Source organism: Streptomyces sp. NPDC046349 (assembly GCF_055587885.1).
This window is the reverse complement of record NZ_JBVJFK010000011.1, coordinates 54,830-167,305: the sequence shown is the minus strand read 5'-3', so window position 1 is coordinate 167,305 and position 112,476 is coordinate 54,830. Positions and strand designations below refer to the sequence as shown.

The following is a 112,476-nucleotide window of genomic DNA, read 5'->3' as shown; positions in this document are numbered from 1 at the left end:
TTGGCGGCGGGTGCGGTGGCCGCGGCGCTGCTGGCGCTGACCGGACCCGGCCGGGTCGCGCCGCACGCCGCATCCGGGTCGGGCCCGGGGGCGGGTGCGCGGGGGCCCGCGGGATCCGGGCCCCCGGTGACCGCGACGGCGGAGGGAGCGGCTCCGACCGAGCCGGCGACAGCTTCGGCACCGCCCGTGGCCCCGTCGGGGGGACCGGCCACGGCGCCGGCGCCGACCTCCGCCCCGCCGCCCGTGCCGGCCCCCGGCCAGGCACCGGCGGCGCCCCTCAGGGCGGCGGTGCGGTCGCACGTGTGGGCCGCGGGCTGCGAGCATGCCTACCTGGCCGAGCGCGGTCCCGCAGCGGTGCCCCCGCCGCCCGTGGAGGCGGACGCGCCCGCCTGGGCGGCGGCGCAGCGCGCCGTGCACGCCGGGAACCAGATCGTGGAGGTCACCCTGCACGGCACGGGCGGCGGCGCGGTGGTCCTGGAGGGGCTGGAGGTGCGGGTGGCGGCGCGCCGCACACCGCCCGCCTGGAACGTCTACGAAATGTCGCAGGGCTGCGGCGGAGGCATCACCCCGGCCCTCTTCGCCGTCAACCTGGACGCGCCGCGCCCCCTGGCCCGACCCGTCGCCGGGAACGACTTCGGAAACCGGGTGCCCGCCCCGTCCTTCCCGATGCGGGTCTCGGCCGCCGAGCCGGCCGTCCTGCGCGTGGCGGCCACCACCACGGGCTGCGACTGCGACTGGTCCCTGGACCTGCGCTGGTCCTCGCCGGACGGCTCGGGAACTTTGCGCATCGACGACGACGGCCGCCCGCTGCGCACGAGCGCCGCCACCGGTCGGCCCGTCTACGGATACGCCCTCGAACTGGGTCGCTGGTCCCGCTGAATCCGCAGGTCAGGTGCTTTGTCAGTGGTCACACCTAGACTCGTGTGGAAGGGCTCGGCAGGTCCGAGAGGGCATCGTGAGGGAGGGGGACGCATGACAGCGCAGACGCAGTGGCCGCCACCAGCACAGAGGCAGCCGCAGCCGGGCATGCAGGTCCAGCCGCAGCCGGGCACGCCGGCGCCCGCGCGGCCGCCGGCGGTGCCCCACGCATCCGCGCTGCTTCGACACGCCGCCGTCTTCCTGCCCGCAGCCGTCCCCCGGGAAGGGCGGGTCGCCTTCTGGTCGCCCGACGGCGAGCCTCTGCCCGAGGCGGGCACACCCGGTCCGCTCACCGTCGTACGGCCACACGGCACCGGGGTTCGCAGCCGGACCGTGCCCGCGGTGACCTTCTCCGTCGCCGCCGCCCTGCCCCTGCTCGCCCCGGCCCCCCGCAGCCCTGCCGCGCACCCCGCCACCCGGGCCTGGGGCACCGCCGCCACGCAGGCCCTCACGCTGGCCGCGCGCGGCCGCCTGCTCCCCGGGCTCACCCCCGACGGCGTCGACGCCTGGCGGGCGGGCCCGCTCGACGCCGCGGACATCGCCCACCTGAGGGCGGTCGCCGCCGCCCTGCCCCACGAGGGGTACGCGACGCCCCTCGCCGGCCGCCGCCCGCTCCAACTGCCCGAACCGGAGGCACTGGTCCGCGCGTTCCTCGACGCCGTCGCCGACAGCCTGCCCCGCACCCCGGCGGCCGCCGTCGCCGTCGGACTGCCGTTCGCCGCCCGGGAACCGCAGCGGGTGCCCGGAATACAGGAGTGGGCCGCGCAGGTCGCGGCCGGGTCCGACACCGGGGTCGGGCTCTCGCTCCGGCTCGACCTGTCCTCCTTCCGCCTCTTCGACGAGGCCGAGGGGGAGGAGACCCGGCGCGCCGGGGCCGCCGTCGTCCAGGTCCACAGCCTCGCCGACCCGACGCTGGTCACCGATGCCGGGCCCCTGTGGGCCGGCACCGCCGGGGTCGGCTTCGGTCCCCGCGCCCGGATCGACGCCGTGCTCGCGCTGCGCCGGGCCGCGCGGGTCTGGCCGCCGCTGCTGCGGCTGCTGGACCAGCCCGTGCCCGACGCCCTGGCACTGTCGGACCCGGAGCTGGAAGACCTGCTGGGGGTCGCCGCGAACCGTTTGGCAGCCGCCGGGGTCGTCGTCCACTGGCCGCGCGACCTGGCCCGTACGCTGTCCGCGACCGCCGTCGTACGGTCCACCGCGCCCGGGTCCGCCACCGACGGGACCGCCTTCTTCGACGCGGAACACCTCTTCGCCTTCTCCTGGGAACTCGCCCTCGGCGGCGACCGGCTCACCCCGGGCGAGATGGACGCGCTGGCGCAGGCCCACCGGCCGGTCGTACGGCTGCGCGACCAGTGGGTGCGGGTCGACCCGGAGCTGGTGCGCAAGGCGCGCAAGCGGGAACTGGGCCTGCTGGACCCGGTGGACGCGCTGGCCGCAGCCCTGTCGGGGACCGCGGAGGTCGGCGGCGAACAGGTCGAGGCGGTGCCGGTGGGCGCGCTGGCCGCGCTCCGGGAGCGGCTGACGGGGGAATTGGCGCCGCTGCCGCAGCCCGCCGCGCTCAGGGCCACCTTGCGCGACTACCAGGCGCGCGGCCTGGCCTGGCTGGACCTGATGACCTCCCTCGGCCTCGGCGGCTGCCTCGCCGACGACATGGGCCTCGGCAAGACCGTCACCCTCATCGCACTGCACCTGCACCGGGACCGCCGCGAGCCGACACTCGTCGTGTGCCCGGCCTCCCTCCTCGGCAACTGGCAGCGGGAGATCGAGAAGTTCGCGCCCGGCACCCCCGTGCGCCGCTTCCACGGCGGCGGGCGCAGCACCGAGGACCTGACGTCCTGCGAGGGCGGGTTCGTCCTCACGACCTACGGCACGATGCGCGCCAGCGCAGCCCGGCTCGCCGAACAGCGCTGGGGCATGGTCGTCGCCGACGAGGCGCAGCACGTCAAGAACCCCCACTCGGCGACCGCGAAGGCGCTGCGCACCATCCCGGCCCCGGCCCGGGTGGCACTGACCGGCACCCCGGTGGAGAACAACCTCTCCGAGCTGTGGGCGCTGCTCGACTGGACCACGCCGGGCCTGCTGGGCCCGCTGACCGCCTTCCGGGCCCGCCACGCCCGCCCGGTGGAGCACCAGCAGGAGGAGGACGGCGGCAACGAGGCCGCGGTCGCCCGGCTGTCCGCCCTCGTACGGCCGTTCCTGCTGCGGCGCAAGAAGTCGGACCCCGGCATCGCCCCCGAACTGCCGCCGAAGACGGAGACCGACCACCCGGTCTCCCTCACCCGGGAGCAGGTCTCGCTCTACCAGGCCGCGGTGGACGAGGCGATGGCCGTGATCGAGTCCAGCGAGGGCATAGAGAGACGCGGCATGATCATGAAGCTGCTGGCCTCGCTCAAACAGATCTGCAACCACCCCGCGCAGTACCTGAAGGAGGAGCAGCCGAGGCTCCCGCACCGCTCGGGCAAGCTCGCCCTGCTGGACGAGCTGCTCGACACGATCGTCGCCGAGGGCGGCTCGGTGCTGGTCTTCACGCAGTACGTGACGATGGCCCGGCTCATCGAGCGGCACCTGTCGGACCGCGGCATCGCCACCCAGCTCCTGCACGGCGGCACCCCGGTCCCGCGCCGCGAGGAGCTCGTGGACCGCTTCCAGGCCGGCGAGGTCCCCGTGTTCCTGCTGTCCCTCAAGGCCGCGGGCACCGGCCTGAACCTCACGCGCGCCGGGCACGTCGTCCACTTCGACCGCTGGTGGAACCCGGCCGTCGAGGAACAGGCCACCGACCGCGCCTACCGCATCGGCCAGACCCAGCCCGTACAGGTTCACCGCATCATCGCCGAGGGCACCGTCGAGGACCGCATCGCCGAGATGCTCGAGGCGAAGCGGGCCCTGGCCGAGGCAGTCCTCGGCTCCGGCGAGGCGGCGCTGACCGAGCTGACCGACCGCGAGCTCGCCGACCTCGTCTCCCTGCGGAGGCCCGCATGATCACCGCGCGGGACGACCGCCGCCGCACCTTCGAGACCGTGCCCGCCGGGGCGGAGGCCGTCAGCTGGTGGGGCCGGGCCTGGGTGTCCGCACTGGAGGAGGCCTCCGGCGACCCGGCCCGCCTGGCCCGGGGCCGTGGCTACGCCGCGGCCGGGCACGTCGACGCGGTGACCGTCACCCCCGGCCGGATCGTCGCGTACGTCCGGGGCAGCCGGCCCCGCCCGTACCGCACCGAGCTCGCCCTGCCCGCCTTCACGGACCCGCAGTGGAGCGAGCTGCTGGAGGAGGTCGCGGCCGACCCGGCGGCGCTCGGCGCCCTCCTGGAGCGCGAGGTCCCGCAGTCGCTGGCGGGGACCGTCCTGCCGGGGGTGGGCGAGCTCGTTCCGCACTGCTCCTGCCCGGACTTCGGGCGTCCGCCGTGCAAGCACGCCGCCGCCCTCTGCTACCGCGCGGCCCGTCTCCTCGACGAGGACCCCTTCGTCCTGCTGCTCCTGCGCGGCCGCGGCGAGCGGGAGCTCCTGGAGGACCTCACCCGCCGCAACGCAGCCCACGCCGCACGCGAACAGCCCGACACCGCTCCGGACTTCCCCGGTGTCGCCGCCCGGGGGGCGCTCGCCCGCACCGTGCTGCCGCCGCTGCCCGCGCCGCTCGCCGCGCCCGCTGCGGCGGGTCTGCCGCCGGCCTACCCGGCCGACCCGGCGGCGCCGGACCCGCTGGCCCTCGACCAGCTCGCCTCCGATGCGGCCGCCCGCGCCCTCGCACTGCTCACCACCGGGGAGGACCCGATCGCCGGGCTCTCCCTCTGGCAGGACGCCGTACGGCTGGCCTCCGCCGAGCCCACGTCCGGCCTGACGGGTGCGGCCCGCACCCTCTACCGGGACCTGGCCCGCGCCACCGGGCGCACCACCACCGACCTCGCGCGGGCCGCGGCCGCCTGGCGCCAGGGCGGCCGCCCCGCCCTCGCCGCGCTGGAAGAGCCCTGGGATCCGCCGGCCGGCCCCTTCGACCGTGCCCGCCCGGCGCTCCTCGCCGCGTCGCAGGGCGCCTTCCGCCCCGACCGCAACCGCCTGACGGCCCACACCCGCCAGCTCCGGCTCGGCCGCGACGCCCTCTGGTACGCCTACGAGTCCCGCCCGGACGGCGACGACTGGTGGCCCACGGGCCGCCCCTCCCCGGACCCGGTCAGCGCACTGCTGGGCTGAGGCCCTCCGCCCAGCGGGTCAGGGCGGTGAAGTCGCGGTCCCGCAGACCGCGACGGGGGTGGACGCGCAGCAGGAGGGCCGGGGCCGGATGGTGGGCGGCGACCCAGGCCCGGTCCCGCGGGGTGATCATGTCGTCGACCCAGGCGAAGGGGCGGCCGGCCGCCCAGTCCCTGAGGTGACGGGTCTTCCAGGACAGGCCGTCGGGGTCCTTGGCGAACAGTTCGGGCCATTCGACGACCGACAGGTCGCCGGGAAGCCCGATGTGCGGGGAGATCAGGGTGTTGGCCTGGTGCGTCCAGGCGGTGGCCCAGGCGATCTCGAAGGGCAGGGCCAGCAGCCGGGCACCGTGGGAGGGGTGGAGGCGGACCCGCGCGCCGCGCCGGGCCCTGCGGGTCTCCGGATCGCGGTAGGAGAGCCAGACGTCCGGCCACATGCGGTGGCTGCGGTATCCGCGCAGTCCGGCGGAGAGGGAACGGAAGGGGTTGAGCGGGCCGTCCACGTCGAGGAGGAGCAGCGGGCGTTCAGTCATGAAGTACCCAGTACCCCGTACACGATTGAGTGAAATGCCTACCGCTTCTATAACCCGTATGGGTTCGGAGGCGTTGTTTACCGGTGCGGGGCTGGTCCCCGAAATCCACCGGAAGGCAGGGAAAGTGATGCGTCACAGTCGTCGAAGTGGCCTGATCGCGACGGTCGTCGCGGGTGGCGGCCTGGCCGTCGCGGGCGTGAGCGGGCTCGCCCACGCCGACGCGGACGCCGGCGGCACGGCCGAGCGGTCGCCCGGTCTGCTGTCCGGGAACCTGGTGCAACTGCCCGTGAACGTGCCGGTGAACCTCTGCGGGAACACCGTGAACGTCGCCGGCGTGCTCAACCCGGCGGCCGGGAACCGCTGTGCGAACGAGTCGCGGGGCGGTGGCGACGCGCACACGCCGCAGCAGGGCGGCGGGAACGGCGGGGGTGCGGTGGCAGAGGGGCGGGCAAAGGATTCTCCGGGCGTATTGTCAGGCAATGGGATCCAGCTCCCGGTCGACCTCCCGCTGAACGTCAGCGGCAACTCCGTCAACGTGGTCGGCATCGGGAACCCCGCGCACGGCAACACGTCCGTCAACGTCGAGAAGCCCACCGAGGGCAAGCCGGTCCAGCCGCCCGTCGTCGAGAAGCCGGTCACCCCGGTCACCCCGGTCAAGCCGGCCACCCCCGTCGAGCCGGTCGCCCCGGTCACCGAGGTCCAGCCGCCGCGGCACAATGAGGCGCTCGCCCACACCGGCGCCGACGGCGCCGGGTACCTCCTGCCCGCGGGTGGGGCCCTGCTGCTCGGCGGTGTCCTCCTCTACCGCCGCTTCCGGCTCAACTAGCCTCCCTCCGCGGCACGCTGCGCCACCCGTCCAGGATGGCGTCGATCCGCGGAGCCAGCCGGGCGCGGGCCGCGAAGCGGGGGACACCCGCCATCAGCAGGGCGTCGTACTCGGTGTCCGTGTGCCGGACCGCCGCCCGCACCGCCACCGAGACCGCCGCCTCGTCCAGGGCCCGCCCCGCCGCGGTGCGGCCCACCCGGCCGCTGCCGCGCACCGAGGCGTGGGTGGCGATCGCCACGGCCCGGTCGGCCGGGCAGCCGGGGAACAGCCGCACGATCTCGGCGGCGAAGGCCGCCGTGAACCGGACGTCCTCCGCCGCACGGCGCACCCGGTCGCGTTCCCGGCGGCGCGCCCGCGCCTCGGAGTCGGCCAGGCAGGCGCGCTCCGCGCCCGCCAGAGCGGCGTCCTCGACCAGCAGTCCGAGACGCTCGTAGCGGCGACGGCGCCTGTTGAAGCGGACCACGACGGCGGAGAGCGCACTGGCCTCGCGGGATCGGCGGGTGAGCGCGGCGTCCCCGCGGGGCAGGTAGACGAGGTGCCCCAGATCCGCGCAGTCCAGGCACCGCGGCACACCGGCCTCGCGGACCAGGTGCCGGAGGGGGCCCTGCCGGCACTCCGCGCAGTGGATCCGCTTCGCCGACTCGAACACGATCAGGCTCATACAGGTGTGATACCGCCCTGCGGCCCTCATATCACCTGGTGGAGAAGGGCGGTTGAGGTTTCACCGACTCTTTTGTGATCGGCCTGATCACTCCTACGGTGGGCCTTGAACCGCTGACCGCGGGGGTCGGTCCACGGAGGAGGAGCACATGGGCGCACGGCGGACGACGACGGCACGGCCGCCGGTGATCGGCTTCGGCATGACCGCCGGAAGGGCATGCGTCGCCACGGTCCCGGCGGGCCACGAGATCGTCATCCCCCCGGGCGGCTGCACCGGCTGGCACTACCACCGGGTGCGGCTCGAAGCCGTCGTCCTGGCCGGCACCCTGACCCGGGTCCTGCACGACCTCACCGTCGAAGTGCACCGGCCCGGAACCACGTTCGTGGAACCGGCGGGCATCGGCCACATACACCTGGGCCACAACCTCGGCACCGAGCCGGTCGTGCTCCACGTGACCCCCCGGCTGCCCGAGGGGACCCCGTTCTCCATACCCGCGCCGGCCCCCTCCGGTGCCACACCGGAGGTCTGCCGGCACCACCCCCACTGAGCCGCCCCCCCGAACCGGGCCCGCCGCCGGTCGCGCTCACACCAGTCGGCGTATCTCCCCGCGGACCCGGTAGAAGCCCCCGGAGGCCGCGTGCAGGCCGTCGACCACGTACCGGGCGCCGACCTCCCTGATCCCCCGCGGGAACTGCACGTTCCAGGAGGACTCGAAGCCGCTCGACACCACCTGCACCCGCATCCGGCCGCCCTGCTGGACGCACTCCACCACCACGCCGCCCGCCGGCTCCGCGGCCACCGCCGCCATGGAGACCGTGGCCACCGCCGAGGCCGACGCAGCCGGCGTGAACACCGGCAGCGCAGCCGCCGACTTCACGTCCATCGGCGCGGGCACCGAACCCTGCTGGGCCGCCGCGATCGCCTGCTCGCTCGCGTCCACGCAGACCAGCGAGCCGTCCGTGGTCACGAGGTACAGCCGCCCGTCCAGGTACTGCATCGACAGCGCCGACCCGCCACCGGTGCCCAGCTTCCACAGCCGGTTCCCGCCGGCGTCGAAGCAGTAGACCGAGGAGGAGGAGTCACCCGCGAAGACGTGGCGGCCGTCCGGCGAGGTCGCGCACGAATACACCGCCGCGTCGCACCGGTAGGTGGCCTCCGTCGCCCCCGAGGCCTTCGAGAGCCGCTGCACGGTGTTGCGGACCGTACCCGCGTACACCGAGTGCTCCTCCTGCCAGCCGAACAGGACACCGCCCGGGGTGGCGCTGTGCCACAACTGCCCGGTGCCGTCGGCCGCGTAGGCCGTCACGCCGGCGCTGTGCCCGTGGTAGACGGCCCGCTCGTCGGCCCGGACCATCCACGCACCCGACCCCGAGGACTTCCGAGACCACTGGTGCTCGTCCTCGTGGTCGATGACGGTCAGACCGCCGTTCGCGTCGGAGACGTTGAGCACCCCCTCGTGGATGTCCAGCCAGTAGATGTCCACGTCCGCCGCGATGGCGTACGCACCGAAGGGGACCTTCGACGACAGGTCGTACACCGTGCCGTCGTCACAGCCCGCGTATATCCAGAACTCGTCCGCCACCAGGCACTTCACCCCGTCCGGCAGCGAATAGCGGGCCAGCACCTCGCCGCCGTGGCTCAGCGTGTACACGTCGCCGGCCTGGTTGCCGACCCAGCAGCGGTCCTCGTCGACGTGGATTCCGAAAGCCGCGGAACCGGTACGGAAACGCCACAGCACCGGAGCGACGGCACGCGCCGTCGAAGGCGCCGACGCCACCTGGCGGCGCGTCACCGCCCGGGCGGCGCGCTGCCCCTGCACGGCCGGGGCGTACCCCTTGCGGACCTTCTCGCCGATCTTCTTGGCGGCGGCCGCCCGGGCCCTCTCGGCCGTCGGGAACGAGGAACTCTGCAACTGGCCCGGCGCGCCGATGCGTCCGTAGCGCACAGAGACGGCCGTGCCGTCCACGACCACCTCGTAGAACTTGTGCGCCCCGCCGCCGTCCTGCGACAGCTCCAGATACGTCGTCTCCCGAGCCATGACAGACCCCTCCCCGAAAGCCGGGCCACCGGCGCCCTTTCCGCGGTGATCCCTCCTGGGAAAAGCTAGGGCCGAGCACTGACAATGGGCCGGTGCAGTGGGAATCGATCACATGGCAGCGGATGGCCGAGCGGCTCGCCGGCCACCTCGACGACCCCGCCAACGCCCCCGGACCGGAAGGCCGGCAGCGCGTGGGCATCGACGGAGCGCCCGCGGCGGACACCGCCACCCTCGCCGGGCTGCTCGCCGAGGAGCTGCGGCTGCGCGGCCGCCCGGTCCTGGTGGTCGCGACGGGCGGCTTCCTGCGGCCCGCCTCCCTCCGCTTCGAGTACGGCCGGCAGGACGTGGACGCGTACCTGGACGGCTGGTACGACACGGCCGCGCTCTGGCGCGAGGTGTTCGGTCCGACCGATTCCGGCGGGACGGGGCGGGTGCTGCCGGACCTGTGGGATCCGGTGACCGACCGGGCGACCCGCAGCCCCTACGTGGAACTCCCCGCCGGAGGTGTGCTGCTGGTGCACGGGCCGCTGCTGCTGGGACGGTGGTTCCCCTTCGACCTGAGCGTCCACGTGCGGCTGTCGGCGGGGGCGCTCGCGCGGCGGACCGGGGAGTCCGAGCGGTGGACGGGGGCGGCGTTCGCCCGGTACGAGGCCGAGGTGGATCCGGCTGCCGCCGCCGATGTGGTGGTGCGGGCCGATGATCCCAGGCACCCCGCCTGGACGGGGATCCGGGAGCGGTGACCCCGGGGGGCGGTGCCGCTGCCGCTGCTTGGCGCCTCCCCGCTCCTCGGCTTCCCGTGCGCCGCCGGACCCGCGCCTCGACCGGCGGCGATGCCGAATCTCGCCCACGGAGCACGACCCCGCGCTCCGAGCACGCGCCTCGACCGCCGGCGAGGCCGGGGCGGGCGGGCGGTACCCTCGACCCGTGATGCACGGCGCGCCGGACGCCGTGGGCTTGACCGGCAAGGCCCGAGAGAGGCGGCCAGGATCCGCACATGACCCCGTACTCCCTGGCCTTCTACCTCGACGCCGTCATGACCGGCACGGTCCTCGGCCTGTGCCCCGACGACTCTCCCGAACGCGTGGCGGAGGTCCTGGGGACGGATTACGGGGAGAACGGCGGCCGCGGCACCCTGTGGCGGGACTACGGCCTGGTCGAGTTCCACTGGCACCGGGGCCGCGCCGCCGACCCGTGGTCGGGTCACCACGTCAGCCTCCAGGTGCACCGCCTCGCCCACCGTGACCGCGCCCTCGCCGGCGGCGGACTGCGCGCCCGGTACGGCCGGTTCGCCCCCCGGCTCCGCTTCGACAAGCTGCACCGGCTGCTGGAGCGCCGCGGGGCCCCTCTCGTGCCCCTCCCTGAAGTCCCGCCGCACGCGCCGTACTTCCGCAGGTACGAGCACCCCGTTTCCCGGGCGGCGGTCACGGTCGTCAGCACGTACGGCGAGTACAGCACCCCGCGGAACCTGCGGCCGGGCGACGTCTACGCCATCCACGTCCCGGCGAGGGACACCGCACCCGGGCCCCGGAGGACCTAGCGCGGACCGTGCCGGGCCCGCGGGCCCCGAACGATGCGGGCCCCGTCCGACAGGATCCGAAAGATGCGCCTCAGGGGCGGCCACCCGGGTGGGCTATGGCCAGGGCCGCCGCTCGGCAGCCCGCGCGGGCCGATTCCGGCGGGTCGGCGCCTTCCAGGCGGGCCGCCAGGAAGGCACCCGTGAAGGCGTCGCCGGCTCCCGTGGAGTCCACCACCGCCTCGGCCGGTTCCGCGGCCGCCACCTCGGCCGTGATCCGGCCCCGCTCCGCCACGAGCGCCCCCGCCGGGCCCAGGGTCACCACCACCAGCGGCACCCGTCGGCTCAGCGCCGCCGCGGCCCGGGCCGCACCGGACCCGTCCGGCAGCCCGGCCAGCAGCCGGGCCTCGTCCTCGTTCGGCAGCAGCACCCCCGCGCCCGCCACTGCGTCCAGGAAGCGCTGCGGGCCCAGCGTCCCCAGGAACCCCGCCGACGCGGGGTCCACGCTCACCGGCACCCCCCGCGTCCGGGCCGCCCGCAGCGCGACCATGGCCAGCTCCCGGCTGCTGTCGGCGAAGAACAGATAACCCGACAGGTGGAGGTGCGCCGCCCCGTCGAGCAGGGACGGGGCCCAGTCGGCCGGACACAGCCGCAGCGAGGCCCCGCTGTCGGTCAGGAAGGTCCGCTCCGCGTCCTTGCCGACCAGGGCCACCACCGTCCCGGTAGGCTCCTCCGGGTCGATCACCAGCCGCGGCCGGACCCCCGCGTCCACCAGGGCCCGCTCGTGCCACCGCGCGGACTCCGTGCCCACCCGCGCGAGGAGGCGTACCTCCGCGCTGCCCGTACGGGCGGCCCAGCACGCCGCGTTGGCCCCCGCACCGCCCGGCAGGGTGCGGATGCGAGCCGCGGTGTCGGTGGCCGGAGCCAGCGGCTCCGCATGTATGGCCACGACGTCCGTCACCACGTCCCCGACCACGAGCAGCGCCCCCGCAGCCGTCATGCCCGCGCCGCCCAGGCCCCGGAGATCCGGGCACCGAGCCGGACGTTGCCGCGTACCGCGGCCAGGTTCGCCTCCAGCGAGGCCCCGTCCGTCGCCCGTACCAGGAAGTCCAGCAGGAACGGGGTCACCGCCTGCCCCGTGATCCCCCGCTCGCGGCAGACGGCGAGGGCCTCGGCCAGGACCCGGTCGTGCAGCTCCGGGTCAAGCTGCTCCCGGGCCGCCACCGGATTGGCCACCAGCAGCGCCGAATCCGGCCCGTCCAGCGCGTCCTGAGCGGCCATCACCGCCGCCACCTCCTCGGGCCGGTGCACGGTCCAGCCCACCGGCTCGCCGGAATCGGCCAGGTAGAACCCGGGGAACCGCTCCGTTCCGTACCCGAGCACCCCCACCCCCAGCGTCTCCAGCCGCTGGAGCGTCGCCGGCACGTCCAGGATGGACTTCACGCCCGCGCACACCACCGTGATCCGGGTCCGCGCCAGCAGGGAGAGGTCCGCCGACTCGTCCTGCGTCTGCGCCCATTCGCGGTGCACGCCGCCCAGCCCGCCCGTCGCGAAGACCCGCAGGCCCGCCCTGGCCGCGAGGAAGGCCGTGGCGGACACCGTCGTCGCCCCGGTCGTACCCGTCGCCAGTGCGGGCGCCAGGTCCCGGTGACCGAGCTTGCGCACGCCGTCCCCGGCCGCGATCCGCTCCAGCCGGGTCTTGTCGAGGCCGACGCGGGCCACGCCGTCCACGACCGCGACCGTTGCCGGAACCGCTCCTTCCGCGCGGACCAGTTCCTCCAGTTCGAGGCCCACCTCCAGGTTGCGGGGGCGGGGCAGGCCGTGCGCGATGATCGTCGACTCCAGGGCCACCACGGGCCTGCTCTGCGCGAGCGCCTCGCGTACCTCTTCCGACAGGACCGGTCCACCGGGCAGGGATGCAGTTGCTCTGTGCTGTGACATGTCCCCATCCATGGCACGGGACCGGCGCCTCCAAACGCACTCCCGTCACACCCGCCCCAAGCTGTCCGAGTAGCGTTCCCCCCTTGGACACGCGCGGCTTCTACGACGGGCTCGCCGACCGCCACGATCTCGTCCACGCGGACCGGGACGCTTCCGCCGCCCGGCAGGGCCGGGCACTCGACGCCCTGCCCGCCGCCGCGCTGGGCCCGGGACCGCACACGGTCCTCGACAGCGCCTGCGGCATCGGCATCGGCACCCAGTCCCTCGGCCTGTCCGCGACGGGCCGCAGGGTCACCGGGACCGACCTGAGCCCCCGCTCCGCGGCCCGCGCCGCGAGGGAGGGCGCCCGCCGCGGACTCGACCTGCACGCCGCCGCCGACATGCGGGCCCTGCCCTTCGCGGACGCCCGCTTCGACGTGGTCTGCGCCGACAACGCACTGCCCCACCTGCTGACCGCACGGCACGCGCGCGCCGCCCTGGCCGAAACCCGGCGGGTCCTGCGCCCCGGCGGACTCCTCCTGCCGTTCACCCGCCCGTACGCGGACCTGCTCCGGGCCCGGCCGCAGAGCGTGGCCCCGCATGTCCCACCGGCCCGGACGGGCGGCGGACGATCACCTTCCAGCTGTGGCACCGGCACCCCGGCGGGGAACGCTGCGACCTGGTGCTCTTCCGCCTGCTGCCGGCCGGCGACACCTGGACGCCCCGGACCTCGTGCGCCGCGTACCGGGCGCTTCCGCAGGAGAGGACCGCGGAGTTCGCCCGTCCGGAGGGCCGGCGCGACACCGCCTGGCACGCTCCGGCCCACAACGGGCTTCCACCAGCCGGTCCTCACCGCCCGGCGTCCCGATCCGACTCGACAGGGTGACTCGTAGGCCGGTCCGTTCCTGGACGCTGTGGTCACCGCCCCGGGTGGACGGGCCGCACTAGGCTGGCGCGCCATGAGCACCAGCGATCACTCCGCCGCCCCGGCCGCCCCCGCCTCCTTCGCCGTCACCGTGGCGGACGTGGAGCTGGAGCCCGACGACCTCGACCCCGCACAGATCGTCTCCGGCGAACCGGTCGTCACGGGCAAGGTCCTGTGGGAGTCGGCCGACGGCAAGCAGGTGCGCGGGATCTGGCAGATCACCCCGGGCGTGGTCACCGACGTCGAGGCGAACGAGTTGTTCGTGGTGGTCGGCGGCCGCGCCACCGTCGAGATCGAGGGCGGCGGGACGCTGGAGGTCGGCCCCGGCTCGGCCTGCGTCCTGCGGGAAGGCGACAAGACGGTCTGGACCGTCCACGAGACGCTCCGCAAGGCCTACCAGATCAGCTACTGACCCCCTTGGAATGCGCGGGACGGCGCGCGGTGAACAGGGCGAGCGCCGCCATCGGCAGCAGCAGCGACGCCCCGACGGCATTGAGCCAGCCGTAGCCGGCCTGCGACATGATCACGCCGGCGGCGGCCCCGCCCACGCCGGCGGCCGTGTTCATCGTGAGGTCGCTCAAACCCTGTACTGCGGCCCGCGCGGCCTGCGGCACCGAGTCGGTCAGCAGGGCCGATCCGGACACCATCCCGGCGGACCAGCCGAGGCCGAGCAGGAAGAGCCCCAGGGCGCTTTGGCCGTGGCTGGGCCCGGCCGTCCCGGCGAGCAGCGCGGCGAGCGACAGCAGCCCCGCGGCGAGGCCGATCACGGTGAGCCGCCCGAGCCGGTCCGCGAGCCACCCCATGAGCGGGGAGAAGGCGAACATCCCCGCGATGTGAACGCTGATCACCAGCCCGACGAGTTCGAGCCCGGCGCCGTGGTGGCCCAGGTCCATCGGGGTCATGACCATGATCGAGACCATGGTGGTGTGGGACACGGCGACGGTGAGGAGGGCGAGGCGGGCCCGCGGCGAGGACCTCACCGCGGCGATTCCGGCACGGATCGAGCGGCCCTCGCGGGTCTGCTCCTCGGGTGCGGCGAGCGCCCGGGCCGTCAGCAGGGGGTCCGGGCGCAGGAGTACGGCGATCAGTGCGCCCGTCAGCAGGAAGACGACGGCGGCCCACACGAAGGGACCGGCCGTCTCGGGTATGGAGGTCCCGGCGAAGCTGCGGCTCGCCGGAGCGGACAGGTTGGGGCCGAGGACCGCGCCGAGGGTGGACGCCCACACGACGACCGAGATGGCCCGGGCCCGGTGGTCCGGGGCGGCGAGGTCCGCGGCGGCGAACCGGGCCTGGAGGTTGGCCGAGGAGGCGGCCCCGAAGGCGGCCATGCCGAGCAGCAGCAGCGGGAAGTTCCTGATCGTGGCGGCGAGCACGACGAGGCCCGCCCCGGCGGCGCCGATCCCGTACGCCAGGACCAGCCCGGGGCGCCGGCCGCGCGCGGTCATCAGGGCGGCGAGCGGCAACGAGACCAGGGCGGTGCCGATCACCGAGGCGGTCGAGGCGAAGCCGGACAGCGCCTCGGTGCCGCTGACCTCGGTCGCGAGGACGGGGGCCAGGGCGATACTGATGGGCACGCCGAGGCCGCCGAGTACCTGGCCGGCCATCAGCACCCGGGAGGTGCGCTTCTGGAGCCGCGCGAGGTCCGGGACGCCGAGCGGCGGGGCGGGCCGGTCCGTGCCGGGCGAGGCGGTCACGCCGTACACCGCCCTCGCGGGTGCGCGGCGCGGGGCGCGGGGGACGTGGCGGAGCCGGGTGCGGCGGCAGCAGTAGTCACCGCCGCAGTGTGCCACCCCTTACCGCCCGGCGGAACCGGCCCGGCGCAACGGCCGGGCCCGCAGGTCGCGGCTGTCGCACCCGGTGGGTTTCCCCGGGTGGCGGACCCACCGGGTGCCGGACCCGGTGGCCGGGGCGTCCCGTGCGGGCCGAGCGAACTCAGAACAGCGGCTCCGGGAGCACCCCCTCCAACGCGAGGAGCTGCCGCTTGGTCTCCAGCCCGCCCCCGAATCCGCCGATGCCGCCGTCGTTCTCCACGACCCGGTGGCAGGGCACCACCAGCGGCAGAGGGTTCGATCCCATGGCGTTGCCCACGGCCTGGGCGGCGCCGGGTTGTCCGACGCGGGCCGCCAGCTCTCCGTAGCCGACGACCGATCCGTACGGCACGGAACGGTCCAGCTCCTGGAGCACCTGCCGGTTGAAGCCGGAGCTGAGGCGCCAGTCCAGCGGCAGGTCGAAGCGCCGCAGCGAACCGGCGAAGTACGCGGCGAGCTGGCGCACCGGCTCGGCCAGCAGCACCTCCTCACCCGCCGCGGCCCGCCGGGCGTCGGCGCCGAGCCGGGAGACGAGCGGGCCGACCATCCGGTCGAGCCGGTCCGGCCCTGCATGGAACTCGACCCGGACCAGCCCCTCGGGCGTCGCGGCCAGGAGAAGGGGGCCTATGTCGCTGGCGACGACGGCCCATTCGAGGTGCGGCCCGCGGGGCCGCTCGGTGCTGTCCACCCGTCCACGGTACGGCCCCCCTCCGACAGGCCGCCGTCCTCCCGGCCCGCCACCCCGCGCAGGCGTCAGAAGCCGCCGACCGCCTCCCGGACCACGTCCGGGGCGTTGGTGATGATCCCGTCCACGCCCATCTCCTGCACTTTACGGGCGGTCGCGGCGTCGTCGACGATCCAGGTGTCCACCTCCATCGCCCTGCCGTGGGCCCCCAGCAGACCGTGCACGGCCGTGACCCAGTCGGCCGTGATGGTGGTGTGCCACGGGTTGATCCGGTCGGTGAACTCCGCGTACCGCGGCAGGTCGGCCACGGGCGGGGTACCCAGGAAGGCCGTCACCAGGCCGGGGTGCAGCCCGTGCACGATGCGCACGGAGTCGGCGCTGAAGCTCTGCACCACCAGGCGCTGCGAGACGTGGCGCGCGTCGAGCCAGCCCGACTCGCCCAGCACCCTCAGGGTCTGCTCCTCGATCCCCGGGTAGAGCTCCGGCTTCTTGATCTCCAGCAGCAGCCGCTGCCGGTTGCGCTGCACCCGGTCGAGGTACTGCCGCAGCGTCGGGACGGAGGCCCCCGCGTACTGCTCGCCGAACCAGCTGCCCGCGTCGAGCCGGGCGATCTCGGCCGCCGTGAAGTCCTTGACCTTCCAGGGCCCGCGGTCCGGGAAGAGCTGTTCGACGTTCGTCGTCCGGGCCAGGGTGTCGTCGTGGATCACCACCAGCTCGCCGTCCCTGGTGCGCTGCACGTCGTTCTCGACCCAGTCGAAGCCCAGCCGCATCGCCAGGTCGACCGCGGCGAGGGTGTTCTCCGGGGCGTACGCCGAGGCGCCCCGGTGGGCGTACACGACGGGCCCTCCCAGCCCCAGCGGTCCGGCTTCGGATCCGGGACCGGCGGCGGCGTACGAGGCCGTCCCGCCCAGCAGGGTGAGGGCGAGGCCCAGGAATGCGGCGGCGGCCGCGGCGGCGGGTCGGACGTACATGTGCGTTCTCCTCGGGTCGTGAGCCCTGTTCCTGCGTCAGACGGGTGCGGAGCGGCAGACGTTGTGGCGATGCACTTCACCGCGATCATGGGGTTGAAGATCACCGAGCCGCCACCGAACTACGACAAACGGACCAGAACGGATGACGGTGGCCCGCACCGGCGGCGCCTCCCGGAGCGCGCCGGTACCGGGCGGGGAGACGTGAGTGTCGGTGGGGGGTCGTACGGTGGAGACATGCGGCCCGTATCGAAGATCGAACGCACGGTGGCGCCTTTCGAGGTCGTCAGCCCCTACCAGCCCAGCGGCGACCAGCCGGCGGCCATCGCCGAGCTGGAGAAGCGCATCCGTGCAGGTGAGAAGGATGTCGTCCTGCTGGGTGCGACCGGCACCGGCAAGTCGGCGACCACCGCCTGGATGATCGAGAAGCTCCAGCGCCCCACCCTGGTCATGGCGCCGAACAAGACGCTGGCCGCCCAGCTGGCGAACGAGTTCCGCGAGCTCCTGCCGAACAACGCCGTCGAGTACTTCGTCTCGTACTACGACTACTACCAGCCCGAGGCCTACGTACCGCAGTCGGACACGTACATCGAGAAGGACTCCTCGATCAACGAGGAGGTGGAGCGGCTGCGCCACTCCGCCACCAATTCGCTGCTGACCCGGCGGGACGTGATCGTCGTCGCCTCGGTGTCCTGCATCTACGGCCTCGGCACCCCGCAGGAGTACGTCGACCGGATGGTCTCGCTCAAGGTGGGCGAGGAGATCGACCGGGACCAGCTGCTGCGCCGCTTCGTCGACATCCAGTACACGCGCAACGACGTCGCCTTCACCCGCGGCACCTTCCGGGTGCGCGGCGACACCATCGAGATCTTCCCGGTCTACGAGGAACTGGCCGTCCGCATCGAGATGTTCGGCGACGAGATCGAGGCCCTCTCCACGCTGCACCCGCTGACCGGCGAGGTCATCAGCGACGACCGCGAGCTGTACGTCTTCCCCGCCAGCCACTACGTCGCCGGCCCCGAGCGCATGGAGAAGGCGATCAACGGCATCGAGGCGGAGCTGGCCGAGCGCCTCGCCGAGCTGGAGAAGCAGGGCAAGATGCTGGAGGCCCAGCGCCTGCGCATGCGCACCACCTACGACCTGGAGATGATGCGCCAGATCGGGTCCTGCTCCGGCATCGAGAACTACTCGCTGCACATGGACGACCGCGAGCGCGGGTCGGCGCCCAACACCCTGATCGACTACTTCCCGGAGGACTTCCTCCTGGTCATCGACGAGTCGCACGTCACCGTGCCCCAGATCGGCGCCATGTACGAGGGCGACGCCTCACGGAAGCGGACCCTGGTCGACCACGGCTTCCGGCTGCCGTCCGCGCTGGACAACCGGCCGCTGAAGTGGGAGGAGTTCCAGGAGCGCATCGGACAGACCGTCTACCTGTCGGCGACCCCCGGCAAGTACGAGCTCTCGCGGGGCGACGGCTTCGTCGAGCAGATCATCCGCCCCACCGGCCTCATCGACCCCGAGGTCGTGGTCAAGCCCACCGAGGGCCAGATCGACGACCTGGTCCACGAGATCCGCAAGCGGGTCGAGAAGGACGAGCGGGTCCTGGTCACCACCCTCACCAAGAAGATGGCCGAGGACCTCACGGACTACTTCCTGGAGCTCGGCATCCAGGTCCGCTACCTGCACAGCGACGTCGACACCCTGCGCCGCATCGAGCTCCTGCGGGAGCTGCGGGCCGGCGAGTACGACGTCCTCGTCGGCATCAACCTGCTGCGCGAGGGCCTCGACCTGCCCGAGGTCTCCCTGGTGGCGATCCTCGACGCCGACAAGGAGGGCTTCCTGCGGTCGGGCACCTCCCTGATCCAGACCATCGGCCGCGCCGCGCGCAACGTGTCCGGCCAGGTCCACATGTACGCGGACAAGGTCACGCCGGGCATGGAGAAGGCGATCGAGGAGACCAACCGGCGCCGCGAGAAGCAGATCGCCTACAACACGGCGAACGGGATCGACCCGCAGCCGCTCCGCAAGAAGATCAACGACATCGTGGCCACCATCGCCCGCGAGGAACTGGACACCGAGCAGCTCCTCGGCACCGGATACCGGCAGGGCAAGGAGGGCAAGGGCACCAAGGCGCCGGTGCCGGCGCTCGGCGCTCTCGCGGCCCACGCCCCGGCGGGCGCCAAGGGCGGCAAGGGCGCGAAGCCGGCCAAGGGAGCCAGGGGAGCGAAGGGCGCCGAGGTGCTCACCGACCGCCCGGCCGCCGAACTGGCCTCGCTCATCGAGCAGATGACCGAGCGCATGCGCGCCGCCGCGGCGGAGCTCCAGTTCGAGGTCGCGGCCCGGATCCGGGACGAGGTCGGCGAGCTGAAGAAGGAGCTTCGGCAGATGAAGGAAGCGGGCCTCGCCTGAGTCGGGGGCTGTCAGTAGGGTTGGGTCACAGCCGCAGGAACACGCTGCGCACCAGTCAACTGGGGCGGGCTATGGAGAGGGGACGCGCGTGACGGTCAACATGACCAAGGGTCAGGCCATCAGTCTGCAGAAGGCGGACGGAGGGACGCTGACCGCGGTCCGGATGGGCCTGGGCTGGCAGGCGGCCAAGCGCCGCGGACTGTTCGGCTCGCGGACGCGGGAGATCGACCTCGACGCGTCGGCGGTGCTCTTCGCCGACAAGCAGCCGGTCGACGTGGTCTTCTTCCGCCACCTGCAGAGCGACGACGGCTCGGTGCGCCACACCGGTGACAACCTCGTCGGCGGCGTCGGCCAGGGCGGGGACGACGAGGCGATCCTCGTCGACCTCCAGCGCGTGCCGGTGCACATCGACCAGATCGTCTTCACGGTGAACTCCTTCACCGGCCAGACGTTCCAGGAGGTGCAGAACGCCTTCTGCCGCATCGTCGACGAGACCAACGGCCAGGAGCTGGCCCGCTACACCCTCGACGGCGGCGGCGCGTACACCGCGCAGATCATGGCGAAGGTGTCCCGCGCGGGATCCGGCTGGCAGATGACGGCCCTGGGCAACCCGGCCAACGGCCGGACCTTCCAGGACCTGATGCCGGCGATCCTGCCGCACCTGTAGCAGTACCGGAAGAAGAGAAGAACGCACGGGGGAGGGGCTGCACGATGACGGCCGAACTGGTCCGGGGACAGAACCACCCCGTGTCCCGGAGCCGGGTGGAGATCAGGGTCTCGGCGGGCACACCGGTGCTCGCCCTGGCCTCGCTCGCCGACGAACAGGGCCGGCTCACCGGCAGTGGGGTCCTGGCCCACCCGGGCGCCAGGTCCCTCCCCGGCGTGCACGCGCCGGCGGACCTCGCCGACCGGCACACCTTCGCCGTGGACCTCGACGCCGTCGCGGCGGACGTCCACCAGGTCGGCGTGCTGCTCGTACTGCCGCCCGGCGGTCCGGTCCGCTTCGGCGCGGTCCCCGCCTCCTACGTGGCCGTGGCAGCTCCCGACGGCGGCGGCGAGATCGCCGGCTACACGCTCACCGGTCTGGACGCCGAGACCGCCGTGATCGCCCTGGAGCTGTACCGGCGCCAGGGCGCCTGGAAGGTCCGCGCCGTCGGCCAGGGCTACGCCGACGGCCTCGGCGCCCTGCTCGCCGACGGCGGGATGCCCGCACCGGCCGCCCGGGAGCTGGCCGCCACCGCACTGCGCGCCGCCGCGCCGGCGAAGGAGGCCGACACGACGCTCGCGGCCATGCCCAGCCTCGTCGGCGAGCTGCGCCCCCCGCAGACCCCCGCCCAGGCCCCCGCGCCCGCCCCGGAGCCCCCGGACCCGATGCCGGTCTCCGGCGTCCCGTACGCCGGTACGCCCGGCCCCGCGCCCGCCGGCGAGGGCTCCCCGCCCACGATCAGCTACACCCACCCCCGCCGCCGCACCAGCAGCGAGCCGCCCGAGCCGGGCCCCCGTCCCGCCCCGGCGGCCGAGCCCGGACAGCCCCCGCGACCGGTCGCCGGCGACGCCAGCGGCTGGTCCATGGACGAACGGCTCTACAACCAGGTCTGGGGCATGTTCGAGGACCTGGCGCGCACGGTCGCCGCCTACCGCAGCGCCGTGGAGTTCGCCGACACCCGCATGGACCGGGAGCTCGACGACGCCCTCTCGGACCCGCGCCACCGCATCGGCGGCTCCGGCAACGCCGCTCGCGACACCGCCCGCGCCCGCCGCGAGGAACTGGTCGCCCAGGCCCAGGCCGTCCTCGACCGCGACCTCGCCCAGCTGATCGCCGAGTCCGAGGTCGTCGAGCCCGCGCTGCCGGCCTCGTACGCCCGCTGGGACAACCCCGTCTGGCACGGCCACCGCACGCCCGAGGAGGGCCCCCTGGCCCTGCGCCTGGGCGACCTGCACCTTCCCGAGCGGCCCGACCTGCGCATCCCCATGCTGGTCCGGGTGCCGCTGGAGCGCGGACTGTGGATCGACAACGGCCGCACCGGTTCCGAGGCCGCGATGGCCATGGACACCGACCGGCTGCGCCGCGCCGCCATGGACATGGCCGTCGCCCACGCGGTGCGGCTGCTCGCGGTCCACCCCGCCGACCGGTTCTCCGTCCACGTCATCGACGCGGCCGGGGCCGGTGCCGCCTCCCTGGCGCCCCTCGTGCGGGCCGGGGTGCTCGCCGCGCCGCCCGCCGCCGGGGCCGCAGGGGTCAGCAGTACGCTGGCGGCTCTGACCCGGCGGGTGGACCTCGTACAGATGGCGCTGAAGGCCGGAGCCCCCGAGGACCTGCCGCCGGACGTGGACACGGCCGAGCAACTACTCATCGTGCACGACTTCCCGCACGGCTTCGACGACCGGGCCGTCACCCAGCTGCGCTACCTCGCCGACGAGGGCGCGGCGGTCGGCGTCCACCTGCTGATGGTCGCCGACCGTGACGAGGCGTCCGCCTACGGGCCGCTGCTGGATCCGCTGTGGCGCTCCCTGATGCGGCTCTCGCCGGTACCGGACAACCACCTCGCGGACCCCTGGGTGCACCACGCCTGGACCTTCGAGGCGGACCTTCCGCCGCAGGGCAGCCGGGTCCTCGACCAGGCGCTCGAGCGGGTGGCGGAGGCCCGGCGCACTACCCGTCCGTGACCATCCTTTGGCATTCCCTTTACCTTTGCCGTGTTCGGCGGGTAAGCTCGTCCGTGCGGAGGGGAGTATTCCTGCTTTCCTGCTACGGCGTACCCGTCAATACGGACCGTTGCGTTTGAGATGAACGCACGTGGGTCCCGGGGCGTCGGCCCACGGCCTCCAGGCCGCCCGGGTGGAAGAGACCTCCGGCAGCGATGACGCTGACGAAGTGCTGAGCCATCCGCCGGAGGCGTATTCACCATGGAAGTTTCCTGGGCCCTGTGGGTCGCGACCATCCTCGGTCTGTCCCTGCTCATCGGCGCCGATTTCTTCATCGGCCGCAAGCCCCACGACGTGTCGATCAAGGAAGCCGGCACCTGGACGGTCGTCTGGATCGTCCTCGCCGCACTCTTCGGCCTCGGCCTGTGGTTCTTCGGCAACCCCCAGGCGTCGCAGGAGTTCTTCGCGGGCTTCATCACCGAGAAGTCCCTGAGCGTCGACAACCTCTTCGTCTTCGTCCTGATCATGGCGAAGTTCGCGGTGCCCTCCCACCTCCAGCAGCGCGTGCTGCTGATCGGCGTGCTGATCGCACTCGTCCTGCGCGCGATCTTCATCGCCGCCGGCGCCGCGATCATCGCCAGCTTCAGCTGGGTCTTCTACATCTTCGGCGCGTTCCTGATCTACACCGCGTGGAAGCTGATCCAGGAGGCACGCAAGGACGAGGAGGACGAGGAGTTCGAGGAGAACCGCCTCCTGAAGTCCGTCGAGAAGAAGTTCGGGGTCGCCGACCAGTACCACGGCACCAAGCTCTTCATCGTCAACAACGGCAAGCGCGTGCTGACGCCGCTGATGATCGTCATGCTCGCCATCGGCACCACCGACGTGCTGTTCGCGCTGGACTCGATCCCGGCCATCTTCGGCCTCACCCAGGACCCGTACATCGTCTTCACGGCCAACGCCTTCGCGCTGATGGGTCTGCGCCAGCTGTACTTCCTCATCGGCGGCCTGCTGGAGAAGCTGGTCCACCTCAGCTACGGCCTGTCGATCATCCTCGGGTTCATCGGCGTCAAGCTGGTGCTGCACGCCCTGCACGAGTCCGGGGTCCACGTCCCGGAGATCTCGATCCCGCTCTCCCTGGGCGTCATCTGCGGTGTCCTGGTGATCACCACGATCACCAGCCTGATCGCCTCGAAGAAGCAGGCGGCGGCCGAGGCCGCCACCCGCACCGAGAGCATCGACGCCTGACCCGGACCTAGGCGGGGGCGGCCGCTTCGGCCGCCCCCGTTTGCGTTTCCCGCACCCCGGCGGGCCCGCCCGACCGCTTCCCCACCACCCGGGGACCGGTCTCCGGGAGCAGCGCGAAGCACGCAAGGCTGACCAGGGCGATCGCCGTGAGGTACGCCGCGACGCCCCACGGCGGACCGGAGCCGTCCGCCAGCGCCGTCGCCACGATCGGGGTCAGCGCCCCGCCCAGCACGCCGCCCACGTTGTAGCCCACGGCCGCACCCGTGCAGCGGATCCGCGGCGCGTACAGCTCCGGGAGGTAGGCGCCCACCACCGCGAACATCGTCACCATGCCCAGCAGCGCCACGGCGAAGCCAAGCGTCATCAGCAACGGGTCGGCCGTCCGCAACAGCGCCACCAGCGGGAACATCCACACGGCGCTGGCCGCGCACCCGGCCAGGCACAGCGGACGCCGACCGTAGCGGTCGCCGAGCGCGGCGAGCAGCGGGGTCATCAGGCCCTTGAAAGCCACGGCCGCCATGATGCAGGCCAGCATCGTCGTGCGGCCCACCGAGAGGTGCTCGGTGGCGTAGGCGAGGGACCAGGTGGTGACCGCGTAGAAGACGGCGTAGCCCACGGCGAGGGCCCCGCCGGTCAGCAGGAGGAGCCGCCAGTGGCCCCGGACCACCTCGGCGAGCGGGGCGTCGGCCCGCCGCCCCGTCGCCGCCAGCGCCCGGAACTGGGGGGTCTCCTCCACCGAGCGGCGCAGCCACAGCCCGGCCAGGGCCAGCAGTCCGGCCGCCCAGAACGGCACGCGCCACCCCCAGGAGGTGAACTGCGCCTCCGACAGCGAGGCGGACAGCCCCAGCATCAGGCCGTTGGCCAGCAGGAACCCCACCGCCGGGCCGATCTGCGGGAAGCTCGCCCACAGTCCGCGGCGGTGTTCCGGGGCGTGCTCGGCGGTCAGCAGCACCGCGCCGCCCCACTCGCCGCCGAGCCCCAGGCCCTGGAGGAAGCGCAGCAGGAGCAGCAGCACCGGCGCGGCGATGCCGATCGTCCCGTACGTCGGCACACAGCCGACGGCGACCGTGGCGAGGCCGGTGAGCAGCAGGGATGCCAGGAGGACCGGGCGCCGGCCGTAGCGGTCGCCGATGTGGCCGAAAAGGGCGGATCCCAGCGGGCGGGCGAGGAAGCCCGCGCCGAACGTGCCGAAGGCGGCGAGGGTCCCGGCCAGCGGGGAGAAGGAGGGGAAGAAGAGCGGGCCGAGCACGAGTGCGGCGGCCGTGCCGTACACGAAGAAGTCGTAGAACTCGATGGCGGTCCCGGCGAGCGCCGCGGTGGCGACCCGCAGCATGCCGGGCCGGGCGGGGCCGCCGTCGTCAGCGGCCCGCGGGGCCGGAGTGGGGGCGGCAGGGACGTGGGGCGGGGAGGGGTCCTGTTGCATGCCGCACCAGATACCGCCTCCCCGTCCGCCGGGACATGAGTTCGGCCGTCAACGACCGGAAGGAGTGCGCCGCGCGCCGAAGTTGACGCGTTGCGATCCCTGGACGGCCCCTACCAGCCGCGCTCGCGCCACTCCGCCAGGTGCGGACGCTCCGCGCCGAGGGTGGTGTCGTTGCCGTGGCCGGGGTAGACCCAGGTCTCGTCGGGCAGCTGCTCGAAGAGCTTGTGCTGCACGTCGTCGAGGAGGCTCTCGAAGGCCTCCGGGTCGCCGTGGGTGTTGCCGACGCCGCCCGGGAAGAGGCAGTCGCCGGTGAACACGTGCGCGTGCCCGTGCGGGTCGTCGTAGACCAGGGCGATCGAGCCGGGGGTGTGCCCGACCAGGTGCCGTGCGGTCAGCTCGACCCGTCCGACGCGCACGGTGTCCCCGTCCGCGACCGCGACGTCGGTCGCGACCGGGATGCCCTCGGCGTCGAGGGCGCCCGCGTAGGTCCGCGCCCCGGTGGCCGCCACGACCTCCGCGAGCGCGCCCCAGTGGTCGCCGTGCCGGTGGGTGGTGACGACGGAGGCGATGCCGTCGTCGCCGATCAGGTTCAGCAGCGTCTGGGGTTCTGCTGCCGCGTCGATGAGCAGCTGCTCATCGGTGGCCCGACAGCGCAGCAGGTACGCGTTGTTGTTCATCGAACCCACCGCGACCTTGGAAATCATCAGGTCCGCGAGCTCGTGCACGTCGGCCGGACCGCCGACCTTGACCTCTCCGGTGTACGTCATGTGTTGATCCTAGAGGTGTCGTCCTACAACGGCGGGAGCTCGGGAAGGGGGCCGCCCGTGGTGGTCAGGGAGGCGCCCTTGTCGCCGCGGCCCGCGAGCCAGGCGAGCAGGGCGGCGGGGGAGCCCGACACGGTCACGGCGGGGTCCCCGGCGGAGCCGGTGCGCCAGGTGCGCCCGTCGGCGGCGGCCAGGGCGGTGGGGGGTACCTCGGGGCGTCCTGACCAGCGGTCGGCGAGGAAGGTGATCTCGCGGTCGGTGAACTCCTCCGGGAGGTCGGAGAGCTCGTAGCCGATGTTCAGGTCGACGTGGTGCAGGTCCACCTCGACCCAGCGGCGGAAGGGCACGTTCGAGGCGAGGTCGGTGACGCCGTTGCGCAGCTCGACGGTGCGGGACCAGTCCTGGTCGTGCTCCGTGGCGGCGAGGAAGCGGGCCGCGGAATCACGGAGGTCCGCCAGGTGTTCTTCCAGGTGCCGGCCGGCGTCGCGTGCGATGTCCGCGTCGCGCGCCTCGCCGCTCTCGTACATCGGGCGGCCCTCGAAGACGTTCAGGAGGGCGTCGGCGTTGCGCGCGAGGTGGGCCAGGACGTGGCCCCGCGTCCAGCCCGGGAGGTGTGACCCCTCGGACAGGGCGGCGTTGTCCAGTTTCGCGACCGCGGTCAGCAGCCGGTCCGTGGCTTCACGTACAGATCGCAGGTCGTGCACATGATCAGTCATGGCTTCGAGCCTAGTGCTCGAAGCCCGCGGCCACACGATCGGGTGAAGAGGTCTGCGGAGTGCCGTAAATCGAATGTGCGTGCTATACGCTCGAAGTCAAGACTCCATCTCCACCGCAGAGGCGCCCCCCATATCCTGGGACGGGGGCCGTGCCCCCCGCTCTCTCAAGAAAGGTGCGGACCGGCGTGACCGACCGTCTCATCGTTCGTGGCGCTCGCGAGCACAACCTCAAGAACGTCTCGCTCGACCTCCCCCGCGACTCGCTCATCGTCTTCACCGGACTCTCCGGGTCGGGCAAGTCCTCCCTGGCCTTCGACACGATCTTCGCCGAGGGCCAGCGCCGCTACGTCGAGTCGCTCTCGTCGTACGCCCGCCAGTTCCTCGGGCAGATGGACAAGCCCGACGTCGACTTCATCGAGGGCCTCTCCCCGGCCGTCTCGATCGACCAGAAGTCCACCTCGCGCAACCCGCGCTCGACGGTGGGCACGATCACCGAGGTCTACGACTACCTCCGCCTCCTCTTCGCCCGCATCGGCAAGCCGCACTGCCCCGAGTGCCGTCGGCCCATCTCGCGCCAGTCGCCGCAGGCGATCGTCGACAAGGTGCTCGCGCTCCCCGAGGGCAGCCGCTTCCAGGTGCTCTCGCCGCTCGTGCGCGAGCGCAAGGGCGAGTTCGTCGACCTCTTCGCCGACCTCCAGACCAAGGGCTACAGCCGGGCGCGGGTGGACGGCCAGACCATCCAGCTCTCCGAGCCGCCGACGCTGAAGAAGCAGGAGAAGCACACGATCGAGGTGGTCATCGACCGCCTCACCGTCAAGGACAGCGCCAAGCGCCGGCTCACCGACTCCGTGGAGACCGCCCTCGGCCTCTCCGGCGGCATGGTGATCCTGGACTTCGTCGACCTCGCCGAGGACGACCCCGACCGTGAGCGGATGTACTCCGAGCACCTCTACTGCCCGTACGACGACCTGTCCTTCGAGGAGCTGGAGCCGCGCTCCTTCTCCTTCAACTCGCCCTTCGGCGCCTGCCCCGAGTGCACCGGCATCGGTACGCGCATGGAGGTGGACCCGGAGCTGATCGTCCCGGACGAGGAGAAGTCCCTGGACGAGGGCGCCGTCTCCCCGTGGTCGCTCGGCCACACCAAGGACTACTTCCAGCGGCTGATCGGCGCGCTCGCCGGCGAGCTCGGATTCCGCACGGACATCCCGTGGGCCGGGCTGCCGGTGCGCGCGAAGAAGGCCCTGCTCTACGGCCACCGGACGCAGATCGAGGTGCGCTACCGCAACCGCTACGGGCGCGAGCGGGCCTACACGACGGCCTTCGAGGGCGCCGTGCCGTTCGTGAAGCGGCGGCACTCGGAGTCGGAGAGCGACGCGAGCCGCGAGCGCTTCGAGGGCTACATGCGCGAAGTGCCCTGCCCCACCTGTGAGGGCACCCGCCTCAAGCCGATCGTCCTCGCGGTGACGGTGATGGAGAAGTCCATCGCCGAGGTCGCCGCCATGTCGATCAGCGAATGCGCGGACTTCCTGGGGCGGCTGCGCCTCGACGCCCGCGACAAGAAGATCGCGGAGCGGGTCCTGAAGGAGGTCAACGAGCGGCTCCGCTTCCTCGTGGACGTCGGTCTGGACTACCTCTCCCTCAACCGGGCCGCCGGCACGCTGTCCGGCGGCGAGGCCCAGCGCATCCGGCTCGCCACGCAGATCGGCTCCGGCCTCGTCGGCGTGCTCTACGTGCTGGACGAGCCCTCCATCGGCCTGCACCAGCGCGACAACCACCGGCTGATCGAGACGCTGGTGCGGCTGCGGGACATGGGCAACACCCTCATCGTCGTCGAGCACGACGAGGACACCATCAAGGTTGCCGACTGGGTCGTGGACATCGGCCCGGGTGCGGGCGAGCACGGCGGCAAGGTGGTCCACAGCGGTTCGCTCAAGGACCTGCTGAAGAACACCGAGTCGATGACCGGCCAATACCTGTCGGGCAAGAAGTCCATCGAGATCCCGGACATCCGCCGGCCCGTGAACGGCGAGCGCAGGCTGACCGTCCACGGGGCCAAGGAGAACAACCTCCGCGACATCGACGTCTCCTTCCCGCTGGGCGTGCTCACAGCCGTCACCGGTGTCTCGGGCTCCGGAAAGTCCACCCTGGTCAACGACATCCTCTACACCCACCTGGCGCGCGAGCTCAACGGCGCCCGCTCGGTGCCGGGCCGCCACACCCGCGTGGAGGGGGACGACCTCGTCGACAAGGTGGTCCACGTCGACCAGTCGCCCATCGGCCGGACGCCCCGGTCGAACCCGGCGACGTACACCGGGGTCTTCGACCACGTGCGCAAGCTCTTCGCCGAGACGATGGAGGCGAAGGTGCGCGGCTACCTGCCGGGCCGCTTCTCCTTCAACGTCAAGGGCGGCCGGTGCGAGAACTGCTCCGGCGACGGCACGATCAAGATCGAGATGAACTTCCTGCCGGACGTCTACGTCCCGTGCGAGGTCTGCCACGGCGACCGGTACAACCGGGAGACCCTCGAGGTCCACTACAAGGGCAAGTCCATCGCGGAAGTGCTGAACATGCCGATCGAGGAGGCGCTGGGCTTTTTCGAGGCGGTTCCGACCATCGCGCGCCACCTCAAGACGCTCAACGAGGTCGGACTGGGCTACGTCCGCCTCGGCCAGTCCGCGCCGACCCTGTCGGGCGGCGAGGCGCAGCGCGTGAAGCTGGCCTCCGAGCTGCAGAAGCGCTCGACGGGCCGGACGGTGTACGTGCTGGACGAGCCGACGACGGGCCTGCACTTCGAGGACATCTCGAAGCTGATCAAGGTGCTCTCGGGGCTGGTCGACAAGGGCAACTCGGTGATCGTCATCGAGCACAACCTGGACGTCATCAAGACCGCGGACTGGGTCATCGACATGGGCCCCGAAGGCGGCTACGGGGGCGGACTGGTGGTGGCCGAGGGCACGCCCGAGCAGGTGGCCTCGGTGGGCGCGAGCCACACGGGCAAGTTCCTGCGGGACATCCTGGGCGCCGACCGCGTCTCCGACGCGGGGGCGTCTCCGGTGCGGGCCGCGGCGAAGAAGGCCCCGGCCAAGAGGGCGGCCGCCGCGAAGAAGGCGGCCCCGGCCAAGAAGACGGCGGCCAAGACGGCGGCCAAGAAGACGACGACGCGGGCCCGCAAGGCCTAGTCGCTGCGTCCGGCCCGGCGGGAGGCCCCGGCCGTCGTGCCGGGGCCCTCCGCCGTCGGCGGCGTTCGGCGCCTATCCGCTGAGCTCCGCCGCGTACGGCGGTTCCGCTCCCGGACGGGTGCAGGTGAGGGCCGCCGCGTGGGCGGCGTAGGCCAGGACGTCCGGCCAGTCCACCGGAGCGCTCGGATCCGCCGCGAGTCGGTGCAGCAGAGCGGCGTTGACGGTGTCCCCCGCCCCGATCGTGTCCGCCACCGCGACCGGGCGGGCCGCGGCCGAGTGCTCGGCGCCCTCCCGCGTCCAGACCGTCAGGCCCGCCGCGCCGCGGGTCAGCACCACCGCCGAGGGGCCGGCCGCCAGCCAGTCCCCGACCCGGCCGCCCAGCCAGGCGGCGTCCTCCTCGGACAGCTTCAGGACACCGGTGTGCGGCAGCAGCCGGTCGGTGAAGCGCGCGCGGTAGCCCGCCGGGTCCGCGATCAGCGCCGGCCGGATGTTCGGGTCCAGCAGCGTCAGCAGCCCGCGCGCCGACTCCCGGCGCAGCAATGCCTCGTACGCACTCGCTCCCGGCTCCAGCACGAGCGAGCAGGTGCCGAGGGCGAGGGCGCGTACTCCCTCCGGGAGGGCGGGCGGCAGGGTGAACAGCCGGTCCGCGGTGCCCTCGACGTAGAACCCGTATGAGGCCGAGCCGTCCGGGGCCAGGGAGGGCACGGCGAGGGTGGTCGGCTCCGGCCCGCGCTGGACCAGTGACACGTCCACCCCGGCCGCCCGCAGTCCGGCCAGCAGGCTCTCGCCGAAGCCGTCCGTCGAGACCCGGGAACAGAAGGCGGTCTCCGCACCGAGACGACCGAGGGCGCGCGCCGTGTTGTACGGCCCGCCGCCCGGCCGGGGCAGCAGCGCGCCCGGCGGTCCGACCGCGGGCACCAGGTCGATGAGGGCTTCTCCGCCGACGACGATCACGCGGAGGAAGGTACTCCATGGGGCGGCGGTATCGTCGGGTGGGCCGGTGCGCGGGCCGGGCCCCGGTCCGAGACCCCGTCCGTGCCCCGCCCCACCGCGCCCGCACCCCAGGAGAACCGCATGTCCGTGCCGCAGTCAGCCGCCCGCCGTACCGTCCTCAAGGGCGCCGCCGCGCTCGCGGGGGCCGCCGGCGCCGGGGCGGCGCTCACGGCCTGCTCCACGGAGACCAACAGCGGCGGCAACACCCCCCCGACCCCCACCGCCCCCGTGGAACTGGGTGCGGCGGCCGACGTCCCGGTGGGCGGCGCGAAGCTCTACCGGGAGCGGAAGTTGATCGTCAGCTGCCCGGCGGAGGGCCGGTACAAGGCGTTCAGCGCACAGTGCACGCATGCCGGCTGCGTCCTCGACAAGATCGTCGAAGGGGAGGGGAACTGCCCCTGCCACGGGAGCCGCTTCGACGTGTCGACGGGCAAGGTCCTGCGCGGCCCGGCCGACCGGCCGCTGCCGGAGGTGCCGGTCCGCGCGGAGAACGGCAGGCTCGTCGCCGGCTGACCGGTACCCCGTACGGATCAGTCCCAGTCCCAGGCGATCCCGAGGATCCCGCGCCGCACCGACTGCTCCACCAGATGCACCGCCCGGTGCCGGCCGCTCGGCGTCAGATCGGCCAGGCCGGTGCGCGGGGCGTCCGGCCCGCTGCGGGCGAACCGCCGGCAGCGCACCGGTAGGGCCGCCGCGTCGAAGCGGACCTGGAGCATGTACTGGCCGCCCGCGTAGCTGAAACCGCGCACGTACTCGCCGCTGCGCGGGCCCGTGCCGTCCTCGACCCCGTAGCCGAAGACGTAGGTGTCCCCGCGGCGCAGCCGGGCGTCGAAGAGCAGCTCCGCGACCACCACTCCGGCCTCGGGATGGCACCGCACCCGGCCCGTACGGCAGTTCTCGTACGCGGTCACGCGCACCCGGGACACGTCGCAGCCCGGGTCGCCGTGATGCACGGCGAGGTAGCGGTCGACCCCGTCCCGGTGCGCCCGGACGATCTGCTGCGACTCGCGGACCCGCAGCTCGCCCGCCTCTCCGATGCGGACCCGCTCGTGGTGGCCGAGTGAGTGCAGCCCGCCGTCCGGTGGGAGTTCCATCCCGTCCAGCAGCCGCTCCACCGTCCCACCCGCGCTGAACAGGGCCCGGTACGAGCGGCCGGCCGGGCGGGCGGCGGGCCCCGCGACGGATGCCGGGTCGGGGACCGCCAGCAGCCTGAGCAGGGCGCCGTCGGGCAGCTCCAGGATCGCCTCCAGGGCGGTGACGGCCCGCAGGGATTCCGGCTGGCGCGGCCTGCGGGCGCCCTGCTGCCAGTAACTCAGGCTCGTCACGCCGACCTTGATGCCCTGCGCCGCGAGGTGGTGCTGCACCCGCTGGAGGGGCAGCCCGCGGGCGGCGAGGGCGGCGCGCAGGGCGAGATGGAAGGGGCCGCCGCGCAGCAGCCGGTTCAGTTCCGCCATGTGCGCCGGATCCGTGGAAGGCCGCATGGCGACTCCTCTGTGAACGTTCACACGCGCCGGGGTGGGGGATCACGGCGGCAGCGTCGGGGGACCAGGTGAAACGACAGCAACCGTTCACACCGCAGTCCCACCGTTCACACTGCAACGTCATCGCGTATTGAAGCGTGTTGACCTGATCGCGACAACTCCCTGATGCTCCTCCACAGCGTCCGGACGCGCTCCTCCACCCCCCACTCCCCACCTCGGGAGGAACGCGATGCGCAACCGAAACCGGCGGCTTTCCCCGGCCGCCCTCCTCACCGCCGTTCTCACCGCCCTGCTCCTCGCCCTGCCCGCCGGCACCGCCACCGCTGCCGACGCCGACACGGCGCCCGGCCTCTCCCTGGCGCAAAAGCGCCTGAACATCACCATGCAGGCGCAGCAGAAGACCAACTGGTGCTGGGCCGCGGGCGGCAACACCATCGCCACCTGGTTCGGCCGCAATCACAGCCAGAACCAGTTCTGCAACGCCGCCTTCAACCGCCAGCAGGGCACCGAATGCCCCAACAACCAGGCCACCCTCGGCAACGTCCAGACCGGGCTGCGCTGGGCGGGCATCAACCCCGGCTCCTACGTCAACGGCTGGCTGCAGTACTCCACCGTTCAGACCGAGATCAACGCGAACCGCCCGATCGAAACCCGCATCCAGTGGTCGAACGGCGGCGGCCACATGCATGTCCTCCACGGCTACGACACCGCGAACAACTGGGTCTACTGGGGCGACCCCTGGCCCTCCAGCGACCGATACAACTGGGCCTCCCACGCCTGGTACGTCAACAACAACACCTTCTCCTGGACCCACTCCCTCTACCGGATCGGGGCGTGACCGCCATGACCCTGCGCGCTTCGGCCGCCGCGGCCGTCCTCGCCGCCACCGCCCTCCTGGGGCTCGCCCCGCAGGCCGCCGCCGCGGCCCCCCTGCCGCAGCCCACGGCGGCCACCGCCGAGAACAGGGCGGCCGCGGCGCAGGCGGCGACCGCCCCCGACACCCTGGCCACCCTCTCCCGGTTCTTCGCCCGCGAGGGCAGGGTCTCCGTCACCGCCGCGCAGCCCCGCATCGAGGGTGAGGCGATACCGGTCAACCACCTCTCCCCGGACTTCGTCGCGGCCCGGGAGGGTGCGCCCGTCTCCCGCCTGGAGTTCCTCGCCAGCAAGGCGGTCTCCTCAGACGGCCGGCAGGCCGTCCTGTGGACCGTCCGCACCGATTCCGGCTGGCAGGTCGTGAACATCGCCACCGGCGACGACGAATTCCGCTACGCACAGCTGGGCGCCGCGAAACTGCCCGGCGGGAGCGTCTTCAGGGAACCGCAGATCGACGCCTGGTACGTGGCCGACAGCAGCCGGGTACTGCCGCTGGACGAGGACGCCGTGCGCGCCGTGGGCGCCGGGGGCACCACCCTCGACGCCTACCGGGCGCGGGTGGCCGAGGCGTACGGGGACAAGCTCCCCGGCTCCCCGTACGCCGCCCGCGGCGCCGCGGGCGGCTACGCCGAGGCCGATGCCGCGACGGCTGCCGTGCCTGCTGCCGCCGAGGGCGCGCAGGTGCCGTGGACGGCAGGGGCCGGAGTGGCGCTCGGGGTGCTCGGGGCCCTCGGCGTGACCGCCGTCCGGCGATCCCGCCGGGTGGGCACGCGAGCCTGAGCGGCTGTCTCCCCCCGCAGGGCCCGGCCCGCCCCCACCCCGGGGCCGGGCCCTGCGGGCAGCTCTCCCCGCCGCCCTTCCAACGTTTCCCGGGGCCCGCCCCGGACCCCGCGGCCCCGAACGCCGGCGAGGCCGGTGTGCCCGCGAAGGCCACGCGCCGCGGGCCGTCCGGCTCCGCAGGCCGCCCCGGAGGGCTACGGTCCGTTGTCGGCGCGCGCCAGTAGGGTGGTTGCCATGGCCGACCCTTCCAGCTACCGCCCCCAGCCGGGGCAGATCCCAGACTCCCCGGGCGTCTACCGGTTCCGCGACGAGCACCGCCGGGTGATCTACGTCGGGAAGGCCAAGAGCCTGCGCCAGCGCCTGGCCAACTACTTCCAGGACGTCGCCGGCCTGCACCCCCGTACCGCCACCATGGTCACCACGGCCGCGTCCGTGGAGTGGACCGTGGTCGCCACCGAGGTCGAGGCGCTCCAGCTGGAGTACTCCTGGATCAAGGAGTACGACCCCCGGTTCAACGTGAAGTACCGGGACGACAAGAGCTACCCCTCCCTCGCCGTCACCCTGAACGAGGAGTACCCCCGGGTCCAGGTCATGCGGGGGCCCAAGAAGAAGGGCGTGCGCTACTTCGGTCCGTACGCCCACGCCTGGGCGATCCGCGAGACCGTCGACCTGATGCTGCGGGTCTTCCCGGTCCGTACGTGCTCCGCCGGGGTGTTCAAGCGCTCCGCCCAGATCGGCCGCCCCTGCCTCCTCGGCTACATCGGCAAGTGCTCCGCGCCCTGCGTCGGCCGGGTCACGCCCGAGGAGCACCGCGAACTGGCGGAGGACTTCTGCGACTTCATGGCCGGCCGCACCGGTGCCTACCTCTCCCGGCTGGAGAAGGAGATGCACCTCGCGGCCGAGGACATGGAATACGAGAAGGCCGCCCGGCTGCGCGACGACATCGGGGCGCTGCGCCGGGCGATGGAGAAGAACGCCGTGGTGCTCGCCGACGCCACCGACGCCGACCTGATCGCCGTCGCCGAGGACGAGCTCGAAGCCGCCGTGCAGATCTTCCACGTCCGCGGCGGCCGCGTCCGCGGCCAGCGCGGCTGGGTCACCGACAAGGTCGAGGCCGTCGACACGGCGGGACTGGTCGAGCACGCCCTCCAGCAGCTCTACGGGGAGGAGAAGGGCGAGTCCGTCCCCAAGGAGGTGCTGGTCCCCGCCCTCCCCGAGGACACGCCCGCGCTGGCCCAGTGGCTCGCCGGGCGGCGGGGGTCGCAGGTGAGCCTGCGGATACCGCAGCGCGGGGACAAGAAGGCCCTCATGGAGACCGTCCACCGCAACGCGCAGCAGTCCCTCGCCCTGCACAAGACCAAACGCGCCGGCGACCTCACCACCCGCTCCCGCGCCCTGGAGGAGATCGCCGAGGCCCTGGAGCTGGACGGCGCACCGCTGCGCATCGAGTGCTTCGACATCTCCCACCTCCAGGGGGACGACGTCGTCGCGTCCATGGTCGTCTTCGAGGACGGCCTGGCCCGCAAGAGCGAGTACCGGCGCTTCCAGATCAAGTCCTTCGAGGGGCAGGACGACGTCCGGTCCATGCACGAGGTGGTGTCCCGGCGCTTCCGCCGCTACCTGCTGGAGAAGTCGAAGACGGGGGAGTGGGACCCGCAGGACGGCGAGGACGGGCCCCCCGAGGACGACGGGAAGCCCAAGCGCTTCGCCTACCCGCCGCAGCTCGTCGTGGTCGACGGCGGGCAGCCCCAGGTGGCCGCCGCCAAGCGGGCCCTGGACGAGCTCGGCATCGACGACGTCGCCGTGTGCGGCCTCGCCAAGCGGCTGGAGGAGGTCTGGCTGCCCGGCGAGGACGACCCCGTCGTCCTGCCCCGCACCAGCGAGGGCCTCTACCTGCTCCAGCGGGTACGTGACGAAGCCCACCGCTTCGCCATCCGGTACCAGCGCAGCAAGCGCGGCAAGCGCCTGAAGTCGGGGCCGCTGGACGAGGTGCCCGGCCTCGGCGAGAGCCGCAAGCATGCCCTGGTGAAGCACTTCGGTTCGGTGAAGAAGCTGAGACAGGCGACAATCGACCAGATCTGCGAGGTCCCCGGCATAGGACGGAAGACGGCCGAAACCGTGGCCGCGGCCCTCGCCGGGGCGGTCCCCGCCGGTCCTGCCGTCAACACGGCCACAGGAGAGATCATTGAGGATGAGAACCCCGCGCCAGCGGGAGCATCGTCCGAACGGGGGACCGAGCAATGACCGAGCACGAGACCGCGCACGACCGAGACGGAGCACAGGTGAGTACGGGCACGACAGTGGAGCCCGGCGAGATCGCCGAGGCGGGCATCCCCGAGCTGGTGATCATCTCCGGCATGTCCGGGGCCGGCCGCAGCACGGCGGCCAAGTGTCTGGAGGACCTCGGCTGGTTCGTCGTCGACAACCTCCCGCCGGCGCTGATCCCGACCATGGTGGAGCTCGGCGCCCGCTCCCAGGGCAACGTGGCCCGCATCGCGGTCGTCGTCGACGTCCGCGGCCGGCAGTTCTTCGACGCCCTGCGCGAGTCCCTCGCCGACCTCGACAACAAGGGCGTCACGCGCCGCATCGTCTTCCTGGAGTCCTCCGACGACGCGCTGGTCCGCCGTTTCGAGTCGGTGCGCCGCCCGCACCCGCTCCAGGGCGACGGCCGCATCACGGATGGCATCGCCGCCGAGCGCGACCTGCTGCGCGAGCTGCGCGGCGACGCCGACCTGGTGATCGACACCTCCAGCCTGAACGTGCACGAGCTGCGCGCCAAGATGGACGCCCAGTTCGCCGGGGACGAGGAGCCCGAGCTGCGGGCCACCGTGATGTCCTTCGGCTACAAGTACGGCCTCCCCGTCGACGCCGACCTCGTCGTCGACTGCCGCTTCATCCCCAACCCGCACTGGGTCCCGGAGCTGCGCCCCTTCACCGGGCTCAACGAGGAGGTGTCGGGGTACGTCTTCAGCCAGCCCGGCGCCAAGGAGTTCCTCGACCGCTACACCGAGCTGCTCCAGCTCATCGCCACCGGCTACCGCCGCGAGGGCAAGCGCTACGTGACCATCGCGGTCGGGTGCACCGGCGGCAAGCACCGCAGCGTCGCCATGTCCGAGAAGCTCGCCGCCCGCCTCGCCTCCGAGGGAGTCGAGACCGTCGTCGTCCACAGGGACATGGGGCGCGAGTGACCGCACGGACCCCGCGGCTGAGCCGTCTGCGCCGCCTCACCCCGGGACGGGGAGAGGAAGGCGCGGGCCGCTCCGGCCGCCGGAGGGGCGCCACGCCCAAGGTGGTCGCGCTCGGCGGCGGACAGGGCCTGTCGGCCTCCCTCGCAGCCCTGCGCCGGATCACCGGTGACCTCACCGCCGTGGTCACCGTCGCCGACGACGGCGGCTCCAGCGGACGGCTCCGGGAGGAGCTCGGCGTGCTGCCGCCCGGCGACCTGCGCAAGGCGCTGGCAGCGCTGTGCGGGGACGACGACTGGGGCCAGACCTGGGCCCGGGTCATCCAGCACCGCTTCCAGTCCGAGGGCGACCTGCACGGGCATGCCGTCGGCAACCTGCTGATCGTCGCCCTGTGGGAACAGCTCGGCGACCCCGTCCAGGCCCTCGACCTGGTGGGACGGCTGCTGGGCGCACAGGGCCGGGTGCTGCCGATGTCGGCGGTGCCGCTGGAGCTCCAGGCCCTGGTCAGGGGTCACGACCCGGCCCGCCCCGAGGACGTCGACACCGTCCGCGGGCAGGCCACCGTGGCCCTGACCCCGGGCGAGGTGCTCTCCGTACAGGTCGTGCCGAGCGGCCCGCCGGCCGTGCCGGAGGCCGTCGCGGCGGTGCTGGACGCCGACTGGGTGGTACTGGGCCCGGGCTCGTGGTTCTCTTCCGTGATCCCGCACCTGCTGGTCCCGGAACTGCTGGACGCGCTCGTCGAGACCAAGGCCCGGCGTGTCCTGTCGCTGAACCTCGCGCCGCAGCCCGGCGAAACAGAGGGCTTCTCTCCGCAGCGTCATTTGGAGGTTTTGGCCCGACACGCCCCTAAACTCGCCCTGGACGTGGTGCTGGCCGACGAGGCCGCCGTGCCCGACCGCGAGTCCCTTGCCGATGCCGCGAAACGGTTCGGTGCCGCGGTCGAGCTGGCGCCCGTGGCCAGGCAGGACGGCTCGCCCAAGCACGACCCGGAGCTGCTGGCCGCCGCGTACGACCGTATTTTTCGGATGCATGGAAGGATCGGCCCATGGCGATGACGCCTGCGGTGAAGGACGAGATCTCCCGCCTGCCCGTCACCCGGACCTGCTGCAGGAAGGCGGAGGTCTCGGCGATCCTTCGGTTCGCGGGCGGGCTGCACCTGGTGAGCGGCCGCATCGTCATCGAGGCGGAGCTGGACACCGGGATCGCCGCCAGACGTCTGCGCAAGGACATCCTGGAGATCTTCGGCCACTCCTCGGACCTCGTGGTCATGGCGCCCGGCGGACTGCGCCGCGGCAGCCGCTACGTGGTCCGCGTCGTGGCCGGCGGTGACCAGCTGGCGCGCCAGACGGGCCTCGTGGACGGCCGCGGACGCCCCATCCGGGGTCTTCCCCCGCAGGTGGTCTCCGGGGCCACGTGCGACGCAGAGGCGGCGTGGCGCGGCGCCTTCCTGGCCCACGGCTCGCTCACCGAGCCGGGCCGGTCCTCCTCCTTGGAGGTCACCTGCCCCGGCCCGGAGGCCGCCCTGGCCCTGGTGGGCGCCGCCCGCAGGCTCTCCATCGCCGCGAAGGCGCGCGAGGTGCGCGGAGTGGACCGGGTCGTGGTCCGCGACGGCGACGCCATCGGCGCACTGCTGACCCGCCTCGGCGCGCACGAGTCGGTCCTGGCCTGGGAGGAGCGGCGGATGCGGCGCGAGGTGCGCGCCACCGCCAACCGCCTCGCCAACTTCGACGACGCCAACCTGCGCCGCTCGGCGCGGGCCGCCGTGGCCGCCGGCGCCCGCGTGCAGCGCGCGCTGGAGATCCTCGGCGAGGAGGTCCCGGAGCACCTCGCCGCGGCCGGCCGGCTGCGCATGGAGCACAAGCAGGCATCCCTGGAGGAGCTGGGCGCGCTCGCCGACCCGCCGCTGACCAAGGACGCGGTCGCCGGCCGCATCCGGCGTCTGCTGGCGATGGCCGACAAGCGGGCCCAGGACCTCGGCATCCCGGGCACCGAGTCGAACCTCGACCTCAGCGAGGAGATGGCCGACAACATGGCCGGATAAGTCCTCGGGCCGGGAGACCGCCTACGGCAGAAGGGGCTCGCGCGATCACTCGTGCGGGCCCCTTCACGGTATGCCCCATTGACATGAGCATGGGCCGGTCTTGAGTCTGGCGTCCGAACCTTTCGTGGCAGCCGACGCCCAGGGGGGCACATGAGTCACCGCGCGAGAGTCGTCCTCGCCGCAAGCGCACTCGTTCTCGGAACCACACTCGCCGCGCTGCCCGCGGCGGCCCAGGCCCGGCCCGGTACCGCCGGCGCGTCCGGCGCCGAGGAGGTGCGGGTCTACGACGCCGACATCACCAGGGAACAGGTGCCGCTCGTCCTCGCCGCCGGCCAGGACGCCCATGAGCTCACCGAGCGGGCCCCGGAGACCGGGACCGCCCGGGTCGAGCTCTTCCTCACCGGAGCCCAGGCCGGCGAGCTCGCGGCCCGGGGCGTCAAGCTCGCCGAGCGCAAGGTCCCGGCTCAGGGCACGGCCCGGGCCAAGGCCGCGGGCGACGGCGTGTTCCGCCCGTACAGCGGCAAGGGCGGCCTCCAGGAGGAGATCCTGCGCACGGCCGGGGAGAACCCGGCGCTCACCAAGGTCGTCTCCATCGGCAGGACCGTCCAGGGCAAGGACATCCTCGCCCTCAAGGTCAGCAAGAACGCGAAACGGACCAGGGACGGCTCAAAACCCTCCGTGCTGTACATGTCGAACCAGCACGCCCGCGAGTGGATCACCCCCGAGATGACCCGGCGGCTGATGCACCACACCCTCGACAACTACGGCAAGGACCAGCGGATCACCAAGCTGGTGGACTCCAGCGAGCTGTGGTTCCTGCTCAGTGCCAACCCCGACGGCTACGACCACACGCACGCCGCCGAAAGCCAGCGGCTGTGGCGCAAGAACCTGCGCGACAACAACGGTGACGGGAAGATCACCACCGGCGACGGGGTCGACCTCAACCGCAACTTCGCCTACAAGTGGGGCTACGACAACGAGGGCTCCTCACCCAACCAGGCCGGCGAGACCTACCGAGGCCCCCGGGCCTCCTCAGAGCCCGAAACCGTCGCCCTCGACGCCTTCGAGAAGCGCATCGGCTTCGAGTACGCCGTCAACTACCACTCCGCCGCCGAGCTGATTCTCTACGGCGTCGGCTGGCAGGTGGCCACCCCCACCCCCGACGACGTGGCCTACAAGGCCCTCGCCGGCACCCCCGAGAACCCGGCGGTCCCGGGCTACTACCCGCAGGTGTCCTCGGAGCTCTACACCACCAACGGCGAGGCCGACGGCCACGGCGCCAACGTCAACGGCATCATGATGTTCACGCCGGAGATGACCACCTGCCAGACCGCCTCCGCGAGCGACCCGAACGACCCGTGGAGGCCCGAGGACTGTGCCTCCGGCTTCAACTTCCCGGACGACGAGAAGCTCATCCAGGAGGAGTTCGCCAAGAACGTCCCCTTCGCCCTCGCGGTCGGCGAGAGCGCCGCGCACCCGGACCGCCCGGCGTCCTCCGTCGGCCTGAGCGCGGCCGACTTCACCCCGGACCCCTTCACCATCTCCTACGCGGCCCGCGGACAGGGCCAGGAGGTCGCCGTCACGGCCCGCAAGGCGCTCAAGGACAAGGAGCTCAACTACCGGATCAACGGCGGCCGCACGCACGACGAGGACCTCGAGGCCTGGAAGGGCGGCGACGTCTACGGAGGCGAGGACAACAACTGGTTCGACGAGTACCGCGCCGAGGTCGAGGGCGCCCGGCCGGGCGACGAGGTCGAGGTCTGGTTCACCGGCCGTGACCGCTCCGGCAGGCAGGTCTCCAGCGAGCACTTCACGTACACGGTCGCCGAGCGTCCGCGCGCTGACGTCCTGGTGATCGCCGAGGAAGGGGGCGCCGCCCAGCACGCCCAGAAGTACGTCGAGGCGCTGCGGGCCAACGGCCGGTCCGCCGCCGTCTGGGACGTCGCCGTCCAGGGCGTCCCGCACCACCTCGGGGTCCTCTCCCACTTCGGCACGGCCGTCCACTACACGGGTGCCAAGTCGCCCGGCGGCGAAACACAGTTGGCGGTGCGCGACTTCCTCAACGAGGGCGGCCGGCTGATCGAGGCCGGCGAGCTGGCGGGCGGCAACGCCCAGGTGGGCCGCGCCGTGACCAACGACTTCAGCCAGTACTGGCTGGGTGCCTACGGCCGCACCAGCACCCCCGGCGCCACCGGCTTCGCCGGCACCGGAGCCCTGCAGGACGCCAAGGGCGGCCTCGGCGACGCCGCGGGCAACCCGCTGAACGCGCCCGGCGCCTACACGGTCACCTCCGACACACTGGCGCCCGCGCAGTTCCCGCAGTTCAAGAGCGCGCAGGCGGGTCAGTACACCGGGATCACGAACCCCTACGCCCCCTACGCCGGCGCCGGGATGGCCTCGGCGCTGCACACCGACAGCGACTGGAAGCGGCTCGTCCGCACCATCGACCTCACCGGCGTCACCGCGGCCGACAGGCCCCGGTTGAAGCTCGCCCTGAACTGGAACACGGAGGAGGGCTACGACCACGCCGCGCTGGAGGCCCGCAGCGCCGGCGGCGACGACTGGACCACGCTCCCGGAGGCGGGCGGGCTGAGCAGCTCGGCCGTCCCGGAGGAGTGCGCGGCCGGATTCTTCATCAACGGCCACCCGTTCCTGCGCCGCTACCTCACCCTGGACGGCGGCGGCTGCAGCCCGCAGGGCACCAGCGGCCGGTGGAACACCTTCACCGGGTCCTCCGGCGGCTGGAAGGAGGTCTCCTTCGACCTGAGCGCCTACGCGGGCCGTTCCGTCGAGCTCTCGCTCTCCTACATCACCGACCCGGGCTCGGGCGGACGCGGCGTCTTCGCGGACGAGGCGCGCCTGTCGACCGTCGGCGGGGAGCAGGCGGGCGAGGGGTTCGAGACCTCCCTCGGCGCCTGGGCGGCCCAGGGCGCGCCTGCCGGCAGTCCCGACGTCGCAGGCGACTGGTCCCGCACGGCAGAGCTCTTCCGCTCCTATGCCTCGGTGACCACGCGTGACACCGTACTTCTGGGCTTCGGCCTGGAACACCTGCCCGCGGCGGCGGACCGCGCCCTACTCGTCGGTAAGGCGCTCCGCTCGCTCAACCGCTGATCAGCGCCATCCTCCACGCTCACCCAGAGTGACCGGGGCCCAGGCTCCCGGGGCCCGCGCCGGTGCGTCCGGAGCGGGCCCCGCAGGGGATACCCCGGCGAAGTGGGGGGAGTGTCAGCCCTCGACCGATGTCACCCAGAAGCTCACGGAGAGGTAGGGTCGTAAGCGGTCGGGGACATCCCATTTCAGCTCGCCAGCGCTCTCACCGGCGCACCAACGAGGAGATCGGTTCGTGACGATCCGCGTAGGCATCAACGGTTTTGGCCGTATTGGCCGCAACTACTTCCGGGCCCTCCTGGAGCAGGGAGCGGACATCGAGATCGTCGGTGTCAACGACCTGACTGACAACGCCACCCTGGTGCACCTTCTCAAGTACGACACCATTCTGGGCCGCCTCAAGGCCGAGGTGTCCCACACCGACGACACCATCACCGTCGGCGGCAACACGTTCAAGACCTTCGCCGAGCGCGACCCCGCGAACCTCCCCTGGGGCGAACTGGGCGCCGACATCGTCATCGAGTCGACCGGCATCTTCACGAAGAAGGCCGACGCCGCCAAGCACCTCGCGGCCGGCGCGAAGAAGGTCCTCATCTCGGCTCCGGCCAAGGACGAGGACATCACGATCGTGATGGGCGTCAACCAGGACAAGTACGACGCGGCCAACCACCACGTCATCTCCAACGCGTCATGCACCACGAACTGCGTGGCGCCGATGGCGAAGGTCCTGGACGAGAACTTCGGCATCGTCAAGGGCATGATGACGACGGTCCACGCGTACACCAACGACCAGCGCATCCTGGACTTCCCGCACTCGGACCTGCGCCGCGCCCGCGCCGCCGCCGAGAACATCATCCCGACCTCCACCGGTGCCGCCAAGGCCACCGCCCTAGTCCTCCCGCAGCTCAAGGGCAAGCTGGACGGCATCGCCATGCGCGTCCCGGTCCCGACCGGCTCGGTCACCGACCTCGTGCTGGAGCTCGACCGCGAGGTCACCAAGGACGAGATCAACGCCGCCTTCCAGAAGGCCTCCGAGGGCCAGCTGAAGGGCATCCTCGACTACACCGAGGACGCGATCGTCTCCTCCGACATCGTGAACTGGCCGGCGTCCTGCACCTTCGACTCCTCCCTGACCATGGTCCAGGGCAAGCAGGTCAAGGTCGTCGGCTGGTACGACAACGAGTGGGGATACTCCAACCGCCTCGTGGACCTGACCGTCTTCGTCGGCGGCCGGCTCTGAGTTTCCCGGGCTGACACCACGATGTGAAGCACAGGGTCCGGGCCGCGCGACGATGCGCAGTCCGGACCCTGTAGCTTGCCAGTCGTTCTTCGCCCCCGACACGGGCGCCCAAAGGAGTCAGAAACACATGAAGACGATCGACGAACTGCTCGCCGAAGGCGTCAAGGGCAAGCGGGTCTTCGTCCGCGCGGACCTCAACGTCCCGCTCGCCGAGGGCACCATCACCGACGACGGCCGCATCCGCGCCGTCCAGCCCACGATCGCGAAGCTCGCCGAGGCCGGCGCCCGCGTCATCGTGGCCTCGCACCTCGGCCGCCCCAAGGGCGCCCCGGACCCGGCCTTCTCGCTCGCGCCGGCCGCCGCGCGCCTCGGTGAACTGCTCGGCGCGGACGTCGCGTTCGCCACCGACACCGTGGGCTCCTCCGCCAAGGAGACCGTCGCCGCCCTCACCGACGGCACGGTGGCCGTCATCGAGAACCTCCGCTTCAACGCCGGCGAGACCTCGAAGGACGACGCCGAGCGCGGCGCCTTCGCCGACCAGCTCGCGGAACTGGCCGACATCTACGTCGGCGACGGCTTCGGCGCCGTCCACCGCAAGCACGCCTCGGTCTTCGACCTGCCCAAGCGGCTCCCGCACGCGGTCGGCCAGCTCATCGCCACCGAGGTCGGCGTCCTGAAGAAGCTGACGGACGAGGTCAAGCGGCCCTACGTCGTGGTCCTCGGCGGTGCCAAGGTCTCCGACAAGCTCGCCGTCATCGACGAGCTGCTCGGCAAGGCCGACCGCCTCCTGATCGGCGGCGGCATGGCCTACACCTTCCTCTACGCCAAGGGCTACGAGGTCGGCATCTCCCTGCTCCAGAAGGACCAGGTCGAAAAGGTCAAGGAGTACATGGCCCGGGCCGAGTCCACCGGCGTCGAGCTCGTCCTGCCGGTCGACATCCTGGCCTCGACGGAGTTCCCCGACCTCAAGGGCAAGAGCCCGGCCGAGTACACCACCGTCGACGCGGACAAGATCCCCGCCGACAAGGAGGGTCTGGACATCGGTCCCAAGACCCGCGAGCTGTACGCCTCGAAGATCGCCGACGCGGCGACCGTGTTCTGGAACGGTCCCCTGGGCGTCTTCGAGCACCCCGACTACGCCGGAGGCACCCGCGCGATCGCGCAGGCCCTCGTCGACAGTGACGCCTTCACCGTCGTCGGCGGCGGCGACAGCGCCGCCGCGGTCCGCACGCTGGGCTTCGACGAGAACGCTTTCGGCCACATTTCGACCGGTGGCGGCGCCTCCCTCGAGTACCTCGAGGGCAAGACGCTCCCCGGCCTCGCCGCCCTGGAGGGCTGAACCCGCATGACCACCCGCACCCCGCTCATGGCGGGCAACTGGAAGATGAACCTCAACCACCTCGAGGCCATCGCCCACGTCCAGAAGCTCGCCTTCGCGCTCGCCGACAAGGACTACGACGCCGTCGAGGTCGCGGTCCTGCCGCCCTTCGTCGACCTGCGCTCCGTCCAGACCCTGGTCGACGGCGACAAGCTGAAGATCAAGTACGGTGCCCAGGACATCTCCGCGCACGACTCCGGCGCCTACACCGGCGAGATCTCCGGCCCGATGCTGGCGAAGCTGAAGTGCACGTACGTGGCCGTCGGCCACAGCGAGCGCCGCCAGTACCACGGCGAGACCGACGAGATCTGCAACGCCAAGGTCAAGGCCGCCTTCAAGCACGGGATCACCCCGATCCTGTGCGTCGGCGAGGGCCTGGACATCCGCAAGGCCGGCCAGCAGGTCCCGTACACGCTCGCCCAGCTCGACGGCGGCCTGAAGGACGTCCCGGCCGAGCAGGTCGAGTCCATCGTGATCGCCTACGAGCCCGTCTGGGCCATCGGAACCGGCGAGGTCGCCACCCCCGAGGACGCCCAGGAGGTCTGCGGGGCGATCCGCGGCCGCCTCGCGGAGCTGTACTCGCAGGAGCTGGCCGACAAGGTCCGCATCCAGTACGGCGGCTCCGTGAAGTCCGGGAACATCGCGGCGATCATGGCCCAGCCCGACGTCGACGGCGCCCTGATCGGCGGCGCGGCGCTCGACGCGGACGAGTTCGTCAAGATCGTCCGCTTCCGCGACCAGTGAGTATGCGGTAGGGCCGATCCGTCGTACCCTTGCGGGGGCCAGGGGCTGGACCACCAGCCGCTGGCCCCCGCGCACATCCCGCAAAGCCGGAAAGCCTGAAAAGCCAGAAAGTAGGAATCAGCCGTGATTATGGGGTTCTCGATCGCCCTGATCGTCTTCAGCGCCCTGCTGATGCTGCTCGTGCTGATGCACAAGGGCAAGGGCGGCGGCCTCTCCGACATGTTCGGCGGCGGCATGCAGTCGTCGGTCGGCGGCTCCTCCGTCGCGGAGCGGAACCTGGACCGCATCACCGTCGTCGTGGGTCTGCTCTGGTTTGCGTGCATCGTCGCGCTCGGCCTGGTGATGAAGTCGAGCACCTGACCGTTCTCGCCATTCCGGCAGTCCGGTCGGCATCGCCCGACCTATGATGAGGCTGGCGTTCACGACGTGGAATCAGTAACTCCGCTCACTGGACGTGCGTTGGGCCTTACGTAGACTTGGGCGCTCCGCGGCGGAAATTCCACTCATACTCCGCGGCACCATCACGCAGGGAGTTACGACCGTGGCAAGTGGCAACGCGATCCGTGGTAGCCGGGTCGGAGCGGGGCCGATGGGTGAGGCGGAGCGCGGCGAGTCCGCGCCCCGCCTGCGCATCTCCTTCTGGTGCTCGAACGGGCACGAGACGCAGCCGAGCTTCGCCAGCGACGCGCAGGTGCCGGACACCTGGGACTGCCCGCGCTGCGGGTTCCCGGCCGGCCAGGACCGGGACAACCCGCCCGCGCCGCCGCGCACCGAGCCGTACAAGACGCACCTGGCGTACGTGCGCGAACGGCGCTCGGACGCCGACGGCGAGGCGATCCTCGCCGAGGCGCTCGCCAAGCTCCGGGGCGAGATCTGACACCGCCCGGCGAATGTGACGTGAGGCCCGGCCCCGCAGGAAGCTCTCCTGCGGGGCCGGGCCTCTTTGTGTGCGTTGCGTCGCTTGTGATCCCTTAAGTTGGTGAACGGCGGGGCACGACAGGACGGAAGAAACGGGTTGATGTCGGAGATGAACGCAGAGAGCAGGGCGAAGCTCAACCGGACGCCGGAGTGGCTGGCACTCGGCAAGCACCGGGAGGAGTTCGGGCACACGCACCTGCGGCAGCTGTTCGAGGAGAATCCCGGCCGCGGCGCCGGCTACACCCTGAGGGTCGGGGACCTGCACATCGACTACTCCAAGCACCTCGTCACCGACGAGACGCTGGAGCTGCTGCGCGAGCTGGCCGCGGCGACAGGAGTGGCCGAACTGCGCGAGGCCATGTTCCGCGGCGAGAAGATCAACACGACCGAGGACCGGGCGGTCCTGCACACCGCGCTGCGGGCGCCGGCCGACGCCGTCGTCGAGGTGGACGGCGAGGACGTCGTCCCCGGCGTGCACGCGGTCCTCGACAAGATGGCGGCCTTCTCCGAGCAGATCAGGTCGGGGGCCTGGACCGGCTTCACCGGCAAGCGCATCAGGAACGTCGTCAACATCGGCATCGGCGGCTCCGACCTGGGCCCCGCGATGGCCTACGAGGCCCTGCGCGCCTTCGCCGACCGCGGCCTGACCGTGCGCTTCGTGTCCAACGTCGACGGCGCGGACCTGCACGAGGCCGTGCGCGACCTGGACCCCGCCGAGACCCTGTTCATCATCGCCTCCAAGACCTTCACCACCATTGAGACCATCACCAACGCCACGTCGGCGCGCGGCTGGCTGCTCGCGGGCCTGGGCGGTGACCAGGCCGCCGTGGCACGGCACTTCGTGGCGCTGTCGACCAACGCGGAGAAGGTCACCGCGTTCGGCATCGATCCGGCCAACATGTTCGAGTTCTGGGACTGGGTCGGCGGACGCTATTCCTTCGACTCCGCCATCGGGCTCTCCCTCATGATCGCGATCGGTCCGGGCGCCTTCCGCGACCTGCTGGCCGGCTTCCGCCTGATGGACCAGCACTTCCGTACGGCGCCCGCCGAGGAGAACGCCCCGCTCCTGATGGGCCTGTTGGGGATCTGGTACGGCGCCTTCTTCGACGCCCAGTCGCACGCCGTGCTCCCCTACAGCCACTACCTCTCCCGCTTCACCGCGTACTTGCAGCAGCTGGACATGGAGTCCAACGGCAAGTCCGTGGACCGCGACGGCAATCCGGTCGACTGGCAGACCGGCCCGGTGGTCTGGGGCACGCCCGGCACCAACGGCCAGCACGCCTACTACCAGCTGATCCACCAGGGCACGAAGGTGATCCCCGCGGACTTCATCGGCTTCGCCAAGCCGGTGGCCGAGCTGGAGGCGGCCCCGGCGGCCCAGCACGACCTGCTGATGGCCAACTTCTTCGCGCAGACCCAGGCCCTGGCCTTCGGCAAGACGGCCGACGAGGTCCGCGCGGAAGGCGCGCCGGAGTCGCTGGTCCCGCACAAGACCTTCCACGGCAACCACCCGACGACCACCATCCTGGCCACGGAGCTCACCCCCGGTGTGCTCGGCCAGCTGATCGCCCTCTACGAGCACAAGGTGTTCGTCCAGGGCGCCGTGTGGAACATCGACTCCTTCGACCAGTGGGGCGTCGAGCTCGGCAAGGTCCTCGCCAAGCGCGTCGAGCCCGCACTGACCGAAGGGGCGGACGTGCCCGGCCTTGATCCCTCCACGCAGGAGTTGGTCGCCACCTACCGGAAGCTGCGCGGACGCAGCTGACGCACGCGCCAGGGGCCCGCTCTCCCGGGGAGGGCGGGCCCCTGGTGCCGGCTCCTGCCGGGCGACCGTCAGGAGGAGGCCGGAGGGTACATCCCGGACGGCAGCTTGGCCGCCGCCGCGCGGTCCAGGAGCCACAGGGTGCGCGAGCGCCCGTACGCCTCCGCGGCCGGAGCCTGCACGCCGCCGGCGCCGCCGAGGGCGATGGAGACCGCTCCGGCCTTGTCCTCGCCGGCCGCCAGCAACCAGACCTCCCGGGCCGCCCGGATGGCCGGGAGGGTCAGCGAGATCCGGGTGGGCGGGGGCTTGGGCGCGCCGTGCACGCCGACCACCGCGCGCTCGGTCTCCCGGGTCGCCGGGTGCTCGGGGAAGAGCGATGCCACGTGCGTGTCCGGGCCGACGCCCAGCATCAGCACGTCGAAGCGGGGAACCGGACCGTGGTCCTCCGGGCCGGCCGCCCGCGCCAGCTCGGCCGCGTACGCGGCGGCCGCCGCGTCCACGTCGGCGCCGTACGGGCCGTCCGAGGCCGGCATGGCGTGCACGCGGGCGGGATCGACCGGGACGGAGTCCAGGAGGGCCTCGCGGGCCTGGGTGTGGTTGCGCTCGGGGTCGTCGGCGGGCAGGTAGCGCTCGTCGCCCCACCACAGGTCGAGCCGGTGCCAGTCGATCGCGTCGCGGGCAGGGGCGGTGGCCAGCGCGGCGAGCAGGCCGTTGCCGTTGCGCCCGCCGGTGAGGACCACGGACGCGGTGCCGCGGGCCGCCTGAGCATCCACGATCTTCGTGATGAGCCGGGCCGCGGTGGCCTGGGCCATCAGTTCCTTGTCCCGGTGGACGACGACCTGAGGAGTCGTCATACCCATGTGCTGCCGCCTTCTGTGGAGTTCAGGGGGCCGAGGCCGTCGCGCGGTGCTCCTCCCCGCCCCGCCCCTTCATCGCTTCCGGAGACCCGGTTCGGGAAGAGGCGGGGCGGGGTGGGGGAAGGCCTCCGCGCAGCGGGTCGGTTACTTGGCCGGGGCCTTCTTCGCAGGCTTGGCGGCCGGCTTCGGGGCCGGGGCCTTCGCCGGAGCGGCCTCCGCCGGAGCCTCGGCCTCGGCCTCGGGCGCCGGCGCGTGCGCCGCCAGCTGGGACACCCCGTACTTCAGCGAAGCCTCGTACGTGTTGTCCGGGTCCAGCCGGCGCAGCTCCTCCGCCAGGAGCTCGGCCGTGTCGCGGCGCTTGAGCGCCACGTTCCGGTCGGGCTGCCCCGGCATGCACAGCGTGGCCAGCCCGCCGTCCGCCCGGTTCAGGACGATGTCGCCGTCCTTGGTCGCCAGGCGCACGGCCGTCAGACCCGGACCCGCCGACAGCGTGCGGCGGACGGGGACCTGGAGCCGGTCCGCCAGCCACATGGCCAGCAGTTCACAGCTCGGGTTGTCGCCCTCGCCCTCCACGGTCGCCGAGACGACCGCCAGGGCCTGCTGGTCCAGTGCCGCCGCCAGCATGGAGCGCCACGGGGTGATCCGGGTCCACGACAGGTCCGTGTCCCCGGGCGCATACGCCCCGGCCCGGGAGCCGAGCGTGCCGACCGGGTCCTCGCAGGAGTACGTGTCCGTGATCCGGCGCTGCCCGAGCGCACCCAGCGGATCGCCCGCCAGGTCCGTGGGAGCACCGTCCGGCCACCAGACGACCACAGGCGCATCCGGAAGGAGCAGCGGGAGAACCACCGACTGGGCGTGGTCGACCAGTTCGCCGTGAAGGCGCAGCACGACCGTCTCCCCGCTGCCCGCGTCCGCCCCGACGCGGACTTCCGCGTCGAGCCGGGCGTCACGGCGGCTGCGGGGCGAGCGGCTGGCCCGCTTGATGACGACGACGATCCGCGAGGGGTGTTCGTGGGACGCGTCGTTCGCCGACTTGAGCGCGTCGTACGCGTTCTCCTCGTCGGTCACGATCACCAGCGTGAGGACCATGCCGACGGCCGGCGTGCCGATGTCCCGGCGTGCCTGCACCATCGCGGCGTTGATCTTGCTGGAGTTGGTCTCCGTGAGGTCGATCTTCATGGCCGGCGCCAGCTCCGTCCGTCTCGTGCGAGCATCTCGTCCGCCTCGACCGGCCCCCAGGTGCCCGCCGGATACTGCGCGGGCTTGCCGTGCTTGTCCCAGTACTCCTCGATCGGGTCGAGGATGTTCCAGGACAGCTCGACCTCCTGGTGCCGGGGGAAGAGGTTCGCGTCGCCGAGGAGCACGTCGAGGATGAGGCGCTCGTACGCCTCGGGGCTCGACTCCGTGAAGGACTCGCCGTAGGCGAAGTCCATCGTGACGTCCCGGACCTCCATCGAGGTGCCCGGAACCTTCGACCCGAAGCGGACCGTGACGCCCTCGTCCGGCTGGACCCGGATGACCAGGGCGTTCTGCCCCAGCTCCTCGGTCGCGCCCGACTCGAACGGCAGGTACGGGGCCCGCTTGAAGACCACCGCGATCTCGGTCACCCGGCGGCCCAGGCGCTTGCCCGTCCGCAGGTAGAAGGGGACGCCCGCCCAGCGGCGGTTGTTGATCTCCAGACGGATGGCCGCGTAGGTGTCGGTCTTCGACTTGGGGTCGATGCCGTCCTCTTCGAGGTATCCGACGACCTTCTCGCCGCCCTGCCAGGCCGCCGCGTACTGGCCGCGCACGGTGTGCTTGCCCAGGTCCTCCGGCAGCTGCACCGCCGTCAGGACCTTGAGCTTCTCCGCCACCAGCGCCTTGGGGTGGAAGGAGCCGGGCTCCTCCATCGCGGTCAGCGCGAGCAGCTGGAGCAGGTGGTTCTGGATGACGTCACGGGCCGCGCCGATGCCGTCGTAGTAGCCCGCCCGGCCGCCGATGCCGATGTCCTCGGCCATGGTGATCTGCACGTGGTCGACGTACGACCGGTTCCAGATCGGCTCGAACATCGTGTTGGCGAAGCGGAGCGCCAGGATGTTCTGGACGGTCTCCTTGCCGAGGTAGTGGTCGATCCGGAAGACCTCGTCACGCGGGAAGACCTCGTGGACGACCTTGTTGAGCTCCTCGGCGCTCTTCAGGTCGTGGCCGAAGGGCTTCTCGATGACGGCACGCCGCCAGGAGCCCTCCTTCTGCGCCAGACCGTGGTCCTTGAGCTGCTGGACCACCTTGGGGAAGAACTTCGGGGGCACGGACAGGTAGAAGGCGAAGTTGCCGCCCGTGCCCTGCGCCTTGTCGAGCTCGTCGATCGTCGCCTTCAGCGTCTCGAAGGCGGCATCGTCGTCGAAGTCGCCCTGGACGAACCGGCAGCCCTGCACCAGCTGCTGCCAGACCTCCTCACGGAAGGGGGTGCGCGAGTGCTCCTTGACCGCCTCGTACACCTCCTGGGCGAAGTCCTCGTGCTCCCACTCCCTGCGGGCGAACCCGATGAGGGAGAAGCCCGGCGGCAGCAGGCCGCGGTTGGCCAGGTCGTAGACGGCAGGCATCAGCTTCTTGCGCGACAGGTCACCCGTAACGCCGAAAATGACCAGGCCGGACGGCCCCGCGATGCGCGGGAGCCGCCGGTCCTGTGCGTCACGAAGCGGGTTCGCTCCGTTTACAGACAAAGTGGTCAGGCCTCCGTGGGGGCGAGGCGCTGGAGCTCCGCCTCGGTCGACTTCAGCAGGTCGTTCCAGGACGCCTCGAACTTCTCGACGCCCTCGTCCTCGAGCAGCTGCACCACATCGTCGTACGAGATGCCCAGCTTCGCGACCGCATCGAGCTCGGCGCGGGCCTGCTCGTAGGTGCCGCGCACGGTGTCACCCGTGATCTGCCCGTGGTCCGCGGTGGCCTCCAGGGTGGCCTCCGGCATGGTGTTCACCGTGTTCGGGGCGACCAGGTCGTCCACGTACAGGGTGTCCTTGTACGCCGGGTCCTTGACACCCGTCGAGGCCCACAGCGCACGCTGCTTGTTGGCTCCGGCGCGCTCGAGGGCGGTCCAGCGGTCCGAGGAGAAGACCTCCTCGTAGGCCTCGTAGGCCAGGCGGGCGTTGGCGAGTGCCGCCTTGCCCTTCAGGGCCTTCGCCTCGTCGGTGCCGACGGCGTCCAGACGCTTGTCGATCTCGGTGTCCACGCGGGAAACGAAGAAGGAGGCGACCGAGTGGATCAGTGAGAGGTCCAGGCCGGCGGCCTTGGCCTTCTCCAGGCCGGCCAGGTACGCGTCCATGACCTCGCGGTAGCGCTCCAGCGAGAAGATCAGCGTGACGTTGACGCTGATGCCCTTGCCGATGACCTCGGTGATCGCCGGCAGGCCGGCCTTCGTCGCCGGGATCTTGATGAGCGTGTTCGGCCGGTCCACCAGCCAGGCGAGCTGCTTGGCCTCGGCGATCGTCGCCGCGGTCCGGTGGGCCAGACGGGGGTCGACCTCGATCGAGACGCGGCCGTCCTGGCCGTCGGTGCGGTCGTAGACGGGGCGCAGGATGTCGGCGGCGTCCCTGACGTCCGCCGTCGTGATCATCCGCAGCGCCTCCTCCACGGTGACCTTGCGGGTCGCGAGGTCGGTGAGCTGCTGCTCGTAGCCCTCGCCGCCGCTGATGGCCTTCTGGAAGATCGCCGGGTTGGTGGTGACACCGACCACGTGCGACTGGTCGATGAGCTCGGCCAGGTTGCCGGACGTGATGCGCTTGCGGGACAGGTCGTCCAGCCAGATCGCCACGCCTTCGTCGGAGAGGCGCTTGAGTGCGTCTGTCATGGGAATTGCATCTCCTACTGGTGTAGTACGGGCGTCAGCGCGCGGCGGCGGCGAGGGAGTCGCGGGCGGCGGCGGCAACGGCCTCCGGCGTGAACCCGAACTCGCGGAACAGCACCTTCGCGTCGGCCGAGGCACCGAAGTGCTCCAGCGACACGATCCGGCCCGCGTCACCGACGTAGCGGTGCCAGGTCAGGCCGATGCCCGCCTCGACCGCGACCCGGGCCTTGACGGAGGGCGGCAGGACGCTGTCCTTGTACGCCTGGTCCTGCTCCTCGAACCACTCGACGGACGGCATGGAGACCACGCGCGTCGGGATGCCGGCGGCCTGGAGCTGCTCGCGCGCCTCCACGGCCACGTGGACCTCGGAACCGGTGCCGATGAGGACGACCTGGGCGTCGCCGCCCTCGGCCTCGAACAGCACGTAGCCGCCCTTGACGGTGTTCTCGTTGGCCTCGTACGTCGGCACGCCCTGGCGGGTGAGGGCCAGACCGTGCGGGGTGCCCTTGCCGAACACCTTGGTGTGGCGCTTGAGGATCTCGCGCCAGGCGATCGCGGTCTCGTTCGCGTCGGCCGGGCGCACGATGGTCAGGCCCGGGATGGCGCGCAGCGAGGCGAGGTGCTCGACCGGCTGGTGGGTCGGACCGTCCTCGCCGAGGCCGATGGAGTCGTGCGTCCACACGTAGGTCACCGGCAGGTGCATCAGGGCGGACAGGCGCACGGCGTTGCGCATGTAGTCGGAGAACACCAGGAAGGTGCCGCCGTAGATACGGGTGTGGCCGTGCAGGGCGATGCCGTTCATGGCGGCGGCCATGGCGTGCTCGCGGATGCCGAAGTGGATGGTGCGGCCGTACGGGTCGGCCTCCGGCAGCGGGTTGCCCACCGGCAGGAACGAGGAGTCCTTGTCGATGGTGGTGTTGTTGGAGCCGGCCAGGTCGGCCGAGCCGCCCCACAGCTCCGGGATGACCGCGCCGAGTGCCTGCAGGACCTTGCCGGAGGCGGCGCGGGTGGCCACGCCCTTGCCGGCCTCGAAGACGGGGAGCTGGTCCTCCCAGCCAGCGGGCAGCTCGTTGGCGTTGATGCGGTCGAACTCGGCGGCGCGCTCGGGGTTGGCGGTGCGCCAGGCGGAGAAGTCCTTCTCCCAGGCGGCCTTGGCCTCGCGGCCCCGGTCCAGCGCCTTGCGGGTGTGGGCGATGACCTCGTCGGCGACCTCGAAGGTCTGCTCCGGGTCGAAGCCGAGCACGCGCTTGGTGGCCGCGACCTCGTCGTCGCCGAGCGCCGAGCCGTGGGCGGCCTCGGTGTTCTGGGCGTGCGGTGCGGGCCAGGCGATGATCGAGCGGGCCGCGATGAAGGACGGGCGGTCCGTGACGGCCTTGGCGGCCTGCAGCGCGGCGAACAGCGCCTTCGGGTCGAGGTCGCCGTTCTCCTGCTGCTCGACGCGCTGGACGTGCCAGCCGTACGCCTCGTAGCGCTTCATGGTGTCCTCGGAGACGGCCGTCTCCGTGTCACCCTCGATGGAGATGTGGTTGTCGTCCCAGATGAGGACGAGGTTGCCGAGCTTCTGGTGGCCGGCCAGGGCGGACGCCTCGTGGGAGATGCCCTCCTGGAGGCAGCCGTCGCCCGCGACCGCGTAGACCATGTGGTCGAACGGGGAGGTACCCGGGGCCGCCTGCGGGTCGAAGAGGCCGCGCTCGTAGCGGGCGGCCATGGCCATGCCCACCGCATTGGCGACACCCTGGCCGAGGGGGCCGGTGGTCGTCTCGACGCCGGCGGTGTGGCCGTACTCCGGGTGGCCGGGGGTCTTGGAGCCCCAGGTGCGGAACGACTTCAGGTCGTCCAGCTCGAGCCCGAACCCGCCCAGGTAGAGCTGGGTGTAGAGGGTCAGGGACGAGTGCCCCGCGGAGAGCACGAAACGGTCGCGGCCCACCCACTCGGGGTCCGCCGGGTCGTGCCGCATCACCTTCTGGAAGAGGGTGTATGCGGCGGGGGCCAGGCTCATCGCCGTACCGGGGTGGCCGTTTCCGACCTTCTGGACCGCGTCAGCGGCCAGGATTCGGGCGGTGTCGACGGCCCGCTGGTCCAGTTCGGTCCACTCGAGCTCTGTGGTGGTCGGCTTGGTGCTCACCGTGGGTCAGGGCTCCTCTCCACATGTTTGTATCCCGGTGACGAACGGTGCACCGGAGATTCCGAGCCTACCCCCGCAACGGCGTGCAGCTATTCGAGTGCAGGCGGTCCGTCATCGCGCCGCCGACCGGCGTTCACCCGGCCACGGGGGTGCGGCGGGCGTCGTCCCCCGTATGTATGCACGGTCCGATCGGCCCAACACGAGGCGACCCCGGCGCGGGGCGACGTAAGCGCAACGTCTACAGTGGCGTGGTACGCGCAAGCCTTAACCGGGCCTCCATGTTGTGAACGGCCCGAGTCGGAGCTTGCTGGATTCTCTCTCAGGGGTGTGCGTGACGGCCGTCGAATCCCGTCCAGCGGGGGTGCTCGGGACGAGCCCCGGTCACCGGCCGTTCGGGACCCGCGTCATGGCTTTCGTGGCATTGACCAAGCCGCGGATCATCGAACTTCTGCTGATCACCACAGTGCCGGTCATGTTCCTCGCGGAGCAGGGCGTGCCGTCGCTGTGGCTGGTCCTGGTGACCTGTGTCGGCGGTTACCTGTCCGCGGGCGGCGCCAACGCGCTGAACATGTACATCGACCGCGACATCGACGCGCTGATGGACCGGACCTCCCAGCGCCCGCTCGTGACCGGCATGGTCAGCCCGCGGGAGTGTCTGGTCTTCGGCATCACGCTCGGCGTGGTCTCCACCCTGTTCTTCGGGCTGCTCGTCAACTGGCTGTCGGCCGCGCTCTCGCTCGGCGCGCTCCTCTTCTACGTGGTCGTCTACACGATGCTGCTGAAGCGGCGCACGACCCAGAACATCGTCTGGGGCGGCATCGCGGGCTGCCTGCCGGTGCTCATCGGCTGGTCCGCGGTCCGCAACGAGGTCTCCTGGGCCGCCGTCATCCTCTTCCTCGTCATCTTCTTCTGGACGCCGCCGCACTACTGGCCGCTGTCGATGAAGGTGGCCGACGACTACGCGCGCGTCGGCGTTCCGATGCTCCCGGTCGTCGCCGGCAACAAGGTCGTGGCGCGCCAGATCGTCCTCTACAGCTGGGTCATGGTCGGCGTATCGCTGCTGCTGACCCCGCTGGGGTACACCGGCTGGTTCTACACCTCGGTGGCGCTGCTGGCCGGCGGCTGGTGGCTGTGGGAGGCGCACGCGCTGCACGCGCGGGCCAAGGCGGGCCTGACGGGCGCGAAGCTCAAGGAGATGCGGCTGTTCCACTGGTCGATCACCTATGTGTCGCTGCTGTTCGTCGCGGTGGCCGTGGATCCCTTCCTCCGTTGATTACTCGCCGGTAGCATGGCTTCCATGGGAGACACCGCAGACACCCCGGCCGCCGCAGGCGCCGCGGACAAGAAGCAGGACCGTACCGCCGCGAAGCTGGCCAAGCAGATCGGCGCCTTCGCCAAGCAGCACGGCGGCGCCGAGGGCCAGCTCGCCCACATCGGCCAGGCCGGCACCCGCATCGTGCTCGTGGGCACGGACGGCGGCTGGGGCGACCTGGTGGCCCCGAGCTTCGCGGTGGCGCAGCTGGCCGCGGAGAAGGCCGGGCTGACCCTCCACGAGGAGTTCGACGGGGAGTTCGCCGCGCGCGTGCGGACCGGCCCGTACGAGTGGTCGCGGATGGCGGGCATCCAGCTCGGCGGGTCCGAGAACCCGGCGGCCTGACCACCCCCGGACCCCTCCGGGGGGCCGGCGCGCGGGCTCGGTCAACAGCCCGAGCAACACCTCACACCCCGCTCACCCGTTAGGACGTGTGGAAGCGCCTTCCCCACGTCCGCAACGGGATGCCCGGATGATCGAAACGCCGCCCCTGGTGGACCAGTACTGCCACGGAGTCCTCCGTACGGAGCTGGGCCTGGGCACCTTCGAGGCCCAGTTGATCCACTCGGCCGGCCCGCCCGCGGCGGGTACCACCTTCTTCGACACCCAGACCGGGTTCGCGGTCCGCCGCTGGTGCCCGCCGCTGTTGGGGCTGGAGCCGCACGCCGCCCCCGCCCGCTATCTGGCCCGGCGCCGCGAGCTGGGCCCGGCCGAGTCCGCGCGACGGCTGCTGCGGGGGTCCGAGGTCGCCGCCTATCTGGTGGACACCGGCCCGACCGGAGACCTCACCGCCCCCAAGGAGCTGGCGCTCGCCGCCGACGCCGAGGCCTTCGAGACGGTCCGGCTGGAGTTACTGGCGGAACAGGCCGCCGACACCTCCGGGACGGTGGCCGCCTTCCTGGCCAATCTCGCCGAGGCCGTCCATCACGCCGCCGCAGGCGCCGTGGCCTTCGCCTGCGCCACGCCCTTCGCGTGCGCCGCCGCCCCCGGCCGCGCGGACGGCACGGTCCTCGATCCCGATCCGCCCGGCCCGGGCGAGGTGCGCGGGGCGGCCGGACGCTGGCTGGCCGGGCGGCCGCGCGGCGGAGCCGTACGGGACCCCGTCCTCCTGCGGCACCTGCTCTGGAGCGCGGTGGCCTCCGGGCTGCCGCTCCAGCTGCACACGGGTACGGGGGACCCCGCGGCACTGACCGGGTTCGTGCGGGCCACCGAGGGGCTCGGCACCCGGATGGTGCTGCTCGGCGGATACCCCTACCACCGGCACGCGGCGCGGCTGGCGGAGGCCTTCCCACACGTCTACGCCGATGCCGGCGCGGGCCTGGGGCGGACCGGGGCGCGGGCCTCGGCGGTCCTGGCCGAGCTGCTCGAGCTGGCGCCGTTCGGGAAGCTGATGTTCTCCAGCGGGGGAGGGCGGCTGCCCGAACTGCACGCGGTGGGCGCCCTGGTGTTCCGGGAGGCGCTGGCCCGGGTGCTGGGCCGCTGGGTCGCCGAGGGGTCGTGGTCCTGGCGGGACGCGGACCGGGTGGCGGCCATGGTCGCGGCGGGCAACGCCCGCCGCGTCTACCGGCTGGACCGGCCGTGAGGGCCGTCTCCGGGCGGCCTGCGCGGCCGGCTCAGACGGAGGAGAGCCGGGCCTCGCCCGGCGCGGGGACCCCGAGCTGGTCGGCCGGCCGCTCGCGCAGGCTCAGCGCGAGCCGCAGCACGGCGATCCACACCAGGCATGAGCCGAGCATGTGTGCGGCGACCAGGACCTCGGGCACGTCGGTGAAGAACTGCACGTAGCCGATGCCGCCCTGGGCGAGCAGCACGAGCAGCAGGTCGCGGGCGCGGGCCCGGATGTCGACGGGGGCGTCGACCACGCGCAGCACCAGCCACATCGCGACGGCCAGCGCGCAGACCACCCAGGCGGCGACCGCGTGCACGTGAGCGGTGGCCTCCCAGTCGAACGGCATCCGCTTGATCTCGCTGCTGTCACCGGCGTGCGGTCCGGATCCGGTGACCACCGTGCCCGCGGCGATCAGGACGAGGGTGGTGGAGATCAGCGCCCACGACAGCTTGCGCACCGGCCCGGGGACGCGCGGGCGGGGGGCGGTGTCGCCCTCGCCGACGCGCTGCCAGGTGATGGTCGTCACGGCGATCAGCGTGGTCGCGAGCAGGAAGTGCCCGGCCACGCTGTACGGGTTGAGGCCCGTCATGACGGTGATGCCGCCGAGCACGGCGTTGGCCATCACGATGGCGAACTGGAGCCAGCCGAGCCTCGTGAGCGAGCGGCGCCAGGGCTCGGCCGAGCGGGCCGCGACGATCACCCAGCCGACGGCGGCGCTGAGCACGTACGTCAGCATCCGGTTGCCGAACTCGATGGCCCCGTGGAAGCCCTGCTCCTGCGTCGCGATCAGGCTGTCGTCGGTGCACTTGGGCCAGGTGTCGCAGCCGAGACCGGATCCGGTCAGCCGCACCGCGCCGCCGGTGACGACGATGGCCACGCTCATGACGAGCGCGGCGAGCGCGGCCCGCCGGACGATCCGGGGTGACGGAGTCCAGCGGCTGGCGATGTATGCGAGGGGGTTCAACACGCCCCATATCGTAGGCGAACCCTTGTGCAAACTTTCACGAGGGGGTGGGGGGAGGTGCGTCGGGAGCGGCGAGAAGCCGGAACCTGGCCCCGGCCGGGTCGCCCTCCTCGTGCCACCAGAGGAGGATGCGCCAGTGCGCGGCGTCGCCGGGACAGTCCGCAGAGCCCGTGAACCCGCGCACCAATTCGGCTGCCACCTCCTCTGCCGTCCGGTTCCTCACTTCTGTGGCGCCGCGCCAGGGGTGGGGGAGTGCGTTCCACAGCCCGTCAGAGCCGCGGACGTCGAAGCGCCACACCGCGAGCCACGGGGTGACCTCCAGCATCGTGCGCACCTGTTCGGCCCCGAGGTGCAGCCGGGCCGCGATCTCGGGCTCCTCCACCGACCGGATGCGGGCGGCCACCACGGCCCGGGGCAGCAGCCGCTCGGGCAGCAGCCCCCGCGTGCGCAGGCCGACCAGTTCGTCGAAGGCCAGGTAGCGCAGGCGCAGTTCCAGCTGGCGTCCGATGTGGTCGAGCGCCTCCTCGGCGGCCTCGGCCTCCTGCGCGGCGGGATCGGCCAGGAGCAGCTGCCGGAAGTCGGACTCCGCGTCCACGGCCCAGGCCACCGCGTCCTCGGTGAGACCCAGCTCGGCGAGGCGGTCCCCGAGGAACACCTTGGCCTGGGCCAGGCCTCGACGATTGACCGGATCCCGCTGGTCCAGTCCCGCCCACACCTCCACCGCGGTACGGGTCAGATCGCGGGCGCGTTCACCGGCGGCCCGCTCCATGGCGCTGGGGCCCCCGTCGGCGGCCGGTCCCAGCGGGTGCTTCGGCAGCCGGTCCGCGTCGCTCAGCGGCCAGGCCAGCCACACGCCGTGGTTGATCAGCCCGCGGGCGTACCAGCGGGCGTACTCCGGGGTGTGCCGGGCGGCGCGTTCAGAGCTGCGCAGCCCCTCCTCGATGGTGGCGAGGGCGCCGGCGCGGTCCCCCGCCGCGAATCGCAGGGCGGCCCGGTCGGCGAGGCGCAGCCCGAGCAGGGCGGTGCACTCGGGGTCGTCCGCCAGGGTGCGCAGGGCGCCGATCAGCTCGTCGAGGAGTCTTTCGCGCTCCGCCGGCTCCGCCTGCGCGGCCCCCGACCGCACCCGAGCCCATTGGTCGTCCAGCCGAAGAACGGCCTCCCGCTGCACCATGTCCGCCCCCCGGCTTCATGTGTGGAGGCGCCCATCCTCGCGGCTGCGCCGTCGCGAGGGAAAGGGTTTCATTCCCAGCGGAAGAGCCGCGCGGCGGCGCCCAGTCCGAGTACGGCCCAGGCCGCGAGGACGGCCGCGTCGCCCCACGGCAGCGCGGCCCCGTTCCGGAGCACCTCGCGCAGCCCGTCGGTCAGGGCCGAGATCGGCAGCAGCTCCAGGACGGACCGCATCGACTCCGGGAACTTCTCCATCGGCACGATGACCCCGCCGCCGACCAGCAGCAGCAGGAAGACGAGGTTGGCGGCGGCCAGGGTGGCCTCGGCCCTGAGCGTGCCCGCCATCAGCAGTCCGAGTCCCGAGAAGGCGGCGGTGCCCAGCAGGACCAGCGCGGCCACCGACAGCGGGTTCCCCTGCGGGGACCAGCCCAGCGCGAGGGCGATCGCGGTCAGCAGGGCGATCTGCAGCACCTCGGTGACCAGCACCGAGAGGGTCTTGGCGGCCATCAGCGCCCAGCGCGGCAGCGGGGAGGCTCCGAGCCGCTTGAGGACCCCGTAGCGGCGGTCGAAGCCGGTGGCGATGGCCTGGCCGGTGAAGGCGGTGGACATCACGGCGAGGGCGAGGATGCCGGGGGCGAGGAAGTCCACCGACTTCCCCGCGCCCGTGTCGACGATGTCGACGGCGGAGAACAGCACCAGGAGCAGCGCCGGGATGATCACGGTCAGCAGCAGCTGCTCGCCGTTGCGCAGCAGCATCCGGGTCTCCAGCGCCGTCTGCGCGAGGATCATGCGGGACACGGGCGCGGCCCCCGGGCGGGGGGTGAACGTACCGGCGCTCATGCGCGCAGCTCCTTACCGGTCAGTTCGAGGAAGACGTCTTCGAGGGTGTGCCGCTCGACCGAGAGGCTGTCGGGCAGGACGCCGTTCTGCGCGCACCAGGAGGCCACGGTCGCCAGCAGCTGGGGGTCGACCTCGCCGGTCACCCGGTAGACGCCGGAGGTGACCTCGGCCGCCTGGGTGCCGTCGGGCAGCGCCTTCAGCAGCGAGGCCAGGTCGAGGGAGGGGCGGCCGGTGAAGCGCAGCGTGTTCTCGGCGCCGCCCCGGCACAGCTGCTCGGGGCTGCCGTGGGCGATGACCCGGCCCGCGTCCACGATGGCGACCTCGTCCGCGAGCTGCTCGGCCTCGTCCATGTGGTGGGTGGTGAGGACGACGGTGACCCCGTCGGCGCGCAGTTCGCGTACGAGGTCCCAGGTGGCACGGCGGGCCTGCGGGTCCAGGCCGGCGGTGGGCTCGTCGAGGAAGACCAGCTCGGGGCGGCCCACGACGGCCATGGCCAGGCCGAGGCGCTGCTGCTGGCCGCCGGAGAGCCGGCGGTAGGGGGTGCGTCCGCAGCTGCCCAGTCCGAGGCGTTCCACCAGGACGTCGGGGTCGAGCGGGTCGGCGTACAGCTTGGCCGTGTGACGCAGCATCTCGACGGCGCGGGCCCCGGAGTAGACGCCTCCGGACTGGAGCATCACGCCGATCCGCGGGCGCAGCGCCTCGGCCCGGGCGACCGGGTCGAGCCCGAGGACGCGGACGGTGCCGGCGTCGGGGCGGTGGTAGCCCTCGCAGGTCTCGACGGTGGTCGTCTTGCCCGCGCCGTTGGGGCCGAGGACCGCGGTGACGGATGCCGTGCGCACGGTGAGGTCCAGTCCGTCCACCGCCGTCTTGGCGCCGTACCGCTTCACCAGTCCGCGGATCTCCACGGCGGGGTCGTTGCTCATGGTGGGTGAGTCTACGGAGCTGCGGGGAGGGCCCCGGGCCGAGGGCGGGCCATGCGGACACCCGGCCGCGTACATGGCTTTTTCAGCCTGGTGGTCCAGGGGGGCCCATCCGGTTTCGGTGATCTCTCAATGCGCTCGATGCTGCGGGCGGCCGGGGCCGCTGTGGGTGCATGAGTGCAGGTGGAGGCCTTGCACCTGGTGGAAAGGCGGGCATGGGGATGAGTGGAATAAATCTTTCCGAATAACTCTCCGTAGATAAATAAGGTAACCCTTAGTGATAGAGGCCACCAGGCGTGGCGTCCGTCACGGCTTGTCCGGGCTCGGTTAATTACGCAACAATGGCGTTGTGAAATACGGCGAACGGCAGAACGAGGCCCCCCAGGGGGAGCTCACCACCGGGGAGCGGTCAACCCGCAACCGGGTGGCGCGCTCGATCCTGGACCACGGCCCGTCCACCGTCGCCGACCTCGCCCAGCGCCTCGGCCTCACCCAGGCCGCCGTCCGCCGCCACCTCGACACACTCGTCGCCGACGACGTGGTCGAAGCCCGTGAGCAGCGCGTGTACGGAGCGCGGACCCGGGGTCGGCCCGCCAAGGTCTTCGCACTCACCGACTGCGGCCGCGACGCCTTCGACCAGTCCTACGACACGCTCGCCGCGGACGCCCTGCGCTGGATCGCGCAGTCCGTCGGCGGCGGCGAGCAGGGCGAGGCGGCCGTCGCCGCCTTCGCCAGGGCGCGGATGGAATCGCAGGCGCAGACCTACCGGGAGGCCGTCGAGGCGGCCGCCCCCGAGGGCCGCACGGAGGCCCTTGCCAAGGCGTTGACGCAGGACGGGTACGCTGCTACGGCGAAGAGCGCTCCCGGTCCGCACAGCGGTGAACAGCTCTGCCAGCACCACTGCCCGGTCGCCCACGTGGCCGAGCAGTTCCCGCAGCTCTGCGAGGCGGAGACCGAGGTCTTCTCACGCCTGCTCGGGACGCACGTGCAGCGCCTCGCCACGATCGCCCATGGCGACGGAGTGTGCACGACGTTCATTCCGCGAAGCGCGGGCACCACACAGACCGACACATCAGTATCTGCAAGTACGGCCGGGAGGAACCCCGCATGACCACGGAGACTGCTCACCCTGAGCTCGATGGCCTGGGCACCTATGAATACGGCTGGGCCGACTCCGACGCGGCCGGTGCCGCCGCCAAGCGGGGTCTGTCCGAGGACGTCGTCCGCGACATCTCGGCGAAGAAGTCCGAGCCGGAGTGGATGCTGAACCTCCGCCTCAAGGGGCTGAGGCTCTTCGACAAGAAGCCCATGCCGATGTGGGGCTCCGACCTCTCGGGCATCGACTTCAACAACATCAAGTACTTCGTGCGCTCCACCGAGAAGCAGGCCGCTTCCTGGGAGGATCTGCCCGAGGACATCAAGAACACGTACGACAAGCTCGGCATCCCCGAGGCGGAGAAGCAGCGCCTCGTCGCCGGCGTGGCGGCCCAGTACGAGTCCGAGGTCGTCTACCACCAGATCCGTGAGGACCTGGAGGAGCAGGGCGTGATCTTCCTCGACACGGACACCGCGCTCAAGGAGCACCCGGAGCTCTTCCAGGAGTACTTCGGCACGGTCATCCCGGTCGGCGACAACAAGTTCGCGTCGCTGAACACCGCGGTGTGGTCCGGCGGCTCGTTCATCTACGTCCCCAAGGGTGTCCACGTGGACATCCCGCTCCAGGCCTACTTCCGCATCAACACGGAGAACATGGGCCAGTTCGAGCGGACGCTGATCATCGTCGACGAGGACGCCTACGTCCACTACGTCGAGGGCTGCACCGCCCCGATCTACTCCTCGGACTCGCTGCACAGCGCCGTCGTCGAGATCATCGTCAAGAAGGGCGGCCGCTGCCGCTACACGACGATCCAGAACTGGTCGAACAACGTCTACAACCTGGTCACCAAGCGCGCCGTGGCATACGAGGGCGCGACCATGGAGTGGATCGACGGCAACATCGGTTCCAAGGTCACCATGAAGTACCCGGCCGTGTACCTGATGGGCGAGCACGCCAAGGGCGAGACCCTGTCCATCGCCTTCGCGGGCGAGGGCCAGCACCAGGACGCCGGCTCCAAGATGGTCCACATGGCGCCGAACACCTCCTCCAACATCGTCTCCAAGTCGGTGGCACGGGGCGGTGGCCGCACCTCCTACCGCGGCCTGGTCGAGATCGGCGAGGGCGCCGCCGGCTCCAAGTCCAACGTGCTGTGCGACGCGCTGCTCGTGGACACGATCTCCCGCTCGGACACGTACCCGTACGTGGACGTCCGCGAGGACGACGTGACGATGGGCCACGAGGCCACCGTCTCCAAGGTCTCCGACGACCAGCTCTTCTACCTGATGCAGCGCGGCCTCACCGAGTTCGAGGCCATGGCCATGATCGTGCGCGGTTTCGTCGAGCCGATCGCGAAGGAGCTGCCCATGGAGTACGCGCTGGAGCTCAACCGGCTGATCGAGCTGCAGATGGAGGGCTCGGTCGGCTAGTCCGACCGCCCCGCCCGCAGCACATCCACAGACGCAGACCTGCTTCTTTTAAGAGAGCGAGCAAGACGACAGCCATGGCTGAGGCTCAGAACATTCCGGCGGGCTCCACCACCGCCGGCGCGATCGCGGTGGCCGCCGAGTCCACCGTCGCCACCCGGATGAGCGCGCCCCCGTCCTTCGACGTGGCCGACTTCCCGGTCCCGCACGGCCGTGAGGAGGAGTGGCGCTTCACGCCGCTCGCCCGGCTCAAGGGCCTGCACGACGGCACCGCTGTCGCGGACGGCACCATGAAGGCCCAGATCGACGCGCCCGAGGGGGTGACCGTCGAGTCCGTCGAACGCGGCGACGAGCGGATCGGCAAGGCCGGCACCCCCGTCGACCGGGTCGCCGCCCAGGCCTTCTCCTCCTTCGCCAAGGCCACGGTCATCACCGTGCCCAAGGAGACGGTGCTCGCCGAGCCCATCCGGATCGCCCTGCACGGTGAGGGCGGCACGACCTTCGGCCACACCGTGTTCGACGTGAAGCCCTTCGCCGAGGCGATCATCGTGATCGACCACACCGGTGACGGCGTGCGCGCCGCCAACGTGGACATCCTCGTCGGCGACGGCGCCAAGGTGACCTTCGTGTCCGTCCAGGACTGGGACGACACGGCGGTCCACACCTCGCAGCACAATGCCCTTCTCGGCCGCGACGCCGGCTTCAAGTCCGTCGTCGTCACCTTCGGCGGCGACGTCGTCCGCCTGCACCCGCGCGTCACCTACGCGGGCCCCGGCGGCGAGGCCGAGATGCTCGGCGTGTACTTCACGGATGCGGGCCAGCACCAGGAGCACCGCCTCCTGGTCACCCACGACGCGCCGCACTGCAAGTCGAACGTGGTCTACAAGGGCGCCCTGCAGGGCCAGGACGCCCACGCCGTCTGGATCGGCGACGTGCTCATCGAGAAGACCGCCGAGGGCACCGACACGTACGAGATGAACCGCAACCTCGTCCTCACGGACGGCGCGCGGGTCGACTCCGTGCCGAACCTGGAGATCGAGACCGGCGAGATCGTCGGCGCCGGACACGCCTCCGCCACCGGCCGCTTCGACGACGAGCAGCTCTTCTACCTGCAGGCCCGCGGCATCCCGGCCGACGAGGCGCGCCGCCTGGTCGTCCGCGGCTTCTTCGCCGAGCTCGTCCAGCAGATCGGTGTCGACGACATCGAGGAGCGCCTGATCTCCAAGATCGAGGCCGAGCTCCAGGGTTCCGTCTGATGAACTACGTCAAGGCCTGCGCGCTGAGCGAGCTGGAGGAGGACACCCCCAAGCGGGTGGAACTCGACGGCACGCCGGTGTCCATCGTCTCCACCGACGGGGAGGTGTTCGCCATCAACGACATCTGCTCGCACGCGAACGTCTCGCTCTCGGAGGGCGAGGTCGAGGACTGCATGATCGAGTGCTGGCTGCACGGGTCGGCCTTCGACCTGCGCACCGGCAAGCCCTCCGGTCTGCCCGCGACGCGCCCCGTCCCCGTATACCCCGTAAAGATCGAAGGGGACGACGTGCTCGTCTCCCTCACCCAGGAGTCCTGAGGTATCCATGGCAACGCTTGAAATCCACGACCTGCACGTCTCCGTCGAGGCCGAGAACGGCGCCCGCGAGATCCTCAAGGGCGTCGACCTCACCGTCAAGCAGGGTGAGACGCACGCCATCATGGGTCCGAACGGCTCCGGCAAGTCCACGCTGGCGTACTCGCTGGCCGGTCACCCGAAGTACACGATCACCAGCGGCACGGTGACCCTCGACGGCGAGGACGTCCTCGAGATGTCCGTCGACGAGCGCGCCCGCGCCGGCGTCTTCCTCGCCATGCAGTACCCGGTCGAGGTCCCCGGCGTCTCGGTCTCCAACTTCCTGCGGACCTCCGCCACCGCCATCCGCGGCGAGGCCCCCAAGCTGCGCACCTGGGTGAAGGAGGTCAAGTCCGCGATGGAGCAGCTCCAGATGGACCCGGCCTTCGCCGAGCGCAACGTCAACGAGGGCTTCTCCGGCGGTGAGAAGAAGCGCCACGAGATCCTCCAGCTGGAGCTCCTCAAGCCGAAGATCGCGATCCTCGACGAGACCGACTCCGGCCTGGACGTCGACGCCCTGCGCATCGTCTCCGAGGGCGTCAACCGCGTCCGCGAGACCGGTGAGGTCGGCACCCTGCTGATCACCCACTACACGCGCATCCTGCGCTACATCAAGCCCGACTTCGTGCACGTGTTCGCGAACGGCCGCATTGCCGAGTCCGGCGGCGCCGAGCTCGCCGACCAGCTGGAGAACGAGGGCTACGACAAGTACGTGAAGGGTGGCGCGACCGCGTGACACAGCTGCCTGGCCTCCTCGACATCGAGGCGATCCGCAAGGACTTCCCCCTGCTGGATCGTGTGGTCCACGACGGGAAGAAGATCGTTTACCTGGACAACGCTGCGACCTCGCAGAAGCCGCGCCAGGTGCTCGACGCGCTGAACGAGTACTACGAGCAGCACAACGCGAACGTCCACCGCGGCGTGCACGTGCTCGCAGAGGAGGCCACGGCGCTGTACGAGGGCGCCCGCGACAAGGTCGCCGCCTTCATCAACGCGCCGAGCCGCGACGAGGTGATCTTCACCAAGAACGCCTCGGAGTCGCTGAACCTCGTCGCGAACATGCTCGGCTGGGCGGACGAGCCCTACCGGGTCGACCGCGAGACCGAGATCGCCATCACGGAGATGGAGCACCACTCCAACATCGTGCCGTGGCAGCTGCTCGCGCAGCGCACCGGCGCCAAGCTGAAGTGGTTCGGCCTCACCGACGAAGGCCGGCTCGACCTGTCCAACATCGAAGAGGTCATCACGGAGAAGACGAAGATCGTCTCCTTTACGCTGGTCTCCAACATCATGGGCACCGTCAACCCGGTCGAGGCGATCGTCCGGCGCGCCCAGGACGTCGGCGCGCTGGTGCTGATCGACGCCTCCCAGGCCGCCCCGCACATGCCGCTGGACGTGCAGGCGCTCGGCGCCGACTTCGTGGCCTTCACCGGCCACAAGATGTGCGGCCCGACCGGCATCGGCGTCCTGTGGGGCCGCCAGGAGCTCCTGGAGGACCTGCCTCCGTTCCTCGGCGGCGGCGAGATGATCGAGACCGTGTCGATGCACGCCTCGACCTACGCCCCCGCGCCGCACAAGTTCGAGGCCGGGACGCCCCCGATCGCCCAGGCCGTCGGCCTCGGTGCGGCCGTGGACTACCTGACCTCGATCGGCATGGACAAGATCGCCGCGCACGAGCACGCGATCACCGAGTACGCGATCAAGCGCCTCGCCGAGGTGCCCGACCTGCGGATCATCGGCCCCACCACGGCCGAGGACCGCGGAGCGGCGATCTCCTTCGTGCTCGGCGACATCCACCCGCACGACGTCGGCCAGGTCCTGGACGAGCAGGGCATCGCGGTCCGCGTGGGACACCACTGCGCGCGCCCCGTCTGCCTGCGCTACGGAATTCCGGCGACGACGCGAGCGTCTTTCTACCTGTACTCCTCTCCGGCCGACGTCGACGCTCTGATCGACGGGCTGGAGCACGTACGGAACTTCTTCGGCTGACGGACGAGGCGACGAGGACGCAGTGAAGCTGGATTCGATGTACCAGGAACTGATCCTGGACCACTACAAGCACCCGCACGGGCGTGGCCTGCGCGACGGCGACGCCGAGGTGCACCACGTCAACCCGACGTGCGGCGACGAGATCACGCTGCGCGTGAAGTACGACGGTGAGAAGCTGACGGATGTCAGCTACGAGGGCCAGGGCTGCTCCATCAGCCAGGCCAGCGCCTCCGTACTGAACGAGCTGCTCGTGGGCAAGGAACTGGCCGAGGCGCAGAGGATCCAGGCCGTGTTCCTGGAGATGATGCAGTCCAAGGGCAAGATCGAGCCCGACGAGGCCATGGAGGAGGTGCTGGAGGACGCGGTCGCGTTCGTCGGCGTCTCCAAGTACCCGGCCCGTGTGAAGTGCGCCCTGCTGAGCTGGATGGCGTGGAAGGACGCGACCGCCCAGGCTCTGGGCGACGCGGAGAGGAAGACGGCATGACCGAGAACGCGACGCCCGAGGCGTCGACCAAGCCGGCCACCGAGGAGGAGGTCCGCGAGGCCCTCTACGACGTGGTCGACCCCGAGCTGGGCATCGACGTCGTCAACCTGGGCCTGATCTACGGCATCCACATCGACGACGCCAACATCGCCACCCTCGACATGACCCTGACCTCGGCGGCGTGCCCGCTGACGGACGTCATCGAGGACCAGGCGAAGTCGGCGACGGACGGCATCGTCAACGAACTCCGGATCAACTGGGTCTGGATGCCGCCGTGGGGTCCGGACAAGATCACGGACGACGGTCGTGAGCAGCTGCGTGCGCTCGGCTTCAACGTCTGATCACCCCCGCTCGCACAGGAGGGCCCCCGGCACGGTCGTGCCGGGGGCCCTCGCCGCTTTCCGGCTCCTTCGCAAGCCCCCCTGATCGTGAGCCCTGATCGTGAGCCCTGACGGCGCTCCGGCAGCCGGCTGCGGGAAGGACCGGCTGCCGACGGCCCAGGAGGGGGTGGCGAGCGTGGCGGCCCCGGCGGCCGCCGTGATCCACCGCACGGCCCGGTGCTCCTGAGGTCCGTGGCGCTGCCGTGTATCGCCTCCGCGGGCGACGAAGGGGCGGGCGGCGCATGGCGCGGCATCGGACCCGGGCATCCGCACGCCGGCGCTGCGGCGCAGCTCGTGTGTACGGGTGTACGCATCGATGTGTACTCTTGTACGCATGCCCTACGTCCTGCTCGCCGCGGCGATCGCCGCCGAGGTCGCCGGCACCACCGCCATGAAGTACAGCGACGGCTTCACGAAGCTGTGGCCCTCGCTGGGCACCCTGCTGGGATACGCCATAGCCTTCACCCTTCTCGCGCAGACGCTGAGGACCATGTCGGTCGGCACGGCCTACGCGATATGGGCCGGCGTCGGCACCGCCGCGATCGCCGCGATCGGCATGGTGTTCCTGGGGGAGGCGGCCACCGCCGCGAAGATCGCCGGGATCGCCCTGGTGATCGGCGGGGTGGTGCTGCTGAACCTGGGCGGGGCGCACTGATGCCGCAGAGCGTGCGGCGCTACGACCCGGACCGGCGCCAGCGGATCATCGACGCCGCGATCCGGGTGGTCGGCGCCAGGGGCATCGCCGGGCTGAGCCACCGCAGCGCGGCCGCGGAGGCCGACGTACCGCTCGGCTCGACGACGTACCACTTCAAGACGTTGGACGACCTGCTGGTCGCGGCGCTGCGGCAGGCCAACGAGGGCTTCGCGCAGGCGCTGGCGGACTCGCCGGCGCTGGCCGACCCGGACGCGGACCTCGCCGGGGCGCTCGCCCGTCTCCTGGGCGAGTTCCTGGCGGGGGACCGGGGCCGGGTGGAGCTGGAGTACGAGCTCTACCTCGCGGCCCTGCGCCGCCCGGCCCTGCGGCCGGTCGCCGCCGAGTGGTGCGAGGCCGCGTCCGAGGCGCTGATCCCGCGGACCGACCCGGTCACGGCCCGGGCGCTGGTGGCGGTGATGGACGGCATCAGCCTCCAGGTCCTGCTGACGGACGCCGAGTACGACGAGTCGTACGCCCGCGAGATCCTGGCCCGGGTCCTGGACTGAGGGCTGCCCCGTAATCCCCGATGGGCCAGCGCGCGGCGTCGGATGCGGTGCATCGCAAGGCGGAGGAGAAATCCATGCGCGGCGGCGACCGGCGGCAACGCGGCGAGGTGCGGTGCCGCGCCGCGAGCCCAGCAGATCCGTAAGGGATTCCGGGGGCGGGTAGACCTCACGGACAAGTAGGGGGCTGCGCTGGCGTCGTTGCTGCCGAAGGGTCTGAAAGCAGGTCGGCCGTCTGTCTGGTCTCGGCAGCAGTTGATCGACGGCATACGGTTCCGGGCCCCGACCGGTCTTCCATGGCGGGAGGTGCCCGCCGAGTACGGGCCGTGGGGCCGGAACAACCTGAAGTTCCGTCGGTGGCAACGGGCTGGCACCTGGCACCGTGTCCTCCCCCAGTGTCGGTCCCTGGCTGACGCGAAAGGTGCGATCACGCGGGACGTGAGTGTCGACTCCATGATGTGTCCGCGCCCACCTGCGCCGACGTGGCATTCGCTGCAGCATCCCGGACGAGGCCGACCAGGCTCGCAACCGCAAGGGACTCGGCGCTCGCGGCGGCCGACCGGCCAGGCTCGACGCCGAGGACCGCAAGGCTCGGCATGCGGTCGAATGTGGCATCGACGTCTCAACAGGCATCGCGCCGTGGCCGCGGGATGCGACAAGCTCGCGGTCCGTTATGAGGCGACCGCCGTCCTCGCGGCCATCAACGAGTGGCTGTGACCACTGACCCGCACCGCCTTCTCGTTATTCCGTTGCCCAGGGTCCGGCGGCCAGCTAGGTTCGCCCAGCCGCCCGCATCGATGCAGGCCGGCGCTGTCGATCAGGAGGTGTGGAGCACATGCGCACGAGTGCCCAGGAGTTGAGCTCGCGTACCGACCCTTGCCACCTCCTCTCGACGGAGACACCTTGTCCCTTCGCATCACCCCACTGACCGACCCCGCTCACGGGCCGCACGGCCGACGTCTCGCCTGGCTGGCCTCGGACGCGGACTCCATCCCTGTCGGGGCCGCCTTCTTGCGCCTGCTCGACGGCGGACAAGAGCACCTCGCCGAGCTCGACCTCCGCGTTCATCCCGCGGAGCGCCGCAAAGGCGTCGGCTCCCGGCTCCTCGACACCGCCGTGGCCACCGCCCGGGACAACGCCCGGCGCCGCGTCGTAGCGCAGGCCGACGCCGGATCGCCCGGTGACCACTTCCTGGCGGCACGCGGCTTCCGGAAGGTCCTCACCTTCAGGTACACCCGCCTGGGGATGGCCGATGTGGACACCGCCGTCCTCGGCGAAATCGTCGAGAGTCCGCACCCTGGCTACCGGCTGACGTCATGGCAGGGAACCGTCCCTGACGACCTCGCCCGGACGTTCGCCGCCTCACGCCGGGCCATGGACGACATGCCCATGGACGACGCCGAGTACGGCACCGTGGCCTGGGACGTGGACCGCGTGCGGGCCGCGGCGAAGGCCGTCGAACAGCGCGGCGACCACCTGCGCACCGTCGTCGCCATCGACGCCTCCAACGGCTCGATCGCCGGGTTCACCGAACTCGTCATCCCTGGCAACGGCGCAGGCGACGGCCAGCACTACGGCACGGGCGTGCTGCCCCAGCACCGTGGTCACGGCCTCGGCCGATGGATGAAGGCCGAGTCGATCCGACAAGCCCGTAGGGACTGTCCGGACCTCGATGGCCTTCTGACCGACACCGCCGACAGCAACGCGCACATGCGACGGATCAACGACGGTCTCGGCTACATGCCCACGCACACGACACACCGGCATCAGCTCGACCTCTAGCAGAGAGCGGACGGGCCGGACCGGGGCATCACCCCGCCCGGCCTGTCCGTGCTTTCGGCACACGCCCTAGTGGGCCGGGTCCCGGAGGGCGGCGGCGCGGACGGTCGACAGGGCCGTCTGCACGCTCGCCTCGATGTCGCGGACCGGATAGATCACCTCGCGCACCGTGCGGTCGCGGTCCACGACCAGGGTCAGCCGCTTGATCCGGCTCACCCCCGCCGCTCGGAACGTCGGCAGCCGCAGCGCGGCCGTCAGCGCCAGGTCGGCGTCCGAGAGGAGCGGGAAGCGCAGCTGCTCCTGCTCCGCGAACTCCCGCTGTTCGTCGGGGCGCTGGGTGGAGACCCCGTGCACGGTGGCGCCTGCCGCCGTGAACTCGGCGAGCTGGTCGCGGTAGGTGCACGACTCGAACGTGCAGCCCTTGGCGCCCGGGATCCCCGCCCAGCCGGGCGGGTAGGACTCGGCCCGCGCGTAGGCGCCGGGGAAGAAGTACAGGACCGTGAACGGCGTGTCCGCCACCGGGTCGCCGACCCCGCCGAAACGGTCCGGCAGCAGCAGCTCGGGGATCCGCGTGCCGTGCAGCGCGTGCACCCGTTCCGCCTCGCGTGAGGCCTCGTCGGTCGTGGCCGTCATCTCTCCCTCTCCCAGGACCCAGGTGTCGCCCCAGTCCTGGAGGGCCACCAGGACCGGCAGCAGCCCCCGCCCGCGCGGGGTCAGCCGGTACTCGTGCCGCACCGGGCGTTCCTGGTACGGCTCGCGCGACAGCACCCCGGCCTCGACCAGCAGCTTCAGCCGCTCCGCCAGCACCTTGCGGGACACCCCCAGCTCGCGCTGGAGCTCGTCGAAGCGGTGCAGGCCGCGCGCCGCGTCGCGCACGATCAGCAGCGTCCACCAGTCGCCCACCACGTCGAGTGCCTGGGCGATGGCGCAGTCGGCGTCGCCGAGGTGTGTGCGCTGGGCCATGGGAACTCCTTTGTCCGTTGACCCAAGGCTGTCATGCTGACATAGTCCGTTCCCAAAAGGAACTCACTCGCCGGTCGAGTGTCGTCGGAAGCGGGGGGCGTGGGTGTGCTGCAGGGGTTCAAGGACATACCGAGGGTCGTGTGGCTGCTGGCTGCGGGGGTGTTCGTCAACGCCGTCGTCAGCTTCACCTTCGTCTTCGTCTTCCTCTACCTGACCGGCCCGCGCGGCCTCGGCGCCGCGCAGGCCGGCATCGTCACCGGAATCGGCGGAGTCGGGCTGGTCGCGGGCAACTTCACCGGCGGCTGGTACGGCGACCGCTTCGGCCACCGCCGGGTGCTGCTGGCCGCCGCCACCCTGTGCGGGCTGACCCTCACGGCCTTCCCGCTGCTGCCCCTCCCGTTCCTCTTCGCGGCCATGCCGGTGGCCCAGTACGCCTCCGGCGTGATCCGGGCCGCCAACTCCGCCCTGGTCGCGGTCACCGTCCCGGAGGGAGGCCGCCGCCAGGCCTTCGCCCTCGTACGCTGCGTGTCCAACGGAGGCTTCACCCTCGGGCCGCCGCTGGGCGCCCTGATCGCGACCGGGCTCTCCTACGACTGGCTCTTCGTCGCCGACGGCGTCGGGACCCTCTTCTTCGCCCTCTGGACGGCCCGGGTCGTCCCGGCGCGCGGCGCCTCCCGCCAGACCTCCGCGGCCCCGGACGGGGGTCGGGGCCGCGGAATCGCCGCCGAACTACGGGCCAGGCCCGCCCTGCTGGTGGTGCTCGGCGCGATCCTGGTGACCGACGTCGTCTACCGCCAGCAGTACTCCACGTTCCCCGTCTTCCTCACCGACCAGGGCCTGGACCCGCGTGCCTTCGGGCTCGTCATCGCCCTCAACGGCGCGGTGATCCTGCTGCTGGAGCTGCCCGCCGCCGTCGCACTGCGCGAGCGGCCGGCGCTGCCGGTGATCGGTACGGGGCTGGTGCTGGTCGGGGCCGGGTACGCGGCGCTGCTGCTCGGAGCGGGGATCGCGAGCGCCGTGGCGATGATGGTGCTGCTGAGCCTGGGCGAGATCCTCTACAAGACCACCGCCACCGCCTACGTCGCCGACGAGGCGCCCGAGCACGCCGTCGGGCGGTTCCAGAGCCTGTACGCGGGCATCTCCGTCAGCGGCGTCGTCATCGGCCCGCCGCTGGGCGGAGCGCTGTACTCGGCGGCGCCCGGGCTGCTGTGGCCGCTGTGCGCCGGGCTCGCGACGGCGGCGGGTGCGGCGGTGCTGTGCGCCTCGGCGCGGCAGCGGCGACACGTGGTCCGACCGGCACATGAGACCGGTTCGCAACCTCAGGCCGTCGCCGGTTAGGTTTCGGGCATGACTGCTACGCGTACCACCGGCGCCGTCGCCGCCGGACTTGCCACCATCACCGCCGACGGCACCGTCCTCGACACCTGGTTCCCCGCCCCCGAGCTGGTCGCCGAGCCCGGCCCGGCCGGCACCGAGCGCCTCACCGCCGAGCAGGCCGTGGAGCTCCTCGGCGCCGCCGCGGCCAAGGCGATCCGTGGCGACGAGGTCCGCGGCGTCGAGGTCGTAGCCGTCCGCACGGTCATCGCCTCCCTGGAGGACAAGCCGCTGGACGCGCACGACGCGTACCTGCGCCTGCACCTGCTCAGCCACCGCCTCGTCAAGCCGCACGGCCAGAACCTCGACGGCGTCTTCGGCCTGCTGGCCAACGTCGCCTGGACCTCGCTGGGCCCGGTCGCCGTCGACCAGGTCGAGACCGTCCGCCTCAACGCCCGCGCCGAGGGCCTGCACCTCCAGGTCACCTCGATCGACAAGTTCCCGCGGATGACCGACTACGTCGCCCCCAAGGGCGTGCGCATCGCCGACGCGGACCGCGTCCGCCTCGGCGCGCACCTCGCCGAGGGCACCACCGTCATGCACGAGGGCTTCGTCAACTTCAACGCCGGCACCCTCGGCACCTCCATGGTCGAGGGCCGCATCTCCGCGGGCGTCGTCGTCGGCGACGGCTCCGACATCGGCGGCGGCGCCTCCACCATGGGCACCCTCTCGGGCGGCGGCAAGCAGATCATCTCGATCGGCGAGCGCACCCTGATCGGCGCCGAGGCGGGCATCGGCATCGCCCTCGGGAACGAGTGCGTCGTCGAGGCCGGCCTGTACGTCACCGCCGGCACCCGCGTCACCCTGCCGGACGGCCAGGTCGTCAAGGCACTGGAGCTCTCCGGCGCCGACAACATCCTCTTCCGCCGCAACTCCGTGACCGGCGCCGTGGAGGCCCGCCCGTACAAGGCGAACTGGGGCGGCCTGAACGAGGTCCTGCACAGCCACAACTGACGGTCGAGCCGTCTCCGAGCGCCCTCCCGGACCCGCCGCGGCCCGGGAGGGCGCTCGCCGTGGTCAGGGCGGCCGGTACCGCCGTCGTCCGTGTCCGGATCCGCCCGGGACCGCTCGATGACGGGCGGGGCCACCGCGCGGTGGCAGGCGCGGCACTCGGAGACGGTCAACGGGATCCGGGCGCGGGGCGGGACCTCAGTGGAGGGGGATCGTGCGGATCAGGCCCGCGAAGGCCTGCTCCTCCGCCTCGGTCAGCTGTACCGATTCCATCGGGTGCGCGGCGGAGGTGCGCTGGGCCGGGATCATCGGCAGGCCCTCGGGTGCGTCGGGCTCCGGCTTGTGGAAGCGGCTGTCCCACAGCATGTGACCCACGCCGGCCACCCAGACGAGCACTGCCATGAACAGAACGGCGAGGCCGATTTCCTGGGCGAGGGAGATCGAGGGGAACACCAGGATCCTCCAGGGGTGCGGTCGGTGCGAGCCGGGTCAAGATCGGGCGTGCAGACACTCAACACCACAACCGGTCGATTCGGTAGGGATGTGGCGAGCGTCACGCCAGGGCCGAAAGTCCCTATCTCGCCCGGGACCGGCCCGTCGCAGCCGCTCCGGCGGCAGCTCGAAGCCCTCGTGGCCGCGCGCGAGGCCGAGCCGCTCGTGGAAGCGGTCAGCCGCCGTGCGCCGCTTGTTTTGCTGGTGAGCTGGACCAGGCCGCAACCGTGCCCGCGGGCCCGCCGGGTCGAGGACCTGGTCCTCGTCGGCGAGCAGGGCGAGCACGGCCGACAGGTCCCGGCGTGCGGCGAGGCGGAAGATCATGGCGAGATCGCGGCAGGGGGCCCGCCCGGGACGGCGGCCGGACCCCCCTGCGGCTCCTGCCCCGGGGATTACGGGCGGAAGCGCAGCACCTGCGGGTCGTGGTCGCTGTTCTGGGCGGCGAACTCCGCGTTGATGTGCACGCTGTCGTACGTGAACTTCTTGATCGCCGGGCTGGTCAGGATCTGGTCCAGCACCTGCGCGTTGCCCTGGTAGACGTACGAGTAGCGCTCGGTCTTCGGCAGCGACTTGATCGCCGGGTACAGCGCCCCGCCGTCCGCCAGCGCGTCCGTGGTCGCGGAGAACTCGAAGTCGTTGATGTCGCCGAGGACGAGGACGTTGGCGTTCTTGTCCTCCGCCAGGATCTGCTTCACGAAGCCGTTCACGGCCTGCGCCTGGAGCAGCCGCTTGGCCTCGGAGGAACGCAGCGGCGGCTGGTGGTGCGAGGTCAGGCCCTCGTCGCCGCCCTTCGAGCCGAAGTGGTTGGCGATCACGAAGACCGTCTTGCCGCGGAAGACGAACTCGCCGGCCAGCGGCTTGCGGCTGTCGGCCCACGCCGGGTTCGCGGGGTCCACGCGGCCGGGGGAGTGGGTCAGGTGGGTCTTGCCGTTCTCCTTGACGACGCCCGTCGCCGTCACCGCGTCACCCGGGGCGCGCTCGGTGAAGGAGACCCGCGCCGGGTTGAAGAGGAACACCTGGCGGATGTTGCCGCCGGGCTCGCCGCCGTCCTTCTTGTCCTCGGGGTTGACGGTCCGCCACTGGTAGGCCGGCCCGCCCGCCGCCGCGATGGCCGTGGTGAACTTGGTGAGGGTCTGCTCCGCCGAGACGGTGCCGTCGTTCTTGGCGCCGTTGTCGTCCTGGATCTCCTCCAGGGCGAGGATGTCGGGGGCGGCGAGGTTCTCGACGACGGCCTTCGCCAGGGCGTCGAACTTCTCCTGCGGGTCCGTCGGGTCGAGGTTCTCGACGTTGTACGTGGCCACCGCGAGCTCCTGCTCGGCCTGCGGCTTGGTCTTCTCGGGGGCGATGGTGCCCGCCTTGACGGTGCCGAGGGTGCGGGCCACCAGCGTGTAGCCGCCGAACTGGTTGAAGTCCAGCGGGCCTTCGGTGGTACCGGTCAGCTTGTCGCCGACGTTGGCCACGGGGAAGGGCTGCTGCGCGATCGGCGCGAGCTGCTGGATCTGCAGGCGCCCGGTGTTCTGGGACTCGTAGGAGCCGTATACGGTGCCGCCGCGCTTGGCGGCGTTCTCCCAGCCCTTCACCGTGACCCACAGCTCGGAGTACGGGTCGGTGGCGCCGACGACGCGCGAGGTGCCGATCTTGACGTTCATTCCCTCGAGGGACTCGTAGTGGTCCAGGGCGTAGCGCGAGGGCTCCAGCGTCAGGCCGTTGATGCTGCCGTCGGCGGCCGGGTCGCCGGCCGGGGTGTACTCGGCGGGCACCGTGTACTCGTTGATCGCGGTCGCCTCGGGCAGCGCGTTGCCGGAGGAGACCACGGTGACGGTCGGCTTGGATATCTGGGTCACCGACTGGTTGCCGGATTTCACGCCACCGGGGATGTACTCGCCGACGGTGCCGGAGACCTTGACCGCGTCGCCCACGGCGACGCTCGGGACCGAGTTGGTGAAGACGAAGACGCCCTCGCTCGTCGCGTCGTTGTCGTCGGCGTCGGGGTCCTGGATCCAGAAACCGCGCGAACCGTAGGTGCGCACGCCCGTCACGATGCCCTCGACATCGGAGACCTGCTTGCCGTTGAGCGGGGATATCCGGGTGGTGCCCTGGATGTCGTGGATGCGTACGGGGTCGGCGGACGCCGCGCCCTCGGCCGCGTCGGCGGAGCCCGCGAGCAGGCCGGTGGCCAGCGCGGTGGCGACGAGGGCCGCGACGGCGGCGGAGCGGGGATGCGAGGAGCGCATGGTCAGGAAACTCCGGTGTGGGAGAGGGGTAGGGAGAGGCTGCGAGCAGCGAGATCTGCGGGGGGATGGTCAGCCCCCAAACGTCTACGCGCGTCAATTTCCTGTGTTGCCAGCAAAGTTGTCAAGCCCTCCAGGGGAGACGGCAGCCGACTGTGGGATGAACCAAAGGCGATGGCCCGCCGGGCGCGCCCGATATGCGTCTACGCTGGGTCGCCGTACGACGGCCACAGCTGTCATCTGCGCCACATCCGCCATGCCCGCACTGCCCCGTCATGTCGGCCATGTCGCCGGTTTTCGGGCGCGCATGACGGTCCGGCCGCCGGGCCGGACCGTCATGGCCCGCCCGTCACCACCGCGTCCGCGAGGAGAGCCTCCCCATGTCCGCTGAGTCGCACCCCACACTGCCGCCGGTACGGCTGCACTCCGATGCGGAGCTGGCGCGCGACGCCCTCGGTGCGCCGCTGTTCGCGCGCGCCGTACGGCTGGCCCGCTGGGCCGGGCCCGCGACCCGCGTCGGCGTCGGCGGCGAACTGGCGGCCGACCAGCTGCCCGGGGCCGCCGCCCACCTGGGCCTCGACCCGGGCGACGAGGATGCCGCCGGGTCCGCGAGCCAGGCCTGGCGGGTGGCCGTGGACACGGGCCTGGTGGACGTGACCGAGCCGGAGGAGGACACGGATGCGGAGGGCGCCGGGGAGGCGGGCGAGGAGCCGCACGGCACGGCCGCGCCCGGCGAGGACCTGGCGTTGGTGACGGGCGGGACGCCCGGCGACGTCCTCGGCCTGTGGCGGGCGGCCCTGGAGGCGGTGCTCGCCGATGCGGCCGTGCCCGACCTGGAGGGCCTGGTCGACGCACTGGACGCCGGCGGGGAAATCGACTTCGACCGGCTGGACTGGAACCCGGGCCGCGAGGCGGACCTCCTCGACGAGGTCCTCGCCAACCTCTATCTGCTCACCGTCGCCGAGGGCGGGGCCGCAGACCGACCGATTCCGCTTCCGGTGCTGGCCGCGTCGATGGTGGTGCCCGACGGGATGGGCGAGCCGACCAACGCCGTCCTGGAGCAGGTCTCGGACGCGATGATGCGACTCGACGACCAGTTCCGACAGCTGGAGCCCATCGGTCTGGTGGAGTTCCGGCCCGTCGACGAGGAGCTCATGGCGCAGCCCGACGAGGACGGCCCGCGCGATGGACGGGACGCCGACGACGAGGACGTCTCCCGCTACGGCATGGTCCGCCTGACCCCGCTGGGCCTCTACGGCATCCGCGCCCGGATGCTGGAGGCCGGAGTGGACGCCCCGGCGGTCGGCGAGCTGGCCGGCAAGGGCGCCGACGCACTCCTCGACGCCGTCTCCTCCTACCCCGAGCGCGCGGCGCAGGCCGAGATCGAGCAGTGGATGGCGGGCCGCGAACCGTCCGACGCTGTCGCCGAACTGCTGGCCGCCGCCCGCGGGGACGACGAGGGCGGCCCGCTGCGCCGGCTGCGCTGCCAGCAGGCCCTCGCGCTGGCCGGACCGGAGGCCGAGCCGGCGGTCCGCTCGGTGTTGGACGAGGCGGAGCTCGGCGGGCTCGCCCGGGTCTGGCTTGCGGAGCACGGAGTGGCCGACGTACCGGCGCCCGCCCCGCAGATGGTGTTCTGGCTGACGGTCGACACGATCGCCGCGCAGCTCGCGGCCGACGGCGAGAGCGACGAGCTGCCCCTCCTGATGGAGACCCTGACCGCCCATCACGCGGGCTTCTTCGACCAGGTGTGGCGCGTCGAGCACCCGTCGACGGTGCAGGTCCTGGAGGCGATGGGCCGGCTGCACCCGGACCGGAAGACGGCGAAGGAGGCCCGCAAGGCCGCGTTCAAGGCGCGCTCCCACAGGCCCTGAGCGCCCGGCCCGGGAAGCGGGCGACAATGCGCCGTTCCTGGGTCGGAGTTGGCCAATGACGCCGACGGGCAAGGGGTCTGTTCTCCTTCGTGGGTAATTCAGCCGCCGTTCACGTGCGGGCGGGAGCGTGTGCGCCGACGACCGCACGACAGGCGCACCACTCCCCACCCCTGGAGACCCGATGCCGCTCAGCCGCAGAGACTTCACCGCCCGTACCGTCATCGCCGGCGCGGGAGTCGCGCTCACCGGGACGGTCGGCGCTCTCGCCACCGCTCCGGGTGCGCTCGCGGCCGAGGACGGCGCGGACCGCGACGAGCAGGGGCGGCCGTGCGAGCCCGGCTACGGCCCGCTCGTTCCCGACCCGGCCGGCATCCTCGCCCTCCCCGCCGGCTTCAGGTACCGCGTGATCACGCACAGCGGCGTCACCCGGCTGGAGTCCGGTGAGACCACCCCGTCGAACCACGACGGGACCGCGGCCTTCGAAGGCCACCGCGGTGTCACACTCCTCGTCAACAACCACGAGCTGAAGGGCAAGCGGGAGAACTGGGCCCGCCCCGTCCCACTCGCCGAGGGCCTCGTCTACGACCCGGCCGCGGCCGGCGGCTGCACCGTCGTCGAGGTCCGGCGCGGCGGAGAGGTCGCCGAATGGGTGGGCATCGCCGGTACGTCGACCAACTGCGCGGGCGGTGCCACCCCCTGGGGCACCTGGCTGACCTGCGAGGAGAACTCCGACCTCGCCGGCAGGAACGGCATGACCAAGGACCACGGCTACGTCTTCGAGGTCGACCCGCACGACCGACGCGCCAACCGCGACCCGCAGCCCATCAAGGCCTTCGGCCGCTACGACCACGAGGCTGTGGTCATCGACCCGCGCCAGGGCCACGCGTACCTGACCGAGGACGCCTCCGGCCCCAGCGGGCTGTTCTACCGCTGGACCCCGCCCCTCGGGTTCCGGCACGGGCGCGGCAGGCTCCGTGCGCTCGCCGCCGACGCAGGTGTGCTCCAGGCCGCCAAGTGCATCGACAGCTCGGACCGGTTCGTCGACGACCTCTCGCGCGCCACGCGGATCGGCACCGTGTACGGCGTCGACTGGGTGGACGTGCCGGACCGCGATGCGCGCACCGTGCCCGTCCGCAAGCAGTTCGCGGACCACGCGGTGACACGCGGGCGCAAGCTGGAGGGCATGTGGTGGGCGGACGGAGGCGCGTACTTCGTCTCGTCCTACGCCCGTGAGGAGAGCCCCGGTGCCTCGCACGACGGGCAGGTCTGGTTCTACGACCCCAAGCGGCGCACGGTCCGGCTGACCGTCCTCATCGGCGTCAACGCGGACCCGTCGGCGGACGGCGGCTACGACGGCCCGGACAACATCACCGTGTCGCCGTACGGAGGCCTGGTCATCGCCGAGGACGGCTCGGGGCTGCAACACCTGTTCGGTGCGACCGCATCGGGCCGCACGTACCCGCTGGCGCGCAACGAGCTGAACATCGGGTCCGCCGAGGACCCCGAATTCTCCGAATTCGCGGGAGTCTGCTTCTCCCCGGACGGACGCACCCTGTACGCCAGCATCCAGGACCCGGGCATCATGCTGGCCATCACCGGCCCGTGGCGGCGCGCGCACTGACGCTCCGCCCGGCCGGGATCGCGGGCCTCAGTGGGCCGGGGAAACCTCCGCGCGGGAGGCTTCGGCCCACTCGGCGAGCAGGAACTCGTACGCCTCGGAAGGCCACTCGCCGTCCACCCTGGTCTCCACGAGGTGCCGTATCGCCTCGTTCGCCTCGGCGGCGGACGGGCGGGCAGGCCCCGCGGGTGTGAGTGTCTCGTGCATGCCTCCAAGGCTACGGGCGGGCACTGACAGCCACCCACGGATTACGCGTGGCATCCATCACCCGCGAACCCGCACGGTGGCCGTCCGTGCCCGCCCACCTGCTCAGAGCGCCTGCGCGGCGGGCTTGACCATGCCGCGCACTGTGCGCGACTTCACAAACTCGCCCATGGCCGTCATCTCCCATTCGCCGGAGAACTGGCGGATGAGCTTCGCCATCATCACGCCCGTCTGCGGCTCGGCGCTGGTGAGGTCGAAGCGCACCAGCTCCTCGCCGCTGGCCGCGTCGATCAGGCGGCAGTAGGCCTTGGCCACCTCGGTGAACTTCTGGCCGGTGAAGGAGTTGACCGTGAAGACCAGGCCCGTGGCGTCGGAGGGGATCCGGCCGAGGTCCACGACGATCACCTCGTCGTCGCCCGCGCCCTCGCCCGTGAGGTTGTCCCCGGAGTGCTTGACGGCGCCGCCCAGGATGGACAGCTTGCCGAAGTAGCAGCTGTCGATGTGGTTGCGCTGCGGGCCGTACGCGATGACGGACGCGTCGAGGTCGATGTCCCGGCCGCGGAAGGCGGGCTCCCAGCCCAGCCCCATCTTGACCTGGGAGAGCAGCGGGCGGCCGCCCTTGACCAGGGAGACGGTCTGGTTCTTCTGGAGGCTGACCCGGCCCTTGTCCAGGTTGATCTTCCCGGTGGCGGGCGGTGCGGCCGGGGGCGCGGCGGGTGCGGGGGCGGGGGCCGGGGTGACCGGGGCGGGGGTGCCGGCGCCGGCGGTGAGCCAGGGGGAGGGCTGGTGGGTCGTCGGCGGGACGGGGGGTGCGGCGGGCGTGGGAGGTGCGGGCGGGGTGACGGCGGCTGCGGGAGCCGGCTCCTCGTCCACGCTCACCCCGAAGTCGGTGGCGATGCCGGCGAGGCCGTTCGCGTACCCCTGGCCGACCGCGCGGACCTTCCACACACCGCCGCGCTGGTAGATCTCGACGACGACGAGCGCGGTCTCGGTGGCCAGCTGCGGCGGGGTGAACGAGGCGATCACCGCGCCGCCGTCGGCATTGCGCACGGTGGCGGTGGGCTCGATGCCCTGGAAGGTCTGCCCGGCGGCGTCGGGGCTGGCCGTGACCACGATCCGCTCGATGCCCGGGGGCACCGCGGAGGTGTCCACGGTGACGGAGTCCGGCGCCGCGCCCCCGCCGGACCGGTAGGCGACACCGGGCCCTGAGGGCTGGTTGAAGAAGATGAAGTCGGCGTCGGAGCGCACCTTGCCGTCCGCCGTGAGGAGCAGGGCGGACACGTCGAGCCGCACCGGCGCAGCCACGTCGACCGTCACGCGGACGGCGTTGAGCGGCAGGTTGGATCCAGGGGTCATAGCGGTCATGCCCGGAGAACGAGCGGAGGTGCTTTGCCGTTCCCTTACCTTCGCGGGATATTTCCGCGCCGGTTGCGGGGGTGGTTCTTCGCGGTGCGCTCGTTGCCGAATTTGTACGAGCCGGTCCACCGGGCCATCACGAGCTGCGGATCCCCGGCCTCCACTTCGGTCAGGAACGCGGCGGCGCGGTCCCCGCGCAGGGTGGCCGCGGTGCGGCCCTGGTGGGTGATGACGACGCTGCCGCCGCTGCGTCGGTCGAATGTGAACCCGTGTGGTCTCGGCATGGTCCGCAGCCTGCCCCGCGGGGGCGGGAAGGGCAACGGGATTGACCGTGCGCGGAGGGCGGCCGGGGCCTCGGATCCCCGGGGCCTCGGATCCGCGATCCGGAGGCCCCCGGGGCCGCCGAGGTCAGCCGCCGGTCACCCGGCGCGGCAGGCCCAGCGGATTGGCCTCGCGCAGCTCGGCCGGAAGGAGCGCGTCCGGCACCGACTGGTAGGCCACCGGCCGCAGCCAGCGCTCGATCGCCGTACCGCCCACCGAGGTGGAGTGCGAGGTGGCGGCCGGGTATGGCCCGCCGTGGTGCTGGGCCGGTGCCACCGCGACCCCGGTCGGCCAGCCGTTGACCACGATCCGCCCCGCCAGCTGCGTGACCTGCGCGATCAGCTCGGCGGCCGGGCCCGGGCCGCCCTCGGCCTCGGCGGCCGACAGCTGGAGGGTGGCGCTCAGGTTCCCGCCGAGGCGACCGAGGACGGCGCCCGCCTCGGCCTGGCCGGCGTACCGGACGACGACGGTGACCGGGCCGAAGCACTCCTCCAGGAGGACGTCGTGCCCGTCGCCCGCGAGGAGGTCCTCGGCCCGCACCGTCAGGTAGCCCGCACCCACGGTGTGCTCGCCGCCGGATCCCGGGGTGACGGGAGCGTCGACGCCGGGCAGCGCGGCCCGCTCGCGCACCCCGGAGACGAAGTTCTCCCGCATCCGGTGGTCGAGCAGCACCCCGGGCTCGGTCTCGCCGAGGGCCTTGGCGAGCTCGCCGGTGAGCCGGTCGCCGTCCGCGCCGTCGGGAACCAGGACCAGGCCGGGCTTCACGCAGAACTGGCCGACACCCAGGGTGACCGAGCCCGCCAGGCCGGCGCCGATCTCCTCGGCCCGCTCGGCGGCCGCGGCCGGGGTGACCACGACGGGGTTGAGGGAGCCCAGTTCGCCGTGGAAGGGAATCGGCACGGGCCGGGCGGCGGCCGCGTCGAACAGTGCCCTGCCGCCCCGGATGGAACCGGTGAATCCGGCAGCCGACACCAGCGGGTGGCGGATCAGCTCCAGGCCCGCGTCGAACCCGTGGACCACACCCACCACTTCGGGCGGGAGCCCGTTCGCGACGGCCGCCCGGCGCAGCAGCGAGGCGCACAGCTCGGACGTGGCGGGGTGGTCGGGGTGCACCTTGACCACCACCGGGCAGCCCGCGGCCAGCGCGCTCGCGGTGTCTCCGCCCGGGACGGAGAAGGCGAGCGGGAAATTGGAGGCGGCATAGACCGCGACCACGCCGAGCGGGACCTTGTAACGGCGCAGCTCGGGGCGCGGCGGGGTGAGCAAGGGGTCGGCCCGGTCGATCCGGATGTCGAGGTAGGACCCCTCGTCGACGGCGTCGGCGAAGGCGCGCAGCTGGCCGGTGGTGCGGGCGAGTTCGCCGGTGAGCCGGCCCGGTCCGAGCGCGGTCTCGGCGTCGGCGGCCTCGATGACGTGGGCGGCGGCCTCGTCGAGCAGTGCGGCCGCGGTGCGCAGGAAGGCGGCGCGGACGGCGGCGTCCGCGAGCGGGCCGCGGGCGGCATGGGCGGCCCGTACGGCTTCGTCCACCTCGCGGCCTGTGGCTTCCACCGCAACCTGCTCGCGCTGCTTCCCGGTGCGGGGGTCCACACTCCAGACTGGTGTCGTTGCCATGGCCCGCTGCCTCCTGGATCGTTCAGTATTCTGAACGCGGTTCCGGTGGATGAATGATCACATCTGCTGCGGACTCTATTTCCGGGTCCTCCGCGTGACAAGAGGCGACCAGAGGGGAAGCAGGCGCATGACGACGACCGAGTCGGGGATCCACGCCCAGGCGGCGCCCGTCAAATCGGCGGTCCGGACCGTCCTGCTGCTGGAGCACTTCGCGGCCAGGCCGGGACTGCACAGCCTGGCCGACATCCAGAGCGACCTCTCCCTGCCCAAGTCCAGCCTCTACATGCTGCTGCGCACGCTGGTGAGCCTCGGCTGGGTGGAGACGGACGCGACGGGCACGCGGTACGGCATCGGCGTACGGGCCCTGTTGGTCGGCAGTTCGTACATCGACGGCGACGAGGTGGTCGCCGCGGCCCGGCCCACCCTGGACCGGCTCTCCGACGACACGACGGAGACCATCCACCTGGCCCGGCTCGACGGGACGAGCGTGGTGTACCTGGCCACCCGGCAGTCCCAGCACTACCTGCGGCCCTTCACCCGGGTCGGGCGGCGGCTGCCCGTGCACTCGACGGCGCTCGGCAAGGCGCTGCTCGCCACGCACTCGGACGCGGAGGTGCGGGCGCTGCTGCCGCGGCGGCTGGAGGCGGTCACCGAGCACACCATCACCGACCGGGAGCAGCTCATCGAGGAGCTGGAGCTGGTGCGCGAGCAGGGCTACGCCCTGGACCGGGAGGAGAACACCCTCGGGCTGCGCTGCTTCGGGGTGGCCGTGCCGTACCGCACGCCGGCCCGGGACGCGGTGAGCTGCTCGGTGCCGGTGGCCCGGCTGACGCCGGGTCACGAGCAGGTGATCAAGGCGGCGCTCTTCGAGGCGCGCGACCGGCTGTCGGTGGTGACGCGCCGCATGTGACGGTGCGTGGGGCGGTCCATGTGACGGTGCGTGACGCGCCGCATGACGGTGCGTCGCGCGGTGCCTGGGCGCCGGGTGTGACGGTGCGTGGGGCGGTGTGGGCGACGTCGTGGGGCGGGGTGCGACAGCGCCTGCGCCGCCGCGGGGCCGCCTGCTTCCTCCCCCGCGCGGGGGAGGCGGTTCCCCATTGAGGGGGAGGTGGAGGGCCGCTGCCCGCGGGACCGTTGGGGCATGACCAGACGAGCCGTTCACACGACGCACGCACCGCAGTCCTCCGACCCGGGCCCCGCGCCCGCCCGCGACGACGCACCCGCCCCCGCAGCCGCCCCCGCGCCCGCCCACGGGGCCGGGAAGCAGGTCCTCGCGGCGGTGGCCCTGGCGGCCACGGTGCCGTATCTGGCGCTGAAGGCCGCCTGGCTGTCCGGCAGCCGGATCGGGATACCGGACGGCAGCGTGCTGCTGGAGGCCGGAATGTTCCTCATGGTGGTCAATGCCGTCACGCTGGCCATGGACGCGTGCGTGATCCTGCTCGTCCTGGTGCTCACCAGACCCTGGGGGCTGAGAACGCCCGCCTGGATGCTGACCGTTCCGGTGTTCACCGCCACGGGCCTGCTGACCCCGATCCTCCTCGGGTTCCCGGGCCAGCTGCTCCTACGGGCCCTCGGCTTCGGGACCGGCCCGGAGGCGGCGGCCGCGCGGGAGCCCTTCCTGGACTCCTGGGTCTTCATTGTCGTGTACACGGGCTTCACCGTCCAAGGCCTCGCCCTGGCCGCGCTGTTCGTGCCCTATGCACGCCGCCGGTGGGGCCGGAGGTGGCAGGGCGCGGTGGGCGAGCGGCTGCCGTCGCCCACGGGGGTGGTGGCGGCAGCCGGGGCCTCGGGCGCCCTGGTGCTGGCCGCGATCTTCCTGTACTGGGCCTTCGGCGGCACGGCCGGGCTGAGCGCCGAGCGGGCCGGGGCGTATTCGGTGGAGAGCGCCGTCGGGTCCGTGGCCCACGCGTTGTGCGCGCTCGCCGCAGGAGCGGGGACGCTGCTCCTGGCCCGCGGCGGGGCGCTGCGGGCGCGGTGGCCGCTCGGGCTCGCCTGGGTCGGTGCCGCCGCGACCCTGGCGTGGGGCGCCTGGATGCTGATCGCCTCGCTGGGGCCGCAGTTGGACGACGGTGAAGGAGGGTTTGCCGCAGCGCGGTTGATCTACGCTGGCCAGATGGCCACGGGATCGCTCGCCACCGCCGTCCTCGCCCGGTTCCTCATATCCCGACGCGCCGGCTGATGCGCGACGGCCTGGGCCGGCTGCTGGGAGCACGGGCCCGGCTGCGATGGGTCCACCAGATCCTCGGCGGCGCCCTGCTGATGCCGTATTTCCTCCTCGCCACGGTGGGCGTCGGCATGGCGGCCGACGGAGCCAACGCGCTGTCGTCCCTGCCGCTGTCCCTCGCGGCCTACGCCGCGGCGCTGCCGCTGGCCGCCGTCACCGGGGTGTACGGGCTGGTTCGGCCGCTGTCGGTGAGCGCCGTCCGGGCGATGTGCGCGGTGCCGGGGGAGCGGCTCGCGGAAGGGCCGGCGCGGTCCTGGGCCGCGCGGGGACGGGCCTCGGCCTGGTGGACCCTGCACCTGGGGGTCGGAGCTCTGGTCAGCGGGATGACCCTGGCGGTGCCGCCCATGGCGGTGGTGCTGATGGTGCTGCCGTTCGTGAGCGGTCTGCACGAAGTCCGACTGGGCTTCGGGTGGTTCCACACGGGCGTCGAGACCTACACGGCCCCTCTCCTCGGGATCGGCCTGCTGGCCGCACTCGCCCTGTGCGCGGCCGGGGCCGGGGAGCTGCTGGCCCGGCTGGCGCCCGTACTGCTCGGGCCCACGGCGGCGGACCGGCTCCTGGCGGCCGAGGAGCGGGCAGCCGACCTGGCCGTGCGCAACCGGCTGGCCCGGGAGCTGCACGACGCGGTCGGGCACGCGCTCAGCGCCGTCACCCTCCAGGCGGCGGCGGCCCGGCGGATGCTGGAGCGCGACCCGGACTTCGTACGGGAGGCGCTCACCGCGATCGAGGACACCACGCGGCGGACGGTGGGCGAGCTGGACGCCGTCCTGGGCCTGCTGCGCGAAGGGGACCCGGCCCGGCCGGACGGTGCGACGGTCCCCGCCCCGACCCTCGCCGCCGACCTCGACGGGCTGCTGGCCCGCACCCGCGCAGCGGGCACCACGGTCACCGCGCACCAGGACCCCGGGAGCGCGGGAGACTGGGCCCGCCTCCCGGAGATCACCTCGCGGGAGGCCTACCGGATCGTGCAGGAAGGCCTCAGCAACGCACTGCGCCACGGCACAGGCCCCGTGGACCTGCGGATCCTCGTCCGGGCCGGCCGCGACACCGGTCAACGACAACTGGAGATCACCATGACCAATCCGTCGGCCGCGCCCGAGGGCCGGGAGCCCCGCGCCACCGGGGGCCGCGGACTGCGCGGCGCCGCGGAGCGGGCCGCGCTGCTCGGCGGCAGCGTCGAGGCCGGCCCGCATGAGGACCGGTGGCGGCTGCGCGCGGCCCTCCCGCTGGCGGGGCGCGACCGATGACGGCCGCCGCCCCGGCGGCCCGGCCGCCGCTGCGCATCGTGCTCTGCGACGACGAGCGGATGGTCCGCACCGCGCTGAGGGTCATCCTCGAGGTCGAAGCCGACCTGGAGGTCGTCGGCGAGGCCGCCACCGGCGCCGAAGCGGTCCCCCTCGTGCGGTCCCTCGCCCCCGATGTGGTGCTGATGGACGTCCGGATGCCCGAGATCGACGGCATCCGGGCCACCGAGCAGATCCTCGCCACCATGGACGAGCCGCCCAGGATCGTGGTCGTCACCACTTTCGAGAACGACGCCTACGTCTACGACGCGCTGCGCGCCGGAGCCGTCGGCTTCCTCCTCAAGCGCGCCGACCCCGACGAGCTGATCGGGGCGGTCCGGCTCGTCGCCCGCGGCGACTCGCTGCTCTTCCCGGCCGCCGTACGCTCCCTCGCCCTCACCCACGCGGCAGCTCCCGCCCCCGCCCCCTGGATCGCCAGGCTCACCGACCGCGAGGCCGACGTGCTGCGCCTGATGGCCACCGGACTGACCAACCACGAGGTGAGCGAACGCCTCGGGGTCGGGCCGCAGACGGTCAAGACCCACGTCGCGTCGGTCCTCACCAAGACCGGCTCCCGCGACCGCACCCAGGCGGTCATCGCGGCCTACGAGGGAGGTTTCATCATGAGGAAAGTCTGAGAAGTCGGCCACAATCGGGGCAGAGCGGAACGCCCCGGGCCGCCGGTACGTCCTTCCGGGGGATGAACAAGACGATCAGGCGTGCGTCGGTCTTCTGTCTGCTCCTGGTGCTGGCCCTGCTGGTCCGGGTCACCTGGGTGCAGGCGTACCAAGGCCAGGCCCTCGCAGACGACAAGCACAACCGCCGCAATCTCATCGGGCAGTACGAGAACCCGCTGGGCAACATCATCGTGGGCGGGGAGGCGATCACCGGCTCGGAGAAGACGGGCGGCAAGGACTTCGGCTACAAGCGGACCTACGTCGACGGTCCCCTCTACGCGCCCGTCACCGGCTACAGCTCACAGGCCTTCGGCACCAGCATGCTGGAGGGCGTCTACAAGAACGTCCTCAACGGTTCCGACAGCCGGCTGAAGACCGTGATGGACGTGCTCACCAACAAGCGTGCCGATCCCGGCAACGTCCTGACCACGATCGACAAGGACGTGCAGAAGGCCGCCTACGACGCGCTCCAGGGCAAGCAGGGCGCCGCCGTGGCCATCGACCCCGCCACCGGCGAGATCCTCGCCGTCGTGAACAACCCCTCCTTCGACCCGGGCAGCATCGCCGGCGCCACCGACCAGAAGGCGTGGGACGCGCTCTCCGCCGACAACGGCAAGGCGATGGAGAACGTGGCGCTCCGCAAGCCCCAGGCGCCCGGCTCCACCTTCAAGCTGGTCACTCTCGCCGCCGCGATCGAGCACGGCCTGGTCAGCGACATCGACCAGCAGACCGGCATCCCCGACCCGTACACGATCCCCGGCACCCGCACCCCGCTGCCCAGCGAGGCGGGCTCGGCGGCCTGCAGCAACGTCTCGGTGCGCACCGCCCTACGCCTGTCCTGCAACAACGTCTTCGCCGAGCTGGCCGCCAAGCTCGGCCAGGACAAGATGCGCGCGACCGCCGAGAAGCTCGGCTTCAACACGCAGATCGACACCCCGGTCCGCACCAACCCCCCGAGCAAGTACCCGTCCAGGAAAATGTCGATCGACCAGGTCGCGCAGACGGGTATCGGCCAGTTCGACGTCCAGGCCACCCCGCTGCAGATGGCGATGGTCACGGCCGCGATCGAGAACGGCGGCAAGCTCGTCGCCCCGCACATGGTCTCCGAGGTCACCGACGCCGACGGCAACGTGCTGGAGAGCTTCAAGGACCCGAAGTCCCAGCAGATCATGAAGGAGAAGACGGCCTCGATGATCCGGGACGCCATGCGCACGGTCGCCACCGAGGGCGGCGGCAAGCCGGCCCAGGTCTCGGGCGCCGAGGTGGGCGGCAAGACCGGCACCGCGCAGCGCGGGGTGAACAACAGCCTCGCGCCGCTGGCCTGGTTCACCTCGTACGGCAAGGCGCACGGCAAGCAGATCGCCGTGGCCGTGGTGATCGAGAACTCCGACACCGACCGCTCCGAGATCGGCGGCGGCAAACTGGCCGCGCCCATCGCGCAGAAGATGATGCAGGCCTGGCTGAAGAAGTAGGCACGCGGGACGCGATGTCCGACGCGCCGGGAACCGACGGGGTTCCCGGCGCGTATCTGTCTTCGTGATCAGGACTGCGCACCCCGCCGACCTCGACGCCATCGCCGCCCTCCACACCAGGGCGCGGGCCACCTACTACCAGGGCCACATACCCGAAGAGGCCTACGCCGGGGAAGCCGAGCTGGCCCGCACCCGCGAGGGCTGGACCGCGGCCGTCGCCCGCGGGCCCGCCGAGGGCAGGGTGCTGTGCGCCGAGGAGGACGGCGAGCTCACCGGTGTCGCCGCCTTCCGCACGCAGGACGGCGAGACCACCCTCACCCAGCTCCACGTCGATCCTGTCCACTGGCGCCGGGGCACCGGGGCCGCCCTGCACGCCGCCTGCCTGGAGGTCTGGCGCCGCGCCCGCGTCCGCCGGGTCCGTCTGGAGGTCTACGAGCACAACCTCCGGGCCCAGGCCTTCTACGCCGCGCAGGGCTGGCAGCCCGATCCTGCCGCCACCGCGTCGGGCAGCCACCGCACCCTCTGGCTGGACGTCGCCTGAGGCCGCCCGCGGCCGCCGCCCGCTGCCTGCCGCCGATGCCCGCCGTGTCCGGGGAATGGGACGGAAGGCCGGATGGTTCGCACAACTGATGGTTGAACGATGAAGCGTCCGGTTCGTCGGTTCATCGGTTCGTCAGCCGTCAGCCGTCAGCCGTCAGCGTCCCATCAGCGACCCCGGAGAGAAGAAGGATCATGCGCGTCGAGATCTGGAGCGACATCGCCTGTCCCTGGTGCTACATCGGCAAGGCCCGTTTCACCAAGGGGCTGGCCGGGTTCGCGCACCGCGACGAGGTGGAGGTCGTCTTCCGCTCCTTCGAGCTCGACCCGGGCAGCCCCAAGGGCGTGACCGCCCCCGTCGTGGAGATGCTCGCCGAGAAGTACGGCCGCACCCTCAGCGAGGCGCGCGGCATGGAGCAGCACGTCGCCGCGAGCGCCCGCGCCGAGGGGCTCGGGTACCGGACCGAGGGGCGCGACCACGGAAACACCTTCGACATCCACCGGCTGCTGCACCTGGCCGACGCCCGGGGCCGGCAGGAGGAGCTGCTCGACCTCGCCTACCGGGCCAACTTCGCCGAGGAGCGCTCGGTCTTCGACCCCGAGGTGCTGATCACGCTCGCGGTCGAGGCCGGCCTGGACGAGGCCGAGGCCCGAGCCGTCCTCGCCGACGGTTCCGCCTATGCCGACGAAGTCCGGGCCGATGAGCGCGAGGCCGCCGAGCTGGGTGCGAACGCCGTGCCGTTCTTCGTCCTCGACCGCCGCTACGGGATCTCCGGCGGACAGCCGGCCGACGTGTTCACGCGCGCCCTGGAGCAGGCGTGGGCAGGGCGCGAGGTGGAGCAGCCGGCGGCCGCGGCCGACGCGTGCGAGCCCGACGGGGCGTGCACCGCCCCGCAGGTATAAGTACTACTTGGGTTGGGTGGGTGAAACTCGGCAATGGACTTTGGGCACTTCCTGGCGCAGAGTTGACGGCATGGATCTTCCGATCGACGAAGCGACCCGTGCCGAGTTCGCCCACTCCACCACCTACCTCAACTCCGCCAACTGCGGAGTCGTCCCGCGTGCCGCCGTCGCGGCCGTACGGGAGCTGGCCGAGGCGGCCGGGGCCGGGATCCCCGCCGGATTCGGCGACTTCGACCGCGTGAACCGCGCCCGCGCCTCCTTCGCCCGCCTGGTCGGGGTGGACGCCGACCGGGTGGCCGTCGGCTCGGCCGTGTCGACCCACGTCGGCCTCGTCGCGGCCTCGCTCCCCTCCGGCGCGGAAGTGCTCTGCCCGGAGGGCGACTTCGCCTCCGTGATCAACCCGTTCGTCGTGCGGGACGACCTGAAGGTGCGGTTCGCGCCGCTGGATTCCCTCGCCGAGGCCGTCGGCCCGGACACGGCCCTGGTCTCGCTGAGCGCCGTACAGTCCGCGGACGGGCGCAAGGCCGACCTGGCGGCGGTGCGACAGGCGACGGCGGCGCACGGGGCCCGGATGCTCGTCGACGCGTCCCAGGCCGCGGGCTGGCTCCCCTTCGACGCCTCGCCGTACGACTACACGGTCACCGTCGGCTTCAAGTGGCTGCTCAGCGTCCGCGGAGCCTCCTTCATGACCGTCTCGAGGGAGGCCCAGAACACCCTGACCCCGCTGCACGCCGGCTGGGTGGCCGCGGAGTCCATGTGGGACGCCGTCTACGGACCGATGCCGAAACTGGCCGACTCCGCACGGCGGTTCGACGAGTCCCCCGCCTTCCTCGCCTACCACGCGGCGGCCCTCTCCCTCGCCCTGATCGAGCGGATCGGCATCGAGGCCGTGCACGCCCACGACACCGCCCTGGCCGCCCGCTACCGCGCCGGACTGGCGAGCCTCGGCCACGAGCCCGTGCCCGGCGACGCCGCCATCGTCTCCGTGCCGGGCCTCGCCGACCGGCAGCCCGCCCTGCAGGCGGCCGGCATCCTCACCTCGGCCCGTGCGGGCCTCCTGCGGGCCTCCTTCCACCTGTACAACACGGAGGCCGACGTGGACCGGCTCCTGGACGTCATCTCCGCCTCCTGACGCCGCGGGGGCCGCACGTACAGTGCCGCCATGAGCGATGTGAGCGATGTGAACGGCACGGGCGACGTGCTGCACGTGAAGGGGCGGGTGCTGGTCGGGCCCGACGAGGTGCGCGACGAGCTCTGGGTGGTCGGCGGGCGCGTCTCCTACGGGCGCCCGCCCGGCGCCCGCGAGACCACCACGGTGACCGGCTGGGTCCTGCCCGGACTGGTCGACGCGCACTGCCACGTGGGACTGGACGCCCACGGCCCGGTCGACGCCGGCACGGCCGAACGCCAGGCACTCACCGACCGGGACGCGGGCACCCTCCTGATCCGCGACGCCGGATCGCCCTCCGACACCCGCTGGATCGACGACCGCGAGGACCTCCCGAAGATCATCCGGGCGGGCCGGCACATCGCGCGCACCCGCCGCTACATCCGCAACTACGCCCACGAGATCGAGCCGGCCGACCTCGTCGAGTACGTCGGCCGCGAGGCGCGGCGCGGCGACGGCTGGGTGAAGCTGGTCGGCGACTGGATCGACCGCGACGCCGGCGACCTGACGGCCTGCTGGCCGCGCGCCGAGGTCGAGGCCGCCATCGCCGAGGCGCACCGGCTGGGCGCCCGCGTCACCGCGCACTGCTTCGCCGAGGACTCGCTGCGCGATCTCGTCGAGGCGGGCATCGACTGCATCGAACACGCCACCGGCCTCACCGAGGACACCATCCCCCTCTTCGCGCAGCGGGGGGTCGCCATCGTCCCCACCCTCGTCAACATCGCGACCTTCCCGAAGCTCGCGGCGGGCGGCGACGCGAAGTTCCCCCGGTGGTCGGCGCACATGCGGCGGCTCCACGAGCGTCGCTACGACACCGTCCGGTCCGCCTACGACGCGGGCATCCAGGTCTACGTCGGCACCGACGCCGGGGGTTCCCTGCCGCACGGGCTGGTCGCGGCGGAGGTCGCCGAGCTGGTGAAGGCCGGGATCCCGGCACTGGACGCCCTCTCCGCGACGGCCTGGGCGGCGCGCGAATGGCTCGGCAGGCCGGGGCTCACCGAGGGCGCGCCGGCGGACCTGGTGGTCTACGACGCCGACCCGCGGGCCGACGTGGGTGTCCTCGCGCAGCCGCGACGGGTGGTCGTCGACGGCAGGGTCAGGGCCTGACGGTGCGGTGAGCCGGGCCGCAAATCGAAACCCCACACGGAAAACACCCGTTGGGGTGAAGTGACCTCAGGTAGCTGCCCCGTCACCCACATTGAGTAAGGATTCCCAGGGTCGAAGCCGTCGGCGCGCGCGATGTCCCCCATTGGCCGTGCGGCGGCACCCAACTCCCCGGGGGTTCCACACCTTGAACAGCAACACCTTCCGCATGCCCGCGGCCGCTCTGCTCGCCACGGGAGCGGTCGTCCTGCTCACGGCACCGCCCGCCTCCGCCACGGGAGGCACCCCCGCCGGCGGAGAGGGCAAGTCCGGCGCCGTCGTCCTGCGCACCGGCCTGGACGTGGGCCTGCTCAACAAGTCCGTGCACGTCCCGCTGAAGGCGACCCTCAACGAGGTCACCGCCCCCGCGAAGGCCGAGAAGACGGCGCTGACCGTCACCCTGGACGGGGTCGAGGGGAACAATCCCGTGAGCGTCCTGCGCGCGGACGTCGCCACCTCCAAGGCCACCGCGGACAAGACGAAGGCGGAGGCCGAGGCGAACCTGGCCAAGGCGCGCGTGCACGTGCCGGGGCTGCCGCTGCTCTCGCTGATCGAGGTCGAGAAGGTCACCTCCAAGGCCGTCTGCGAGGCCGGCAAGAGGCCGGTGGCCAGCGCGAACGTCCTCGGCACGGTGACCGCGCTCGGCAAGAAGGTCACCCTGTCGGCGGGCGGCCCCACCAAGGTGGAGGTCCCGGGGGTGGGCATGGTCAGCCTGGAGCTGTCCGGCACCGAGACCACCTCCACCACGGCCGCCGCGGCCGCGCTCCGCCTGAAGGTGGCCGTGAACCCGCTGAACCTGAACGTGGCACAGGTCGACGGCGAGATCGTGCTGGCCGAGGCGCATTGCGAGTCCCCGAAGGGCGCGGCCCCGACGACGAAGGCGCCCGAGCAGCCCGACATCAGGACCCAGACCGGGACGGGCAGCGGCGGAGCCACCGCCGGCTCGGGCACCACCGCCCGTTCCGGCGGCACCGGTCCGGGCACCGCCGCGGGCGCCAACCTGGCGGAAACCGGCGGAGGTTCGCTCACCCCCTACATCACGGGCGGTGCGCTGACCCTGCTCGCGCTCGGCGGCGGCGCGCTCTTCCTGACCCGCCGGGGCAAGATCCAGTAGGCCCGCCGGCCGGCCCGTACCCCGGCCCGCCGCCCGGCGGGCCGGGGTACGGGAACCCCCGCCACCCGGCGAGCACATCGGAGGGGAGTGCTCAACGGGTGGCGCGGGCCAGTCCCTGCCCCGCCGCGCCCCGCGACATCACGGCGTCGGTGACCTGCCGGTCGATCCGCGCGTACTCGTCGCGCTTCGCGGCCGGGAGCGCCCCGTCGGCTGCCTCGCAGGAGGCGCAGACGACGCGGAACGGCGGGCCCATGTCCGAGTACTGCGTGAGGTACTCGGCCTTCACCACCTCCCAGCGGCCCGGACGGTCCGCCGCCGGGGCGAAGGTGAAACGGGGGACCGAGGACTGGTTGCCGCGCAGCTTGTCGGCCGGGACGAAGCTGGCGACCTGGTCGCCCATGCCGAAGACCACCCAGGTGCCGTTGATCTTCTCGTAGGGCTGCGGCACGTGGTTGTGCGTGCCGATGATCAGGTCGATGTCGGGGAGGCCGTCGGCCGTGCGGGAGGCGGTCAGCGCCTGCGCCAGTTCCTTCTGCTGCTCGTCGGGCGCCGTCTGCCATTCGGTGCCCCAGTGGACACTGAGCACCACCACGTTCGCGCCGCCCGCCCGGGCCGCGCGGGCGTCGGCGATGATCCGGTCCCTGTCGATCAGGTTCACGGCCCACGGCTTGTCCCGGGGGAGCGGGATGCCGTTCGTGCCGTACGTGTACGACAGCTGGGCGACCTTCGCACCGCCCGCGGAGAGCAGGGCCGGGGCCTTGGCCTCCTCAGCGCTGCGCGCCGAGCCGACGTGCGGGATGCCGACCCGGTCCAGGTGCTCCAGGGTGCGGGCCAGGCCCTCGTAGCCGTCGTCCAGCGTGTGGTTCGAGGCGGTGGAACAGCCGTCGTAACCGGCGTCCTTGAGCGCGTCCGCCAGCTGGTGCGGGGCTTTGAAGGCGGGATAGCCGGTATAGGGGCCGCCGGGGCGCCCGTACGGTATCTCGTGATGGCATATCGCCAGGTCTGCGGCGGACACCAGGGGCTTGACCCCGGCGAGTATCTTCCGGAAGTCGTACTCCCCGGCCTTGCCGGCGTCGTCCCCCGCCCGCTGGATGATCGACGGGTACGGGATGATGTCACCGGTCGCCACCAGGGTGAACGGCTGCCCCGCGGGGGCGGCGGGTGCCGCCGGCCGGGAGGTCCCGGCCCGGCCCGGCTCGACCCCCAGCTGCTGCTGCGCGGAGCGGGCGCCGTCCCCGCCGAGCAGCTGCGGTACGGCGTACAGTGCGCCGCCCGTGACCATCAGTGCGGCCAGCGCTGCGCCTGCCGCGGCGGATGCCTTCATCTTGGACCCCCCTTGTTCGCGAACCGATGCGGGGATCCTCGAACGGCCCCGTCCCCACAGCCATCGTAGGTGGGCCGTTCGAGTGGACCCGGCCCCGGAGCCCCCAGGTATGTGCAGGTCAGAAAGGGTGCCGAAGGTAATCGTGGGGGTCAGCGGGAGGTCAGGGCCAGGGCGCGGTCCAAGGCCTGCAGCAGCCGGCCCGTCGTCGCCCGGTCGCGCACCGCCAGCCGGAGCCAGCTCCGGTCCAGCCCGGGGAAGGTGTCCCCGCGCCGGACCGCGAAGCCCAGGGCCCGCAGCCGGGTGCGGACCTCCGCACCGCCCGCCACCTGGATCAGGACGAACGGCCCCTCCGCCACGCCCGCGACGTTGACCTCGTCGAACTCGGCGAGCCCGGCCAGCAGATGCGCCCGGTCGACCGCGATCCGGCGCGCCGCCTCCTCGGCCTCCGCCAGCGCCGCCGGAGCCATGCATGCCTCGGCCGCCACCAGGGCGGGCGTGGACACCGGCCACAGCGGCTGCGCCGCCGCCAGCTTCGAGATCACCTCGGGCTCGGCCAGCACGTAGCCGATCCGCAGCCCCGCCAGCCCCCACGTCTTCGTCAGGCTCCGCAGCACCACCAGCCCCGGCAGGTCCGTCCGGCCCGCGAGGGCCTCCCGTTCGCCCGGGACGGCGTCCATGAACGCCTCGTCCACCACCAGGATCCGGCCCGGACGGGCCAGCCCGGCCAGGACCGCCGCCGGGTGCAGCACCGACGTCGGGTTGGTCGGATTGCCGACGACCACCAGGTCCGCGTCCTGCGGCACGGCCGCCGGGTCGAGCCGGAACCCGTCCGCGGCCCGCAGCACCACCCGCCCGACCACGTGCCCGGCATCCCGCAGGGCCGCCTCCGGCTCGGTGAACTGCGGATGCACCACCACCGGCCGTACGGCGCCCAGGGCGCGCGCGATCAGCACGAAAGCCTCCGCCGCGCCGGACGTCAGCAGTACCCGCTCGACCGGCAGCCCGTGCCGGGCGGCCACCGCCGCGCGGGCGGCCCGCCCGTCGGGATACGCGGCGAGGTCCCCGAGGGAGGAGGCGATCCGCTGCTTGAGCCACTCCGGGGGCGTGTGCGCCCGTACGTTGACCGCGAGGTCCACGATGGCGGAGCCCGCGTCCACCACCTCGGCGTCCCCGTGATGGCGCAGGTCGTGCGCCTCGGACGTCGCCACCGCGCAGGTGGCCGACAGAGAGCGCCGCTTGGGCACGAGGAGTTCCCCGCCCGCCATGAGGGCGGCGGCCTCCGCCACCGAGGGGGTCCCGGTCTCGGCCCGCACCGCCTCCGAGGGGTGCGGTACGGCGACCGCGGCGAGCCGGTCCGCGGGATAGCCGAGGACGGGCACGCCGAAACGTTCCGCCGCACCGGCGATCCCGGCCTCGGCCGCCTTGGAGTCCACCGTGGCCAGCGCCGCCACCGCTTCCGCGGCCAACCCGGCGCCCCGCAGCGTCTCCTCGACCAGGGCGCAGACCTCCTCGACGGAGACCCCCGCCCGGCCGCCGACCCCGACCACCAGCCGCGTCGTGTACTCGCCCACAGCGGGGCCTCCCTCCGTAGTCACGGTCACCGGCACGTCACCGGACACCGTTCGCTCGTCAACACCGCTACGCCCGCCACCCGTGCGCGGACGTGCGCGCGGACCGAGGAGTCTGTATTCAGGGGCACATGGCCGTGATCGTGGCGCTGGGCGCGTTCCTGATGACCCTGCTGGGCGGTTGGACGGCGCAGCGCGTCACCGACCGCCGCCACCTCGTGCTGGGCCTGGCGGGCGGGCTGATGCTCGGCGTCGTCGGCCTCGACCTGCTCCCGGAAGCCCTGCACGCGGCAGGCAGAGAGGTCTTCGGCGTCCCGCTCGCCCTGCTGCTCTTCGTGGCCGGCTTCCTGGTCGCCCACGTCGTCGAACGGCTGCTGGCCGTGCGGCAGGCCGCGCACGGCGCCGAGAACGGCGTGCGCGTCCCGCAGGTCGGGCTCACCGCGGCCGCCGCGATGGTCGCCCACAGCCTCGCCGACGGGGTGGCGCTCGGCGCGGCCTTCCAGGTCGGCGGCGGAATGGGCGTGGCCGTGGCGCTGGCCGTCATCACCCACGACTTCGCCGACGGGTTCAACACCTACACCCTCACCAGCCTCTACGGGAACGACCGACGCAAGGCCCTGCTGATGCTCTTCGCGGACGCGGCCGCCCCGGTGGTGGGCGCCGCGTCCACTGTGCTGTTCACCCTTCCGGAGGAACCCCTCGGCGCGTACCTCGGGTTCTTCGGAGGCCTCCTGCTCTACCTCGCGGCCGCCGAGATCCTGCCCGAGGCGCACCACAAGCACCCCGCCCTGTCCACGCTGATGTGCACAGTGGGCGGGGTGGCCGGGATCTGGCTCGTGGTGGGCATCGCGGAGTGAGCCGGCAGGGTTCACGGCCGTGCTGCCGCGGCATCCCGTACAGCCGCCGTCCGCGCGGCCGCGGCCTCGGCGAAACGGCGGGCGACGGACGGCTCCGCCGCCCAGTGCGTGTGCAGGTAGCTGGCGTGCACACCCCGCTGGACGAATCCCTCCACCCGGCGCTCCGGGTGGGTGAACCCCCACGCCGGAGCGGTACCGGCACCCGGCTCGATCACCGTCCGGTGGAACTCGTGCCCGCGCAGCCGGGTCCCGGCCGCCGCGAGCGAGCTGTCCGACACCGCCACCGCCTCGCGGTACCCCAGGGTCAGCCGCTCGGACATCCGCGCGTCCGCGTCGAGCACCCCGCACATGGGCTCACCGTCCAGCGACCGCGCCAGGTACAGCAGCCCGGCGCACTCGGCCGCCACCGGACCGCCGGCCGCGGCGAACGCGGAGACCGCCTCGCGCAGTGCCCTGTTGGCGGACAGCTCGGGTGCGTACACCTCCGGGAAGCCGCCACCGATCACCAGGCCGCCGGTCCCCTCGGGCAGCGCCTCGTCCCGCAGCGGGTCGAAGGTGACGACCTCCGCCCCCGAAGCCCGCAGCAGCTCGGCGTGCTCGGCGTACGAGAACGTGAAGGCCGGCCCGCCGGCCACGGCGACGACCGGTGCCGCCCCGTCGCCGGGAGTGCCGCCCCGCGACCCCCGCGCCTCCGACGCCTCCGACGCCGGATACGGCGACCACGGCTCGCAGGACAGCGGCGGGGCCGTCCGCGCCAGGGCCATCAGCGCGTCCAGATCGCAGCCCGCCCTGACCTGCTCGGCCAGCGCCGCCACAGCCGCCAGTGCGTCGGCGTGCCGCTCGGCCACCGGCACCAACCCCAGGTGGCGCGAGGGCGTGGCCACCTGAGGGGCTCGCCGCAGGACACCGAGCACCGGCATCCCCGCCTCCTCCAGGGCCTCCCGCAGCATCACCTCGTGCCGGTCGGAGCCGACCTTGTTGAGGATCACGCCGCCGAGGCGCACCTGCGGGTCGAAGGACGCGAAGCCGTGCACCAGCGCCGCCACCGACCGCGACTGCGAGGAGGCGTCGACCACCAGCACCACCGGTGCCCGCAGCAGCTTCGCCACCTGCGCCGTCGATGCCAGCTCGCCCCGGCCCGCGGCCCCGTCGTAGAGCCCCATCACGCCCTCGACCACGGCCAGGTCGCACCCGGCCGCCCCGTGCGCGAACAGCGGAGCGACCAGCTCCGGGCCGCACATGAAGGCGTCGAGGTTGCGTCCCGGCCGGCCGGTGGCCAGCGCGTGGTAGCCGGGGTCGATGTAGTCGGGCCCGGCCTTGTGCGGGGACACGGCGAGGCCGCGCTCCGCGAAGGCCGCCATCAGGCCCGTGGCCACGGTGGTCTTGCCGGTGCCCGACGACGGCGCGGCGACGACCAGCCGGGGGATGTCGGACGAGGTCACCACTCGATGCCCTTCTGGCCCTTCTGGCCGGCGTCCATCGGGTGCTTGACCTTCGTCATCTCGGTGACGAGGTCGGCGAACTCCACCAGCTTCTCCGGCGCGTTGCGGCCCGTGATCACCACGTGCTGCGTGCCGGGACGGCTCCGCAGCACCTCGATGACCTCGTCGACGTCGATCCAGCCCCAGTGCATCGGGTACGCGAACTCGTCCAGCACGTACAGCTTGTGCGTCTCGGCCGCCAGGTCGCGCTTGACCTGCTCCCAGCCCTCCTTGGCCGCCTGCTCGTTGTCGAGCTGCGCGTCCCGCTGCACCCAGGACCAGCCCTCGCCCATCTTGTGCCAGACGACGGCGCCGCCCTCGCCGGAGGCGCCGAGCACCTTCAGCGCGTTCTCCTCGCCGACCTTCCACTTCGCCGACTTGACGAACTGGAAGACCCCGATCGGCCAGCCCTGGTTCCAGGCGCGCAGCGCCAGCCCGAAGGCCGCCGTGGACTTGCCCTTGCCTGGTCCGGTGTGGACGAAGACGAGCGGGCGGTTGCGGCGCTGGCGGGTGGTGAGTCCGTCGTCCGGAACGACGGACGGCTGTCCCTGAGGCATTACGCGGCCCTCCTGGTGGTGTGGGAAGCGGGAGTTGTCACTGCGGTGCGTACGTCCTTCACGAGCCCGGCCAGGGAGTCGGCCCGCAGCCCGTCGAGGGTGACGGCCGGGCCGCCGAGGTCGGCGGCCAGCGCCCCGGCCAGGCCCAGCCGGACCGGGCCCGACTCGCAGTCCACGACGACGGACGCGACCCCGTCGGCGGCCAGCAGCCGGGCACTGCGCGCCGTCAGCTCGCGCGGGTCGCCGCCGACGGCCCCGGCCGAGGTGGCCCGCCCGTCGGTGACCACGACCAGCAGCGGTCGGCGGCTCGGATCCCGCAGCCGCTCGATCCGCAGCACCTCGTGGGCCTTGAGCAGCCCGGACCCGAGCGGGGTGCGGCCGCCGGTGGGCAGCTTCTCCAGCCGGGCGGCGGCCGCGTCCACCGAGGAGGTGGGCGGCAGCGCCAGCTCGGCGGCGGCGCCGCGGAAGGTGACCAGGCCGACCTTGTCCCGGCGCTGGTAGGCATCCAGGAGCAGCGACAGCACGGCGCCCTTGACCGCGCTCATCCGCTGCCGGGCCGCCATGGAGCCGGAGGCGTCGACCACGAAGAGGACGAGGTTGCCCTCGCGACCCTCGCGGGTCGCCTGGCGCAGGTCGTCCTTGCGGATCACCAGGCCGCGCCCGGCGCGGCCGCGCGCTTTCTGGTGCGGGGCGGCCGCGTGCACGGTCGCCGCCAGGTGCAGCTTCGTGAGCTGGCCGCGGGGGCGCTGGGCACCGGTGGTGCGGCCGTGCGCGGTACGGGCGCGCGAACGCCGACCGGCGGCGCCCTCACCGAGCCCCGGAACGCTCAGCATCTTGGTCCGGAACGGCTCGGCGGCCCGTACGGCGGCCTGCTCGGGCCCGCCGGCCTCCTGGGCGGGGGACTGCAGGGCCGCCTCCGGGGAGTCCGCGGGAGCCCCGGCGGGCTCCGCCGGGGGCTGCGCGTCCTGGGGTCCGCCACCCTGCGGGGGCACCCCGCCGCCGTCGGGGCCGCCGTCGTCCGGCCCCTGCGGGTTCTCGGGGCCCCCGTCCGGGTCGGGCTCGGGGCCGCTCCCCGAGTCCGGCTCCGGGTCCGGGTCGGGCTCGTCCTGCGGCTCCTCGTCGGGGAACCGGTCGAGGATCTCGTCCAGCTTGTCCTCGTCCAGGCCTGGCGCGTCGAAGGGGTTGCGGCGCCGGCGGTGGGGGAGCGCGAGCAGCGCGGCCTGCCGCACGTCCTCCTTCAGCACGGCCGTCCGCCCCGCCCAGGCGGCCAGCGCGGCAGCCGTCCGCGCCATCACGATGTCGGCCCGCATGCCGTCGACCTCGAACCCGGCGCAGGTCGCGGCGATCTGCAGGAGGGCGTTGTCCCCGAGGTGGACCTGTGGCAGCAGCGCCCGCGCGGCCACGACCCGGGCGCGGACCTCGCTCTCGTCCCCCGACCAGCGGGCGGCGAAGCCCGCGGGATCGTCCTCGTAGGCGAGCCGGCGGCGGACGACCTCCACCCGCTGGGCGGGCTCACGGGAGGCGGCGACCTCGACGGTCAGCCCGAAGCGGTCGAGGAGCTGCGGCCGCAGCTCGCCCTCCTCCGGGTTCATGGTGCCGACGAGCAGGAAGCGGGCCGCGTGCCGGACGGAGACGCCCTCGCGCTCCACGTACGAGGCGCCCATCGCGGCGGCGTCCAGCAGCAGGTCGATCAGGTGGTCGTGGAGGAGGTTGACCTCGTCGACGTAGAGGATTCCGCGGTGGGCGTCGGCGAGCAGGCCGGGCTCGAAGGCCTTCACGCCCTCGGCGAGGGCCCGTTCGATGTCGAGGGCGCCGACGAGGCGGTCCTCGGAGGCGCCCACGGGCAGCTCCACCATGCGGGCCGGCCGGGCGCCGCCGGGGCCCGCCTCGTGCGGACCGTCGGGGCAGTCCGGGTCCGGCGCGACGGGGGCGCACGAGAACCGGCAGCCGGGGACGATGTCGACGGCCGGCAGCAGCGCGGAAAGCGCGCGCACGGCGGTGGACTTGGCGGTCCCCTTCTCGCCGCGCACGAGCACCCCGCCGACCGCCGGGCTCACGGCGTTCAGCAGGAGCGCCAGCCGCAGGTCGGTCTGGCCGACCACCGCGGTGAACGGATAGGGCGTGCTCATGCGTTGCCTCTCTCTGGACGGATGCGGATGCGGATGCGGGTGTGCGTGTGCATGTGCGTGTGCGGGCTGTTCCCCGTGCCGGTGCGGCGCCGGGGCGGGGGCTCCGCTCCCGGACCCCCGCACCCCGAATGCCGACGGGGCTGAAGGCGCGGGGCCCCGGGCGTCACGGGGCGCCCGGCGGGAGGAACGGGAGCCCGGCGGGGGCCCCGGCTTCGATCAGCTTCAGCAGTGCGTGCGTGTCGGCGTGTTCCTCGATCAGGTCGCCCAGCACGTCGAGTTGTTCCTCGCGCAGCGCGGCGAAGGAGGTGTCCGGGGCCGGCACGAACCGCCGCCCGGCGGCGGCCGCCACCTCCCGCAGGAACGCCCGGCGGAAGCCGTCCGACTCCAGCGAGCCGTGCCAGTGCGTGCCCCACACCGCACCCACCCGGCAGCCGTCCAGGAACGGCTCCCCGCCCAGGACCTCGGCCACCCCGTGGTGGATCTCGTATCCGTCCACCGGCTCGCCGAGCGCGGTTCCGGTGGGTCGGGCCAGGGTCTTCTCGGGCGCGAAGCGCACCCGCACCGGCAGCAGTCCGAGGCCCTCCACCGAGCCCGCCCGCGATTCGACGTCGTCCTCGATGTGCTCGCCCAGCGCCTGGAAGCCGCCGCAGACGCCCAGCACCGGCCGGCCCTCGGCGGCCCGCCGCGCCAGCGCGTCCGCCAGCCCCCGTTCGCGCAGCCACGCCAGCGCCTTCACGGTGCCGCGGGTGCCCGGTACGACGACCAGGTCCGCGTCGGCCAGCTCCTCGGCGCGGTCCACGAAGCGCACCACGACCCCCGGCTCGGCCGCGAGCGCGTCGACGTCCGTGAAGTTCGACATCAGCGGCACCGCGCACACGGCGACCCGCAGCACGTCCTCGCCCACGGGCGGCGCCACCACGGACTCGCGGACCGCGCCCCGCAGCGAGACGCGCAGGCCGTCCTCCTCGTCGATGCCCAGCCCGTGCCGGAACGGCAGCACCCCGTAGGTCGCCCGACCGGTCAGGCCGCGGAGCATCTCCATGCCGGGCTCCAGCAGCGACACGTCGCCGCGGAACTTGTTGACCATGTAACCGGCGATCAGCGCCTGGTCCTGCGGGGAGAGCAGCGCCGTCGTCCCGAAGAAGGAGGCGAAGACCCCGCCCCGGTCGATGTCGCCGACCACGACCACCGGGAAGCGCGCGGCCCGCGCGATGCCCATGTTCACGATGTCGGTCCGGCGCAGGTTGATCTCCGCCGGACTGCCGGCCCCCTCGCAGATCACGGCGTCATACGTGCCCCGAAGCTGCTCCAGGCAGTCCGTGACGATGCCGAGGAGCTGCTCCTGCCGCCCGCCGTGGTAGCCGCGTGCACTCATCTCGCCCACGGGCTTCCCCAGCAGCACGACCTGGCTGCTGCGGTCGCTTCCGGGCTTGAGCAGCACCGGGTTCATCAGAGCGGTCGGCTCCACGCGGGCCGCCTGGGCCTGCATCGCCTGCGCGCGCCCGATCTCGGCGCCCTCCCGGGTGACGAAGGAGTTCAGCGACATGTTCTGCGCCTTGAAGGGCGCCACCTTCACGCCCTGGCGGGCCAGCCAGCGGCAGATGCCCGCGGTGACCACGCTCTTGCCCGCGTCCGACGTCGTACCGGCGACGAGCAGTCCGCCTCCGCGCCTCGTGCCGCTCATGCGCGTCCCCCTCGTACTCGTGCCACCAGCAGCCGGGTGGCCACGCAGGCGCCCAGGGCGAGCCACGTCACCTGCTGCGACAGCCGTACCGCCCGTTCGATGTCCGCGACCTCCACCGGCCGCCCCGCTCCGCCGTTCAGGACGGCCCGGTGCTCCACCCGGCCGCCGTAGGCCAGGGTCCCGCCCAGTCTGACGCCGAGCGCCCCGGCGAAGGAGGCCTCGACGGGACCGGCGTTCGGGCTCGGGTGCGCGGCGGCGTCCGCGCGCCAGGCGCGTACGGCTCCGCGTCGGTCGGGGCCGGCCACCACGGCGGCCAGGGCCGTCAGCCGGGCTCCGGGCCAGCCGGCGAGGTCGTCGAGCCGGGCGGATGCCCAGCCGTAGCGCAGGTGGCGGGGGGACTTGTGGCCGACCATCGCGTCCAGTGTGTTGACGGCGCGGAACGCCAGCAGGCCGGGGACCCCGGCGGCGGCGCCCCAGACCAGGGCCCCGACCACCGCGTCGGAGGTGTTCTCGGCGACGGACTCCACGACGGCCCGGGCCATCTGCTGCCCGTCCAGGGAGTGCGGGTCGCGGCCGCACAGGTGCGGGAGCCGCTCGCGGGCCACCTCGACGTCCCCGGCGGCGAGCGCGCCGCCGATGGCGCGGGCCTCACGGCCCAGCGAGGTGCCGCCCACGACGGCCCAGGTGGCGGCGGCGGTCAGGGCGATACGGGCGGCCGCGGGCCGGGAGCGCATCGAGCGGGCGGCCAGCGCGCCGACGGCGGCCGCGCCCCCGGCGCACAGCAGGGTGTGCAGGACGCCCCGGCCGCGGTCGTCGCGCCACAGGGAGCGCTCGACTGCGGCGGCGGCTCGTCCGAAGGCGGCCACGGGGTGCCCTCGGCGGGGATCCCCGAGGATCCGGTCGCCGATCAGGCCCGCCGTGGCGCCGTACGCGAAGACGCGATCGGCACGCATGGTGGCAGGTATGTCCTCACTCAGGGTCCGCGCCCTGGTTCGACGTGTCCGGCGGCGAGAGTTCCTGGCTCCCGGGGCGCACGCACGGCGCGCTCCCCGGTGACAGTGGCGGGACCGCGCCGGATTCGCACCGGACTTCCTCTCCATGCCGCCGTATTGGCTCGGGCAGTCCACCACGCACCCGGAAGGCCCGTCAACTCGCTGTTGACCTGCGGCGCGGCAGGGTCGGGAGATGCGAAAGCTCCCCCCGGGACGAACCCGGAGGGAGCTCTCACGCCTGGCCCGCGCTGCCGCGGGGAATCAGGCGACGATCAGGTAGATCCCGTACGTCACGGCTGCCGCGACGAGCGCGAAGCAGAGGTACGCGCCGCTGCGGGCCAGGGTGGCGGTGCCGCCCTGCTCGGTGGCGGCCTCGTGCTTGGACAGGCCCACCAGGCCCAGGGTGAAGAGGGCCACAAGGGCGACGGTGGCGAAGAGGCTGACCCCGAAGACGGAGCCGAGCGCTTCCCAGTCGATCTTCATACTGCCGTTTCCTCTGTGTGTCTCTGTCCGGGTCAGACCGCGGCGGCCGGAGCCGCCGGGGTCTGCGTCGCGGCCGGGATGGTGGCCTTGAGCTCTTCGTCGGTGACCGCGGCGGTCGTACCGGCGGCGTTGGTGCCGGCCGCGGCGACGGTCGGCGGGACGGTGACGGCCGCGATCGCCGTGGTGACGACGCCCGGCTCCTCGTCCGCCTGCTCGACGTCGTTGACGTTGTGGTGGTCGACGACCTGGCGGCGCGAGATGAGCCAGATGGCCAGGCAGGAGCCGACCAGGAAGACGGTGACGGCGGCGACGCCGATGTCACCGGCGCGCATGACCAGCTCGGCACCGGCCGAGACCAGCGCGGCTGCCGGCAGGGTCAGGCCCCACGCGACGAACATGCGGGTCGCGGTGGACCAGCGGACCACGCCGCCCTTGCGGCCCAGGCCCGCACCCATGACCGCACCGGAGCACGAGTGGGTGGTGGAGAGCGAGAAGCCCAGGTTCGAGGAGGCGAGGATGACGGACGCGGCCGAGGTCTGGGCGGCGAAGCCCTGCTGCGGCTGCAGGTCGGTCAGGCCCTTGCCCATGGTGCGGATGATGCGCCAGCCGCCCAGGTAGGTGCCGAGCGCGATGGCCAGACCGGCGGAGACGATGACCCAGACCGGCGGGTTCGCGTCGGGCGCGAGCGCGCCGCCGGCGATGAGGGCCAGGGTGATGATGCCCATCGTCTTCTGCGCGTCGTTGGTGCCGTGCGCGAGCGAGACCAGGCCGGCCGAGGCGATCTGACCGGCGCGGTAGCCCTTGGCGGAGGTCTTCTCGCCGACCTTGTCACCCAGCTTGTAGGTGAGCTTGGCGGCCAGGTACGCGGCGATGCCGGCGACCAGCGGGGCGGCGATCGCCGGGATGAGGACCTTGGTCACGACGACTCCGCCGTTGACCGCGCCGATGCCGGCGGAGGCGACCGCGGCACCGATCAGGCCGCCCATCAGGGCGTGGGAGGAACTGGACGGGAGTCCGACCAGCCAGGTGACGAGGTTCCAGAGGATCGCGCCGACCAGCGCGGCGAAGATCACCTCTGGCTGGATGCCTTCCTCGTTGACGAGGCCCTTGGAGATCGTCTTGGCGACCTCCACGGACATGAACGCGCCGACGAGGTTGAGCACCGCGGACATGGCCACCGCGGTCTTGGGCTTGAGGGCGCCGGTCGAGATGGTGGTGGCCATCGCGTTGGCCGTGTCGTGAAAACCGTTCGTGAAGTCGAACACGAGAGCGGTGATGATCACGATCCCGAGGAGAAGCGTTATGTGCTCCATTTACCCAGGCTTCTGTTTGGCGTCAGTGGCTCGGTGAACGTAGGCAACCTGGATGAACGGAAGGTGAACTGGCTCCGGCGGAGCGGTGTACTGGCACGGGGCGCGATCGGGACATTCGTCCTGATTCTTGCGTAGATTTCAGCATTAATGCACGTCAAAGCCGGGTGAATGAATCCCTCCGCACGTCCCCGGCGGCTCCCGCGGCCACCCCCGGCGCCTGGGGAAAGAGACCCAGATCACTCTCTCCGCGTAGACCCGGAAGGGCTGCCTCCGGTGGCTCGCCGGACTCTGCGCGACCACACTGGAACGGTGCGTACCGTGACAGCGACGGCAGCGGCCGTCACGACGACCCTCCTCGGGGCGGGCGCGGCTGCCGTGGCGGCCGGCCGGTACGCCGCCGACGCCGCCCTGCGCCCCCGGCCCGGTGTCCCGCTCCCCGGCGGGCCGCGGCTGAGCGTCCACTCCGCGGGCGACGGCAGGATCGCGCTGACCCGCTCGCTCGCCTCCCTGCGCCCCGGCGTGTACGGCCTGGCCGCGCCCGGTGTGCACGCCGTCGTCGGGCCCGTGCTCCCGGACGCCGCCCACGCGCCCGACACCGTCGTGCGCCGGCTCCTCTCCGTCACCCACGGCAGCCTCGACCCCGGCACCAGGGTCACCTTCACCCCCCAGGTCCACATCGGCGATCCGCGCAGCGCACTCGGGCTCGAACACGCCGACGTGGACGTCCCCGGCGAGCTCGGTGCGCTGCCCGCGTGGTTCGTGCCCGCCGCCCGGGACACCTGGGTGATCACCGTGCACGGACTCGGTGCCGGACGCGAGCACCCGATGGTGGTCATGCCCCTCCTGCACCGGCACCGGCTGCCCGTCCTGGACCTCGGCTACCGCGGCGACCTCGGCGCCCCCGAACCCCCCGACGGCCTGGGCCACCTCGGCGAATCGGAGTGGCGGGACCTGGACGCCGCCATCCGCTACGCCCTGCGCTACGGAGCCCGGCGCGTGATCCTGCACGGGTGGTCCACCGGCGCCGCCATGGCCCTGCGCGCCGTCGAGCGCTCGGCGCTCGCCGACCGGATCTCCGGCCTGGTCCTGGACTCTCCCGTCCTCGACTGGCACACCACCTTGCGCGCACTCGCCGCGGCGCGCCGCACCCCGGCCCCGGTGCTTCCGCTGGCCGTGCGGGCCGCCGAGGGCCGTGCGGGGCTGCGTGCGGACCGCCCGCCGCCGGGCGCCGACCCCGGCGCGCTGAAGATCCCCGTACTGATCTTCCACGGACCGGACGACACGCTCGCCCCGTGGGAGCCCTCGCGCAGGCTCGCCGCCGCCCGCCCCGACCTGATCACCCTGCACACGGTGCGGGAGGCCGGGCACGGGGCGATGTGGAACGCCGATCCCGCCGGATACGAGGAAGCCCTGCGCCGCTTCCTCACCCCTCTGATGTGAAGGCCGTGTGACGGACCGGGCCCTGCGGGCGGGTTGTCCCGGTCTGCCCCCGGGGCGGGTGACGGAAGGAGCCGATTCCGTTTGGGCTTTCGGCCAGTGACGGGCGAGACTGCTTCCGTGACGTCCCGAAAGCCTGATGAGCAGTTGGCTCGCGACTCCAGACTCCGACTCGTCTCCCCGCGCTCCGTCGCCGCGGCACGCAAGGCGGTGACCGACCGCCGCACCCGCCCCGCCCCGCGCCCCCCGGCGGGCACCCCGGCCACCGCCGACCTCGCCAACCGGGCCCGGGCCTCGCTGGCGGACGCCGTACGCCTGACCCGATGGGCGGAACGCAACCTCGGCGCGGGGGACGGCGGTCGGCCCGCCCCCACGGGAGCCCTGCCCGCCGCCGACGTCGAACGCGCCGCCGACGAACTGGGCCTGACACACGGCCAGATCCGGGTCGGCTGGGACCGAGCCCGCCTCGCCGGCCTCGTCGAGGTGCACGGCGGCCACGCCCGGCCCGGCTGGCGCCTGCGCGCCTGGGACCGCGACGACACCGCCGTACTGCGCGGCTGGGTCGCCCTCTTCGACGCCTGGTCGCTGGTCCACCCGGCCCCCGCCGACATCGCCCCCGAGGCCGTCGCCGAGGTCGTCGAGGCCATGCCCCAGCTGCTCTCCCTGCTCCAGCTGTCCGCGGGCCCGGTGACCGTCCCCGACCTGCTGGACCTCCTCGGGCAGCGGGTCACCGAACTGCGCGACGAGCGCTGCGAGATCCCCTACGAGGCCGAGCCCGCGGCGGCGCTGACCTCCGCGGCCGGCTCCGCCGAGGCCCGCCCCGTCCCGCTCGCCCGGCTGCTGCGCTGGGCGCTCGGCGGCCTCGCCGCCGTGGACGCCGTCACCCTCGGACCCGCCCGGGCCACCCTGACCCCGCTCGGCAGCTGGGCCGTCTGGGTCAAGCTGGAGCAGATCTGCGTCGCGGCGCAGAGCCCCGCCGGGAACATCGAGCAGTCCGCCGCCGCCATGCTGCACGGCTGCGCTCGGCTCACCCCCGGACCGGCCCGCGCCGAATACCAGGCCTGGCTCGCCGCCCGGCCCGTCGGCCACGCCGTCGCCGAACTCCTCCAGGCCGCCCGCGGCGAGGACGCCCTGCTGCGCGGCCTCGCCTTCGAGGCGCTGCGCGTGGTGGGCGCCCCGGCGGAGCCCGAGGTGCGCGCCGCCGTGCGCGAGCCCGCGCTGCGCCCGTACGCGCTGCTCTGGCTCGCCGTGCACGACGGCATCGACCCCGACGAGGCGCAGGACGTGCTCACCGCGGAGGAGTCGACCTGGCTCTGGGTGGACACCGCCGCCGCCATCGCCGACCACGGCGAGGCCGAGCTGCTGGCCCGCCACCTGGACTCGGCCGTCCGCACCACGGTCCCCCGGCTCCTGGACGAGGTCCGCGCGGTCGGCCATCCCCGCACCGTCCAGGTCCTGGTCGCGCTGGCCGCCGCACACCCGGACCCGGCGCTGGCCAAGGCGGTCCGCCGGGCCGCCTTCCAGGTCCACACCGGCGGCGCCTGACACCCGCGCTACGCGCGTTCGCCCGGGACCCGCGGCCCGTAGGCCGCGGGTTTCAGGGGTGCGGCCCGTACGCCGCGGGTCAGGCCTGCGGCGCGTACGTGCCGAAGCTCCAGATGTTGCCCTCGCCGTCCCGGGCCATGTAGTCGCGGGAGCCGTAGTCCTGGTCGGTGGGCCCCATGAGGATCTCCACCCCGTGCTCGACGGCCCGCCGGTGGTGGGCGTCCACGTCGTCGACCACGACGTAGACCCCCGACGGGCCGGCGCCCTCCATGGCCTTGTCGAAAGCCCCGCCGGTGCCCTTGCTGCCCAGCATCACCACACCGTTGCCGTACGCCAGCTCCGCGTGCACCACCGAGCCGTCGTCCCCCTCGTACACCGCGACCTGACTGAAGCCGAAGGCCTCGGTCAAAAGCTTGATCGCCGCCTTCGCGTCGCGGTAGACCAGCGTGGGACAGATGGACGGAACGCCTGCCATGACGATCACTCCCTCTCGTGACGGTGACCCGCGTCACACAGCATGGCAGGCGCCGCCGACCGTCAGCGGAAGGTGTTGCACCGGGCCATGTCGCCGGTGCGGTAGCCCTCGTGGAACCGCTGTCGGCGCTGGTCGGCCGAGCCGTGCGTCCAGGACTCCGGGGTCACCCGGCCCTGGAGCCTCTCCTGGATCCGGTCGTCGCCGACCGCTGCCGCCGCGTCCAGCCCGTCCCTGATGTCCTGGTCGGTCAGCGTGGTGACCAGCGGCCGCCCGGTGGACTCGTCCGGGGTCCGCGTCGCGTTGCGCGCCCACACCCCCGCGTAGCAGTCGGCCTGCAGCTCGGTCCTGACCGCATTGCTGTCCGCGCCCTGCCGCCCGTCCTGCGCCCGCTGGAGGATGCCGGTCAGGTTCTGGACGTGGTGCCCGTACTCGTGGGCCACGACGTACGCCTGGGCGAAGGGTCCGCCGCCCGCCCCGAACTTCGTCCGCAACTCGTCGAAGAAGCCCAGGTCCAGGTAGACCCGCCGGTCGGCGGGGCAGTAGAAGGGACCCACGGCCGAGGTGGCGGCCCCGCACGCGGTGTCCACCCGGCCGGTGAAGAAGACCGTCGACGCCGGGCCGTACCGGCCGCCGCGCCGCGTGAACTCCTGCCGCCAGAAGTCCTGGGTGCTGTTGACCACCGCGACCATCCGGCAGTCCTCGCGCGCGTTCGCGTCCTGCCCCGTCCTGCACGCCTGCTGCACCTGGTTGACGGAGGACGCGGCGGGAGCCGGCTCCTCGTCCCCGGAGGACAGCCCCAGCTGCTCCGGCCCCACCCCGAGGAGCAGGCCCATGACGAGCGCGACGATGCCGACGAGGCCGCCGCCGACGGTGGCCTTCCCGCCCGGGACGCGACTGCCACGCACATCCTTGACCTCGGACGTGTCCAGATCGGCGTTGTCGTCGAACTGCATTCGGCACCGCCCTCCATGCGTGCAGCCGGCGCGGCCGCCCCTGCGGCGAGTATCAGCCCGTTCGTCCCCCTACGCGCCTGGGCCCCCCTTCGCAGGCGCCTGAGCCGAACGGGGGACACCAGGGGACCGGACGGCCGTGGCCGGGGGCGCGGCGGCCGCCCCGGAAACCAGTTGCACACCCCCGGTAGAATGTCTCCCATGGCGAATCTCCTCGCGGATTAACGGCGTCGAAGCCTCGCGTCCCGCCCCCTTCCGCCGTCCCGACCCGCCCTGGAGTATTTCCGTGATCACCGCCACCGGCATCGAGCTGCGCGCCGGCGCCCGCGTCCTCATCGAGTCCGCCTCTTTCCGTATCGCCAAGGGCGACCGCATCGGCCTGGTCGGCCGCAACGGAGCCGGAAAGACCACCCTCACCAAGTGCCTCGCGGGTGAGGGCCAGCCCGCCGGGGGCTCCATCACCCGTTCGGGCGAGGTGGGCTACCTTCCGCAGGACCCGCGCACCGGCGACCTCGACGTCCTGGCGCGCGACCGGATCCTGTCCGCCCGCGGCCTGGACGTCCTCATCAAGAAGATGCGGATGAACGAGGAGCGCATCGCCACCGGCTCCGGCGCCACCCGCGAGAAGGCGCTCAAGCAGTACGAGCGCCAGGAGACCGAGTTCCTCACCAAGGGCGGGTACGCCGCCGAGTCCGAGGCCGCGACCATCTCGGCCGCGCTCAGCCTCCCGGACCGC

Annotated in this window: 101 protein-coding genes and 1 riboswitch (2 of these 102 only partly in view); of the genes, 61 read left to right on the top strand and 40 right to left on the bottom strand. The window is 72.5% G+C overall.

Going from position 1 to position 112,476, the window contains the following annotated elements; genetic code table 11:
* The 3 genes from ACZ6JS_RS25715 to ACZ6JS_RS25705 form a co-directional block, all read left to right on the top strand.
* On the top strand, positions 1-879 hold the 3' portion of the coding sequence (locus tag ACZ6JS_RS25715; protein ID WP_469301310.1) for a helix-turn-helix domain-containing protein. Its footprint begins 450 nt before the window's first position; only the last 879 of its 1,329 coding nucleotides appear in the window; its start codon lies off the left edge, out of view; the stop codon is at positions 877-879.
* Between the two features lie 147 nt (positions 880-1,026).
* On the top strand, positions 1,027-3,897 hold the full coding sequence (locus ACZ6JS_RS25710) for a DEAD/DEAH box helicase (RefSeq protein WP_469301587.1): 2,871 nt from the start codon (positions 1,027-1,029) through the stop codon (positions 3,895-3,897).
* On the top strand, positions 3,894-5,099 hold the full coding sequence (locus ACZ6JS_RS25705; RefSeq protein ID WP_469301307.1) for an SWIM zinc finger family protein: 1,206 nt from the start codon (positions 3,894-3,896) through the stop codon (positions 5,097-5,099). Before ACZ6JS_RS25710 ends, ACZ6JS_RS25705 begins: the two co-directional genes overlap by 4 nt.
* On the opposite strand, the gene ACZ6JS_RS25700 is transcribed toward ACZ6JS_RS25705, so the two are convergent.
* Positions 5,080-5,628 carry a hypothetical protein gene (locus tag ACZ6JS_RS25700; RefSeq protein ID WP_469301306.1) on the bottom strand — a complete coding sequence of 183 codons (549 nt, stop codon included), beginning with the start codon at positions 5,626-5,628 and terminating at the stop codon, positions 5,080-5,082. The genes ACZ6JS_RS25705 and ACZ6JS_RS25700 overlap by 20 nt on opposite strands.
* Before the next feature lie 127 nt (positions 5,629-5,755).
* On the opposite strand from ACZ6JS_RS25700, the gene ACZ6JS_RS25695 reads away from it, so the two are divergent.
* A complete protein-coding gene (locus ACZ6JS_RS25695; protein WP_469301305.1) occupies positions 5,756-6,454 on the top strand; it encodes a chaplin in 699 nt (232 codons plus the stop codon).
* On the opposite strand, the gene ACZ6JS_RS25690 is transcribed toward ACZ6JS_RS25695, so the two are convergent.
* Entirely contained in the window at positions 6,447-7,115 is a 669-nt protein-coding gene (locus ACZ6JS_RS25690; protein WP_469301303.1) for a DUF2293 domain-containing protein, read from the bottom strand. The two genes, ACZ6JS_RS25695 and ACZ6JS_RS25690, sit on opposite strands and share 8 nt — an antisense overlap.
* A gap of 148 nt (positions 7,116-7,263) precedes the next feature.
* On the opposite strand from ACZ6JS_RS25690, the gene ACZ6JS_RS25685 reads away from it, so the two are divergent.
* Positions 7,264-7,662, top strand: a complete 399-nt coding sequence (locus ACZ6JS_RS25685; RefSeq protein WP_469301302.1) for a cupin domain-containing protein — start codon at positions 7,264-7,266, stop codon at positions 7,660-7,662.
* 36 nt (positions 7,663-7,698) lie between these two features.
* Here ACZ6JS_RS25685 and ACZ6JS_RS25680 read toward each other — a convergent pair whose 3' ends face one another.
* Positions 7,699-9,153, bottom strand: a complete 1,455-nt coding sequence (locus ACZ6JS_RS25680; protein WP_469301300.1) for a WGR domain-containing protein — start codon at positions 9,151-9,153, stop codon at positions 7,699-7,701.
* A gap of 92 nt (positions 9,154-9,245) precedes the next feature.
* Between ACZ6JS_RS25680 and ACZ6JS_RS25675 the strand changes: the two genes are divergently transcribed.
* Both ACZ6JS_RS25675 and ACZ6JS_RS25670 read left to right on the top strand, forming a co-directional pair.
* On the top strand, positions 9,246-9,893 hold the full coding sequence (locus tag ACZ6JS_RS25675) for a nucleoside/nucleotide kinase family protein (RefSeq protein ID WP_469301299.1): 648 nt from the start codon (positions 9,246-9,248) through the stop codon (positions 9,891-9,893).
* 254 nt (positions 9,894-10,147) lie between these two features.
* Positions 10,148-10,690, top strand: a complete 543-nt coding sequence (locus tag ACZ6JS_RS25670; protein WP_469301297.1) for a hypothetical protein — start codon at positions 10,148-10,150, stop codon at positions 10,688-10,690.
* 70 nt (positions 10,691-10,760) lie between these two features.
* Here ACZ6JS_RS25670 and ACZ6JS_RS25665 read toward each other — a convergent pair whose 3' ends face one another.
* On the bottom strand, positions 10,761-11,666 hold the full coding sequence (locus ACZ6JS_RS25665) for a carbohydrate kinase family protein (RefSeq protein WP_469301295.1): 906 nt from the start codon (positions 11,664-11,666) through the stop codon (positions 10,761-10,763).
* Positions 11,663-12,607, bottom strand: a complete 945-nt coding sequence (locus tag ACZ6JS_RS25660; protein WP_469301293.1) for a pseudouridine-5'-phosphate glycosidase — start codon at positions 12,605-12,607, stop codon at positions 11,663-11,665. The genes ACZ6JS_RS25665 and ACZ6JS_RS25660 overlap by 4 nt, the downstream gene beginning before the upstream one ends.
* A gap of 83 nt (positions 12,608-12,690) precedes the next feature.
* On the opposite strand from ACZ6JS_RS25660, the gene ACZ6JS_RS25655 reads away from it, so the two are divergent.
* Both ACZ6JS_RS25655 and ACZ6JS_RS25650 read left to right on the top strand, forming a co-directional pair.
* Positions 12,691-13,479, top strand: a complete 789-nt coding sequence (locus tag ACZ6JS_RS25655; protein ID WP_469301292.1) for a class I SAM-dependent methyltransferase — start codon at positions 12,691-12,693, stop codon at positions 13,477-13,479.
* A 66-nt stretch (positions 13,480-13,545) separates the two neighbouring features.
* Positions 13,546-13,923, top strand: a complete 378-nt coding sequence (locus ACZ6JS_RS25650) for a cupin domain-containing protein (RefSeq protein ID WP_469301290.1) — start codon at positions 13,546-13,548, stop codon at positions 13,921-13,923.
* Here the strand turns inward: ACZ6JS_RS25650 and ACZ6JS_RS25645 are convergent.
* From ACZ6JS_RS25645 to ACZ6JS_RS25635, 3 genes are all read right to left on the bottom strand, one after another.
* A complete protein-coding gene (locus ACZ6JS_RS25645; protein WP_469301585.1) occupies positions 13,913-15,115 on the bottom strand; it encodes an MFS transporter in 1,203 nt (400 codons plus the stop codon). The genes ACZ6JS_RS25650 and ACZ6JS_RS25645 overlap by 11 nt on opposite strands.
* A 328-nt stretch (positions 15,116-15,443) precedes the next feature.
* Positions 15,444-16,007 carry a methylated-DNA--[protein]-cysteine S-methyltransferase gene (locus tag ACZ6JS_RS25640; RefSeq protein WP_469301288.1) on the bottom strand — a complete coding sequence of 188 codons (564 nt, stop codon included), beginning with the start codon at positions 16,005-16,007 and terminating at the stop codon, positions 15,444-15,446.
* Between the two features lie 65 nt (positions 16,008-16,072).
* Positions 16,073-16,975 (bottom strand): glycerophosphodiester phosphodiesterase, encoded by a 903-nt coding sequence (locus tag ACZ6JS_RS25635; RefSeq protein ID WP_469301287.1) that lies wholly within the window; start codon positions 16,973-16,975, stop codon positions 16,073-16,075.
* A gap of 234 nt (positions 16,976-17,209) precedes the next feature.
* On the opposite strand from ACZ6JS_RS25635, the gene uvrB reads away from it, so the two are divergent.
* From uvrB to ACZ6JS_RS25615, 4 genes are all read left to right on the top strand, one after another.
* On the top strand, positions 17,210-19,384 hold the full coding sequence (gene uvrB / locus ACZ6JS_RS25630) for an excinuclease ABC subunit UvrB (RefSeq protein ID WP_469301285.1): 2,175 nt from the start codon (positions 17,210-17,212) through the stop codon (positions 19,382-19,384).
* 88 nt (positions 19,385-19,472) lie between these two features.
* Positions 19,473-20,051, top strand: a complete 579-nt coding sequence (locus ACZ6JS_RS25625) for a TerD family protein (protein ID WP_031149156.1) — start codon at positions 19,473-19,475, stop codon at positions 20,049-20,051.
* A gap of 44 nt (positions 20,052-20,095) precedes the next feature.
* The gene (locus ACZ6JS_RS25620) at positions 20,096-22,051 is read left to right on the top strand and encodes a TerD family protein (protein WP_469301283.1); all 1,956 of its coding nucleotides are present in this window, start codon (positions 20,096-20,098) and stop codon (positions 22,049-22,051) included.
* A gap of 240 nt (positions 22,052-22,291) precedes the next feature.
* Positions 22,292-23,275, top strand: a complete 984-nt coding sequence (locus tag ACZ6JS_RS25615) for a TerC family protein (RefSeq protein ID WP_469301282.1) — start codon at positions 22,292-22,294, stop codon at positions 23,273-23,275.
* A 7-nt stretch (positions 23,276-23,282) separates the two neighbouring features.
* Here the strand turns inward: ACZ6JS_RS25615 and ACZ6JS_RS25610 are convergent, their stop codons facing one another.
* From ACZ6JS_RS25610 to ACZ6JS_RS25600, 3 genes are all read right to left on the bottom strand, one after another.
* A complete protein-coding gene (locus ACZ6JS_RS25610) occupies positions 23,283-24,608 on the bottom strand; it encodes an MFS transporter (RefSeq protein WP_469301583.1) in 1,326 nt (441 codons plus the stop codon).
* Positions 24,609-24,808: 200 nt separating this feature from the next.
* Entirely contained in the window at positions 24,809-25,465 is a 657-nt protein-coding gene (locus ACZ6JS_RS25605) for an MBL fold metallo-hydrolase (protein ID WP_469301280.1), read from the bottom strand.
* Positions 25,466-25,488: 23 nt separating this feature from the next.
* Positions 25,489-26,178: a maleylpyruvate isomerase family mycothiol-dependent enzyme gene (locus ACZ6JS_RS25600; protein ID WP_469301279.1), complete on the bottom strand. Its 690-nt coding sequence runs from the start codon at positions 26,176-26,178 to the stop codon at positions 25,489-25,491.
* Between the two features lie 185 nt (positions 26,179-26,363).
* Between ACZ6JS_RS25600 and uvrA the strand changes: the two genes are divergently transcribed.
* Positions 26,364-29,357, top strand: coding sequence for an excinuclease ABC subunit UvrA (uvrA, locus tag ACZ6JS_RS25595; protein ID WP_469301277.1), 2,994 nt, complete (start codon positions 26,364-26,366; stop codon positions 29,355-29,357).
* Positions 29,358-29,429: 72 nt separating this feature from the next.
* Here uvrA and ACZ6JS_RS25590 read toward each other — a convergent pair whose 3' ends face one another.
* Positions 29,430-30,311 (bottom strand): carbohydrate kinase family protein, encoded by an 882-nt coding sequence (locus ACZ6JS_RS25590; protein WP_469301275.1) that lies wholly within the window; start codon positions 30,309-30,311, stop codon positions 29,430-29,432.
* Positions 30,312-30,431: 120 nt separating this feature from the next.
* Here ACZ6JS_RS25590 and ACZ6JS_RS25585 point away from each other — a divergent pair, with 120 nt between their 5' ends.
* Positions 30,432-30,863 (top strand): Rieske (2Fe-2S) protein, encoded by a 432-nt coding sequence (locus ACZ6JS_RS25585; protein ID WP_469301273.1) that lies wholly within the window; start codon positions 30,432-30,434, stop codon positions 30,861-30,863.
* A 17-nt stretch (positions 30,864-30,880) separates the two neighbouring features.
* On the opposite strand, the gene ACZ6JS_RS25580 is transcribed toward ACZ6JS_RS25585, so the two are convergent.
* The gene (locus tag ACZ6JS_RS25580) at positions 30,881-31,831 is read right to left on the bottom strand and encodes a hypothetical protein (RefSeq protein ID WP_469301271.1); all 951 of its coding nucleotides are present in this window, start codon (positions 31,829-31,831) and stop codon (positions 30,881-30,883) included.
* 229 nt (positions 31,832-32,060) lie between these two features.
* On the opposite strand from ACZ6JS_RS25580, the gene ACZ6JS_RS25575 reads away from it, so the two are divergent.
* The 13 genes from ACZ6JS_RS25575 to pgi all read left to right on the top strand — a co-directional run bounded on the left by ACZ6JS_RS25575 (position 32,061) and on the right by pgi (position 47,863).
* A complete protein-coding gene (locus tag ACZ6JS_RS25575) occupies positions 32,061-32,669 on the top strand; it encodes a papain-like cysteine protease family protein (RefSeq protein WP_469301269.1) in 609 nt (202 codons plus the stop codon).
* 5 nt (positions 32,670-32,674) lie between these two features.
* Positions 32,675-33,484 (top strand): hypothetical protein, encoded by an 810-nt coding sequence (locus tag ACZ6JS_RS25570; RefSeq protein WP_469301582.1) that lies wholly within the window; start codon positions 32,675-32,677, stop codon positions 33,482-33,484.
* A gap of 234 nt (positions 33,485-33,718) precedes the next feature.
* Positions 33,719-35,728, top strand: coding sequence for an excinuclease ABC subunit UvrC (uvrC, locus tag ACZ6JS_RS25565; protein ID WP_469301267.1), 2,010 nt, complete (start codon positions 33,719-33,721; stop codon positions 35,726-35,728).
* On the top strand, positions 35,725-36,672 hold the full coding sequence (rapZ, locus tag ACZ6JS_RS25560; RefSeq protein WP_469301265.1) for an RNase adapter RapZ: 948 nt from the start codon (positions 35,725-35,727) through the stop codon (positions 36,670-36,672). The genes uvrC and rapZ overlap by 4 nt, the downstream gene beginning before the upstream one ends.
* Entirely contained in the window at positions 36,669-37,724 is a 1,056-nt protein-coding gene (locus ACZ6JS_RS25555) for a gluconeogenesis factor YvcK family protein (protein WP_469301263.1), read from the top strand. Before rapZ ends, ACZ6JS_RS25555 begins: the two co-directional genes overlap by 4 nt.
* On the top strand, positions 37,715-38,710 hold the full coding sequence (gene whiA, locus ACZ6JS_RS25550; RefSeq protein WP_030009075.1) for a DNA-binding protein WhiA: 996 nt from the start codon (positions 37,715-37,717) through the stop codon (positions 38,708-38,710). The genes ACZ6JS_RS25555 and whiA overlap by 10 nt, the downstream gene beginning before the upstream one ends.
* 150 nt (positions 38,711-38,860) lie before the next feature.
* Positions 38,861-41,821, top strand: coding sequence for a M14 family metallopeptidase (locus tag ACZ6JS_RS25545; protein WP_469301262.1), 2,961 nt, complete (start codon positions 38,861-38,863; stop codon positions 41,819-41,821).
* Positions 41,822-42,053: 232 nt separating this feature from the next.
* The gene (gene gap, locus ACZ6JS_RS25540) at positions 42,054-43,058 is read left to right on the top strand and encodes a type I glyceraldehyde-3-phosphate dehydrogenase (protein ID WP_469301261.1); all 1,005 of its coding nucleotides are present in this window, start codon (positions 42,054-42,056) and stop codon (positions 43,056-43,058) included.
* 127 nt (positions 43,059-43,185) lie between these two features.
* Complete coding sequence (locus tag ACZ6JS_RS25535; protein WP_469301259.1) at positions 43,186-44,397, top strand: phosphoglycerate kinase; 1,212 nt, start codon at positions 43,186-43,188, stop codon at positions 44,395-44,397.
* Positions 44,398-44,403: 6 nt separating this feature from the next.
* Positions 44,404-45,180, top strand: a complete 777-nt coding sequence (tpiA, locus tag ACZ6JS_RS25530) for a triose-phosphate isomerase (RefSeq protein ID WP_469301258.1) — start codon at positions 44,404-44,406, stop codon at positions 45,178-45,180.
* Between the two features lie 129 nt (positions 45,181-45,309).
* Complete coding sequence (secG, locus tag ACZ6JS_RS25525; RefSeq protein WP_469301580.1) at positions 45,310-45,540, top strand: preprotein translocase subunit SecG; 231 nt, start codon at positions 45,310-45,312, stop codon at positions 45,538-45,540.
* Positions 45,541-45,721: 181 nt separating this feature from the next.
* The gene (locus ACZ6JS_RS25520) at positions 45,722-46,057 is read left to right on the top strand and encodes an RNA polymerase-binding protein RbpA (RefSeq protein WP_010352468.1); all 336 of its coding nucleotides are present in this window, start codon (positions 45,722-45,724) and stop codon (positions 46,055-46,057) included.
* A gap of 150 nt (positions 46,058-46,207) precedes the next feature.
* Positions 46,208-47,863 carry a glucose-6-phosphate isomerase gene (pgi, locus tag ACZ6JS_RS25515; protein WP_469301577.1) on the top strand — a complete coding sequence of 552 codons (1,656 nt, stop codon included), beginning with the start codon at positions 46,208-46,210 and terminating at the stop codon, positions 47,861-47,863.
* 68 nt (positions 47,864-47,931) lie between these two features.
* On the opposite strand, the gene pgl is transcribed toward pgi, so the two are convergent.
* The 5 genes from pgl to tkt form a co-directional block, all read right to left on the bottom strand.
* Positions 47,932-48,714 (bottom strand): 6-phosphogluconolactonase, encoded by a 783-nt coding sequence (gene pgl / locus ACZ6JS_RS25510; RefSeq protein ID WP_469301256.1) that lies wholly within the window; start codon positions 48,712-48,714, stop codon positions 47,932-47,934.
* A 147-nt stretch (positions 48,715-48,861) separates the two neighbouring features.
* Positions 48,862-49,896, bottom strand: coding sequence for a glucose-6-phosphate dehydrogenase assembly protein OpcA (gene opcA, locus ACZ6JS_RS25505; protein WP_469301254.1), 1,035 nt, complete (start codon positions 49,894-49,896; stop codon positions 48,862-48,864).
* Positions 49,893-51,419: a glucose-6-phosphate dehydrogenase gene (zwf, locus tag ACZ6JS_RS25500; protein WP_030766695.1), complete on the bottom strand. Its 1,527-nt coding sequence runs from the start codon at positions 51,417-51,419 to the stop codon at positions 49,893-49,895. The genes opcA and zwf overlap by 4 nt, the downstream gene beginning before the upstream one ends.
* A gap of 5 nt (positions 51,420-51,424) precedes the next feature.
* Positions 51,425-52,543 (bottom strand): transaldolase, encoded by a 1,119-nt coding sequence (tal, locus tag ACZ6JS_RS25495; RefSeq protein ID WP_469301252.1) that lies wholly within the window; start codon positions 52,541-52,543, stop codon positions 51,425-51,427.
* 34 nt (positions 52,544-52,577) lie between these two features.
* Positions 52,578-54,665, bottom strand: coding sequence for a transketolase (gene tkt / locus ACZ6JS_RS25490; protein WP_469301250.1), 2,088 nt, complete (start codon positions 54,663-54,665; stop codon positions 52,578-52,580).
* Positions 54,666-54,990: 325 nt separating this feature from the next.
* Between tkt and ACZ6JS_RS25485 the strand changes: the two genes are divergently transcribed.
* The 3 genes from ACZ6JS_RS25485 to ACZ6JS_RS25475 all read left to right on the top strand — a co-directional run bounded on the left by ACZ6JS_RS25485 (position 54,991) and on the right by ACZ6JS_RS25475 (position 57,559).
* Positions 54,991-55,938: a heme o synthase gene (locus ACZ6JS_RS25485; RefSeq protein ID WP_469301575.1), complete on the top strand. Its 948-nt coding sequence runs from the start codon at positions 54,991-54,993 to the stop codon at positions 55,936-55,938.
* Positions 55,939-55,962: 24 nt separating this feature from the next.
* Positions 55,963-56,322, top strand: a complete 360-nt coding sequence (locus ACZ6JS_RS25480) for a hypothetical protein (RefSeq protein ID WP_469301249.1) — start codon at positions 55,963-55,965, stop codon at positions 56,320-56,322.
* Between the two features lie 127 nt (positions 56,323-56,449).
* Positions 56,450-57,559: an amidohydrolase family protein gene (locus ACZ6JS_RS25475; protein ID WP_469301248.1), complete on the top strand. Its 1,110-nt coding sequence runs from the start codon at positions 56,450-56,452 to the stop codon at positions 57,557-57,559.
* 31 nt (positions 57,560-57,590) lie between these two features.
* Here ACZ6JS_RS25475 and ACZ6JS_RS25470 read toward each other — a convergent pair whose 3' ends face one another.
* The 4 genes from ACZ6JS_RS25470 to ACZ6JS_RS25455 form a co-directional block, all read right to left on the bottom strand.
* Complete coding sequence (locus ACZ6JS_RS25470; protein WP_469301246.1) at positions 57,591-58,580, bottom strand: COX15/CtaA family protein; 990 nt, start codon at positions 58,578-58,580, stop codon at positions 57,591-57,593.
* 4 nt (positions 58,581-58,584) lie between these two features.
* Positions 58,585-59,718: a hypothetical protein gene (locus ACZ6JS_RS25465; RefSeq protein ID WP_469301245.1), complete on the bottom strand. Its 1,134-nt coding sequence runs from the start codon at positions 59,716-59,718 to the stop codon at positions 58,585-58,587.
* A 68-nt stretch (positions 59,719-59,786) separates the two neighbouring features.
* Entirely contained in the window at positions 59,787-60,554 is a 768-nt protein-coding gene (locus tag ACZ6JS_RS25460) for an ABC transporter permease (RefSeq protein WP_469301243.1), read from the bottom strand.
* Positions 60,551-61,477, bottom strand: a complete 927-nt coding sequence (locus ACZ6JS_RS25455; protein WP_469301240.1) for an ABC transporter ATP-binding protein — start codon at positions 61,475-61,477, stop codon at positions 60,551-60,553. The genes ACZ6JS_RS25460 and ACZ6JS_RS25455 overlap by 4 nt, the downstream gene beginning before the upstream one ends.
* Positions 61,478-61,823: 346 nt before the next feature.
* On the opposite strand from ACZ6JS_RS25455, the gene ACZ6JS_RS25450 reads away from it, so the two are divergent.
* The 12 genes from ACZ6JS_RS25450 to ACZ6JS_RS25395 all read left to right on the top strand — a co-directional run bounded on the left by ACZ6JS_RS25450 (position 61,824) and on the right by ACZ6JS_RS25395 (position 71,435).
* Entirely contained in the window at positions 61,824-62,585 is a 762-nt protein-coding gene (locus ACZ6JS_RS25450) for a helix-turn-helix transcriptional regulator (RefSeq protein ID WP_030846248.1), read from the top strand.
* On the top strand, positions 62,582-63,997 hold the full coding sequence (gene sufB, locus ACZ6JS_RS25445; protein WP_469301238.1) for a Fe-S cluster assembly protein SufB: 1,416 nt from the start codon (positions 62,582-62,584) through the stop codon (positions 63,995-63,997). The genes ACZ6JS_RS25450 and sufB overlap by 4 nt, the downstream gene beginning before the upstream one ends.
* Positions 63,998-64,071: 74 nt before the next feature.
* On the top strand, positions 64,072-65,250 hold the full coding sequence (sufD, locus tag ACZ6JS_RS25440; RefSeq protein WP_469301237.1) for a Fe-S cluster assembly protein SufD: 1,179 nt from the start codon (positions 64,072-64,074) through the stop codon (positions 65,248-65,250).
* Positions 65,250-65,567, top strand: a complete 318-nt coding sequence (locus ACZ6JS_RS25435) for a bifunctional 3-phenylpropionate/cinnamic acid dioxygenase ferredoxin subunit (RefSeq protein WP_136232716.1) — start codon at positions 65,250-65,252, stop codon at positions 65,565-65,567. Before sufD ends, ACZ6JS_RS25435 begins: the two co-directional genes overlap by 1 nt.
* Before the next feature lie 7 nt (positions 65,568-65,574).
* Positions 65,575-66,339: a Fe-S cluster assembly ATPase SufC gene (gene sufC, locus ACZ6JS_RS25430; RefSeq protein ID WP_469301235.1), complete on the top strand. Its 765-nt coding sequence runs from the start codon at positions 65,575-65,577 to the stop codon at positions 66,337-66,339.
* Positions 66,336-67,592 carry a cysteine desulfurase gene (locus ACZ6JS_RS25425; RefSeq protein ID WP_469301233.1) on the top strand — a complete coding sequence of 419 codons (1,257 nt, stop codon included), beginning with the start codon at positions 66,336-66,338 and terminating at the stop codon, positions 67,590-67,592. The genes sufC and ACZ6JS_RS25425 overlap by 4 nt, the downstream gene beginning before the upstream one ends.
* Before the next feature lie 22 nt (positions 67,593-67,614).
* A complete protein-coding gene (sufU, locus tag ACZ6JS_RS25420) occupies positions 67,615-68,076 on the top strand; it encodes a Fe-S cluster assembly sulfur transfer protein SufU (protein WP_469301231.1) in 462 nt (153 codons plus the stop codon).
* Positions 68,073-68,417, top strand: a complete 345-nt coding sequence (locus ACZ6JS_RS25415; RefSeq protein WP_030027092.1) for a metal-sulfur cluster assembly factor — start codon at positions 68,073-68,075, stop codon at positions 68,415-68,417. Before sufU ends, ACZ6JS_RS25415 begins: the two co-directional genes overlap by 4 nt.
* 373 nt (positions 68,418-68,790) lie before the next feature.
* On the top strand, positions 68,791-69,111 hold the full coding sequence (locus ACZ6JS_RS25410; protein ID WP_469301229.1) for a DMT family transporter: 321 nt from the start codon (positions 68,791-68,793) through the stop codon (positions 69,109-69,111).
* On the top strand, positions 69,111-69,656 hold the full coding sequence (locus tag ACZ6JS_RS25405; protein ID WP_469301227.1) for a TetR/AcrR family transcriptional regulator: 546 nt from the start codon (positions 69,111-69,113) through the stop codon (positions 69,654-69,656). The genes ACZ6JS_RS25410 and ACZ6JS_RS25405 overlap by 1 nt, the downstream gene beginning before the upstream one ends.
* Before the next feature lie 198 nt (positions 69,657-69,854).
* Positions 69,855-70,370, top strand: a complete 516-nt coding sequence (locus ACZ6JS_RS25400; RefSeq protein WP_469301225.1) for a transposase — start codon at positions 69,855-69,857, stop codon at positions 70,368-70,370.
* Positions 70,371-70,556: 186 nt separating this feature from the next.
* Entirely contained in the window at positions 70,557-71,435 is an 879-nt protein-coding gene (locus tag ACZ6JS_RS25395; RefSeq protein ID WP_469301222.1) for a GNAT family N-acetyltransferase, read from the top strand.
* A 66-nt stretch (positions 71,436-71,501) separates the two neighbouring features.
* On the opposite strand, the gene ACZ6JS_RS25390 is transcribed toward ACZ6JS_RS25395, so the two are convergent.
* Positions 71,502-72,395, bottom strand: coding sequence for a winged helix-turn-helix transcriptional regulator (locus ACZ6JS_RS25390; protein ID WP_469301220.1), 894 nt, complete (start codon positions 72,393-72,395; stop codon positions 71,502-71,504).
* Between the two features lie 99 nt (positions 72,396-72,494).
* On the opposite strand from ACZ6JS_RS25390, the gene ACZ6JS_RS25385 reads away from it, so the two are divergent.
* Together ACZ6JS_RS25385 and dapD are read left to right on the top strand one after the other, a co-directional pair.
* Positions 72,495-73,733 carry an MFS transporter gene (locus ACZ6JS_RS25385; protein ID WP_469301218.1) on the top strand — a complete coding sequence of 413 codons (1,239 nt, stop codon included), beginning with the start codon at positions 72,495-72,497 and terminating at the stop codon, positions 73,731-73,733.
* 9 nt (positions 73,734-73,742) lie between these two features.
* Positions 73,743-74,723, top strand: coding sequence for a 2,3,4,5-tetrahydropyridine-2,6-dicarboxylate N-succinyltransferase (gene dapD, locus ACZ6JS_RS25380; protein ID WP_469301216.1), 981 nt, complete (start codon positions 73,743-73,745; stop codon positions 74,721-74,723).
* Between the two features lie 195 nt (positions 74,724-74,918).
* Here dapD and ACZ6JS_RS25375 read toward each other — a convergent pair whose 3' ends face one another.
* Positions 74,919-75,173, bottom strand: a complete 255-nt coding sequence (locus tag ACZ6JS_RS25375; protein ID WP_469301215.1) for a hypothetical protein — start codon at positions 75,171-75,173, stop codon at positions 74,919-74,921.
* 431 nt (positions 75,174-75,604) lie between these two features.
* The gene (locus ACZ6JS_RS25370; protein WP_469301213.1) at positions 75,605-77,446 is read right to left on the bottom strand and encodes an endonuclease/exonuclease/phosphatase family protein; all 1,842 of its coding nucleotides are present in this window, start codon (positions 77,444-77,446) and stop codon (positions 75,605-75,607) included.
* Positions 77,447-77,823: 377 nt separating this feature from the next.
* Here ACZ6JS_RS25370 and ACZ6JS_RS25365 point away from each other — a divergent pair, with 377 nt between their 5' ends.
* Together ACZ6JS_RS25365 and ACZ6JS_RS25360 are read left to right on the top strand one after the other, a co-directional pair.
* Positions 77,824-79,314 (top strand): hypothetical protein, encoded by a 1,491-nt coding sequence (locus ACZ6JS_RS25365; RefSeq protein ID WP_469301211.1) that lies wholly within the window; start codon positions 77,824-77,826, stop codon positions 79,312-79,314.
* A gap of 181 nt (positions 79,315-79,495) precedes the next feature.
* Positions 79,496-80,935 (top strand): alkaline phosphatase PhoX, encoded by a 1,440-nt coding sequence (locus ACZ6JS_RS25360; protein WP_469301210.1) that lies wholly within the window; start codon positions 79,496-79,498, stop codon positions 80,933-80,935.
* A 27-nt stretch (positions 80,936-80,962) separates the two neighbouring features.
* Here the strand turns inward: ACZ6JS_RS25360 and ACZ6JS_RS25355 are convergent, their stop codons facing one another.
* The 4 genes from ACZ6JS_RS25355 to ACZ6JS_RS25340 form a co-directional block, all read right to left on the bottom strand.
* Positions 80,963-81,139 carry a hypothetical protein gene (locus tag ACZ6JS_RS25355; protein ID WP_167344711.1) on the bottom strand — a complete coding sequence of 59 codons (177 nt, stop codon included), beginning with the start codon at positions 81,137-81,139 and terminating at the stop codon, positions 80,963-80,965.
* 102 nt (positions 81,140-81,241) lie between these two features.
* Positions 81,242-82,492, bottom strand: coding sequence for a TerD family protein (locus ACZ6JS_RS25350; RefSeq protein WP_469301208.1), 1,251 nt, complete (start codon positions 82,490-82,492; stop codon positions 81,242-81,244).
* A 44-nt stretch (positions 82,493-82,536) separates the two neighbouring features.
* Complete coding sequence (locus ACZ6JS_RS25345; protein WP_469301206.1) at positions 82,537-82,776, bottom strand: hypothetical protein; 240 nt, start codon at positions 82,774-82,776, stop codon at positions 82,537-82,539.
* Between the two features lie 124 nt (positions 82,777-82,900).
* Complete coding sequence (locus ACZ6JS_RS25340) at positions 82,901-84,424, bottom strand: aldehyde dehydrogenase (NADP(+)) (RefSeq protein ID WP_469301204.1); 1,524 nt, start codon at positions 84,422-84,424, stop codon at positions 82,901-82,903.
* Between the two features lie 127 nt (positions 84,425-84,551).
* On the opposite strand from ACZ6JS_RS25340, the gene ACZ6JS_RS25335 reads away from it, so the two are divergent.
* From ACZ6JS_RS25335 to ACZ6JS_RS25290, 10 genes are all read left to right on the top strand, one after another.
* Positions 84,552-85,334, top strand: coding sequence for an IclR family transcriptional regulator (locus ACZ6JS_RS25335; protein WP_469301203.1), 783 nt, complete (start codon positions 84,552-84,554; stop codon positions 85,332-85,334).
* A gap of 231 nt (positions 85,335-85,565) precedes the next feature.
* The gene (locus ACZ6JS_RS25330; protein WP_469301201.1) at positions 85,566-86,603 is read left to right on the top strand and encodes a hypothetical protein; all 1,038 of its coding nucleotides are present in this window, start codon (positions 85,566-85,568) and stop codon (positions 86,601-86,603) included.
* Complete coding sequence (locus ACZ6JS_RS25325; RefSeq protein WP_469301199.1) at positions 86,603-87,895, top strand: sensor histidine kinase; 1,293 nt, start codon at positions 86,603-86,605, stop codon at positions 87,893-87,895. Before ACZ6JS_RS25330 ends, ACZ6JS_RS25325 begins: the two co-directional genes overlap by 1 nt.
* The gene (locus tag ACZ6JS_RS25320) at positions 87,892-88,569 is read left to right on the top strand and encodes a response regulator transcription factor (RefSeq protein ID WP_469301197.1); all 678 of its coding nucleotides are present in this window, start codon (positions 87,892-87,894) and stop codon (positions 88,567-88,569) included. Before ACZ6JS_RS25325 ends, ACZ6JS_RS25320 begins: the two co-directional genes overlap by 4 nt.
* Positions 88,570-88,631: 62 nt before the next feature.
* Positions 88,632-90,080: a peptidoglycan D,D-transpeptidase FtsI family protein gene (locus ACZ6JS_RS25315; protein ID WP_469301196.1), complete on the top strand. Its 1,449-nt coding sequence runs from the start codon at positions 88,632-88,634 to the stop codon at positions 90,078-90,080.
* Positions 90,081-90,144: 64 nt separating this feature from the next.
* Positions 90,145-90,621: a GNAT family N-acetyltransferase gene (locus ACZ6JS_RS25310; protein ID WP_469301194.1), complete on the top strand. Its 477-nt coding sequence runs from the start codon at positions 90,145-90,147 to the stop codon at positions 90,619-90,621.
* Between the two features lie 191 nt (positions 90,622-90,812).
* Positions 90,813-91,520 (top strand): DsbA family oxidoreductase, encoded by a 708-nt coding sequence (locus ACZ6JS_RS25305; protein WP_469301193.1) that lies wholly within the window; start codon positions 90,813-90,815, stop codon positions 91,518-91,520.
* A gap of 70 nt (positions 91,521-91,590) precedes the next feature.
* Positions 91,591-92,652, top strand: a complete 1,062-nt coding sequence (locus tag ACZ6JS_RS25300; protein WP_469301191.1) for an aminotransferase class V-fold PLP-dependent enzyme — start codon at positions 91,591-91,593, stop codon at positions 92,650-92,652.
* A gap of 30 nt (positions 92,653-92,682) precedes the next feature.
* Positions 92,683-93,795 carry an amidohydrolase family protein gene (locus ACZ6JS_RS25295; RefSeq protein WP_469301189.1) on the top strand — a complete coding sequence of 371 codons (1,113 nt, stop codon included), beginning with the start codon at positions 92,683-92,685 and terminating at the stop codon, positions 93,793-93,795.
* 184 nt (positions 93,796-93,979) lie between these two features.
* Positions 93,980-94,945 carry an SCO1860 family LAETG-anchored protein gene (locus tag ACZ6JS_RS25290; protein WP_469301188.1) on the top strand — a complete coding sequence of 322 codons (966 nt, stop codon included), beginning with the start codon at positions 93,980-93,982 and terminating at the stop codon, positions 94,943-94,945.
* A gap of 91 nt (positions 94,946-95,036) precedes the next feature.
* Here ACZ6JS_RS25290 and ACZ6JS_RS25285 read toward each other — a convergent pair whose 3' ends face one another.
* On the bottom strand, positions 95,037-96,269 hold the full coding sequence (locus tag ACZ6JS_RS25285; RefSeq protein WP_469301186.1) for a CapA family protein: 1,233 nt from the start codon (positions 96,267-96,269) through the stop codon (positions 95,037-95,039).
* Positions 96,270-96,418: 149 nt separating this feature from the next.
* Complete coding sequence (cobC, locus tag ACZ6JS_RS25280) at positions 96,419-97,840, bottom strand: Rv2231c family pyridoxal phosphate-dependent protein CobC (protein ID WP_469301184.1); 1,422 nt, start codon at positions 97,838-97,840, stop codon at positions 96,419-96,421.
* 128 nt (positions 97,841-97,968) lie between these two features.
* Here cobC and ACZ6JS_RS25275 point away from each other — a divergent pair, with 128 nt between their 5' ends.
* Positions 97,969-98,694 carry a ZIP family metal transporter gene (locus tag ACZ6JS_RS25275; protein WP_469301183.1) on the top strand — a complete coding sequence of 242 codons (726 nt, stop codon included), beginning with the start codon at positions 97,969-97,971 and terminating at the stop codon, positions 98,692-98,694.
* A gap of 11 nt (positions 98,695-98,705) precedes the next feature.
* Here ACZ6JS_RS25275 and ACZ6JS_RS25270 read toward each other — a convergent pair whose 3' ends face one another.
* The 7 genes from ACZ6JS_RS25270 to ACZ6JS_RS25240 form a co-directional block, all read right to left on the bottom strand.
* The gene (locus ACZ6JS_RS25270) at positions 98,706-100,139 is read right to left on the bottom strand and encodes a cobyrinate a,c-diamide synthase (protein ID WP_469301181.1); all 1,434 of its coding nucleotides are present in this window, start codon (positions 100,137-100,139) and stop codon (positions 98,706-98,708) included.
* A complete protein-coding gene (cobO, locus tag ACZ6JS_RS25265) occupies positions 100,133-100,732 on the bottom strand; it encodes a cob(I)yrinic acid a,c-diamide adenosyltransferase (RefSeq protein WP_469301179.1) in 600 nt (199 codons plus the stop codon). The genes ACZ6JS_RS25270 and cobO overlap by 7 nt, the downstream gene beginning before the upstream one ends.
* The gene (locus tag ACZ6JS_RS25260; protein ID WP_469301177.1) at positions 100,732-102,861 is read right to left on the bottom strand and encodes a putative cobaltochelatase; all 2,130 of its coding nucleotides are present in this window, start codon (positions 102,859-102,861) and stop codon (positions 100,732-100,734) included. The genes cobO and ACZ6JS_RS25260 overlap by 1 nt, the downstream gene beginning before the upstream one ends.
* 163 nt (positions 102,862-103,024) lie before the next feature.
* A complete protein-coding gene (locus ACZ6JS_RS25255) occupies positions 103,025-104,545 on the bottom strand; it encodes a cobyric acid synthase (RefSeq protein ID WP_469301175.1) in 1,521 nt (506 codons plus the stop codon).
* Complete coding sequence (locus ACZ6JS_RS25250) at positions 104,542-105,498, bottom strand: cobalamin biosynthesis protein (protein ID WP_469301174.1); 957 nt, start codon at positions 105,496-105,498, stop codon at positions 104,542-104,544. Before ACZ6JS_RS25250 ends, ACZ6JS_RS25255 begins: the two co-directional genes overlap by 4 nt.
* A gap of 58 nt (positions 105,499-105,556) precedes the next feature.
* A riboswitch (cobalamin riboswitch) is annotated at positions 105,557-105,640 on the bottom strand.
* Positions 105,641-105,798: 158 nt separating this feature from the next.
* Positions 105,799-106,020: a hypothetical protein gene (locus ACZ6JS_RS25245; protein ID WP_030849642.1), complete on the bottom strand. Its 222-nt coding sequence runs from the start codon at positions 106,018-106,020 to the stop codon at positions 105,799-105,801.
* A 32-nt stretch (positions 106,021-106,052) separates the two neighbouring features.
* A complete protein-coding gene (locus ACZ6JS_RS25240; protein WP_469301172.1) occupies positions 106,053-107,333 on the bottom strand; it encodes an inorganic phosphate transporter in 1,281 nt (426 codons plus the stop codon).
* 309 nt (positions 107,334-107,642) lie between these two features.
* On the opposite strand from ACZ6JS_RS25240, the gene ACZ6JS_RS25235 reads away from it, so the two are divergent.
* Positions 107,643-108,773 carry an alpha/beta hydrolase family protein gene (locus tag ACZ6JS_RS25235; protein ID WP_469301170.1) on the top strand — a complete coding sequence of 377 codons (1,131 nt, stop codon included), beginning with the start codon at positions 107,643-107,645 and terminating at the stop codon, positions 108,771-108,773.
* A gap of 117 nt (positions 108,774-108,890) precedes the next feature.
* Positions 108,891-110,315 (top strand): hypothetical protein, encoded by a 1,425-nt coding sequence (locus tag ACZ6JS_RS25230; RefSeq protein ID WP_469301169.1) that lies wholly within the window; start codon positions 108,891-108,893, stop codon positions 110,313-110,315.
* Between the two features lie 79 nt (positions 110,316-110,394).
* On the opposite strand, the gene ACZ6JS_RS25225 is transcribed toward ACZ6JS_RS25230, so the two are convergent.
* Together ACZ6JS_RS25225 and ypfJ are read right to left on the bottom strand one after the other, a co-directional pair.
* A complete protein-coding gene (locus ACZ6JS_RS25225; protein ID WP_030849654.1) occupies positions 110,395-110,790 on the bottom strand; it encodes a VOC family protein in 396 nt (131 codons plus the stop codon).
* Positions 110,791-110,852: 62 nt separating this feature from the next.
* Complete coding sequence (gene ypfJ / locus ACZ6JS_RS25220) at positions 110,853-111,743, bottom strand: KPN_02809 family neutral zinc metallopeptidase (protein WP_469301167.1); 891 nt, start codon at positions 111,741-111,743, stop codon at positions 110,853-110,855.
* A 283-nt stretch (positions 111,744-112,026) separates the two neighbouring features.
* Here ypfJ and ACZ6JS_RS25215 point away from each other — a divergent pair, with 283 nt between their 5' ends.
* Positions 112,027-112,476, top strand: partial view of an ABC-F family ATP-binding cassette domain-containing protein gene (locus tag ACZ6JS_RS25215; RefSeq protein WP_469301165.1) — the 5' end (the start) only. It continues 1,149 nt past the right edge of the window; only the first 450 of its 1,599 coding nucleotides appear in the window; it begins with the start codon at positions 112,027-112,029; the stop codon falls past the right edge of the window.

Coding starts and splice junctions, on each gene's coding strand:
- ACZ6JS_RS25620 (WP_469301283.1), top strand. CDS start 20,096: ATGACGGCCGAACTGGTCCGGGGACAGAACCACCCCGTGTCCCGGAGC.
- ACZ6JS_RS25670 (WP_469301297.1), top strand. CDS start 10,148: ATGACCCCGTACTCCCTGGCCTTCTACCTCGACGCCGTCATGACCGGC.
- ACZ6JS_RS25645 (WP_469301585.1), bottom strand. CDS start 15,115: ATGGCCGGCCAGGTACTCGGCGGCCTCGGCGTGCCCATCAGTATCGCC.
- ACZ6JS_RS25435 (WP_136232716.1), top strand. CDS start 65,250: ATGAACTACGTCAAGGCCTGCGCGCTGAGCGAGCTGGAGGAGGACACC.
- ACZ6JS_RS25240 (WP_469301172.1), bottom strand. CDS start 107,333: ATGGAGCACATAACGCTTCTCCTCGGGATCGTGATCATCACCGCTCTC.
- ACZ6JS_RS25650 (WP_469301290.1), top strand. CDS start 13,546: ATGAGCACCAGCGATCACTCCGCCGCCCCGGCCGCCCCCGCCTCCTTC.
- ACZ6JS_RS25680 (WP_469301300.1), bottom strand. CDS start 9,153: ATGGCTCGGGAGACGACGTATCTGGAGCTGTCGCAGGACGGCGGCGGG.
- ACZ6JS_RS25305 (WP_469301193.1), top strand. CDS start 90,813: ATGCGCGTCGAGATCTGGAGCGACATCGCCTGTCCCTGGTGCTACATC.
- ACZ6JS_RS25260 (WP_469301177.1), bottom strand. CDS start 102,861: ATGAGCACGCCCTATCCGTTCACCGCGGTGGTCGGCCAGACCGACCTG.
- ACZ6JS_RS25245 (WP_030849642.1), bottom strand. CDS start 106,020: ATGAAGATCGACTGGGAAGCGCTCGGCTCCGTCTTCGGGGTCAGCCTC.
- ACZ6JS_RS25360 (WP_469301210.1), top strand. CDS start 79,496: ATGCCGCTCAGCCGCAGAGACTTCACCGCCCGTACCGTCATCGCCGGC.
- ACZ6JS_RS25455 (WP_469301240.1), bottom strand. CDS start 61,477: ATGAGCAACGACCCCGCCGTGGAGATCCGCGGACTGGTGAAGCGGTAC.
- ACZ6JS_RS25295 (WP_469301189.1), top strand. CDS start 92,683: ATGAGCGATGTGAGCGATGTGAACGGCACGGGCGACGTGCTGCACGTG.
- uvrB (WP_469301285.1), top strand. CDS start 17,210: ATGCGGCCCGTATCGAAGATCGAACGCACGGTGGCGCCTTTCGAGGTC.
- ypfJ (WP_469301167.1), bottom strand. CDS start 111,743: ATGCAGTTCGACGACAACGCCGATCTGGACACGTCCGAGGTCAAGGAT.
- ACZ6JS_RS25460 (WP_469301243.1), bottom strand. CDS start 60,554: ATGAGCGCCGGTACGTTCACCCCCCGCCCGGGGGCCGCGCCCGTGTCC.
- ACZ6JS_RS25585 (WP_469301273.1), top strand. CDS start 30,432: ATGTCCGTGCCGCAGTCAGCCGCCCGCCGTACCGTCCTCAAGGGCGCC.
- ACZ6JS_RS25320 (WP_469301197.1), top strand. CDS start 87,892: ATGACGGCCGCCGCCCCGGCGGCCCGGCCGCCGCTGCGCATCGTGCTC.
- sufC (WP_469301235.1), top strand. CDS start 65,575: ATGGCAACGCTTGAAATCCACGACCTGCACGTCTCCGTCGAGGCCGAG.
- dapD (WP_469301216.1), top strand. CDS start 73,743: ATGACTGCTACGCGTACCACCGGCGCCGTCGCCGCCGGACTTGCCACC.
- sufD (WP_469301237.1), top strand. CDS start 64,072: ATGGCTGAGGCTCAGAACATTCCGGCGGGCTCCACCACCGCCGGCGCG.
- ACZ6JS_RS25345 (WP_469301206.1), bottom strand. CDS start 82,776: ATGCCGAGACCACACGGGTTCACATTCGACCGACGCAGCGGCGGCAGC.
- ACZ6JS_RS25665 (WP_469301295.1), bottom strand. CDS start 11,666: ATGACGGCTGCGGGGGCGCTGCTCGTGGTCGGGGACGTGGTGACGGAC.
- ACZ6JS_RS25480 (WP_469301249.1), top strand. CDS start 55,963: ATGGGAGACACCGCAGACACCCCGGCCGCCGCAGGCGCCGCGGACAAG.
- ACZ6JS_RS25635 (WP_469301287.1), bottom strand. CDS start 16,975: ATGTACGTCCGACCCGCCGCCGCGGCCGCCGCCGCATTCCTGGGCCTC.
- ACZ6JS_RS25365 (WP_469301211.1), top strand. CDS start 77,824: ATGTCCGCTGAGTCGCACCCCACACTGCCGCCGGTACGGCTGCACTCC.
- ACZ6JS_RS25475 (WP_469301248.1), top strand. CDS start 56,450: ATGATCGAAACGCCGCCCCTGGTGGACCAGTACTGCCACGGAGTCCTC.
- tal (WP_469301252.1), bottom strand. CDS start 52,543: ATGACAGACGCACTCAAGCGCCTCTCCGACGAAGGCGTGGCGATCTGG.
- ACZ6JS_RS25705 (WP_469301307.1), top strand. CDS start 3,894: ATGATCACCGCGCGGGACGACCGCCGCCGCACCTTCGAGACCGTGCCC.
- ACZ6JS_RS25580 (WP_469301271.1), bottom strand. CDS start 31,831: ATGCGGCCTTCCACGGATCCGGCGCACATGGCGGAACTGAACCGGCTG.
- ACZ6JS_RS25225 (WP_030849654.1), bottom strand. CDS start 110,790: ATGGCAGGCGTTCCGTCCATCTGTCCCACGCTGGTCTACCGCGACGCG.
- cobO (WP_469301179.1), bottom strand. CDS start 100,732: ATGCCTCAGGGACAGCCGTCCGTCGTTCCGGACGACGGACTCACCACC.
- ACZ6JS_RS25610 (WP_469301583.1), bottom strand. CDS start 24,608: ATGCTGCGGGTCGCCACCGCGGCGCTCGCCGGGACCGCCATCGAGTTC.
- uvrC (WP_469301267.1), top strand. CDS start 33,719: ATGGCCGACCCTTCCAGCTACCGCCCCCAGCCGGGGCAGATCCCAGAC.
- ACZ6JS_RS25350 (WP_469301208.1), bottom strand. CDS start 82,492: ATGACCCCTGGATCCAACCTGCCGCTCAACGCCGTCCGCGTGACGGTC.
- ACZ6JS_RS25340 (WP_469301204.1), bottom strand. CDS start 84,424: ATGGCAACGACACCAGTCTGGAGTGTGGACCCCCGCACCGGGAAGCAG.
- tpiA (WP_469301258.1), top strand. CDS start 44,404: ATGACCACCCGCACCCCGCTCATGGCGGGCAACTGGAAGATGAACCTC.
- ACZ6JS_RS25700 (WP_469301306.1), bottom strand. CDS start 5,628: ATGACTGAACGCCCGCTGCTCCTCCTCGACGTGGACGGCCCGCTCAAC.
- ACZ6JS_RS25255 (WP_469301175.1), bottom strand. CDS start 104,545: ATGAGCGGCACGAGGCGCGGAGGCGGACTGCTCGTCGCCGGTACGACG.
- ACZ6JS_RS25545 (WP_469301262.1), top strand. CDS start 38,861: ATGAGTCACCGCGCGAGAGTCGTCCTCGCCGCAAGCGCACTCGTTCTC.
- ACZ6JS_RS25285 (WP_469301186.1), bottom strand. CDS start 96,269: ATGAAGGCATCCGCCGCGGCAGGCGCAGCGCTGGCCGCACTGATGGTC.
- ACZ6JS_RS25315 (WP_469301196.1), top strand. CDS start 88,632: ATGAACAAGACGATCAGGCGTGCGTCGGTCTTCTGTCTGCTCCTGGTG.
- rapZ (WP_469301265.1), top strand. CDS start 35,725: ATGACCGAGCACGAGACCGCGCACGACCGAGACGGAGCACAGGTGAGT.
- ACZ6JS_RS25415 (WP_030027092.1), top strand. CDS start 68,073: ATGACCGAGAACGCGACGCCCGAGGCGTCGACCAAGCCGGCCACCGAG.
- opcA (WP_469301254.1), bottom strand. CDS start 49,896: ATGAAGATCGACCTCACGGAGACCAACTCCAGCAAGATCAACGCCGCG.
- pgl (WP_469301256.1), bottom strand. CDS start 48,714: ATGACGACTCCTCAGGTCGTCGTCCACCGGGACAAGGAACTGATGGCC.
- ACZ6JS_RS25370 (WP_469301213.1), bottom strand. CDS start 77,446: ATGCGCTCCTCGCATCCCCGCTCCGCCGCCGTCGCGGCCCTCGTCGCC.
- ACZ6JS_RS25695 (WP_469301305.1), top strand. CDS start 5,756: ATGCGTCACAGTCGTCGAAGTGGCCTGATCGCGACGGTCGTCGCGGGT.
- ACZ6JS_RS25600 (WP_469301279.1), bottom strand. CDS start 26,178: ATGACTGATCATGTGCACGACCTGCGATCTGTACGTGAAGCCACGGAC.
- ACZ6JS_RS25690 (WP_469301303.1), bottom strand. CDS start 7,115: ATGAGCCTGATCGTGTTCGAGTCGGCGAAGCGGATCCACTGCGCGGAG.
- pgi (WP_469301577.1), top strand. CDS start 46,208: ATGAACGCAGAGAGCAGGGCGAAGCTCAACCGGACGCCGGAGTGGCTG.
- whiA (WP_030009075.1), top strand. CDS start 37,715: ATGGCGATGACGCCTGCGGTGAAGGACGAGATCTCCCGCCTGCCCGTC.
- ACZ6JS_RS25660 (WP_469301293.1), bottom strand. CDS start 12,607: ATGTCACAGCACAGAGCAACTGCATCCCTGCCCGGTGGACCGGTCCTG.
- ACZ6JS_RS25250 (WP_469301174.1), bottom strand. CDS start 105,498: ATGCGTGCCGATCGCGTCTTCGCGTACGGCGCCACGGCGGGCCTGATC.
- secG (WP_469301580.1), top strand. CDS start 45,310: ATGGGGTTCTCGATCGCCCTGATCGTCTTCAGCGCCCTGCTGATGCTG.
- ACZ6JS_RS25605 (WP_469301280.1), bottom strand. CDS start 25,465: ATGACGTACACCGGAGAGGTCAAGGTCGGCGGTCCGGCCGACGTGCAC.
- ACZ6JS_RS25275 (WP_469301183.1), top strand. CDS start 97,969: ATGGCCGTGATCGTGGCGCTGGGCGCGTTCCTGATGACCCTGCTGGGC.
- ACZ6JS_RS25300 (WP_469301191.1), top strand. CDS start 91,591: ATGGATCTTCCGATCGACGAAGCGACCCGTGCCGAGTTCGCCCACTCC.
- ACZ6JS_RS25325 (WP_469301199.1), top strand. CDS start 86,603: ATGCGCGACGGCCTGGGCCGGCTGCTGGGAGCACGGGCCCGGCTGCGA.
- ACZ6JS_RS25685 (WP_469301302.1), top strand. CDS start 7,264: ATGGGCGCACGGCGGACGACGACGGCACGGCCGCCGGTGATCGGCTTC.
- ACZ6JS_RS25390 (WP_469301220.1), bottom strand. CDS start 72,395: ATGGCCCAGCGCACACACCTCGGCGACGCCGACTGCGCCATCGCCCAG.
- ACZ6JS_RS25335 (WP_469301203.1), top strand. CDS start 84,552: ATGACGACGACCGAGTCGGGGATCCACGCCCAGGCGGCGCCCGTCAAA.
- ACZ6JS_RS25330 (WP_469301201.1), top strand. CDS start 85,566: ATGACCAGACGAGCCGTTCACACGACGCACGCACCGCAGTCCTCCGAC.
- ACZ6JS_RS25710 (WP_469301587.1), top strand. CDS start 1,027: ATGCAGGTCCAGCCGCAGCCGGGCACGCCGGCGCCCGCGCGGCCGCCG.
- ACZ6JS_RS25410 (WP_469301229.1), top strand. CDS start 68,791: ATGCCCTACGTCCTGCTCGCCGCGGCGATCGCCGCCGAGGTCGCCGGC.
- ACZ6JS_RS25535 (WP_469301259.1), top strand. CDS start 43,186: ATGAAGACGATCGACGAACTGCTCGCCGAAGGCGTCAAGGGCAAGCGG.
- ACZ6JS_RS25615 (WP_469301282.1), top strand. CDS start 22,292: ATGGAAGTTTCCTGGGCCCTGTGGGTCGCGACCATCCTCGGTCTGTCC.
- ACZ6JS_RS25570 (WP_469301582.1), top strand. CDS start 32,675: ATGACCCTGCGCGCTTCGGCCGCCGCGGCCGTCCTCGCCGCCACCGCC.
- ACZ6JS_RS25465 (WP_469301245.1), bottom strand. CDS start 59,718: ATGGTGCAGCGGGAGGCCGTTCTTCGGCTGGACGACCAATGGGCTCGG.
- sufB (WP_469301238.1), top strand. CDS start 62,582: ATGACCACGGAGACTGCTCACCCTGAGCTCGATGGCCTGGGCACCTAT.
- ACZ6JS_RS25575 (WP_469301269.1), top strand. CDS start 32,061: ATGCGCAACCGAAACCGGCGGCTTTCCCCGGCCGCCCTCCTCACCGCC.
- ACZ6JS_RS25405 (WP_469301227.1), top strand. CDS start 69,111: ATGCCGCAGAGCGTGCGGCGCTACGACCCGGACCGGCGCCAGCGGATC.
- ACZ6JS_RS25355 (WP_167344711.1), bottom strand. CDS start 81,139: ATGCACGAGACACTCACACCCGCGGGGCCTGCCCGCCCGTCCGCCGCC.